This window comes from Bifidobacterium sp. UMB1197 (assembly GCF_030217745.1).
GTDB lineage: Bacteria > Actinomycetota > Actinomycetes > Actinomycetales > Bifidobacteriaceae > Bifidobacterium > Bifidobacterium vaginale_B.
In genome coordinates, this window is record NZ_JASOOL010000008.1 from 1 (window position 1) to 81,945 (window position 81,945).

General features: G+C 40.1%; 63 protein-coding genes, 1 tRNA gene and 4 pseudogenes. 25 read left to right on the plus strand and 43 right to left on the minus strand.

Going from position 1 to position 81,945, the window contains the following annotated elements:
* The 7 genes from QP420_RS05235 to QP420_RS05265 all read right to left on the minus strand — a co-directional run.
* On the minus strand, positions 1 to 660 hold a 660-nt coding region (locus tag QP420_RS05235), incomplete at its 3' end, for a hypothetical protein (RefSeq protein ID WP_481616760.1).
* A gap of 141 nt (positions 661 to 801) precedes the next feature.
* The gene (locus QP420_RS05240; protein WP_019261852.1) at positions 802 to 1,410 is read right to left on the minus strand and encodes a recombinase family protein; all 609 of its coding nucleotides are present in this window, start codon (positions 1,408 to 1,410) and stop codon (positions 802 to 804) included.
* A 630-nt stretch (positions 1,411 to 2,040) separates the two neighbouring features.
* Complete coding sequence (thrS, locus tag QP420_RS05245; protein ID WP_060786426.1) at positions 2,041 to 4,071, minus strand: threonine--tRNA ligase; 2,031 nt, start codon at positions 4,069 to 4,071, stop codon at positions 2,041 to 2,043.
* Positions 4,072 to 4,213: 142 nt separating this feature from the next.
* On the minus strand, positions 4,214 to 5,113 hold the full coding sequence (locus QP420_RS05250; RefSeq protein ID WP_481616761.1) for a metal ABC transporter permease: 900 nt from the start codon (positions 5,111 to 5,113) through the stop codon (positions 4,214 to 4,216).
* A complete protein-coding gene (locus QP420_RS05255; RefSeq protein WP_464404865.1) occupies positions 5,114 to 6,037 on the minus strand; it encodes a metal ABC transporter permease in 924 nt (307 codons plus the stop codon).
* Positions 6,027 to 6,806, minus strand: coding sequence for a metal ABC transporter ATP-binding protein (locus QP420_RS05260; protein WP_415688763.1), 780 nt, complete (start codon positions 6,804 to 6,806; stop codon positions 6,027 to 6,029). Before QP420_RS05260 ends, QP420_RS05255 begins: the two co-directional genes overlap by 11 nt.
* A gap of 94 nt (positions 6,807 to 6,900) precedes the next feature.
* Entirely contained in the window at positions 6,901 to 8,085 is a 1,185-nt protein-coding gene (locus QP420_RS05265) for a metal ABC transporter solute-binding protein, Zn/Mn family (RefSeq protein WP_481616762.1), read from the minus strand.
* A 290-nt stretch (positions 8,086 to 8,375) separates the two neighbouring features.
* On the opposite strand from QP420_RS05265, the gene QP420_RS05270 reads away from it, so the two are divergent.
* The 3 genes from QP420_RS05270 (at position 8,376) to QP420_RS05280 (ending at position 11,124) form a co-directional block, all read left to right on the plus strand.
* Positions 8,376 to 9,359, plus strand: a complete 984-nt coding sequence (locus QP420_RS05270) for an ADP-dependent NAD(P)H-hydrate dehydratase (protein WP_481616763.1) — start codon at positions 8,376 to 8,378, stop codon at positions 9,357 to 9,359.
* A 24-nt stretch (positions 9,360 to 9,383) separates the two neighbouring features.
* Positions 9,384 to 10,046, plus strand: coding sequence for an HAD family hydrolase (locus QP420_RS05275; RefSeq protein ID WP_481616764.1), 663 nt, complete (start codon positions 9,384 to 9,386; stop codon positions 10,044 to 10,046).
* 145 nt (positions 10,047 to 10,191) lie between these two features.
* On the plus strand, positions 10,192 to 11,124 hold the full coding sequence (locus QP420_RS05280) for a LysR family transcriptional regulator (RefSeq protein ID WP_060786419.1): 933 nt from the start codon (positions 10,192 to 10,194) through the stop codon (positions 11,122 to 11,124).
* Positions 11,125 to 11,586: 462 nt separating this feature from the next.
* Here the strand turns inward: QP420_RS05280 and QP420_RS05285 are convergent, their stop codons facing one another.
* Entirely contained in the window at positions 11,587 to 12,576 is a 990-nt protein-coding gene (locus tag QP420_RS05285; RefSeq protein ID WP_119529284.1) for an Abi family protein, read from the minus strand.
* A 646-nt stretch (positions 12,577 to 13,222) separates the two neighbouring features.
* On the opposite strand from QP420_RS05285, the gene QP420_RS05290 reads away from it, so the two are divergent.
* The 6 genes from QP420_RS05290 to QP420_RS05315 all read left to right on the plus strand — a co-directional run bounded on the left by QP420_RS05290 (position 13,223) and on the right by QP420_RS05315 (position 18,725).
* Positions 13,223 to 13,576, plus strand: a complete 354-nt coding sequence (locus tag QP420_RS05290) for a type IIL restriction-modification enzyme MmeI (protein WP_481616765.1) — start codon at positions 13,223 to 13,225, stop codon at positions 13,574 to 13,576.
* Positions 13,577 to 13,628: 52 nt separating this feature from the next.
* Entirely contained in the window at positions 13,629 to 13,718 is a 90-nt protein-coding gene (locus QP420_RS05295) for a helix-turn-helix domain-containing protein (RefSeq protein ID WP_481616766.1), read from the plus strand.
* A gap of 8 nt (positions 13,719 to 13,726) precedes the next feature.
* Positions 13,727 to 14,248, plus strand: a complete 522-nt coding sequence (locus tag QP420_RS05300) for a site-specific DNA-methyltransferase (RefSeq protein WP_481616767.1) — start codon at positions 13,727 to 13,729, stop codon at positions 14,246 to 14,248.
* Between the two features lie 115 nt (positions 14,249 to 14,363).
* Positions 14,364 to 15,644 carry a site-specific DNA-methyltransferase gene (locus QP420_RS05305; RefSeq protein WP_481616792.1) on the plus strand — a complete coding sequence of 427 codons (1,281 nt, stop codon included), beginning with the start codon at positions 14,364 to 14,366 and terminating at the stop codon, positions 15,642 to 15,644.
* A 3-nt stretch (positions 15,645 to 15,647) separates the two neighbouring features.
* Entirely contained in the window at positions 15,648 to 18,260 is a 2,613-nt protein-coding gene (locus QP420_RS05310) for a DEAD/DEAH box helicase family protein (protein WP_481616768.1), read from the plus strand.
* Between the two features lie 21 nt (positions 18,261 to 18,281).
* Positions 18,282 to 18,725, plus strand: a complete 444-nt coding sequence (locus QP420_RS05315; protein ID WP_481616769.1) for a hypothetical protein — start codon at positions 18,282 to 18,284, stop codon at positions 18,723 to 18,725.
* A gap of 588 nt (positions 18,726 to 19,313) precedes the next feature.
* Here the strand turns inward: QP420_RS05315 and QP420_RS05320 are convergent.
* Positions 19,314 to 20,864, minus strand: coding sequence for a zinc-ribbon domain-containing protein (locus QP420_RS05320; RefSeq protein WP_481616770.1), 1,551 nt, complete (start codon positions 20,862 to 20,864; stop codon positions 19,314 to 19,316).
* A gap of 288 nt (positions 20,865 to 21,152) precedes the next feature.
* Between QP420_RS05320 and QP420_RS05325 the strand changes: the two are divergent.
* Positions 21,153 to 21,353, plus strand: a pseudogene (locus QP420_RS05325) (type IIL restriction-modification enzyme MmeI); the annotation flags it as partial.
* Between the two features lie 591 nt (positions 21,354 to 21,944).
* Here QP420_RS05325 and QP420_RS05330 read toward each other — a convergent pair.
* The 10 genes from QP420_RS05330 to QP420_RS05375 all read right to left on the minus strand — a co-directional run bounded on the left by QP420_RS05330 (position 21,945) and on the right by QP420_RS05375 (position 33,957).
* Positions 21,945 to 22,018, minus strand: a tRNA-Arg gene (locus QP420_RS05330).
* Positions 22,019 to 22,195: 177 nt separating this feature from the next.
* Positions 22,196 to 22,864: an ATP-dependent Clp protease proteolytic subunit gene (locus QP420_RS05335; protein WP_115794217.1), complete on the minus strand. Its 669-nt coding sequence runs from the start codon at positions 22,862 to 22,864 to the stop codon at positions 22,196 to 22,198.
* Between the two features lie 5 nt (positions 22,865 to 22,869).
* The gene (locus QP420_RS05340; RefSeq protein WP_032816729.1) at positions 22,870 to 23,481 is read right to left on the minus strand and encodes an ATP-dependent Clp protease proteolytic subunit; all 612 of its coding nucleotides are present in this window, start codon (positions 23,479 to 23,481) and stop codon (positions 22,870 to 22,872) included.
* A gap of 34 nt (positions 23,482 to 23,515) precedes the next feature.
* Entirely contained in the window at positions 23,516 to 25,009 is a 1,494-nt protein-coding gene (locus QP420_RS05345; RefSeq protein WP_481616771.1) for a chloride channel protein, read from the minus strand.
* Positions 25,010 to 25,109: 100 nt separating this feature from the next.
* Positions 25,110 to 26,468, minus strand: a complete 1,359-nt coding sequence (gene tig, locus QP420_RS05350; protein ID WP_060786432.1) for a trigger factor — start codon at positions 26,466 to 26,468, stop codon at positions 25,110 to 25,112.
* A gap of 51 nt (positions 26,469 to 26,519) precedes the next feature.
* Complete coding sequence (locus QP420_RS05355; RefSeq protein WP_481616772.1) at positions 26,520 to 27,866, minus strand: HRDC domain-containing protein; 1,347 nt, start codon at positions 27,864 to 27,866, stop codon at positions 26,520 to 26,522.
* A 266-nt stretch (positions 27,867 to 28,132) separates the two neighbouring features.
* Positions 28,133 to 28,489, minus strand: coding sequence for a hypothetical protein (locus QP420_RS05360; protein ID WP_415688729.1), 357 nt, complete (start codon positions 28,487 to 28,489; stop codon positions 28,133 to 28,135).
* A gap of 124 nt (positions 28,490 to 28,613) precedes the next feature.
* Entirely contained in the window at positions 28,614 to 29,495 is an 882-nt protein-coding gene (gene pflA / locus QP420_RS05365; RefSeq protein ID WP_016635604.1) for a pyruvate formate-lyase-activating protein, read from the minus strand.
* A gap of 111 nt (positions 29,496 to 29,606) precedes the next feature.
* Positions 29,607 to 31,982 (minus strand): formate C-acetyltransferase, encoded by a 2,376-nt coding sequence (gene pflB / locus QP420_RS05370; RefSeq protein WP_060786406.1) that lies wholly within the window; start codon positions 31,980 to 31,982, stop codon positions 29,607 to 29,609.
* Between the two features lie 262 nt (positions 31,983 to 32,244).
* Positions 32,245 to 33,957 carry an NAD+ synthase gene (locus QP420_RS05375; protein WP_415695566.1) on the minus strand — a complete coding sequence of 571 codons (1,713 nt, stop codon included), beginning with the start codon at positions 33,955 to 33,957 and terminating at the stop codon, positions 32,245 to 32,247.
* 284 nt (positions 33,958 to 34,241) lie between these two features.
* On the opposite strand from QP420_RS05375, the gene QP420_RS05380 reads away from it, so the two are divergent.
* From QP420_RS05380 to QP420_RS05400, 5 genes are all read left to right on the plus strand, one after another.
* Positions 34,242 to 35,090, plus strand: a complete 849-nt coding sequence (locus QP420_RS05380; protein WP_481616773.1) for a MetQ/NlpA family ABC transporter substrate-binding protein — start codon at positions 34,242 to 34,244, stop codon at positions 35,088 to 35,090.
* Between the two features lie 105 nt (positions 35,091 to 35,195).
* Positions 35,196 to 35,990, plus strand: a complete 795-nt coding sequence (locus tag QP420_RS05385) for a methionine ABC transporter ATP-binding protein (RefSeq protein WP_481616774.1) — start codon at positions 35,196 to 35,198, stop codon at positions 35,988 to 35,990.
* Position 35,991: 1 nt separating this feature from the next.
* The gene (locus QP420_RS05390; protein WP_060786402.1) at positions 35,992 to 36,672 is read left to right on the plus strand and encodes a methionine ABC transporter permease; all 681 of its coding nucleotides are present in this window, start codon (positions 35,992 to 35,994) and stop codon (positions 36,670 to 36,672) included.
* A gap of 161 nt (positions 36,673 to 36,833) precedes the next feature.
* Positions 36,834 to 37,433, plus strand: a complete 600-nt coding sequence (locus QP420_RS05395; protein WP_415695552.1) for a hypothetical protein — start codon at positions 36,834 to 36,836, stop codon at positions 37,431 to 37,433.
* 86 nt (positions 37,434 to 37,519) lie between these two features.
* Positions 37,520 to 38,059, plus strand: coding sequence for a peptidylprolyl isomerase (locus QP420_RS05400; protein ID WP_060786400.1), 540 nt, complete (start codon positions 37,520 to 37,522; stop codon positions 38,057 to 38,059).
* Positions 38,060 to 38,158: 99 nt separating this feature from the next.
* Here the strand turns inward: QP420_RS05400 and QP420_RS05405 are convergent, their stop codons facing one another.
* The 3 genes from QP420_RS05405 to QP420_RS05415 form a co-directional block, all read right to left on the minus strand.
* Positions 38,159 to 40,498 carry a RelA/SpoT family protein gene (locus tag QP420_RS05405; RefSeq protein ID WP_415688726.1) on the minus strand — a complete coding sequence of 780 codons (2,340 nt, stop codon included), beginning with the start codon at positions 40,496 to 40,498 and terminating at the stop codon, positions 38,159 to 38,161.
* 120 nt (positions 40,499 to 40,618) lie between these two features.
* Positions 40,619 to 41,116 (minus strand): dUTP diphosphatase, encoded by a 498-nt coding sequence (gene dut / locus QP420_RS05410; protein WP_060786398.1) that lies wholly within the window; start codon positions 41,114 to 41,116, stop codon positions 40,619 to 40,621.
* Entirely contained in the window at positions 41,116 to 41,409 is a 294-nt protein-coding gene (locus QP420_RS05415) for a DUF4193 domain-containing protein (protein ID WP_004574584.1), read from the minus strand. Before QP420_RS05415 ends, dut begins: the two co-directional genes overlap by 1 nt.
* 224 nt (positions 41,410 to 41,633) lie before the next feature.
* On the opposite strand from QP420_RS05415, the gene sepH reads away from it, so the two are divergent.
* Complete coding sequence (gene sepH / locus QP420_RS05420; RefSeq protein WP_481616775.1) at positions 41,634 to 42,959, plus strand: septation protein SepH; 1,326 nt, start codon at positions 41,634 to 41,636, stop codon at positions 42,957 to 42,959.
* Positions 42,960 to 42,990: 31 nt separating this feature from the next.
* Here the strand turns inward: sepH and QP420_RS05425 are convergent, their stop codons facing one another.
* Complete coding sequence (locus QP420_RS05425; protein ID WP_481616793.1) at positions 42,991 to 44,208, minus strand: alkaline phosphatase family protein; 1,218 nt, start codon at positions 44,206 to 44,208, stop codon at positions 42,991 to 42,993.
* Between the two features lie 205 nt (positions 44,209 to 44,413).
* Between QP420_RS05425 and QP420_RS05430 the strand changes: the two genes are divergently transcribed.
* Complete coding sequence (locus tag QP420_RS05430; RefSeq protein ID WP_481616776.1) at positions 44,414 to 47,095, plus strand: DNA gyrase/topoisomerase IV subunit A; 2,682 nt, start codon at positions 44,414 to 44,416, stop codon at positions 47,093 to 47,095.
* Between the two features lie 92 nt (positions 47,096 to 47,187).
* Here the strand turns inward: QP420_RS05430 and QP420_RS05435 are convergent, their stop codons facing one another.
* From QP420_RS05435 to QP420_RS05470, 8 genes and pseudogenes are all read right to left on the minus strand, one after another.
* Positions 47,188 to 49,122 carry a leucine-rich repeat protein gene (locus QP420_RS05435; RefSeq protein WP_481616777.1) on the minus strand — a complete coding sequence of 645 codons (1,935 nt, stop codon included), beginning with the start codon at positions 49,120 to 49,122 and terminating at the stop codon, positions 47,188 to 47,190.
* Between the two features lie 202 nt (positions 49,123 to 49,324).
* Complete coding sequence (locus tag QP420_RS05440) at positions 49,325 to 50,500, minus strand: MFS transporter (protein ID WP_481616794.1); 1,176 nt, start codon at positions 50,498 to 50,500, stop codon at positions 49,325 to 49,327.
* Positions 50,501 to 50,582: 82 nt separating this feature from the next.
* Positions 50,583 to 50,810, minus strand: coding sequence for a DUF3791 domain-containing protein (locus QP420_RS05445; RefSeq protein WP_481616778.1), 228 nt, complete (start codon positions 50,808 to 50,810; stop codon positions 50,583 to 50,585).
* Positions 50,811 to 50,824: 14 nt separating this feature from the next.
* On the minus strand, positions 50,825 to 51,070 hold the full coding sequence (locus QP420_RS05450; protein WP_464404833.1) for a DUF3791 domain-containing protein: 246 nt from the start codon (positions 51,068 to 51,070) through the stop codon (positions 50,825 to 50,827).
* Entirely contained in the window at positions 51,063 to 51,245 is a 183-nt protein-coding gene (locus QP420_RS05455) for a hypothetical protein (RefSeq protein ID WP_415688719.1), read from the minus strand. The genes QP420_RS05450 and QP420_RS05455 overlap by 8 nt, the downstream gene beginning before the upstream one ends.
* A 156-nt stretch (positions 51,246 to 51,401) precedes the next feature.
* Positions 51,402 to 53,624 (minus strand): LPXTG cell wall anchor domain-containing protein, encoded by a 2,223-nt coding sequence (locus tag QP420_RS05460; protein ID WP_481616779.1) that lies wholly within the window; start codon positions 53,622 to 53,624, stop codon positions 51,402 to 51,404.
* 143 nt (positions 53,625 to 53,767) lie between these two features.
* Positions 53,768 to 53,854, minus strand: a pseudogene (locus QP420_RS05465) (DUF3791 domain-containing protein); the annotation flags it as partial.
* Positions 53,855 to 53,868: 14 nt separating this feature from the next.
* Positions 53,869 to 54,101 (minus strand): annotated as a pseudogene (locus QP420_RS05470) (DUF3791 domain-containing protein).
* Positions 54,102 to 54,250: 149 nt separating this feature from the next.
* On the opposite strand from QP420_RS05470, the gene QP420_RS05475 reads away from it, so the two are divergent.
* Both QP420_RS05475 and QP420_RS05480 read left to right on the plus strand, forming a co-directional pair.
* Positions 54,251 to 54,658, plus strand: a complete 408-nt coding sequence (locus QP420_RS05475; protein WP_060786393.1) for a hypothetical protein — start codon at positions 54,251 to 54,253, stop codon at positions 54,656 to 54,658.
* 58 nt (positions 54,659 to 54,716) lie between these two features.
* On the plus strand, positions 54,717 to 55,826 hold the full coding sequence (locus QP420_RS05480; protein ID WP_415688717.1) for a type II TA system antitoxin MqsA family protein: 1,110 nt from the start codon (positions 54,717 to 54,719) through the stop codon (positions 55,824 to 55,826).
* A 131-nt stretch (positions 55,827 to 55,957) separates the two neighbouring features.
* Here the strand turns inward: QP420_RS05480 and QP420_RS05485 are convergent, their stop codons facing one another.
* The 3 genes from QP420_RS05485 to QP420_RS05495 all read right to left on the minus strand — a co-directional run bounded on the left by QP420_RS05485 (position 55,958) and on the right by QP420_RS05495 (position 60,800).
* Positions 55,958 to 58,324: a DNA gyrase/topoisomerase IV subunit B gene (locus QP420_RS05485; protein WP_481616780.1), complete on the minus strand. Its 2,367-nt coding sequence runs from the start codon at positions 58,322 to 58,324 to the stop codon at positions 55,958 to 55,960.
* Between the two features lie 60 nt (positions 58,325 to 58,384).
* On the minus strand, positions 58,385 to 59,698 hold the full coding sequence (locus tag QP420_RS05490; RefSeq protein WP_415688715.1) for an RNA polymerase sigma factor: 1,314 nt from the start codon (positions 59,696 to 59,698) through the stop codon (positions 58,385 to 58,387).
* A 163-nt stretch (positions 59,699 to 59,861) separates the two neighbouring features.
* A complete protein-coding gene (locus QP420_RS05495) occupies positions 59,862 to 60,800 on the minus strand; it encodes a hypothetical protein (RefSeq protein ID WP_415688714.1) in 939 nt (312 codons plus the stop codon).
* 153 nt (positions 60,801 to 60,953) lie between these two features.
* On the opposite strand from QP420_RS05495, the gene QP420_RS05500 reads away from it, so the two are divergent.
* Both QP420_RS05500 and QP420_RS05505 read left to right on the plus strand, forming a co-directional pair.
* Positions 60,954 to 62,054 carry a polyprenyl synthetase family protein gene (locus QP420_RS05500; RefSeq protein ID WP_415688713.1) on the plus strand — a complete coding sequence of 367 codons (1,101 nt, stop codon included), beginning with the start codon at positions 60,954 to 60,956 and terminating at the stop codon, positions 62,052 to 62,054.
* An 83-nt stretch (positions 62,055 to 62,137) separates the two neighbouring features.
* Entirely contained in the window at positions 62,138 to 64,417 is a 2,280-nt protein-coding gene (locus QP420_RS05505; RefSeq protein ID WP_481616781.1) for a protein kinase domain-containing protein, read from the plus strand.
* Between the two features lie 11 nt (positions 64,418 to 64,428).
* Here the strand turns inward: QP420_RS05505 and QP420_RS05510 are convergent, their stop codons facing one another.
* Positions 64,429 to 65,121, minus strand: coding sequence for a lysophospholipid acyltransferase family protein (locus QP420_RS05510; protein WP_415688711.1), 693 nt, complete (start codon positions 65,119 to 65,121; stop codon positions 64,429 to 64,431).
* 71 nt (positions 65,122 to 65,192) lie between these two features.
* On the opposite strand from QP420_RS05510, the gene QP420_RS05515 reads away from it, so the two are divergent.
* Positions 65,193 to 65,738 (plus strand): hypothetical protein, encoded by a 546-nt coding sequence (locus QP420_RS05515; RefSeq protein WP_481616782.1) that lies wholly within the window; start codon positions 65,193 to 65,195, stop codon positions 65,736 to 65,738.
* Here the strand turns inward: QP420_RS05515 and QP420_RS05520 are convergent.
* The 6 genes from QP420_RS05520 to QP420_RS05545 form a co-directional block, all read right to left on the minus strand.
* A complete protein-coding gene (locus QP420_RS05520) occupies positions 65,714 to 66,754 on the minus strand; it encodes a class C sortase (protein ID WP_481616783.1) in 1,041 nt (346 codons plus the stop codon). The genes QP420_RS05515 and QP420_RS05520 overlap by 25 nt on opposite strands.
* A gap of 88 nt (positions 66,755 to 66,842) precedes the next feature.
* Positions 66,843 to 68,594, minus strand: coding sequence for a SpaH/EbpB family LPXTG-anchored major pilin (locus QP420_RS05525; RefSeq protein WP_481616784.1), 1,752 nt, complete (start codon positions 68,592 to 68,594; stop codon positions 66,843 to 66,845).
* 223 nt (positions 68,595 to 68,817) lie between these two features.
* Positions 68,818 to 72,684, minus strand: a complete 3,867-nt coding sequence (locus QP420_RS05530; RefSeq protein WP_481616785.1) for a Rib/alpha-like domain-containing protein — start codon at positions 72,682 to 72,684, stop codon at positions 68,818 to 68,820.
* 430 nt (positions 72,685 to 73,114) lie between these two features.
* Complete coding sequence (locus QP420_RS05535) at positions 73,115 to 74,395, minus strand: MFS transporter (protein ID WP_481616786.1); 1,281 nt, start codon at positions 74,393 to 74,395, stop codon at positions 73,115 to 73,117.
* 377 nt (positions 74,396 to 74,772) lie between these two features.
* The gene (locus QP420_RS05540; protein ID WP_481616787.1) at positions 74,773 to 75,726 is read right to left on the minus strand and encodes a hypothetical protein; all 954 of its coding nucleotides are present in this window, start codon (positions 75,724 to 75,726) and stop codon (positions 74,773 to 74,775) included.
* A gap of 10 nt (positions 75,727 to 75,736) precedes the next feature.
* On the minus strand, positions 75,737 to 76,243 hold the full coding sequence (locus QP420_RS05545; RefSeq protein ID WP_415695539.1) for a GNAT family N-acetyltransferase: 507 nt from the start codon (positions 76,241 to 76,243) through the stop codon (positions 75,737 to 75,739).
* A 496-nt stretch (positions 76,244 to 76,739) separates the two neighbouring features.
* On the opposite strand from QP420_RS05545, the gene QP420_RS05550 reads away from it, so the two are divergent.
* The gene (locus QP420_RS05550) at positions 76,740 to 77,102 is read left to right on the plus strand and encodes a hypothetical protein (protein WP_481616788.1); all 363 of its coding nucleotides are present in this window, start codon (positions 76,740 to 76,742) and stop codon (positions 77,100 to 77,102) included.
* Between the two features lie 111 nt (positions 77,103 to 77,213).
* On the opposite strand, the gene QP420_RS05555 is transcribed toward QP420_RS05550, so the two are convergent.
* Positions 77,214 to 78,113, minus strand: a complete 900-nt coding sequence (locus QP420_RS05555) for a hypothetical protein (RefSeq protein ID WP_481616789.1) — start codon at positions 78,111 to 78,113, stop codon at positions 77,214 to 77,216.
* A 406-nt stretch (positions 78,114 to 78,519) separates the two neighbouring features.
* The gene (locus QP420_RS05560) at positions 78,520 to 78,777 is read right to left on the minus strand and encodes a type II toxin-antitoxin system RelB/DinJ family antitoxin (protein ID WP_481616790.1); all 258 of its coding nucleotides are present in this window, start codon (positions 78,775 to 78,777) and stop codon (positions 78,520 to 78,522) included.
* 404 nt (positions 78,778 to 79,181) lie between these two features.
* Here QP420_RS05560 and QP420_RS05565 point away from each other — a divergent pair, with 404 nt between their 5' ends.
* Positions 79,182 to 79,955 carry a hypothetical protein gene (locus QP420_RS05565; protein ID WP_481616791.1) on the plus strand — a complete coding sequence of 258 codons (774 nt, stop codon included), beginning with the start codon at positions 79,182 to 79,184 and terminating at the stop codon, positions 79,953 to 79,955.
* Positions 79,937 to 81,945, plus strand: a pseudogene (locus tag QP420_RS05570) (hypothetical protein); the annotation flags it as partial. The gene QP420_RS05565 and the pseudogene QP420_RS05570, both read left to right, overlap by 19 nt.

The following is an 81,945-nucleotide window of genomic DNA, read 5'->3' on the forward strand; positions in this document are numbered from 1 at the left end:
GCCCTTAAGATCTTCTCCATTCTCTGTTAATGCTTTCTTAGAAAACTTAACTTTTGTTGGTGTTGGAACTTCTTTCAACTTCGCGCTAATTAAATTTTGCATCTCTGATTTTTTTGATTTATAAATAAAAACTTCCATTGCGCTATTATTAATCTCATCATCATGAGAAGAATCCTCAGCAAAAGTTCTTAAGTCTTGTTTTTGCTTGTTCAGTTCTGGGTTTTGACTATAATCTGTATCATAAATTTTGTTTGCTTTATTGTCTTGCTGATAGTAATATTCATTTTGTAAGACTGTATAATTGAGTTGCGGATGTTTTAATTTATAAAATAGCATCCTTTTGATTTTCTGAAAATCTCCTTTCCCACCGTTACTAGCATACGTATTTTTAGTAGCATTTTCGTTTTTTGAATATTCCCCTGTGGCTTCACCGGTTTTTCCTGGAGATTGTTTATGATGATCCATACATAAGGACCATTCTGAATCTGTTGTTCCATTTTTACTTATAACTTTTCTATGCTGACTAGCATCATACGCCTGATAAGTCTTATCAGTTTCACTTGCACTTGCACTTGCACTCACATTTAATGGAGCCATGCTTATAAGCATGGTCACCGCCAGTAATAGGAGCATCCATTTTTTTATTATTCTTGCTGTCATATTTATTCACCCCGCATTTTCATGTTGATGCAACTAAAGTAGGGTTTAATTTACACAGTGGCTTTTTGTCAGCAAGCGTAGTAAAATCAAGGAAAAGGTAGGGTTGATTTGCAATATTTATTTGTAAATTAATTCCTAGATTTATTTACAAATTTTTTCAATTTTTCTTGCATGTAGCCACTTAGAAAAGGTAGTATGCGAAACAGAAAGCATTTCTGCACCCTCACGCAAATTTACCTGTCCACGCTGCCACCTAGTCGCCACAGCATAAAAATCATCAGGGATCTCAATCTTTGACCTACCAAACACCACACCTCTTTGTCTGGCAACACGAATCCCTTCCATCTGTCTTTGATGAATATTTTCTCGCTCAACTTGAGCAACATACGATAAAATCTGCAATACAAGATCGGCAATAAACTTACCTGTTACACCATTTACATGTTTTCTCGTATCCAGCAAAGGACAATCCAACACTACAATATTTGCTTCTTTTTCTTTCGTGATTTTGTTCCACTGCTCAATAATCTCATCATAGTTTCTACCTAAACGGTCAATCGACTTCACAAACAACTCATCACCAGATCTCAAACGTCTAAACAATCTCAAATAATTTCTACGGTTGAAATCCTTCCCTGATGCCTTGTCAACATAAATACAGCCTTTTCTAATGCCACTGTCTTCCAAGGCCTTAAACTGTCTGTCTACACACTGATCCTTTGTAGACACCCTCGCATACCCATAGCGCATACTTATTATCTACTCCTTTTTTGAACACCACTATTTCAAAAAAGAAAAGAATAATTCAGCATGAAGAATTATAAAACCCCACTTCACAAGGTGGGTGCAAAGTGGCGAATCGACTTGCATGAGCGATTAAAACATAATTTCGCGAATGCACTTCGATTCGCTGAGCTTGCTCAAAGTTGAAAGCACAGTGTGCTTTCAACGCAAGCGAAGTACGTTAACATCCTGTGCACTCGACCCTATAGCGTAGACATGTTCCCTCATACAGCAAAATCGCACTCAAAAACCGCGAGAACCCAGTCTAAAGCCGCCACACACTAAACCTTTTAACGATAGCCCTCGCAAACCCCTGCTACGCAAAGCCTAAACGCAGGAACTAAACTGCACGCAAGTAGGTGTCATCAAAACGATATCTTGAAACAGTCACGATTTGTAAAGGAGCGCCACTGATTCTGTATGGTGAGTGTTGGGATATATAACACAGAAAGCAATAGTTTCAGAGTCCAGAAGGAAAAGTTTCATTGTATCCAAGAGTTAAGAAACTAGTGTTATAGGCCAAAAAATTAATATAATAAAAAAAAAAACAACAAAACCCGCACAACGTTAAGAAGTGCGGGTTTTGTTTTGCGGAAGCTACTTTGTGTAGCGCTCGAAATCTTCGGCAGTATTCACCTGAACACGCTGCTTAATAATGGACAAAATCCACTCTTTAGCTTGCTGTACAGGAACGCCGTTCAATTGGCTGCCATCGCGGAAGCGGAAGCTCACAGCATTGTTCTTAACATCCTCTTCGCCAGCAATCAAAGTGAATGGCACTTTAGACTTAGAGGCGTTACGAATCTTCTTGCCAAAGCGATCGTCGGAGCTGTCCATTTCGCAACGAACCATATTCTCTTCCAAATCGCTAATAAACTTTTGCAAGTGTGGAGCAAACTCGTCTGCAACAGGAACGCCAGTCACTTGAACTGGAGCCAACCATGCTGGGAACGCGCCTGCATAATGCTCAAGCAAAATCGCAAAGAAGCGCTCGATAGAGCCAAAGAGTGCGCGGTGAATCATAACTGGGCGCTGGTGGCTACCGTCGGCCGCAATGTACTCCAACTTAAAGCGCTCAGGCAAGTTGAAGTCGAGCTGAATAGTAGAAACCTGCCAAGTGCGGCCAATTGCGTCTCGCGCCTGCACAGAAATCTTCGGGCCGTAGAATGCAGCTCCACCTGGATCGTCCACGAGTTCCAAACCAGAATCTTTAGCAACCTCAGCCAAAGTGTTTGTTGCTTCTTCCCAAATCTCGTCGGAACCAACAAACTTGTGCTCATCCTTAGTGGAAAGCTCCAAGTAGAAGTCGTTCAAACCAAAGTCTTTAAGAAGGCCAAGCACAAAGTTAAGCAGGCTCTTCAATTCATCGCGCATCTGCTCGCGAGTGCAGTAAATGTGCGAATCATCTTGAGTCAATCCGCGAACGCGAGTTAAGCCATGCACAACGCCAGACTTTTCGTAGCGATACACGGTACCAAACTCAAACAAGCGCAAAGGAAGCTCACGGTACGAACGCTGGCGAGACTTAAAGATCAGATTATGCATTGGGCAATTCATTGGCTTTAAGTAGTAATCGGCACCCTGGCGAGTTACGTTACCGTTTTCGTCGCGCTCTTCGTCAAGCTTCATTGGAGGATACATGCCATCCTTGTACCACTGCAAGTGGCCAGAAGTCTCGTACAATCCACCCTTAGTAATGTGCGGAGTTTGCACAAAGCTGTAATGATGCTTTCTGTGCTGCTCACGGGAATAATCTTCCATTGCGTTAATAATCGCAGCACCCTTTGGATGGAACACTGCCAAGCCTGGGCCAATCTCGTCTGGGAATGAGAACAAATCCATCTCTTGACCAAGCTTACGATGATCGCGCTTAGCGGCCTCTTCCATGCGAGTTGTGTAAGCCTTAAGCTCTTCCTTGCTAGGCCATGCAGTGCCATAAATGCGCTGAAGCATAGGATTATGCTCCGAACCGCGCCAGTAAGCTGCAGCCACACGCTCAAGCTTAAAAGCCTTAATATAGCGAGTGTTTGGCAAATGCGGGCCACGGCACAAATCGCTCCAGACCTTATTGCCTTCGCGATCCAAATTGTCGTACATGCTAAGCTCATGCTTGCTGATTTCGCCAGCTGCAGCTGGATCAAGAGCCGCTTCTTTATCTCCAATCAACTCCAACTTATAAGGTTGATTTGCTTCTTCTTCGCGCGCCTCATCTTCTGTTACAACGCGGCGGCTAAAGCTTTGAGACTCTTTAATAATGCGCTGCATATGCTTTTCGATTTGCTTTAAATCGTCTGGCGTAAATGGAGTATCAACATCGAAATCGTAATAGAAGCCGTCTTTAATTACAGGACCTACGCCCAACTTTGCGTCTGGTCGAATTTCTTGAACAGCTTGAGCCATCACGTGTGTAGCGGAATGACGCATGATTGCGATGCCATCTTCACTATCAAGTGCTACTGATTCCACGGTATCGCCGTTATGAAGAGGCGTGTACAAATCACGCAACTCGCCATTTAAACGCACGGCAATAATATTCTTATCTTCCGCGAAAAGTTCAACGCCAGTGAAGCTTGCATCCACCTCCTTGCGTTCCTCGTCTACAGTGATGGAGATGGTATTTTCAGCCATAATTGTCCTTTTCTATCGGGGTCTTGCGTTACTAATGTGCAGACCTGGACCTGTGTGGCGTCGATAAACTTACGCGATTAAATATAAAACAAACGCGCAAAAAACGACGTCAATCGCACGCATTTTTACGCGCAATTCTCTGTTACTCTAGAACAACAGAGCGACTTTTTAACAATGATTTTTTGCAAAAACCAGAATAAATCTCATGAATTTTCAAAAAGATGCTTTCACCAATCTTTACAACCAAGAAGAAGCAACCAGCGCAAATCGCGATAGTTCCACCAGCAGAAAGCCTTAAAATCACAGCTAAAGCAAGACCTAAAAGCGATATAAAAACAGAAGACAATACGCATGCAAAAACAAACCTGTTAATAGAGCGCATCTTACCCTTTAATGCTGCGGCGGGCGCTGCAATCAAAGATACCGAAACAACAGTTCCAACGGCTGGAATAATTACTGAAACTGTAATGATTATTAGCGCAAGAACAATTCCTTGCATCAATCCAGTTTTTCCACCCGATGCCTTGTAATTTGTTGGATCAAATGAGCAATGAATAAGATTTGCACAATTAAAGCTCCACAATCCTAATGCAAAAGCAAATGCAATAATCGCAGAAACCACGTCTGCAGGAGTGCAATTAAGCAAAGATCCTGTTAAAAATCCTTCGATTCGCAATGGAAGAGGAGCAAACCACTTGTTCAAAAAGTATCCGCTCGCAAAACCAACAGTAAGAGTTATTCCAGCAGACGCCTGAGAAGATATGCCCTTTAGCTTAGAAAGCACATGCATCACAAAAGACAAAACAACGCAAGCTAAAGCGGCTCCAACAAAAAGACCAATAGACAAAATGTTTTGATCAATCGTATAAACAGACGTAACTACAACGCCAATAACAGCCCCAGGAAAAGCAGCATGAGTTATAGACTCGGTGAAGAAAATACGCTGGTTAAGCAAAGCCAAGGATCCAACAAAACCACATAATGCTCCAACAGCGATTGCCTCTATAATTGGAAGCGCAATAATCTGCCAAATACTTACCATTTAAGCTACCTGCTTCTTTGAGATTGATTTATGCGACGCAATTATTGAGGAAACAAAACGGAAAGCCCATCGCAATATAAGCACAACCACAAACATTGCGCAAATACTTAGTGCCACTGCAGCTTGCGGAGAAACTGGGTGATCAAGCTCCAAGTTCATAGCGTACATGCCCAATAAAACGCCAGCAATACCAACCGCAATACCAACAGCCACCATGCGCCCAACAGTACGCGCAACCAATCTTGCGCTGGCTCCAGGAATCACAAGATAACCAATAACAAGAAGCACGCCTACTGCCGAAGATGCAGACACAACAACAGCTGCAATACCAACGTTTAGAACAATATCTACAAATAAAGTATTAACACCCATTAATGGTGCGCTAGCGCGGTCAAACGCAACAACAATCTGCTTCTTCCAAGTTAGAACAAGCGCTGCGATTGCAAATAAACAAATAAGCATTGCTTGAGTCATTCTATCGTCTGTAACATCTAGTAAACGACCAAACATAAGTGCTTCTAGCTGGCCAGACATATCTCCCTTTTTAAGAGATATTACGATTCCAAGCGCAAAAAATGTTGTTAAAACTGTTGCAATTATTGACTCGTTGATTTTTTGAGACCTAGATGCCCACACAAGAGCTGCGACTAGAAAGATTGCGCAAATCGAAGCTCCTGGAATAATTTGCTCAATGCCGCCATATAACGCTCCTACTACGATTCCAGGAAAAATCCCGTGAACCAAGGCTTCCGCATTAAACTCGGCGCATCTTAAGTTTACAAACACACCAACTATTCCGCTAGCAATCGCAAGAACAACAAGCAAACAGAAAGGCCTAAAAATGTAGGGCGCAGAGGCAATAAAGTCAAATCCTGGTATAGGCTCGAGGATTTTACGCAAAGACTCAACCAATTCAGCTAGCATTGGATTCGTCTCCTAAAGATGCGTTTAACGAATCATTCAACGAATCATCTTTGTTTGCTAATTGATTCAAAGTAAGACCCGCGCTTGCAGCTGGCATACTTCCGCCATAAGCCAAAGATATGTTTTCTTTAGTCATGACTTTTCTAAGAGGCCCAAAAGCCACTTGACGACCAGCCAAAAGCAAGGCTTTTTCGCAAATCGCGTCCGCGATTACCAAGTCGTGAGTAGACACAACAAACGAAATCCCCTCTTTTTTAGCGGACTTCATAATATTGAGTAGCTCTTTACGATTCGGCTCATCCAATCCATTAAAAGGCTCGTCTAAAAGAATCAACGTAGGGCGAGCAACAATAGCACGTGCAAGCAAAATGCGCTGGCGCTGCCCGCCAGAAAGGTCACCAAACCTAACATTTGCACGATTAAGCAAACCAACATGATTAAGAGCGCTCTCAACAGCTTCTTTCTGGCTTTTTTTAAGCAAACCAAGGAATCCAGTTTGCCTACTTAAGCCCATTGCAACCACTTGCCTAGCGGTAATTGGAAAAGTTAAATCCAAATCAACCTGTTGAGGAACATAGCCTATAGAAACTGTTTTTGGCATTGTTAATTCGCCGCCACTTACGCGCACAATACCAATTATCGCCTGCAAAAACGTTGTTTTTCCAGAACCATTAGGCCCTATCAAAGCTAAGGCCTGCCCAGCTTCTAAACTTCCGTTAAGACCAGTAACAACAGTTTTATATCCGTATGCTAGGTCGCAATCCTTCATTGCGAGAACGCTCTTATTCACCGTAAATTAACCTTCTTGTAACTACTTTTGTAGTGATTTATGATTTTCCGCTACGCGTGTAGCTACCTATTAACTACTTTTTTAACGCAGTTTTTACAGATTCTGGAAGGTCTGGAACCTTGCCATCCCAAGCCTTAACAAGAGTCTGAACATTGTGAACAATGGAACCAATATAGGTTTCTCCAGCAGAGCCAACAGGCCCAAGAGAATCGCCATAAAGCGCATCGTCGCCAATAATCGCCTTTACGCCTGCAGCAGCAGCCACAGCCTTAATCGACTTGGAATTGTTGGAGTTTTCGGCAAAGATTGCCACAGCACCAGACTTTTTAACAGATTCTGCAGCTTCCTTAATATGGTCGGCAGTTGCATCCTGCTGGCTGTTAAAGTCGGAAAGCGCGGCGCCAATAAACTTAACACCGTAGTCGCGAGAGAAGTATCCAAATGCATCGTGGGAAGTAAAGAGTACGCGATGCTCCTTTGGCACACTGTTCAAAGCCTCGGTAGCCCAAGAATCCAAATCAGTGAGCGACTTAACGAACTTTTCAACATGCTCGTCGAAGATTGACTTGCTTTCTGGAAGAGCCTTTCCAAGGAAGTCACCAATATTCTTGACTTGGATCATAGTGTTCTTAGTGCTGGTCCAAATATGTGGATCGTACTGGAATTCTGGCTCCTTCTCGCCTTCTTCTGGTGGGAATGGCCACTTTTCTGCGTGAACCTTTTCAATACCGCGGTCAATCTTGTAAGGAAGATTCTTTTCTTTAGCAGCTTGCGACTTTGAATCCTTGATTTCGTCGGCAGTAAGAATGCCCGAAGTTACGCCCATTGTGCCCTTAAATCCAGTTGCTTTTACGGCCTGATCTAAGAAGTGCTCAAGATCTACTCCAGAAACAAGCATTAAATCTGCCTTAGAAAGCGCCTTGGATTGCGCTGGAGTCATCTCGTGCTCATGAGCAGATGCGTTTGGAGCAAGCAAGCAAGTGAGGTTAATTGTTGACTTTGCTTTGTCTAAAGGCGCGCCGATTACAGACTTTTTGCCTTGAGAATCGGTTTTATTAAGGCTTAATCCAGATTTTGCATCTGCAGTGGATGCGATTTGAGTTACGTAATCGCAGATTTGCGTGGTGGTTGCAACTACGTTTACTTGATTTCCGCTAGTCTTTTGATCCGCTGTTTTAGATGTAGACCCACATGCGCACAAGCCAACAGTTAACAAAGCGGCGGTGGCTGCGGTTGCAAAAATTCGTGCAGTTTTCACTATTTTCCTTTCCGGAATCTATGAATTCATTATTATTGCAATTCTCATAATCTTTATATTCATTAAGCGTTTTACTTGCGCTAGTTTCTTGTAATCTTGTAATTAGGAAAGATTATCGTTAGCAATAACGTTTTAAGCATAGAAAAAATAAAAAGCTTGGTCAATAAAATCACAAAAATTATCGGGATTTTTTATAAAACAGCGTGTCGCGATTTTTTGTTTGATATAATCGCGATTTTTCTGGCGATTTGCAAGAACGGCAATCGCGCATATTTACTAGAATCGTAAGCATGAGTCCACTTCTAAACATAGACGCAAAAGATGCTAGCCAATGCTTAAAAAAGCCAAACGAATCGAGCAATAAGTACTCTAGAGGCGTTCTTGGATTAGTAACAGGATCAAACGAATACCCAGGAGCAGCCGTTTTAAGCACAAAATCGGCAGCATACAGCAATATTGGCATGGTTCGCTACGTTGGGCCTTTGCGAGCGCAAAATCTTGTTTTACAAGCCGTCCCAGAAGCTGTTGTTTCAGATTGCTTGCAAGGAAAAGTCAATGCTATAACTGTTGGGTCTGGAATCCCAGATTATAATCATTGCAATGATGATTCAACAAAATCGCAAAGAGACTATATTTTAGACTTGCTTAAACCATATAGCGCACAAAGTGCAAATAGTGCAGAAAATCAAGAAAACACAAACCTACCGCCCGTATGCGTAGACGCTGGAGCGCTTGACTTGCTGCCTAAAAAAGTTTGCACAAAAGTGGTACTAACACCTCACGCCTTAGAATTAAGCAAGCTATTAAAACGTTATAACCTTGATTTTAGCGCGCAGACTATAGCGGAAAATCCTGTAGAATTCGCTCAAAAAGCGGCAGATCTTACTGGAGCAACTGTTCTTCTTAAAGGGTCCACCACTGTTGTTGCGTCTCCAAAGGATTTAAACTTGCCAATATTTACTTGCAAATATGGACCCTCTTGGCTTGCAACCGCTGGGTCTGGAGATGTTCTTTCTGGACTTTTAGGCGCACTTCTTGCGCAGAATAATTGCGAACTAAATCAAAATGCAAACTACGCATTAATCGCAGCTAGCGCGGCTACAATACACGGCTTGGCTGCAAAGTTGGCATCAAAAAGTGTTTACGAAGATTGTAGTAATTGTAAAAATCGCGAAAATTGCGAAAATTACGAAGATGTTGAGCATCCAATAGTTGCAAGCAATATTATTGATGCTCTGCCATATACTATTGGATCTTTAATTAATCTTGATTAAAAGAAGAAAAACGAAAGAAGAAAAATGACAAACACAAATATAAATACAGAATCTGTTGAAATTCACGACGTAATGTTCGATTATTGCAAAGTTTTGCTCGAGTGGAATTGCAGGAATTGCTTGCAAAAACAGTTCCCAGATTTAGTAGACACGATTTGCCCTAATGGCACTTTTGGAAAAGACGATTTGGCCGGATTCTATGAGTTTGAAGACCGCATGGACGGCGGAGAGCTACTAAAAGACCTTTTGCCAGAATATGAGAGGCGATTTGGCAAAGAGCTTAGCAACGCTTTTCAATGGTATTGCGCCCACTACGATCAAGTTCTTACACGCATGATGCCTGGAATAGTTGACTTGTTGCACGATTTGCGCAAAGCTGGGTACGGAGTTTGGGGATTAACTAACTGGTCTAAAGAGACTTTCCCACTAGCATTGCGTAAATTCCCAGAATTGAACACGCTTTTACAAGGTACGGTTATTTCTGGCGTTGAAAAATTGCATAAGCCACAGCCCGAGATTTTTGAGCTTGCTATGAGCAGATTTGGGTTAAAACCGCAAACAACCGTTTTCTTCGACGATAAGCCAGTAAATATTGATGGCGCACATAACGTTGGAATGCATGGGTTTGTTTTTACTAGCACACAACAGGCTCGCGAAGATTTAGCATCGCTAGGCGTTAGATTATAAGCACTAAGCCGAAGTCGCAAGATTATAGGCGTTAGACTATATGAGGCGTTAATCGTTAGATTATAGGCGTTAGTTTATAGTTGTTATAGTTGTAATAGTTGAAAATAGTCAAGTATAAATCTCAAAAATCGGAAGGCTCTTAATAATGACGCTGCTGCAGTTAAAGTACATTGTGAAAATCGTAGAGTGTGGCTCTATGAACGAAGCTTCGCATGAACTCTTTGTTTCGCAGCCAGCGTTAAGCTCCTCCGTTAAAGAGCTAGAGCGAGAACTTGGAATCGAGATTTTTACAAGGTCTTCTCAAGGAATTGCCTTAACGGTTGACGGAGCCGAGTTTTTAACATACGCACGCCAAGTTTTGGATCAGGCAGATTTGCTTGAAGAGCGCTACAACAGCACTAAACCTAGAAAACAGCTTTGCAGCGTTGCCACCCAGCACTACATGTTTGCTGTTGAGGCTTTTGTAGACATGATTCGCAGCATTGATTCTAATGAATACGAGTTTTCTTTAAGGGAGACGCGTACTAAAAACATTATTAATCAAGTGACTTCAATGCGAGCAGACCTTGGTTTGCTTTATCTTTCTGATTACAACAAAGATGTTATTGGAAAAATGCTTAGAGAAAAGCACCTTGAATTCCACCCGCTTTTCCGCGCTAAATTGCACGTTTTTATTTCTAGAAATAATCCGCTTGCAAATCGCAAGAAGCTTACCTTGGAGGATTTGCGACCATATCCGTTTATTCAGTATGAGCAGGGAGAAGACGGGAGCTTCTTCTTTACCGAGGAAGCGGTTTGGCCTCAGCACCCGCCTAAAAAGATTAACGTTACCGACCGCGCAACCATTTTAAACTTTATTATTGGTCTTAATGGTTTTACGATTTGCACTGGAATCGACAATGGCGACTTGAATAACGAGAAAATCGTGACTATTCCGCTGGATTGCGAAGAGACCATGCTTGTTGGCTGGATTAAGAATGAGCGCACAAATCTTTCTCCTGCAGCGCTCGCGTATCTTTCTCAACTTGAATCTGTGCTAATTAAACACGGTTATCAAGTAATAAATAGAGCTAAGTAAACAGCTACGCGTAGCACCACGCGATAAAACTGTGCGTAGAACTTTGTTAGCGTAGCTACAGATTTTACAATTAGACCTTGTTTTGGGTTATTAACACGAATGTGAGAATGATTGCATGTGCCCCCTGTGGGATTCGAACTATTGAGGGATTTACCATCTAGCACTAGGAATATGTAAAAAACCATATGATAGAATTTAATTGAGAGCTGGGGCTCCCCTTACCCTTGACCCTTCACGGGGTAGGTTTGGGGGAATGACCAGCTCTTTTGTAATAGTTAATTTTCCCGTTTTCTATATGCAAACGCAATTTAGGGGTTATAGGCCAAATATTCGCTATTTCTATCAAAAGACACAAAATAAAAGAGGGAGCCGAAACTATGTCAGCTCCCACAGGTGTGTGTCCGCAAACGCACACCGCAATTACATTCTCATTGTACCTTATAGTGCGTAAAAAGCTAATTATCAAATATAATTTTTTAACTTTGTCATCCTTTTCTTCCAATCTTTCTTAATAACTGCTTTTACAACGTTTACATTACTTTTGGCAACAGAATTTATATAATCTGAAGTTATTTTTTCATATTCATTAATAAAAGACTTTATTTCTCTTTTAGAAACATGAAGAATTTTTAGAAAATATGACACAAGCACAATGTAATCACCAATACTATTGAAATTAACATAAGGTAAATGAATCTCATTAATCAAGCAAGCTGTCATAGGTCGCGACGGTTTCGCTTTTTTAAAACGCGTATCGAAAATGGCAGAATTATGGGCAATTGCATTCCTTAAATCTTTTAACAGATAAATATATTCATAAACAAGCTCACGATTTGTATCAGACGATAAATTCAATCCAATTTTTTTAGAAATATCTTCTCTAACCTCATATGTAAGGCACGACAAAATATTTCCAAAATCTCCAAGCATCGTTATTTCAAATAATGCCCAAATTGGAACATCTGCATATTTATCATAAAAATGCGTAATTTTTGAATCTTTATTCTTATATGCACGCGCAAGGTTACGTTGAATAGAATTTTGTAAATCTAATTTCTTTTGCTGAGCTTTTCTTTTTTGATCATTGGTAAAATTCTTTGGAGAATTATTTGCACCACTAACCGATTTGGTCAACATAGCTTGGATACTTTCCGAACGACTTTTCCTAAGTATGCACTCCATCGCTATATTTTTTACAGCTGTTTCTATGAACATAATTTTTCCATAGAAAAGTGACTTCAACTCTGAATCGTATTTTATTGTTGCATACACTTCGCCATATGAAGAAAATGGTATTTGATGTCTACTTTGTGTATCGCTAAAAAAACGATAACCTTTATATCCATGAAAATATCCAGTATTTATTAGTTGTCTTTTTTGTGCACTACCAGAAATCATTACGCCACTATCTCTAAGATGTCGCATTAAAGAATCAACTGTTTTATAAGACATTACACACAATCTCCTTCTCTACAATTTTTACTTTACAGTAAAATTTATTTTACAATTTTACTATGCACGCTTGAAGGTTAGAAAGATGTGATTGGATATTAGGATTAGGCGGTTTTGCGTACTTAGTGAAGACTATCTCTAAAAAAGTTTAGCGCGCTGCGTCTTTAAGCTGGTTGCTTCAGAAGGTAGCACGTAGCAATCGTCAAACACTGTTATTTTCTCAGTTTGTTGACTGAGTTAGTAACGGTGTTTAATAACTTGGCTTATACCCCAGAATATTCACAAGCCTAGCTTTACACACTTTTTGGCCTATAACCCTAATGATTCATGTGTTATAAGGCACAATAAAGGAGCCCACACAACGCCTAAGGCGAGTAAATCAGCCGACGGCATGAAGCCGACTTTCAACGCAGGAAGACTCCTATAACTCATGCTACCAAATATTGCTTTATTTACAACTTTGACCTTGTTTGTATGCTAAATCTAATTTATAGAGTTAGCGCGCATGCGTATCAAAATTGTTGCGTTAAGGAAATAGTTTTGATACACAAATATTGAGTTGTTATACGTAGATATTGGATTGTTCTTATGTACAAATTGAGCAATAAAAACATGTATAATCCCTAGCAAGTTGGATAATAGACGCATGAATATTGCAGATCAGCATAAAAAGGCAGCAGAGTTTATTGAGCGCTGGCAAGGTCGCGGCGACGAAAAGCAAGAAACACAGAAGTTTTGGCTTGATTTTATGCAAAACGTTCTAGACGTTCCAAACGCAATAAACAATACCGAGTTTGAGTATCGCACTGCTGGCGGCGGCTACATTGACATGTTGTGCACGGATTCTCGTTTTCTTGTTGAACAAAAAAGCAAGAATGTTGATCTTGATAAGCCAGAAGAACGCCAAGGTACCTTGGTTACTCCTGCTGAGCAAGCTGTAAGATATTCCGACAATCTTCCAATCAGTAACTGTTCGCATAGTGTTTTGCTTATATGCTGAAGATGCTGGAATATCATCAGCTTCCATAGCTAGAATTAGCAAAGGTGAAAACGTGAATACAGAGACACTACTACGCATCTGTCAATACTTGGAATGCAACATCAAAGACATTTGCGAAGTAAAACAGATAAAGAACAATTAGGTGAAGTGATGAAAAACATTTTTGATACGGTGGCAGAGCTTTTGCTTTCAAACAATAAATACAAAGCCGAAGACGGTAAGCTTCTTAAAGCTGTTGTTTATAACGATGTTATGGCAATGAATGAGAATTTGCTGACGCTTCTCATCTCTAACGAAGACGTAAAAGAAACCTTCTTCAAAGACGTTCAAGGTACGCTCGTTTTTGATAAGCAAAAGTTTGCTTGGTTTATGGAATCAAAGGAATTCTTGCCTGACTCTTACACGGCTTACGCAAACAAAATTGGGCTTACGCATAACGGCAGTTTCATATCGCAAACAAACGATGTTGTGCTCGACTTCCCTTACAAGGATTGCGTATTGGAAGGCGGTCAAGATAAAGACAATCAAAAACGAAGCGAGATTTTCTACAACGAAACGATAGCGAGTGATGAAATCTCGCGCATGCTTGCTCCTAAAGTATTCACGAACGCTAAACGTTACACCGCGGTTAGCAAAAACAATATAGGGGGGGGGGGCAGAAAAATCTATTAGTGTTGAAGAAGAAACAGGCATAACGCTTAACGATGATGATAATTTAATTATAAAAGGCAACAACCTTATTGCATTAGCAAGCCTACTGAAACGCTACGAAGGCAAAGTAAAATGCATATATATTGATCCACCTTATAACACTGGCAATGACAGCTTTAACTATAACGACTCATTCAACCATTCCACATGGCTAACGTTTATGAAAAATAGGCTGGAGTTGGCAAGAAAGTTGCTCCGTGAGGATGGCTCTATTTTTGTTCAGTGTGACGATAATGAATACGGGTATCTCAAAATATTGATGGATAACATTTTTAATAGAGATAACTTTATTGCAACTTTAGTATGGCACGGTCGAGGAGGACGCCAGGATTCTAGTTTTATTGCACAAGTTCATGAAAGCATTATTTGTTATGCTAAAAATAAATCTCAAGCAAAATTCTACAAGAAGTCGATTGTTGATACAGACAGATATCCCTACAATGATGAGAGAGGCAAATACAAGACTCAACTTATTAGAAAATGGGGTTCTAATAGTAAGAGAACAGATCGTCCAAACTTATTTTATGGAGTTAAATTCAATGACGAAACTGTATTCCCTATTCTTCCTGATGGAGAAGATGGGTGCTGGAGATGGAGTGAAAATAAACTAATATCTGAAATTAACAATGGAAACGTTGAAGCACGTAAGCGCAAAGACGGAATTACTGAACTGTACCAAAAAATTTATCAAACCAGAGAGGACAAATCTGTTGTTTATACTTCATGGATTGAAAATCGATGGGTTAGTGAATCAAAAAATCATCTGGATGAATTATTTGGCTCTTCTCCGTTCGACTACGCAAAACCTGAAAGTCTTATTGATGAATTAGTTTCACTTGCAACAACCGTGAATGACCTCGTCCTTGACTTCCATCTCGGCTCTGGCACTACTGCTGCCGTTGCTCATAAAATGGGACGCCGATACATTGGTGTTGAACAAATGGATTACATTCAAGACATAACTGTTGAACGTTTGAAGAAAGTTCTTGAAGGCGAACAAGGCGGTATTTCTAAAGCTCAAAACTGGCATGGTGGTGGCTCTTTCGTTTATTGCGAGCTTAAAGAAGACGCGAACACGCTTATTAACACTATTCAAAATGCGACTGAAGATACTATTGAAAGCGTAAAAGCTGCTATTTACGCAGATGAGCGTATTGTGCCTTATCTTACTAAGCAGGAACTCGCTGATGCTGATAAAGACTTTGAGAATCTAGATTTAGAAGAAAAGAAGCAAGCACTCATCAAGCTTGTAGATAAGAACAAGCTGTACGTTAATGCTTCAGATATGGATGATGAAGCCTATCAAATTAGTGATGCTGATAAAACTTTTACGAAATCTTTCTACGAGGAGGCATAATCCATGGCTGAATCATTCTTATACGAAAAACTCGATACACTTAAAGAAATGAATGAGCTTGCACCTATGCCCGATATTATTGAGCATAGTTTATCTCAAAATATTGTTTTACGAGAATACCAAAAAGAAGCTTTCCAATATTTCGTTACTTACTTTGAAAAAGACGGTTTGCATAAGAATAAGCAGATTCATACTCTTTTTCACATGGCAACAGGCTCCGGTAAAACGGTGATGATGGCAGGGCTCATACTCTATCTTTACACAAAAGGTTATCGTAAGTTTCTTTTCTTTGTGAACCAAACGAATATTTTGAAAAAGACGGAAGAAAACTTTTTGAACGCGCTTTCATCGAAGTATCTTTTTGCTGATAATCTTTCCTATCTTGGTACGAAAATTAAAGTGAAAAAAGTAGACCGATTTAGCGACACGGTTCTAGACGATGATATTGAGCTGCTATTTACTACCACGCAAAAGTTACATACGGATATGTGGTTTGCTAAAGAAAACGCGCCAACTTACGCTGATTTTGAGAATGATAAAATCGTTTTTATTTCGGACGAAAGCCATCATATTAATTCTTATACGAAGAAAAAGACTAGTAGTGAAGAAGATGCTGAGAAAAGCTGGGAATACACAGTTAATAATGCTTTTACTTCTAATAAAGACAATATACTACTGGAATTTACAGCTACAGCTGATCTTAAAGATAAAAACGTGCTTGCAAAATATGCTGATAAAATCGTATACAATTATCCACTGGAGCGATTCCGAGAAAGTGGATACACTAAAGACTTCCAGAATTTTGCGACTGATACGAACCTCTGGGATCGAACGCTTATAGCTCTTATTCTTAGCGAATATCGTCGCTATCTTTTTGCGGACTTAAAACTGAATATTAAACCAGTTATTATGCTTAAATCGCAAAAGATTAAAGAGTCTGAAGCTTTCCATGACGAGTTTTTCAAAAAATTAGAGGAACTCACGAGCTATGAGATTATGGCTTTACGCAGCGCTAATATTACGCTTCTTTCTAAGGCTATAGCTTATTTTGAAGAAAAAGATGACACACTTGAAAACTTGGAGCATAGTCTTAAAAACTCTTTTGCTGAAGAAAACACCATTATTATGAATGGTGGCAGTGATAACAATGATGTGAATCAAATAAAAGTAAACTCGTTGGAAGATAAGGATAATCACATCCGCCTTATTTTTGCTGTTGACATGCTCAACGAAGGCTGGGATGTTCTAAATCTCTTCGATATTGTGCGCTTGTATGATAGTAGACAAGGCAGTGGTAAAGCGGGTCAGATTGGCTCCTATACGATTAAAGAAGCTCAACTGATTGGTCGTGGAGCACGCTACTGTCCATTCGTATATGAAGGCGACAAAGACCTTAAATATAAGCGTAAGTTTGATGGTGATCTTACGAACGATTATCGTATTCTGGAAACAATGCTTTTCCATAGTCTGAACGATTCACGTTATATTACCGAGTTAAAACAAGCGCTTGTTGCTACTGGTTTGCAAGCAGAAAACCCGATTACTCGTGAATATACGCTTAAAGAAGAATTTAAGACTTCTGAATTTTACCAAAGATCATACGTCTACTCTAATGAACGCTTGCCTCGAGGTCGTGCGAATATTTCAACTATTGAAGATAGTTTGAAAACAAAAATATACCGTTACTCGCAAAAATCTGTATCTGGAAAAGTAGTAAACCTTTTTGGTGAAACTGAGAATGTTAATAATTTAACTGCAAAACCAGTATCAAAATCTTTTAAGGATATTGATTATAATATTTTATCTGGCGCAGCATCCTGCTACCCAGAACTTTGTTTTAATGTTATAAAAGATAAATATCCTAATGTTACTTCATTAAAAGAGTTTTTAACCTCGGATAATTATCTTGGAAACTCTATTTTAGAGATTACGCAAACTCAAGATAGTATAAGCGGTAAAGATTTATTTGAGGCTTGTAAGAAAGCTTTTTCGCAAATCGCATCATATATTGCGACTATTAAACAAGAGTTTGTTGGAAGTACTGTGTTTAAGCCGCACATGCTTAAAAATGTTTTGCATGACAAAAAGATATCGCTTAATTCAATTACTGCAGACGGTGGTCATGGTGACTCGCAAAACAACTGCGCTAACGCTGATTATCGCATGAATCTTGTGGATGAACCTTGGTACGTTTTTACGGACAATTATGGTACGAGCGAAGAAAAACTGTTAGTAAAATATTTTAAGTCAACTATTGAGCCGAAGCTTAAAGCAAAAGGACTTGAATACTATCTTATTAGGAATGAGAGAATCCCTGAGCTTGCCATTTATTCGTTTGATTCAGGTGAACGTTTTGAGCCTGATTTCTTGCTCTTTATTCGCGAGAAAGAGCATGAGGATATTAAAACATACCAAGCATATGTTGAGCCTAAAGGTAGTCAACTTTTATTTGAAGATGAGTGGAAAGAAAAATTCTTAGGGCAGATTGAGAACAACTACAAGGTTAACGATATTTTAGGAATAGGATACAAGATTATAGGTCTTCCATTCTTTAATAAAGAAAACAAAATGTCTGAATTCGACAAAGCACTAAACGATTTAGTATCAAAATTATAGTGAAAGGTCTGTGTATATAGTATGTCTCCAGAATTAATCATTTCTTCTGTTTCAGTAATAGTTGCTTCAATTGCTATTTTCTTCGCTTGGAAATCAGCACGCGAAGCTCACATAGCTAATGATAAATCAGAAGAAGCAAACAAAATAGCACGACAAGCCCTAGATTTACAAAGACGTTTAGCTCCAGCACCTTGGAGTGAAATTATCCGAAGTAGCCCAACAAAAAATCTAATAAAAAATACGTCTGGGCATAATTCAATAATTACATCAATTGAGGCAATTCCTGAAAGCGCATCCTGGTTACTTAAAATTGACAGAAGTATGCCAATACGTGTAAATAACGGAGATTCTTTTCAATTAAAAATTGAACGAGCTACGTTGAGTGTAATAGAATCTATCAAAATAAAATGGCATTATGAAGATGACCCTGACTCTACACATGAGATTATTAGAAACGTGAATTGAGATAAAATTTCTGAAACCTTCATATTTAACAAAAACAAGTGTGTGTTAGAATTTCTATAATCCTGCGCTATCGCTTGATATCTCATAGGCAGTGGTCAAATTGGTGGAATATTAATATAGCAGCACGTCGCTTATTTTATCTACTTAATATGTGCTATATGTATTTTGCAATCTTCATTATATAACCTTCAATCTTTCCAAAAGCAGCTATAAAGGTTTCAAATTTAAGCCGAACATGTGAATAAAGAGAATCCCACTGCAACATTCTTAATCAACACTTCCCCACATAAACAGCTGGGTGCAAAGTGTGTGCACCTTTTAACGTTAACATCCTGTGCACTCAACCCTAGAGCGTTGATATCTTCCCTCATACAGCAAAATCACGCTCAAAAACCGCGCAAAGCCAGACTAAAGCCGCCACGCATTAAACCTTTTAACGATAGCCCTCGCAAACCCCTGCTATACAAAGGCAAATTTGCACCCACCTATTAAGCCCTTGACATCAAGACTATACTTAATCGTATTTCTTCTCATATAGATAGCTATCGGTTTCAATATTTTACTTTTATAAAAGACCCAAGCATTAATCTATTTTTTATTACTACTAATGTTCGAAATATAATCAATCAAACATTTTATACTACTATCAAAATCACTATAATCAGATTGAACAAAAATTTCATGATAATAAGATGATTTTATGTTCAGCGATTGAAGATTAGCTTCTCTAATTCTTATAACGATGAAACCTGCCTCCAATAACTCTGAAGTTTTCCGTTTATCCACATCTATTTTCCCTTCATGCCAGTATCCGCCATCATATTCTATGGCAAATTTTTTGTCATGAATACTAAACGAAATATCAATGGACCAGTTATAGGAAAAATTATCATAATTGTATCTAGCTCCAGATCGAGCCGTTCCTATCTTTTTCCGAACAGCATCAAAGTATTTAAGCTCAATCCTTGATTTATTAGAATCTGTACATTCAGGACACACAGCACCATGGATTCTAGAAACTATAGATGCCTTATATGTATGAGCATGATTATTTTCACACACCCACAATGGCACAAAATTTAATTTTGCATTAGGACGAACACACCAAGGGCTAACAGGATTTGAAGTATCCCATTGCTCAGCTAATTTAGGATAAATCCAAGCTATTGATCCTTGAATTTTCCCACAGTTAGGACACAACTGTCCATCTTTTCTTTGTCTATCTCTAGGGGTAGATCGCCATTCATGACCACAAGCTATGCACTTCCACCATACTATTCTCTTACTATTATCTCTTATATTTTCAGGTGTATAAACACCGTTTTTCTCTTTTAGCCACTCAGAAGCTATCTCAGGATTCGTATCTGCCAAAAAAAGTCCTGTGCCAAGAGTTGCTTGACCTCTACATGCTGAACATCCTGATTCTAAATAAGAATATGGAAAAGCATATGGATGATGCCCCCTCTTACATTTAAACCTATATTCCCCATCCCCTGCGCGCATACCGCTCCAATTTGTTGGGTATACTGCTGTCTCGTATGGGCTTCTCTCATCATCCCATGATTCCAATAACTCAGGCACATCAGAACATAAAGTATTTTTTGCTTCTTCAATTGATAAAAAAGTTTTCTGAACATATGTTATTTCCGGCTCCAGAACTTCTCTCGTCACTTTTGGAGCGTAATGAGCGGCAGTGTTAGGATGCATTTGGCATGAACATTTTAATGAACTGCCTTCAACGATTTGTCTACCACAATGACTGCATACAACAAGCAGAATAGTACCAGTATTATCTATAGAACCATCTTTAAGGATACTAACTAATTGAAACCCACGTCGATTCACAAGAGTGCTATATTTACTAAAAATAGTTCCCGAGGTTATATGCACTATAGGATAATTTGACCTCATCAACGCATTCCAATAACAAGCTCTACATACAGTTTCACCGATATTAGCTTTCTCCATAATATACTTGATGCGATAATGTGCCTCTGTGTTGCAAATCTTGCATTTAGTAAGTATATATAAATCCTTAGGATAGCTTTTAGAAGAATCATAGTTTTCAGCTAGCTCTAAACCGCAAGAAGTTAAAATATTTTCAAGTTCTTCTTTAGTTCGTAAAACTTTTCTTCCCATGATAAACTCTATATTCTCTATAAATTACTTTTAAAATTATTATACGCAATAAGTAAATGATAACCAGAATGTTTTCTTTGACACTCACTATCTCAATTATTGTTTTATCCTTGAAAAATTTAGCTTTTTGTCTGAGTGCAAGGTTGATGCATTTTCATATTACATATCCTGTTCAATCGTCACTACGCTATCGGCATATTTCCATAAACGCAAAATAACACTCAAAAACCGTAAGTAACCAGCTTAAAGTCGCAGCGCGCTAAATCTTTTAACGATAACCTTCACTACTTACGCAAAACCGCGAATCACCCAGGCCAATCTCTAGCAGATTTGTATGACCCAACATACATGCCAACAGATTTGCGCAAAGCTCACGACGAGCTAGATAAAATAGTAGATGTTGCTTTTGGTGCTACAAAGCCTTGCACTAATAATGACGAGCGCCTCGAAATTCTCTTCAAATCCTATATTCGCATGACTAAGGAATGAATTTAAGTTAAACAAACCACATAAAGCCAAAATGTTTTATACTGTTTTTGGGGTAAGCGGCAAAAAGGGGTTATAAGTCTTACCCTAATAACCCCGTAAAAAAAAAGAAGAACCCGACGCATCAGATTCTTCCAGGTTTAGTCCGAAGACGTCCACCGCAATTAAACTACAATGCTATCATACTAGCAAAATTATGCAATTTTTGGGTTATTTCCAAAAATGTGTGTACAGAATTTCTCGTTTTTATTCTTATTTGAGGCGTGTTATGCGTAGTACATGCTTAAAAAGCATGTATGAAGAACAAGTCTTGCAATAATCCCGTTTGTGGTGTAGGTGATAACGGCCTAGTTAGTAGATATAAATAGTGAGAAAGAAATGTCGTAATAGCAGCTATTATCGAATCCTAACAGTACTTGGCAAACGGTGTCCTATTGACAAATTCATAGATGATTACACGAAAGATGGGCGCAATACGCTAGCGACACGCCGGTTTTATACACACTGTTTGGGAAATAACCCACAGTTTGGGAAATAACCCACAGTTTTGATTAAGCAGTGAAAAAAAAACGCGGTAAAAAACCGCGTATGTCGTGCGCCAGACAGGATTCGAACCTGCAACCTTCTGATCCGTAGTCAGATGCTCTAATCCGTTGGGCTACTGGCGCATGTTCTCCAAAAACTTGGAACTTTAACTTTCCGTTGTTTTTGGCAACTTGACTAATATACAACCATCTTTACAAAAATACAAACCCTGGCGTGTCGCCAGCGCCAGGGTTTGAATCTAAAACATAAGAAGCTAAAACATAAGAATCTAAAACATAAGAATCTAAAACATAAAATCCTTAAGACCTATGTTCAAGAACCTCGTCTACCATTCCGTATTCTTTAGCTTGAGGAGCAGTAAGAATAGTGTCTACCTCAATATCTTTACGAATGCGCTCAACACTTTGGCCAGTGTGCTTTGCAAGAGTGGCCTCTAACCATTCGCGCAAACGCAGCATTTCTTTAGCTTGAAGCTCTATCTCCGTGGCCTTGCCAAAATCTTGACCCATTGCAGGCTGATGAATAAGCACGCGCGCATTTGGCAAAATCATACGCTTACCAGCAGCACCAGCAGCAAGTAAAATCGCAGCAGCCGAAGCAGCTTGACCCAAGCACACCGTTTGAACATCTGGCTTAATGTATTGCATGGTATCGTAAATGGCCGTCATAGCCGTCATAGAGCCGCCAGGAGAGTTAATGTACATCATTACATCTCTGTTTGGATCCATGCTTTCTAGAACCAAAAGCTGAGCCATAATGTCATCCGCAGAAGTGTCATCTACCTGAACACCCATAAAAATAATGCGGTCTTCAAAAAGCTTAGTGTATGGATCTTGAGTTTTCATACCGTATGGCGTTTGCTCACCAAATTGTGGCAAAACGTAACGATTCGTAAACACACCACTGGTCTGACCAAATCCACCCAAACGCTTAGCGCGAGCAACAAACTTTGCTTCTTCACTTGCCATTAAAATCACTCCTCCCCACGCATAGAAGCTGGAGTGGTAACAATCTTATCTACAAAGCCATACTCCAAAGCCTGCTGAGCGGTAAACCAATGATCGTACTCGTTGTCTCTGTAAATCTCTTCAACAGTATGACCAGTCTGCTGAGCCGTGAGTTCAGCGAGAGTTTTCTTCATGTCCATAATAAGCTCGGCATTAATACGCACATCTGTAGCAGTGCCACCAACTCCGCCAGAAGGCTGGTGCATTAGCACGCGAGCGTGAGACGTAATAAAACGCTTACCAGGGGTACCAGAACTCAGCAAGAACTGACCCATAGAAGCGGCCATGCCAACAGCAATCGTAGCCACATCTGGCTCAATAAGCTGCATAGTGTCGTAAATGGCCATTCCAGCGGTAATAGAACCACCTGGCGAATTAATATAAAGCCAAATATCTTTCTTAGGGTCTTGCGCAGCTAGCATAAGCATCTGAGCGCAAATAATATTGGCATTTTCATCCTTGACTTCAGAGCCAAGCCAAATAATACGATCCTTTAAGAGTTGATTAAAAATCGAATCCGTTGGATTTTGTGGCTCCCCTTCTTGCATAACGGGAGAAGCCGTAAACAGCTCAGTCACCTTATCTCCTTACAAATATTTGAATATATCTAGACTATCGTGTGCGCGTGACCGCAGAACAAGAATGCAAAGTAAAACGCTCAACGCAATTAGACACACAACTAGACACACAACTAGACACGCAATTAGACACAATCACCGCCAATAGCATAAGACAAAGTAACGCAAACGGTGCATTTACTAATTCAGCAACTAAAAGCCACGCCATAATCGGAGCTTTTCTAGAAGACGCAAGTAAAGAAGCAGCGCCAATAATAGATACAGAAATCGCAGAAACTTGCGAAATGTCAAAAACTTGCAAAAAACCAGACGTTGAAAAAATAGCGTATAAAATCACACCAAAGCAAGCACCCGTTGAAATACTCGGTTGCAACACGCCTCCAGAAGCACCGTAGCGCAAAACAAGCACAGTCATAAGCATTTTTATTACTGCAAGAAGCAACAAAATAGTCACAATATGCGAATTTTCTGCCAAATACGGAAAGCTAGCTACAGAAAAGGCAAGTTGAGAAAGCGACCTACCATTCCCCAAAATATGCGGAAACCAACAAGCTGCAACACCAATAACTAAGCCAGCTACAGGCATAAAACACAGCATTTGTATGCCACGCAAAGCATGAGTTCTACACCAAATAATTCCCAAGCGAAAAACGTAACCAACTAAGCCACACACTGCACCAACAACAACAGCTAAAACACAGATTTGCCAAGAAATCACGCAAGAAAATTGCGAAATATTGTAGTATCTAGAATGATGCAATAAAAATTCAACAACAAATGCAGCAACATAATTCATAACAAGAGCAAAAGGCAAGCAATGCAAACGCTCCGAGCGCGCAATATTTTTAAGTGCATTAACTATTACAGAGCCATTTTCGCGATTTAGCCACGCATAAAAACCAAAACCTTGAGTTTTACTAAGCAAACCTAAAGAAAGCACAGTGCCAGCTAAAGGCGCGTGGTACACTGCAGCCAAGCCAGCACCTGCAGCAGAGGCAACAAGTATGCGCTGAGTTTTAGCAGACACATTAAAAATACTGCTGCAACGCTGAGCAATCATTGCAGCTAATTCTCTAGGAGCTACTTCCCTGCCGATTGAAATTCCAGAACCAACAATGCCGATTTGTAACAAAACATGTGCAATAGTAGAAAAAATCGGCATTTTACTTCCGCTAACAGCTTGCGCAATAGTAACGATTCGAGGGGGATTCTTTCTTCTTCGCAACAAATACCAAGATATTGCAGCAATAGTCATAGCAATTGTGCCAGGTAGCACGTATCGATACCAAGGAAGCCCTAAAAATACAGTATTTTTAGCAGATTCAATTGAGCCAAAAGCAAGGTATTGTACAGCGTAAAAAATAAGCGTAAGAACTGTTGCTCCTAAGCCAACAAGAACGCCAAGAGCAACAGAAGACGTAACAAAACGCGCTACTAGAATTGCAAAACTAAATAATTTGCAAGATTTGCCGAATTTGCCAAATCTGCAACAAGATTCATGCTTCGTTTTAGCACTACTATCATCCATAACGTCTCGCAATTCTTATATAAGTAAGACCCGGCAGAAAAAATTCCGCCAGGTCTTAAATAACAAGATTATTAGAAGATTCTAATTTAGAAGACTCTAACTACTTTTCAGCAGAAAGCTCATCGGCAACAGCTGCAGCAGCAGAAGCAGCCTTAACGCTTTCATCTTCTGGCTCTTCATCTTCCGACAAGAAAGCACTCAAATCAAGAGCTTCTCCGCCAGCAACGAACTTTACAGCACGCATGCCAGCAAGCAAGCCCTTAGAGCGAGCAACTTCTTGAACAGCAGAACCAAGCTGACCATTGCGAACAATAGCGTTAATAAACTGGCTTGGATCCATGCCGTACTGCTGAGCAACGGAAACCAAGAAGTTGGTAACGTCTGCTTGAGAAACAGAAACATCGAGGCTTTCTGCCAAAGCGTCGAGAACCATTTGGTCACGAAGCTCCTTTTCTGCAGCCTTTTCAGCCTCTTCCTTTTGCTTCTTAGTGGCCTTTTCTGGGTCTGGAGTCATGCCCTTAAGGTGCTCAGCAACAGCCTTATCTTTAACACCCTTTGGTACAGGAATTTCAACTTCTTCTTGAATCTTAGCAATAAAAGCATCGCGAGCAAGAGTTGCCTGACGGCCTTCATTTGCCTGCTCCAAAGACTTACGAACGTCTTCCTTAAGCTCCTTTAGAGTGTCGAACTCAGATGCTTCCTTAGCAAACTCATCGTCAAGCTTTGGCAATTCCTGAGCCTTAACGGAGTTAACCTTTACCTTAACCTGAGCCTTCTTGCCCTGGTTCTTTCCAGCTTCGAGAGTGCCTTCAAAAGTGGTTTCTTCTCCAGCGGAAAGACCTTCCAAAGCCTCATCCAAACCATCAAGCATAGTGTTGGAACCAAGCTCGTAGCTTACGCCATTTTGAGAATCGGCAACTTCGTCGTTAATCTTAGCTTCCAAATCGATGTTTGCAAAATCACCCTTCTTAGCTGGGCGATCAACACCAACAAGAGTGCCAAAACGTGCGCGCAAAGCCTCAAGACGAGCCTTAACATCGCTGTCTTTAACTTCTGGCTTCTCTACTTCGATTTCTACACCCTTGAACTTGTTAAGCTTAAACTCTGGGCGACGCTCAACAGTTGCGACAAACTTAAGCTTAACTTCGTCTTTAGCAGATTCTGGAACTTCCTGAACATCAAATTCTGGCTGATCCATTGGGCGAATCTTCTTTTCTTCCAAAGCCTTAGAATAAAGCTCTGGAACAGCAGAATTTACAGCTTCACCGGCAACAGCTCCGAAGCCAACTCGCTGTTCTACAATCTTGCCTGGTACGTGTCCCTTACGGAAACCTGGCACGTTGATTTGCTTTGCAATCTCTTTACGAGCCTCATCCAAAAATGGCTCAAAATCTTCGAGATCTGCGGTAATGGTGAGCTTAACCTTAGTTGGCTCAAGATTCCTGACGCTGATTTTCACGCTTGCGCTCCTGAAATTACGTTTTCTAGCTTCTGCCATATGGCACAACCGTTACATAATAGCGCGAGTTACGGACTCAGCGATTAAATCGCTTTGCCACGTTCTTGCTCCCTGCTCTACAAGAAACTCCTTAACGTCAATATGCTCAATATTGTCTTGCCAACAAAGATTGCGAATAATTTGCGGTTTAATAATGATTTCCGTAGGCGTATGTGTATCTTCCGCAATCTTAATTAAAGACTGTTTTACATTTTGTAAGAGCTCATATCTTTTGGGATGATGCTCACGCCAATAGCGCATAGATCGTGGAGCTGCTTGCGATTCTTGTGCATCGCCAAAATCGCCAGTATCGCCAGAATCGTTGTAATTGCCATATTTACTACTTGAATCATCAAGCTTAGAAACAATAGCAACTTCCCCGCTTTTAGCGCGACTAATCGCGTCTTCTATAACAACTTTCCACACATTTGACTTGATTTTGCGCTGAATCGGAGCATAACGTTCAAACATCTTGTCTTGTTCGCCGCCCGTGTGAATTCTAACTCGTTCGTTAAGAATGCGAATAGAGCGAAACTCCCTAGAATTACTTGGTTTTCGCTTGCCTGCTTCAATAATCGCAGAATCCGAAAGCAATAAAGTTGGCGCAATATCGTATTGACGAGCAAGCTCATCTCGTTTTTGCCAAAGCTCTTTTGCAATCATTAAACCGATTTTATCGTGCATAAGAACGCTTATATGAGATATTCTAAGCCAAGGATTTGGGTGAGGAGCCTTCTTTTGCGCACCTTTACTTAATAAGTGGGCAAACTCTTGATTTGCCCATAAAAGCTTGCCTTGCTTTTTAAGCTCAGTGCTCATTACTTCTTCTAATTCGATTAGCAATTCAACGTCTAAAGCCGCGTAATTTCGCCAATCTCTAGGAAGTGGGCGATAAGACCAATCCGCTGCAGAATGTTCTTTTGCAAGAGTCAACCCCAAATAATATTCAGTTACAGAGCTTAATCCAAAGCGCTTTCTACCAAGCAATTTAGCTGCGATTTCTGTGTCGAATAAAGCACGTGGGCGCAAACCAATATCGAAAAATCCTGGCAAATCTTGCATAGAATCGTGAATAATCCAAGGCGTACCCCCTACTGCCTCATTAAATTCATGCCAATCAACGCCAAGTTTTCCTAACGCTATTGGGTCCAGCAATCCAATTCCTGCACCTTTGCGTTTAAACTGAATCAGCCAATCTTCGTGACCATATCTAAAACCAGATGCGCGCTCTGCATCTGCAGCCAAAGGCCCCGACCCTGCTGCCAACAAATTACAATATTCTTTATATGCTTCAAGCGTATCAATGACTTCTGGAACTCCTTCTCTAGGCTCTTTTAAAAGCTTTGGTTCCTTATTCAAGAACGCCTCCCGATTGTACGCTTTAGCCAAATTCTTACGCTTTTTGCATCTTACTTTGCAATTTTTTGCAAAATATCTGTAAAACATTCTATAGAATATTGCGCAAGATATATTTAAGCCGTGTTAAAAGATTATGCATCTTGTAACACGGCTTCAACTTTCGCACACAACTACGACTAATCAAAAATAAGTAATCAATTAAATAATCAATCAAATAATCAATCAAATAATCAATCAAATAATCAATCTGTTTTATTGTTTGATTCTTATTGAGTTATGCGCTTAACAAGCCTAGTTTTAAGGAATCTAGTAAGAGTAAATGCGACTGCCGAAACTAAAACTGTTGGAATAACGTAGCCAACATGTAAACCTAAATCCGAGAACTTGGATATTGAAAAAGTAACAAGTTCTATAACAAAAGTTATCGCAATAGATATTATTGGCACTTCAATAAGAAGTTTCTCATCAAACGATGCAACAATGTTTATTGGCAACAAAATTATTGGCAAAATAACGAAAATAGTAAGCGCTGTAGCAAAACCAAACTGATCGTTACACCGCACAAAAATAGCTAACGCTAATGTAAAAGCTAATGCAATCCAACAACCTATTCTGCGCTTCATTGCGTATCCTTTCTCTAAAAAGGTTATTTGTATAATTATACAAAATCCTTTAAAAAAAAAAACAATACAATACGCAAAAATTGCCTAAATTACAGTTACATTTTTGATGCAATCTAAACGCAGTCTAGTACACAACAAAACCGTGGTCTTTAAACTGGTTTACAACTCGCTCTTTAAGCGCCCTAGAAGGTCCTTTTTGATTCTCAAGAGGGTATGGAATCCTAAGCTCATGCCACTTTGGGCGGCCTAGTTGATGGAATCCAAGCACGTCGATATGCTCGACAGCATCTCCAAACGAATCGCAAATCTCAGCAACTTTTTCAACATTTTCTTCGCTGTCAGTCAAACCTGGAACGAGCACAAAACGCACCCAAATCTTCTTACCAGCCTTCGCCAAGCGCTGACCAAAGTCAATAGTTGGCTGAAGCAAGCCGCCAGTTACTTTTTTATACGTTTCTTCAGTTCCGGATTTAACGTCAAGAAGGCAAAGATCAATGTCGTCAATCATTTCGTCCGTATAATTGCGATTCAAAAAGCCCGAAGTATCTAAGCAAGTATGCACGCCCATCTCTTTTGCTGCACGAAAAACCCTAGATACAAAAGCTGGTTGCATCATAGATTCTCCGCCAGAAAATGTGATTCCGCCGCCTGTTGCCTTAAAAAGACTTTGATAACGGTCTACTTTTTTAATCATTGCATCTAAGTAGACTGGCTTGCCGTCGCGCATTTTCCAAGTATCAGGATTTTGGCAGTACTGGCAACGAAGTGGGCAGCCACTCATAAACACAGTCATGCGAGTGCCAGGACCATCAACAGAAGTGTTAATATCCCAAGAATGCACAAACCCAATATCGCCAGTTTTAAGAGCAACTAAGCGGTCTTTTCTGTCTAATCCAATTGGGGATTCAAAACCAGAAAGACCACCCATTAAAGTTTGTCGGGCATACTCTTTTGACTCCTTTAACATGTGCTGAGTCGTAGTGCGAAATGCTGTGTTTTCAGCCATTTACATGCCCTCCTATAACCGTCTTTGGTATATCTATAAGTCTATTTTATTTTAAAAGCCGCCAGGAGCAAAACCATTCTCACTCCCGGCGGCATTCGCAATCAATCAGAATCAGTCAGTAACTGAACCCTGGTGGAATGTACGAGAAATAACGTCGAGCTGCTGCTCCTTAGTGAGCTTTACAAAGTTCACTGCGTAGCCAGAAACACGAACCGTAAGATGTGGGTACTTTTCTGGGTGCTCAACAGCGTCTTCAAGCTGTTCCTTGCGCAAAACGTTGATGTTTGCGTGGTACAAGCCGTGGCCGTTGCCAGCGTCCAAAATACCAACAAGGTTGTTAACGCGCTCGTCTTCGTCTCTACCCAAACCGTCTGGAGTAATGGTGTTGGTCAAAGAGATACCATCGAGAGCATCGTCATAGTCAATCTTGCCAACGGAGAACATGGATGGAAGCATGCCGTGAGAATCCATACCATTTTCTGGGTTTGCACCTGGAGCGTAAGGAGTGCCCTTCTTGTGGCCAGATGGGAAGGAACCAGTGTTCTTGCCGTACTCAACGTTAGAAGTAATAGTCAAGATGGACTGAGTTGGAACAGCATTACGGTACACAGGCAAACGCTTTACCTGACCCATAACAGTGCTTACAACCCACTTTGCCAAGTCATCAGCACGATCATCATCGTTACCGTAGATTGGGAACTCGCCAACCGTCTTGTAACCAACGATTAAGTCGTCGTCTGCGCCTTCGATGTACTCGTACTCGTGGCCTTCGGTATTCTTAGCATCCTTGTTGTAGATTGGGTAAACCTTTGCATACTTTAGAGCAGCCAAGGAATCTGCAGCAATAGACAAGCCAGACATACCGCAACCGAGTGTACGATAGACTTCCCTATCGTGCAAAGCCATCTCAATGGACTCGTACGCATACTTATCGTGCATGTAGTGGATGATGTTCAAAGCCTCAATGTAGGTTTCGGAAAGCCATTCCAAAGCCTTCTCGTAGTTGGCCTTAACCTTCTCGTAGTCAAGAGTTCCATCAGCTTCTGGCTTGATTGGGTCAATAACACCCTTATCAATAACCTGCATGCCAGTCATTTCATCGCGGCCACCGTTAATCGCGTAGAGCAAAGCCTTTGCGGAGTTAACGCGTGCAGCGAAGAACTGCATTTGCTTACCAACGCGCATTGGGGAAACGCAGCAAGCAATAGCAGCGTCATCGCCCCAGTGCTCACGAATATCTTTATCGGACTCGTACTGAATTGCAGAAGTGTCGATAGAGATTCGTGCGCAGAAACGCTTGTAGGCTTCTGGAAGCTTTGGATCCCAGAAAATAGTGATGTTTGGCTCTGGACCTGGCCCAAGATGCTCAAGGGTCAAAGTGTTGAGCAAACGGAACGAAGTCTTAGTAACAAAGGTACGGCCATCATCGCTGAAGCCTGCATCGGACCAAGTTGCCCAGTATGGATCTCCGGAGAAGATTGCGTCGTAATCCTTAGTACGCAAGAAGCGCACAATACGAAGCTTCATAACCAAAGCATCAATAATTTCCTGAGCGTCGGTTTCGTTGATTAATCCAGCCTTCAAATCGCGCTCGAAGTAGCAATCGAAGAATGCGGAAACACGGCCGAAGCTCATTGCAGCGCCATCCTGGCTCTTAACAGAAGCAAGATAGCCCATGTAAGTCCACTGAACAGCTTCCTTAGCGGTTTGAGCTGGGCGGCTCAAATCCAAGCCATACTCGTTGCCCAAGTTAATAAGCTGCTTCAAAGCCTTGATTTGCTCATCGTGCTCTTCGCGGAAGCGAATCCAATGCTCAATCTCGGTCTCGGTAAAGTCGTTGCGGTATGGAATAGAATCCTTATCGCGCTTCTTAAACTCAATAAGCATGTTAACGCCGTAAAGAGCCACACGACGATAATCACCGATAATACGGCCACGGCCATAAGCGTCTGGCAAACCAGTCAAAATCTTGTTGTGGCGAGCAATCTTAATATTCTTGGTGTAAACACCAAACACGCCATCGTTATGAGTCTTGCGATAAACGGTGAAAATCTTCTTGATTTCTGGGTCAACTTCCTTGCCAGCTTCCTTAATGGCCTGCTCAACCATTCGCCAACCGCCGTTTGGCATCATAGCGCGCTTGCAAGGTTCGTCGGTTTGAAGACCAACGATTACGTTATCTACTTCTGGGCTTTCAATGTAGCCTGCTGGCATTGCGTCAATGCCTGCTGGAATATGGGTTTCAACGTCGTATACGCGGCGCTCGCGCTCAACTGCCAAGTAGTTGTCGTCGAGGTACTTCCACATATGCTTCGTTTTTTCGGTGGCGTTTGCCAAGAACGTCTCGTCGCCCTCGTATGGGGTGTAATTCTTTAGGATAAAGTCACGAACGTCAATATCTTTTTCCCAATTGCCGCTTGTAAATCCATCCCACGCTTTTGCACGAAGATCCTCTTCGCTGAGAACGGATGCATCCACTGATGCCATATTTGACTCCTTTCGTATCCACGACGCTTCTTCACGTCGCCTTCTCTACTATGTTAGAGCAATGTTTAAACAGTACACGTCGATTTTTGGCATTTTTAACGTGAGTTACCTCACATTTTACTGTTTTTTAGCTTATTTTTAATAAAAAATGCTAGTTTGAATCCTCAAACTAGCACATATACAACGCGTAGAAAGTCAACGGCTGCTTGCGACTTTTATTGAGCCCACTAATCCGCTCCCAGCCTTCGCCTATTCCTTTCGTCTACTCCCTAAACGCCGTTGTTACTGGTATTCGCCTATCCCTACCAAACGCAATCGCACTAACTTTTGGCCCGAGCGGATACTGCCTACGCTTCCATTCCGCGCGGTCTACAAGCCCAATAACAGTATCAACCGTGCGCTCATCAAAACCATCTGCAAGCAAATCCGCTCGCCCGTGAGCAAGCTCAATATGAGCCGCTAGCACTTTATCTAACAAGTCGTATTCTGGCAAAGAATCCGAGTCTTTTTGCCCAGGCCTAAGCTCTGCGCTAGGAGGCTTAACAATAGAGTTTACAGGTATAAGAATGCCATCTTTTGGAGCATTTTCTTTAGGATTATTGTCTTTAGGAAAATCTTCACTCCCAGCAATATGCAACATTCCAAGACCTACTCCATTTTTAGCAGCGCGATTACGCCATCTAGAAAGCGCCCAAACGCGAGTCTTAAACAAATCTTTAATAGGCGCATACCCGCCTACCGCATCTCCATAAATAGTAGAGTAACCGCATGCAAGCTCCGACTTATTGCCAGTAGCTAACGCCAGCAAACCTTTTGAATTGGAGTACGCCATAACAATCACGCCTCTAACGCGTGCCTGCAAATTTTCGGCAGCAACGCCTTGTAAATCAAGCTGATTCTGGAACGACTTAAAAAGCGGCTCAATAGGCTGAATATCGTAATGCGCACCAAGGCGATTAGCTAAATCGCAAGCATCGTCTTTAGAACCAAGCGAAGAATACATGCTTGGCATTGAAACGCCCCAAACGTTTTGCCCTCCGCAAGCATCCGCCGCCATAGTTGCAACTAGCGCAGAGTCGATTCCTCCAGAAAGCCCTAAGCATACGCCCTTAAAGCCATTTTTGCGCATGTAATCCCTTAATCCTAAAACGCATGCGCAATAAACTTCTTCGTCTGGGTCTAATTTTTGAGCAATCGTTGAGCATTTTTGCGTTTTTAAAGACGTATCAAAATCAACAAAACTTAAGTCTTGATCAAACATTTTAGAACGCTCAATCAAAGACCCGTCTGCGTTTACGACAAAACTGCCGCCATCAAAAACAAGATCGTCTTGAGCACCAACCTGATTTACGTAAACAAGCGGAGCATTAACCTCTTTAGCTCGCTTTTGCGCAAGTTTTAAGCGAATATCCGTTTTACCTTCTTCGTATGGAGAACCGTTGATTGTTACTAAAACATCGATCCCCTCTTTAGCAAGACGCGCAACTGGGCCGCCATCTTGCCAAATATCTTCGCAAATGGCAAATCCTAATTTTGCGCCTTTAACGTTTAGAATTCCGCAATCATTTCCAGAAGAAAAGATTCTAAATTCGTCAAAAACGCCATAATTTGGCAAGAAATGCTTGTCGTAAACAAGCGCCACTTTGCCATTGTTAATAACAAGCAGGCGATTCCTTGGCTTTCCAGACTCGCTATCTACTCCAACTGTTCCAACAACAACAAATAAATCGCCCAAACCGCTATCTTCCAAGCTTTTTGCAAGACTATAAACGGCATTATTAGCTGCTTTTCTAAAAGTTGCACGCAAAGCAAGATCTTCGATTGGGTACCCAGTTAGTGTCATCTCTGGAAACACAACAATATCCGCATTTCCCTTACGTGCGTCTTTGCAAAATCGCAATATTTCATCCGTATTTTTGCTTATGTTTCCAACGCAAGTGTCAATTTGAGCTAAAGCTAAACGCAAAGAAGTCATGGTTTTATTATAGGCCATGTTGCATAAGCCATATCACTTTAATGCGTCTAAAACAGAAAGATTGCAAAACGCCACGCCAAAATAATAGAAAAAACAAAAAATCAAGCTCTAAATGCAAAAAATAATTCTTGACTATCTGCTTGATTTAATTAGTCTTAGTAACTCGTCATAAATTATACAAATAGAAAATAGGTAGCGAAGCTGCTACAAAATCGCATATATTGATATTCCGTTGCTACAAAACAGCGCGATTAACAAAAACATTAAAGGACAAGGGGAAAAATATGAAAATCACAAAAAAGAACACAAAGGCCATTGCAGCTCTTACCGCGCTAACTGCGATTTTAGGATTGTCACTAAGCGCATGCGGATCTTCGGCAAATGGTGCAACTCAAGACGATAAGGTGATTAAGGTTGCAGCTTCCCCAACTCCTCACAGCGATATTTTAAACAAAGTTGTTAAGCCAATTTTGCAAAAGCAGGGTTATAAGTTGGTTGTTAAGGAATTTACCGACTACGTTCAGCCAAATACTGCTGTAGAAGAAGGCGAAGTTGATGCAAACTACCATCAGCATTTGCCATACTTAAATAACTTTAATAAGGAAAGAGGAACTCATATTATTTCCATTGCTGGAATTCACTTTGAGCCATTTGGACTTTACCCAGGAAAAACCAAGAGCATTAAAGACTTAAAAGATGGCGCAACAGTTGCAATTCCTAGCGACCCAACCAACGAAGCTCGCGCTCTTCTTCTTTTGCAAGACGCAGGGCTTCTTAAGCTAAAGAATCCAAAGGATGTTAACTCAACCAAGAAGGATATTATTTCTAATCCAAAGAATCTAAAGTTTAAGGAATTAGATGCCTCTTTGGTCCCAACAGTTGTTAAAGACGTTGATTTAGCTGCTCTAAACGGAAACTACGCTATTCAAGCTGGATTTAACCCAACTAAAGATCCTCTTACAAGCGAAAAGGTTGGAGGCGTTGCTGCTAAAACATACGAAAACATTATTGCTGTTAAGAAGGGTTCCGAAAAGCTTGCTAAAATCAAGGCTCTTGTAAAAGCGCTAAAAACAAGCAAGGTTCGTGATTTTATAAAGAAAAACTACAACGGCGCTGTTTTGCCAGTATTCTAAAGTAATTACAGCGTTTAATCACAAATAAAGAGACATGTGCCTCTAAAAAGCCAGAGGCACGTGCCTCATATTTGTTTAAAAATTCGTTTTAAAATCGGTGGAAAAATGATTCAGATTGAGCATCTTTACAAAACTTATTCAAGCGGCAAAATTAAGCACGAAGCACTTAAAGACATTAACTTAACTATTGAGTCGGGAGAAGTCTTTGGAATCTTAGGTTCTTCGGGAGCTGGAAAATCTTCGCTAGTTCGCTGCATAAATCTTCTAGAAAGACCTACAAGCGGAAGAGTTGTAATAGACGGAAAAGATATTACAGACGCTAAAAATCACGATTTATCTGATATTAGATCGAATATTGGCATGATTTTTCAAAACTTTAGTCTTTTCCAACAGCGAACAGTTTTGCAAAATGTGACTTTTCCTTTGGAACTAAACCACACGAATAAAAACGAACGAGAAGAGCGAGCAAAGTATTTGCTTGACTTAGTTGGCTTAAAAGATTTAGCAAACCGCTACCCTATTCAGCTTTCTGGCGGCCAGCAGCAGAGAGTTGCCATTGCGCGAGCGCTTGCTAACAATCCTTCGATTATGCTTTGCGACGAGGCCACAAGCGCCTTGGATTCAACAACTACCGCGCAAATACTTGACTTGCTTAGAAGAATTAACCGAGATCTTAACGTTACATTGGTTATTATTACTCACTCTCTTGCAGTGGCACGCAATATTTGCGATAGAGTTGCCATGATTGACGGCGGAAACATAGTAGAAATCGGCGACACCACAACGCTTTTTAAAAATCCGCAAAGCAATATTTTAAAAACACTTATTGCAAACGAACACGTTGAAAATCATAGAAACAACAAAGATAACAGCAATAGCGAAAACAGTGAGGTGAAATAAGATGCTAGAAAATATTTCACAATTTATAGACGAGTACGGCGAACTACTTATTGAAGGCACAAAAGACACAATTGTTATGACTTCAATATCTACACTATTTGCCTACGTAATTGGACTTCCATTAGGAGTTCTTCTTATAACAAGCGCAAAGCAAGGAATTTGCCACAACGCATTGATTAACACTGTTTTAAGCAGCATTGTAAATGTTGTTCGTTCTATTCCATTTATAATCTTGCTTGTTGCCATAATCCCACTTACAAGGCTTATTGTTGGAACATCTTTAGGTGTTCCCGGAGCTATTGTTCCGCTGGTTATAACCGCTGCCCCGTTTGTAGCGCGAATTGTTGAACAATCTTTAGCAGAAGTTGACGGAAGTCTTATAGAAGCTGCACAAAGCTTTGGAGCAAGCAACACTCAAATTGTATTTAAAGTGCTACTTTTTGAAAGCTTACCTTCGCTAATTCGCGGAGCAGCATTAACGTTTATTACGCTTTTTGGATTCTCTGCAATGGCTGGAGCCGTTGGCGCAGGCGGTCTTGGAGATATTGCAATTCGCTACGGATATCAGCGTTATCAATACGACGTTATGAGCGCAGCAGTAATTTTGTGCATTATTCTTGTGCAATTAGTGCAAAGCATTGGTGATTTAATTTCTAACAAAATCAACCATCATGAGCGCTAAAGCACACACAAAATGGCTACACGTTTTTAAAAATCACCTTTTAATGTAAAATATTAGATGTCACAACATTTGCGGGGGTGCTTTCTATTTTTAGAAGGCTGAGATAAGCACATCGCTTTACCCTTAGAACCTGTTAGTTAATACAACGTAGGGAGCATAGCATGACAGCAGATTACACATATGCATTAATGCATAAACAGTTTAATCTTGGCGCATGCTTTGCTAGCGATTTTACAGCGAAAAAAATTATCTTATTACAAAATGTTGCTTACTTTACTAATCTTTGCATAAAAGAGAATCTTTGCTTATCTGTAGAAAAAATGCATTTGGGGATGCATAATAATCGCGTTAAAAATAGTGCGATTGAACACAAAAAAGCTTGTTATCATGTTGGGTTTGCTATGCGTAATCAACCTATGCATAATCAACATGGTATGGATAGAGATAACATTGCAGGCAAAACTCATTTTGAGCTTGGCCACTTGGGTAAGTTTATATCAAGCTTAAATCCAAATGCAAATATCACTTTCCATTGCAAAATCTTACAAAATTGGGTTTTAAAACAACTTGTTTTGCAAGATTTTTGCAGCAAGATCAACAAGTTTAATTCAATTAACCTAATTAACTTGTTGAAAAGAAGCCCGCAGCAAGACTATTGCCGAGGGTTGAAAGAGATAAGTAGAAGTTTCAGTATATTGGTTAAACGCTTTATAAAAACATTAAATGGATTTTGGCCTATAAAATCCTATGCTTTTATATAGCGCACAAGGCGAGTCGCAAGTAACACACTTTACTTCGGCTCGCCTTGACTTTTCCAACCGTCTTTAACGTATGGGAAAATCGCATTATGACACTTATTAACATGCATACGTCTGAAGGCGATATAAAGATTAATCTTTTTGACGATAAAGCGCCTATTACAGTAAAAAATTTCGTTGACTTGGCCACTGGTGCAAAAGAATGGACCGATCCTTTTAGCGGGGAAAAGTCTAATCAACCATTCTACGATGGCTTGACGTTCCACCGTATTATTAAAGACTTTATGATTCAAGGTGGATGCCCTCTTGGAAACGGAATGGGCGGCCCAGGTTACGAATTTGACGATGAGATTGACCCATCTTTAAAGTTCGATAAGCCATATTTGCTTGCAATGGCAAATGCTGGAAAGCAACGCGGTAGAGACGGCCGCTTGCACGGCACGAATGGATCGCAGTTCTTTATTACCACTGTTCCAACTCCTTGGCTTGATGGCCATCACACGATTTTTGGAGAAGTGGTAGATGATGAGTCTAAAGCTGTTGTAGATAAGCTCGAATCCGTTCCAACAGATAGAGCAGACGCTCCACTAGAGCCAGTTGGAATTATATCCATTGAGGTTATTAAGTAAAAGCTTATAAGACTACAAACTACAAAACTTCCAGCCAAAACACTCTTTGACTGGAAGTTTTATTGTTTAGTATTGGTTTAGCCGCAATCTAATCGCAGTTTAGTCGCGTTCCATTTTTCTAAGTCGCGGTTCCGCACTATCTTTAGCACCCGTAATTCTATAAACGTCAAAAACGCCATCAATCTTACGAATTGCAGCAAGAAGAGTATTCAAATGCTGAGGGTCTGCCATTTCAAATGTAAATTGGCTTGTAGCAACGCGATCGTCTCCAGTAGCAATCGTTCCCGAAAGAATGTTTACTCCATGATCCGAAAGAACTCTAGTAACATCCGAAAGCAAATGCTGACGATCCAAAGCTTCTACTTGAACTTTAACAAGGAACAAGCCTTTGTCGCTTGTCCATTGAACAGGAATAACACGTTCCGATTGCGACTTTTGCAAATCAATCATATTTTGGCAATCTGTTCTATGAACAGAAACACCCTGATTTCTTGTTATAAAGCCAACAATATTGTCTCCTGGAACAGGCATGCAACAGCGCGCAAGCTTAACCCAAACGTCTCCAACGCCCTTTACCGAAACGCCAAGAACGCCGTTAGACTTGCGATTACGCTCTGCTCTTCTAAGCGGAAGCGCCTCTTCTTGCGCTTCTTCTGCTACTTCTTCGCTTCCCGCATCTTTAACAAGACGAGAAATAACATTTTGTGTAGAAACCTGACCTTCGCCAATCGCAGCATAAACAGCCTCTACATTAGCAGTAATATTAAGCTCTTCTGCAACACCTATTAACGCTTGCGGAGTGAGCAAAGTAGAAAGAGGCAAGTTACGTTTACGCATAGCGCGCGTAAGCTCGTCTTTGCCCTCTTCAATGGCCTCCGAGCGACGTTCCTTGCTAAACCACTGCCTAATCTTATTTCTAGCTCTAGGGCTTTTTACAAAACTAAGCCAATCTCTAGAAGGGCCAGCAGTATCGGACTTAGATGTAAGAACTTCTACAGTGTCTCCGTTGTTAAGCTTTGTATCTAGCGGAACAAGCTTTCCATTTACGCGAGCGCCCATCATTCTGTGTCCAACTTCTGTATGCACAGAATAAGCAAAGTCAACTGGCGTTGCATCTTGAGGAAGAGCAACAATGCTCCCCTTTGGAGTAAACACGTAGACTTCCGAAGCTCCAAGATCTTGCTTTAAGGAGCCCAAGAATTCGTCGGAATCTGGCGTTTCGCTAGTCCAATCTGCAAGCTGCTGAATCCACTTTAAGTTATCTAATTCGCTAAGCTCTTTGTTCTCTTCTTGCTCGCGCTTAACATCACCCTTATCTGGCTTACTTAAAGCGCGCCCAGCTTGGCCGTTTGCCTTGTACTTCCAGTGAGCAGCAATACCAAACTCAGCACGCCTATGCATATCCCATGTGCGAATTTGAATCTCAACAGGCTTTCCACCAGGGCCTACAACAGTCGTGTGCAAGCTTTGATACATATTTAGCTTAGGAGTAGCAATGTAGTCCTTAAATCGGCCTGGAACAGGGCTCCACCTGGCATGCACGGCACCAAGAGCTGCGTAGCAGTCTCGAATAGAATCAACGATTATTCGCACGCCTACAAGGTCGTAGATATTTTCAAAATCGTGGCCACGAACAATCATCTTTTGGTAGATTGAGAAATAATCTTTTGGTCGCCCTTTAACCGATGCCTTAACATGTTGCGCACTTAAATCTTCGTTGATTTCTTCTAGAATTTGACGTAAATATACTTCTCGCTGGCCAGCTCTTCTAGCCACTAACACTACGATTTCGTTATAAATCTTAGGGTATAAAACCTTAAAGCTTAGCTCTTCAAGCTCTGTTTTAATGGCATTCATGCCTAAACGATTTGCAAGAGGAGCATAAACATCTAGAGTTTCTCGAGCCTTTTTATGCGAACTAGATGGTTTAACGTACCTCCACGTACGCGCATTATGCAATCGATCTGCAAGTTTTACTACCAACACTCGCACATCTCGGCTCATTGCAACAACCATTTTTCGGATTGTTTCTGCTTGAGCGCTTTCGCCGTACTCCATATTGGATATTTTTGTAACGCCATCTACAAGGCCAGCAATCGTGTCTCCAAAATCTGCCCTACACTCTTCTAGCGTGTAATCAGTATCTTCTACCGTATCGTGCAAAAGTCCTGCGGCAACAACAATTGGACCCATTCCAAGATCTGCCAAAATCTGAGCTACAGCAAGCGGGTGAATAATGTACGGCTCTCCCGATTTACGCCTTTGACCAGTATGCTGCTTTACGGCTCTTTTATACGCCTTATGCAGAATATCCATGCTTTCATCGGGATGATGCCATTTGCACATTTGCAGTATAGGGCGCAATGGGTCTCGCATATCTTCGCTAATTTCGCATCCGAGCATGTTAGCGCCTTTAATGTCGTCTTGAACTTCTGCCATCGAATGCACCTCCCGATTTATAAATCCTATACTACCTTGTAAAACCAGCTAAATCATACAACATTTACAAAAACAAAATAAATCCGACTAACCCAATTTTAGCTAGTCGGATTTAATGAGTTATTGTACTCCAGTAGAGCCAAATCCTTTAGTAGATCTATCGGAACCTGGAAGCTGATCCGCCTCAACAAAGTTAGCTTCAACGTAGCGTTGAATAACAAGTTGAGCTATACGATCTCCGCGATTAAATTGCACAGTATTATTAGGATCCATGTTGATTAGTGGAACCTTAATTTCACCACGATACCCAGCATCAACCGTTCCTGGAGCATTAAGAACAGTAACGCCCTGTTTTACAGCGAGACCAGAACGTGGATGAACCAGAGCAACGTAACCAGCAGGCAAAGCAATTGCAATGCCAGTTGGCACTAGCGCACGCTCAAATGGACGCAAAGTAAAGTCCTCTGTAGTGCGCAAATCTGCTCCAGCATCTCCAGCATGAGCGTAAGAAAGATGCTCTACTTTGGCCTTATTATCAGTATTATCAGTTCCATCGTTCAAATATTTAATAAGAACTTCTACCTGCTCTGGGCCAGTATAGGTCTCGTCGTAAGCCATTAAGCTGCGCACTCCTTGCAAATCGGTTGACCGTCTTGAGACATTTGAGCAAGCTGACTCCTATGCTTTACCAAGAAGCACTCGGAGCAAATAAACTCATCACCCTGCATTGGTATTACCGTAACAGATGCATCTTCGTTACTAAGATCAGCGCCTGGCAACTCGTAATCTTCTGCAATAGCATTTTCATCATCGTCTATATCGTTTGCAGAACTCTGCGAGCCTTTGCTTAACGCTTCCAACGACTCCTCGTCTTCGTCTTTACTACGAGGAGAATCATAATCCTGTGCCATTATGGTCCTTTCGTTTTAACACTACTTATTGCTTAAAACTACTTTACTTATAGCAATTAGCACTATTTATAGCAATTAGTCTAAATCTACCTACGCGCATAGCATACATGAAACATACCCCGCATAAAATACTTGTTTTTTTATTCATAGAAAATGGCAAAGAAGGCAGACTATGGACTAGAGTATGTTATAAGTATCGTTAAAAGCGAAGAAAGTGGTGCACAATGCTTGAAAATCCGCCAAAAGAGGCGAGTTTCGATCATGTGGATAATAATGGCGATTTAGTTTTTATTTTTGAAGACACGCCGTTAAAAATTCATGTTGACGACACGCTGGAGCACGCAATCGCAGAGTCGAAAAAACTAACAAATGTTGATGGAAGTAATCAAAATACAGTTAGCTCGCTTGGCAAATCTGACGATTCACCAGCTGTAACTACAGCAACGCTGCCTATATCTCAGATTCAAGCGTTAATACGAGCTGGCTTAGAGCCAGAACATGTTGCAAAGCGCTACAACGTAAGCGAATCACAAGTTAGACGATTCTCAAGCGGCGTTGAAACCGAAAAACAGTATGCTATTGAGCAATTCTTAACTGTTCCAGCCCCAAAGCAAAGCAATATGCGAACTCTTTCAGATTTGATTGAACGCACTCTTGCAAAAGCTCATATTGGAATGGAAACAGTAAAGTGGCGTGCAACAAGACGCGGTCTTGAGCCATGGCTTATAACCGCAGAATTCAACACCGCTACTCGCACAATAAAAGCCGAGTGGACTTGGAATATGCACGATAACTCCGTTACTTGCGCAAATCCTTCGGCTAGACTGCTTTTCGGTGAAGAAGTTATGAATAATGATTCTTCCAAAAAATCGCAGTTTGGTGGAGCGTACAGAGACACTGTAAGCATTAGCTTCCCATTTGCAAACGAAGATCTTCCAGGAAACTCAATTCGTTCTGCAAGAATAGAGCGCGCTGTTTCTCAATGGGAATCAAGGAATAGCGAAAACCTTGCAAGTGTTGCAAATGCCGCAAATACCGCAGTGCAAGCACAAAGTGCAAAAGAACAGAATAGTAAAAATCAAGCTCTAAGCCAAAATAATGCGGATTATATGCAAAGCTTTGATCAAAACTATGAGCAAAATCAAGATCAGAGCAAGTTGCAAAATCAGCCTAATAATCAGCTTAAAAACAATGATTTAAGCGATTTAGTGGCAAATAGCGAGAATCAGTCGGATGCAAATGTAGATGCTGCACAAATCGCAGCAAATATTGCAAACTCAGCAAATTCTGATTTAAGCAACACTAGCAACAATTCCAATACGCTTTTTAGCGACGACTCTAGCTACAAGGCAAATAACGAATCGAACAACAAAAAAGCGCAGCAAGAAGATAAGCACGTTCAGGCAGACAAAACCGTTTCAATAGAAGCACCAAAGTCTACGCAAACGCAAAAGTCTACTAAAGCGCGTACAAATGAGCATTCTAAAGCCAAAAAGAGCAGCCGAGCAGCCGTTCCTAGCTGGGATGAGATTCTTTTTGGAGAAGGGTGATTTAGCATAAATCAAGCTATATCAAGCTATATTAAGCTATATCAATTAAGCAAGGAATGTCCATTTCCATTGCGCTCATAGAGCCATGAACACTCGGCAAGTTCATGGCTTTTTCTGTTTCTATTCTAGAATCAACGATTGTTACAGACGACTTTGCTTGAACAAGAACATCTCCAATAACGCTTAACGCAAGCGGGCTGACTTTGCCAAAAACGCCGTCTTTAATAGCCTGCTCTTTAGTTCTAACAAGCGCTTTATCTTGCAAAACATTAGCCCATCTTAATGCAATGTCTTCTGGATTTTCGCCAGATTCCGCATAGAGCATAACAGAACGTGGCTCTCCCCCAACAAGCTTAACTCCTTTAGTAAGACGACTATCTTTTGCAATATCGATTGATAAATCTGGATTTGACTCAACCATTCCATGGTCTGCCGTAATAACAATTAAAGTACCTTTTTGGCAATTTTTTCTTAAAAGATTTAGCTGCGAATCAATCTGCTCAAAAGTAGAAACCCAATTATTAGAATTCCAGCCGTAATTATGCCCTATTTTGTCAATATCTCTAAGGTATAAATAAGTTAATCCAGGCGTTTTAGTGCTGTTTGCAGCATTGATAATTCGCGCTCTAGCAGTTGTTCCGCTTATAAATTTAGCCCCTCTAAAAGCTGCTTGAGTTAAAGGGGAATCTTCAAATTTTGAAAGACTTACATGGTTTGCTCTAACGCCCAAGTTAGAAAGCGACTCAAAGATTGTAGGCTGACGCTGTAAATCTTTTGGATCTGGAGCATCTCTAAATTGAATTAATTGAGATAAAGCGCCAGTTTTAGGATTTTTTTGAGTGTACCCAGTCATTGCAGTAAGGCCAGGGCAAGTTCCAGTGCCAAAAGTGGCCATTGCTGCAACCGTAGTGCTTGGAACACAAGTGGTTATAGGCCGCTGGTTTGCGCTGTTGTTAAGAAGAGAGCGCAAATATGGAACATGACCTTTTCTACTAACAAGATTCCAGTACCCAAGACCGTCTACAAGAACAACAACAGCACTTTGTGCTTTAGGAAAACCAAGAGAATCTCGCAAAAAATCAGGGTTTTTATGGATTTGTGTGCAAATTGGCGATCCTATAGAAGCACTAAGAGCAGGAAGAATTGCAGATAAATGAAGAGCAAAATCAGGATTATTGTATGCGTCACGAATTTTGCTATTGTCAACAAACTTCAACAAGTCATCCAATTGTGGAACCTCAATAGTCATAAGCAACATTGTAGTTAAAAAAGAATACATATAAAGTGAGATTCAAATTAGCACTAAAGCAAAATTCAAGTTAGCACTAAAGCAGCAAGAAAAATCACAAGAAAAGTCGCCACTAAAATGGCAAGAAAATAAGCATTTAATAAACATTTGTGCATATAAATTGGTATTATAAAGGCTTGTAAACCACTTCAAGGAGTTTAAAACCATGCCTTCACGCAGCAAATCAACAAAACCAACCTTCGACCCTAGAAAGGTTAAGGAAAATATTGTTGAAACGCCGCTTAACGAAGAGATGAGCAAATCTTTCCTGGAATACGCATACTCCGTGATTTACGCGCGTGCATTGCCAGACGCAAGAGACGGAATGAAGCCGGTACAGCGCCGAATCGTGTACCAAATGGGAAACATGAATCTTACGCCAGATCACGCGTACATGAAGTCTGCGCGCGTTGTGGGCGAAGTTATGGGAAAGCTTCATCCGCATGGAGATTCCGCGATTTACGAAGCAATGGTGCGTTTGGCTCAGCCGTTTTCGCTTAGACTCCCCTTGGTTGACGGCCATGGAAACTTTGGTTCCCTAGACGACGGCCCTGCAGCATCCAGGTACACAGAAGCGCGATTAGCCCCAGCAGCGCTTGGAATGAATGCAGACATAAACGAAGATACTGTTGATTTTGCGCCAAACTACGATAATAAGCTAAAAGAGCCAACGGTTTTGCCTTCTGCTATACCAAACTTGCTTGTAAACGGAGCTTCTGGAATCGCAGTTGGAATGGCTACAAACATGGCCACTCACAATCTTGGAGAGGTTGTTGCTGCAGCAAAATACGTTATGCGCCACCCAAACGCCACTCTAGACGATTTAATGCAAATAGTTCCAGGCCCAGATTGGCCAGGAGGTGGCATAATTATTGGCCGCAGCGGAATTCGCGAAGCGTACGAAACTGGAAGAGGCGCTTTTACAACTAGATCGAAAACACATATTGAAAACGTTACAGCACGCAAAAAGGCGATTATTGTTACCGAGCTGCCGTTTATGGTTGGCCCAGAGCGTGTGCTCGAACGCATATCTCAAGGTATAAAAGCACGCAAACTAGACGGAATATCTGGAGCAATCGACTTAACAGATAGACATAACGGAACGCGAATCGTAATAGAAATAAAAACAGGATTCGACCCAAACGCTGTTCTTGCGCAGCTTTTTAAACACACTCCGCTGCAAGAAAGCTTTACGATTAACAACGTTGCATTGGTAGACGGCAGGCCGCACACAATGGGTCTTCGAGAGCTTCTAGACGTGTGGATTTTGCACAGAAGAACCGTTATTAGAAGGCGTAGTGAATTTAGGCTAAACAAAGCCAAAGAGCGATTGCACCTTGTAGAAGGCCTTCTTCTTGCAATGCTAGACATTGACGAAGTGATTCAAGTAATTAGGTCTTCCGAAGATGCAGAAACCGCAAAATCAAAGCTTATTAGTGTATTTGATTTAGACGAAATTCAGGCTCAGTACATTCTTGACCTAAGGCTTAGAAGACTTACAAAAATGAGTCGAATCGAGCTAGAAGGCGAAAAAAACGACTTATTGCAAAAAATAGATGAACTTAACGAGATTCTAAGCTCCGCCAGCCAGCTAGATAAAGTTGTAATTGCAGAAATGGACTACGCTGTAAAACAGTGGGATACTCCGCGCAGAACAATTCTTTTAGATGAGCAAGAAGACGGCAGCTTTACACCGGTTTGCACTAAGAACACCAAAGTTGCAGATGCTGATTTAGCTATGGATGCCGTTATTGCAGCGAATAAGATTACAAGCACTCAAGCAGACGTTGCAGCAGCCGCGCTGGCCGCTAAAAAGGCTGGAAGCAGCGATGCTGCTGCGGCAGCTTTGCAATTAAGCGACGAGCCGTGCGCAGTAGCGTTGAGTGCGTCTGGGCTTATAGCAAGAACAAGCGTTGAAACGTTTAATAAATGGCAAGCACATTCTTCAAGCATTTTTAACACTCCATGCTTAAGCATGTTTGAAACAACAACTCGCGCAAACTACGCTTTAATAACATCCGCAGGGCGATTAGTAATAGCGCATGTTGCAGATTTGCCGCATTTAAATCAAGGGAACGAAGACATTTTAGAATCACTTTCTAATGGCGTTAACGCAAACGAATTGCTAACTTCTACTCAAAGCACAGACCCGATTAGAGGAGAAAAAGTCGTAGCTGCTATTGCAATGAGCGATGATTCTACAACTTCTACAACTTCGACTTCTCTTGCAATTGGAACAAAGAACGGCGTTGTAAAACGATGGAATTTTGAATCGCCAACAACAATGGATTCCTGGAGCATTATTGACTTAAAAGACGATGATTCGGTTATCAGTGCCGCTCCTGCAAAAGACGACGACAGGCTTGTGTTTATAAGCAGCGACTCCTCCCTACTTACATTCGACGCAAAACAAGTACGCCCACAGGGCAGAAATTCCGCTGGAATGGCAGGAATTAGGCTTAATGAAGGATGCACTGTTTCTGCTTTTGCAGTTGTTGCTAAAAATGATGTTGAATGGAACTACGAAGAAGGGCAAAACGGACTATTTTCTGCTTCTGGAAGCGTAGTTTTCACTCTTGCTGGAGATAGTGACGCGCTTGCTGGAACAGAAAACGGAGCTGCAAAGATTACGCCGTTAGAAATGTACCCTACAAAGGGCCGCGGCACGGGAGGCGTGCGATCGCAGCGATTCCTTAAGGGGCAGAACACGCTTTTGCATGCATACGTTGGAAACTATCCGCTTTACGCTACTACACAACGTGGAGCAAATGTGGAACTACCTAAGCCAGATATGCGAAGGGATGCTTCGGGAACCGAGCTTGTTTCCCCTATTGCGCACATTGGGTAGTCACATTGGGCAGTCACATTGGGTAGTCACATTGGGCAGCAACTCCATTTATGCCATTGTTTCTATGTACTCTAAAGTTGCGATTTTCGTAACTAGTTTTTGCGAGCATGCTTGGAATAGCTACGGAGTGATTTCCTAGCTCCTACAAGTACGAAAATTCCTGCAAACACAGATGCAAACAAAGAATTTATGGCCATAGACACTGAAGAGCCAGTTTCAGGCAAATGCTTAGCAGGAGCCTTAACGTTAGCTTCACCAGAATCAACAGCCTTAATATGCTGTTCATCAGAATGAACAACTGATTTTTCAACAAGATATGTTAGATTCTCGGGAACAACTTCAGGAAGTGGAATCCACGAATCATCAGAAACATCAGGCACATCAGGCACATCAGGCTCTGGAATTGGTTCAGGCTTTGGCTCAGGAGTAGGAGCAGGAGGCTTTGGCGTATTAGATGCATATGAAGCATATACAGTTGTGTTAGCATTTACAATTGTATCATCTGTAAACTCATCACCTTTGCCGTCTTTTTGCGTATACCAACCAGCAAATTTATACCCATCCTTTACAGGATCCACTGGCATTTGACCATCATTAACTGCACCGTTAGTTACAGATTGTCCTTTTTTAACGCGAATAGTACTAATAACTTTATCGCCATTATTAAATGTTACTGTGCACAATGAGCCTTTAGAAAGAATTTCATACTTAAAGACTGCTGTGCCAATAGGACTATTCTCCGAGTTTCTTAAATCGTATTTAATCCATTGACCTTGAATAGTTCCAACTTTTTTAGCAATATATTTGCCATCTTTTAACTCAAAATAAGATGAATTAGCTATTCGCGTAGGAGTATTATTCTCGAAAAATCCACCAAGATTAGATATCTTTTCTTGATTATTGCCAGATTGATGAATAGCAATAGGATATTCAAACGCTTCCCCAACTTCAATAGTCTTAGTACCAAGATCTTGATTATCAAAAGGTCCTGGGTCAGGCTGATTTGGATTGGATTTATCAAACAAAAACATAAAATCTCCCAAATTGCCTGGAACAACTATTTCTCTAATTTTGTTTGCTTGAAATGCACGTGAGCCTATACCAGAAAGATAATACGGCTTAGTATCTTTAGAGTTAATCTTTCCGCTACCGTTCAATACGCTCTTGAATACAACTTTTTCAATCTTATTACCAATAAAAGCCACAGAACTTATAGAAATAACACCTTCAGGAATCTCTACAGTACCTCTAATCGTGTTATACGCAAATGCGCCGTATTCTATGACTTTTAATGATTTAGGCAGTACTAGTGTATCAATAAAATTATCAGGATTGCCGCTCGTACGACCAGCAAACGCATGTTCATGAATAGCCTGAATACCTTCAGGAATTACAACATGTCTTGATTTCTTTAACTTAGCAAAACCTTGAGGACTAAATCCCTCGTCAACAACATTTTCTATATAAGCAGGCTTACCATTTTCTGCAGGATGCTCTATGTTTTTTCTACCGCCAATCATCTTACCTAATTCAGGATCATAGTAAATATTGAAGTCACTATCTTCCCATACAACATCATCACTTTTTTGTGAATCAGTAGAAGATGATGCATCTGTGGCAGTAGTAATTGTAGAAGAAGTTTTATTAGTTGGTGCAGTAGCAGAACTTGAAGAATCATCAGAAGAAGTTGCACTTCTATCTGTAATTGAATTTTTATTAGAATCCGTAGAATTATTTAAATCAGCAGCTTGAGTAGTTAAAGCAGTCTTTGCAGTTTCGGAAGACTTGGAAGGTACAATATTTTCAGAGGAATTTTTAGAAGGTTTTACGGAAGTGCTATTTAAAGACCCCCCCCCCATGGCTGTTTTAGAATCTACGGCGGAAGAATTTACAACAGACGTATTAGCCCCAGAAGAAGCATCTGACATTTCAGCAGCACTTGCACTTTGCGCCATACAAAAAGCACAAGCAGCAGTAGCAATACCCATCATAGTGCTAGTCAAAATTATGTTAGTTCTCTTACTCATTTTTTCCTCTTGCAAAACCAACTCTTCTAAAATTATTAGCGATTAATATAATACATGTGCTTAACAGTATTAGTTTGAATCTTCACATATTCTACAACTTATACTTTCAATAGCAATAAAATGTAACTAAACTCACAATAATCTTAATAAATCTTAAACAAACAACAATTAAGCAAACAATCGCACAAAAATATTCTCATACTCAACTTTTGCAAGTTCGAAGCAGACGCATGTGCATAAAAGTCATTACAGATAGCAAAATAATCAAATATGCTGGCAGCAAAGACATAGACACGTTTTGACCAATAAACCCAAAGATTGCAGGCATTACCATTGATCCAATATATGCGCTTGCCATTTGCATGCCAACAATCGCTTGCGATTTATCAGCACCAAAATAATGCGGCGTAGAATGGATAATGCATGGATAAACTGGAGCGCATCCTAAGCCAATAATCACAAAACCTGCAATAAGCTCAATATGATTCGGCAATGGCAATAACAATACCAGAATTCCCACAAGCATCACGCACTGACCAATACGAATCATTGTTGCATCGTTAAAACGCATTGTTAAAAAACCACTTATAAATCGTCCTGCTGTAATACCAACGTAAAATAAACTTGCCCATCCCGCTGCAACAACGCGACCAACTCCCCCATGCAAAACCATGTAACTGCTAGCCCATAATCCTGCAGTTTGTTCAATAGCGCAGTAGCAGAAGAACATTATAAGAATATTTTTAGCTCCAGGAATGCGCAAAACTTCCGCATAAGATAGCATTCCAGAAGATTGTTGCTTTGAATCAGTAATATTCACTTCTTTTTTTGTATTATTTTGCCACAGCGGCAAACTTATAAACAGCACAAGAGTTAAAACAATTTGTATAACAGCAATATACTGGTATCCTGCAGGCCAGCGCTGACCGTTAGAAAGCGCAAACCCCATAACGTAAGGGCCTGCCGAAGCTCCAATTCCCCACATGCAGTGAAGCCAGCTCATATGCCAACTCTCATAGTGAACTGCAACGTAATTATTAAGAGCCGCGTCCACTCCTCCAGCGCCCAAACCATATGGTATAGCTAGAAAAATAAGCACAAGATAATTCGGAGCAAAAGAAAAACCCAGTAAAGCTAAAGCTGTTAAAGCAACTGAAATAAACGTAACTTTCCCTGGGCCAAACTTATGCGTAAGCCTATTAGATAACAGCGCAGAAACAATTGTTCCTGCAGAAATAACCATTGATATTCCGCCAGCCCAAGAAATTTGCGCACCAACATCGTGGCTCATAGTCGGCCACGCGGCTCCAAGAAGAGCATCTGGCAAACCCAAGCTAATAAATGCTAAATAGATAATTGCAAGAAGAAGGTTAATCATATTCACATATCAATTCATAAAACAAGTTGTGAGTTTTAGCATTAGGATTTATGTAGGATTAAAAACGCCAGCACTATAACATTTACAAATTGTTTTTCTCACTAGACTCGTGCATCTCATCAAGCAGATCTTGAACCAAATATCCATCGCTCATACAATGCATATCCGAAATACCATTACGCATTAAATCGTAAGTAACAGAATGATAAAATACGTCAAGTGCCTGCTCATAGCTCAATCCAGAACGCTCAGCTAAAAGATTTACAACCCTGGCATACTTCTTTTGCAACAAAATAGGATTCGCCTTCAAAATCCATCACTCCCCTAAATCTTTGCCACACCTTTTTCGCGCATGAAAGAAATAATATCGTTTGTAATATACTCTTTGCCTTGAGTATGCAAAACATCATATGACGGAACAATATAAGACATAAGAATATTACTTTTCTTAGTCAAAGCATCATACGTATCACGAGGGTTTTGATTAAGCTTTTTAGCAACATTTTCAATACAAAATATTGCAAAATCAAGCTTATCTTTGTCAAAGCTCGTTTGCTTAATATCATTCATCTTCAAGATCTTTCAAAAACTCATCAAATGAACTATATGTTTTCACATTAGGATTAGATTTAAGTTGTTCAGCTTCCTCAAATGCAGCAAGCGTATCAGCATTAGGAATATGATATTTCTTGCAAAGGGCACAATCTGTTGTAGATAAATCAGAAATAACATCTAAATCAGTCATTCAACCCTCCTACACATAATTACAGAAACAGCAAAACTATAAAATTAACAACAACACAATTACTAATCAGTATTACTAAGTATTTATACTAAGCAGCTTCACTTAGTAATACTACTCAATTGCTCAACTTGCATCAACATAAATAATTAACTGTTTTTAATTTTCACGGTGTCGTTTTAATGTTGCTCCCAATGATGCAAGTCCGGCAAGACCTGCGAAAAGCGAGGCAATTGCGGAAGCAAGAATTGGGGTTGCGGTTGAGCCAGTTTTAGGAAGATGCTTAGCAACGTGCTTAGGTTGTTGTTCTGGCTGCTCCGGTTGCGAAGGAGCAGGTGCAGGTTCCGGCTCTGCTTCAGCAGGCGGCAAAATCGGAGCTGGAGCAATAGGAACCGGAAAATCAGGAACTGGAACAGGAGTTGGCTCCGGCTCTGGTTCCGGCGTTGGCTCTGGCGTAGGAGCTGGCGGAGTTGGAGGCGTTGGCTTCTTCTTCAACACAAAAGTAACCGACTTCGCAACAACAGCATCGCCAATTTGAAGACCAATATTAATATCTGCACTAGTTTTTGAATTCTGTTCGGTTGAATCAACAACCCATTCATACCCTTCAGGCGCTTTGACAATAGGTTTTACTGTGTATTTTCCAGGCAGCAAATACACAGCTCCATTAGATAAGTAACCTGTAGTGCCTTTAAGAAAAGTAGTGTCAGTCGACTTCATCATGGCAGCTAAAGCATCTTTGCTGCTTGCAGTAACATCACTAATCGCAGCAGCAAATTCATTACTAATTTGAGTATTTTTAGAATCTAAAAGCTCATACTTTGCATTTGATTCAAACGTTCCATCAATTTTCTTATATTTCACAACCAGTTGCGTAGGAATTACTCTAAAAGTCACATAATAATGCTTTGTTGTTACTTGATTATCATCCTTATTTCGAACAATACCGTAATCGTAGTTGCCAAATTTCTTGGTATTGTCCTTGGTGAATGTGCCATCTTCAGGAGTGTCAATATCGTTACTGTAATACAAATAACCAGGAATATTTGTCTTTTTAAGCTCATCCATTGTTGGGCGCTTTACAGAATCTTTCTTTGGATCGCATTCGTAGCTTAGGAGTGGGACAAAATAATTTGCAATTGCATTATTAGTAAATTTTACATTACTTACGTTGCTAGAATCTTGCAGATCAGTTATAGCGAGTTTAGTAAATGGTTTAGCAGAGAACCTGTCAGCCCCATCAGTACTCCGTTGAGAAAGCTCACCATTTCCTTTAATGTTTGCTACTTTGCGATATTGCAAGTCATCTACAAAATGGAATTGTGCACCACATTCTGGTATAAACGCAAATAGTCCCGGAGCAGCACTTGACCCCATATAATTAAGAGATTGCACTCCATAAATAATTTCATCAGCTTTGCGGCCGTGCATTGTCATATGCACGAAGGTTTGATTTCTATTCATGTAATATTCAAAAGGCGTTTTTGTTGTACGGTCTTTGCCAATGAATTTCCCATTGATTTCAAGTGTGTACGGAATCACAGTATCAGGAGCTTTACTATCATCTAAGCTTAGAGATCCATCATCATTTCTAAACTCACGAGAAGAACGATAGGGGCGTATCTCGCCCTCACCACCGTACGCCTCTTTGGCACTAGGGATAAAAATGTAATTATCAATGCGACCAAGCATATTCTCATATGTATTCTGAATTTGATAAGTAAATTCTTGAGTGTCCCCTACTGGCTTTCCATTCACAACTTTAAACTCCTTACCAGCAGGAGTGTAGAAACTTTTAATAATGTATGAGAACGGATACCCAGATGTTGTTTTGTCCTGCAGCTCTTTGACTTCAGCTGGAGTAATAACATTCGGGAACGGATTTTTTATATCCTTATCATTACTAAAATCGTATATGCCTTCTTTATTAGGCTTAACTTCGCTTTGATTCTCGACATTAGCAGGCAACTCTACTGCCGCTTTATCTTCTTTTGATACTTCTTTTGTAGATTGAGCTGACTTGTATACAGCTACTTTGCTTTTCTTTACATCACTCGAATCGTTTGCAGAACTATCATCTTTTACATTACTATTTACAGCACCATTATTAGGAATGTTCGCATTCTTAGAATTTACATCATTCTTCGAAGAATCAACACCCTTGGAACCAGCATCACCCTTTGCTTTATCAGGATTTTTAGCGAAAGGGTACCCCCCGTCATTAAATCCCGGATTCGCAACATTAGAGTTAACATTCACAACAGCAGCCGCACTTGTAACATTTTCAACAGCATTCGCAGTCTGCGAAACGCAAAAAGCGCAAGCCGCAGTAGCAATACTCATCATCGTAGTCGACAAAACAAGCACAGTTCTCTTGTTCATTTCTTCCTCGTAAAATAAACAAATTTAAAAAAAAAACTTATAAAATAAAAATCACACAGCTGCAATCTCATCCTAAGAATGCAACCACACTAACCAATATACCATAATTCGGTATAATGTATACACAAAATTATGAATTAAACCTGCTCATAACTCAAGCCAGCACGCTCAACTAAAAGACTTACAACCCTAGCATACTTCTTTTGCAACAAAATAGGATTCGCTCTCAAAATCCATCACTCACCTAAATCTTTGCCACACCTTTTTCGCGCATAAAGGAAACAATATCGTTTGTAATATATTCTTTGCCTTGAGTGTGCAAAACATCATAAGATGGAACAATATAAGACATAAGAATATTACTTTTTTAGTTAAAGCATCATAAGTATCGCGAGGATTTTGATTAAGCTTTTTAGCAACATTTTCAATACAAAATATTGCAAAATCAAGCTTATCTTTGTCAAAGCCTTCTTGCAGATAATCTTAAAGCATAAAAACAAGCCAAATACATTAATAACGCTAATAAATTTTATTCTAAAATGCATGTGCAATTATTTATGCATCAATAGATGCATTTTTCTTGATAAAAACGATTATTTTTTGTATCATAAGAGTGGAGGTGGTATATGAACAGAAACTATAATCAGAATTACACAAAAGAAGAAATTTCAGCAATACTCGCAAAGATAAAAGACTGCATAAAAAATGACCGTTTTACCATCTCGTTAAACGAAAATCGTCAGGAAAACATAAACTTCATTCGAGAATACAACATACGATCAGATATTCAGAAAAATATACTTCTCAACATTGAAGTAGAAGATTTTTGTCATTCGTTAAAAAACAAAAAAAGAGGCTATGAATATGAAACGCTTTACGTATTCGCGCCACGAGTAAAACTATCACACGTAGGTAAATGTGAGATGGTAAACATTTACACGAAGTTTAATATCATTACTATTTCTCAGCAAAATAGAACAGTTGTTATTTCATTCCATAAAGCGAATAAACAGATAGATTATTTATTTAAATAATCTAATAAACAACTCAAAAAATAATAAATCTGCTAATTTTCAATAAAAGGCTCTCATAATGAAAGATAATAAAACATTTTGCGAAGAGTGCAGGAATGATGTTGAGTACTCAACAAAATCCATTCCAATGACTGCATCTATTAAAGGGAAACAATATTCCTACACTGGCACAGAAGCACACTGTAAAGAATGCGGTTCTTACGTATATGTACCAGAAATTATCGACGCGAATCTTCGAGCATTGTATGACGAGTATCGTAAAGAAAACAATATTATTCCTCTTGATGAAATCAACGAAATACCTACTAAATACTCAATAGGTAAACGGCCACTTTCACTGCTACTCGGCTGGGGAGAACAAACATTTTCTAGATTTGCAGATGGAGATATTCCTTCAAAACAATATTCTGACATTTTGCTACGCATTTATAATGATCCGGAATATTACTTGCAATTATTAATCAGCAATAAGAACAATCTGAAATCCGCACTTAGCTACGAAAAAAGCTATAAAGCAACACAAAAACTAATACGCGAATTACAAAATAACTTTGCAAACAATAACTTTGATAGCAATAAGTCGAGTGACAAAATAAACAATGTAATACAATACTTGCTTATAAAGTGTGAGGATATAACTCCCTTAGCCTTGCAAAAATCCTTATACTACATTCAGGGTTTTTATTTTGCTTTTTATAAGTCGTTTATATTTACAGACGATTGTCAAGCATGGATTCATGGACCTGTGTATAAAGACGTCTATTTGCGTTATAAAGACTACACTTTTACTCCCATAGATTCGCTAACAACAGAAATATCAGGAATTAAATCATCAGAAAAATTAGCGGATTACAAACATGTTCAAAAAAGTGATGTGACACTATTTACAGCAGAACTAACAACTACACTATCTGCCACCGAAAGAGCAGTATGTGATAGTGTTATCGATAATCTTTGCTGCTACAGTGGTAAAGAACTTGAAAGATTCACACATCATGAAGAACCTTGGATACTTACTCGCGGAAATCTAAAAACTAATGATTCATCAAATAAAATAATCAATAAAAACATAATCGGAGAATATTTTACAAAAATAAAAGAAAAATACAATATGATAAACCCAGACGACATAAGCGAATATGCAAAAAGCATGTTTGCAAGAAAATAACGTAATAGCATAAGATACGCATAAATCCTACTGCTGCAATTCACTAAACAGTAGGATTTATGTGTAAGTAATTTATGTGTAAGTAATATAAATCCAGTTTCACCTATCAACAAACTGTTTTTAAGCAAAAATCAGGTATCGATTTTGGAGCGATCAAAGTCATCTGCATTATCAACAATAAACTGCTTTCGCGGCGGAACGTCATCTCCCATAAGCAAATCGAATACCTCGCTCGCCTGCTGAGCATCTTCCATACGAATCCTTCTTAACATGCGAGTTCTAGGGTCCATAGTGGTGTCTGCAAGCTGATCTGCATCCATCTCGCCCAAGCCCTTGTAGCGCTGAATATCGCTGTTAAAATCAATGCCCTTAACTTGCAAATCATCAAGCTTTCCAGCCAATTCGTCGTCAGAATACGTGTAAATATACTCGCCCTTGTGCTTTCCAGCGAGCGCAATCCTGTGAAGCGGAGGTACGGCAGCATAAACATGGCCGTGCTCAATAAGTGGGCGCATATAACGGTAGAACAGAGTTAACAGCAAAATACGAATATGCGCGCCGTCAACATCTGCATCGGTCATCATAACAATCTTGTTATAACGCGCTTGCGAAATATCAAAACTTGCGCCCGATCCTGCTCCAACAACTTGAATGATTGCAGCACACTCTTTGTTGGAAAGCATTTGCGCAAGACTTGCTTTTTGAACGTTCAAAATCTTACCGCGAATTGGCAAAAGCGCTTGGAAAGCAGAATTTCTTGCAGCTTTTGCAGTTCCGAGTGCAGAATCGCCCTCTACGATGAAAAGCTCTGCAACATCGTCGTTTCCAGGCTGGCAATCAGAAAGCTTCGGCGGCATAGAAGCAGACTCAAGAGCGTTCTTTCTGCGAGTAACTTCCTTAGTTTTACGCGCTTGAATACGCGCATGCATCTCGGAAACAATTTTTTCCAAAACTCTGGCAGACTGCTCTTTGAATCCTCGCTTGGACCCGCTAATCATATCCCCAAATTGAGAATCCGTCATTTTTGTAACGATTGGCTTAACTTGAGCTGTTCCAAGCACGTCTTTAGTTTGACCTTGGAATTGAGGCTCTGCTATGCGAACTGTTACAACAGCCACCATTCCAGCTAGAATATCGTCTCGCTCAATCTTAGTGTTTGAATCTTTAAGATTGACTTTAAGTTTTCTAGCATTGTCTTCAACAGCCTTGCGGATTTGCTTAGTCAAGCCTTGCAAAAAGCCGTCAACATGCATACCCCCGCCAGGAGTTTCAACAACGTTCACAAAGCTAACAATCGTTGAATCGTAGCCGTTTACCCAGCGCATTGCAATGTCTACAGCACACTTACGCGTTACTTGCTGAGCATGCAAATCGCCTGCAGAATCAACAGCCTGCGTCTCTTCAATATAAGTGTCTTGGCCAGAAATTCGCCAAATATCGGAGATGGCTTGACCTTTTGAAAGAAAGTCAACAAAATCTTTTACTCCACCATTGTGCAAGAATTCAACAACTCTAGGGTGATGATTATTTTGCAATTCTCTAGCAGATTCACTATTGGCAACAGATTGCGCAGTGGACTCATCAGACTCATCAGACTCATCGTCGTCATCAAAATCGGTCTCAGACTCATCATTATTTACCAACGTGGACTCAGACTCGAGTTCTTCTGTATTAGATTCGTCATCATTTTCGTACTGATTCTCAAGAATACTATTATCTTCCGCAATAACGCCTTCTGGAGAATCAATTTCTTCAATATTTGCAGATTCGCCTTCTGGTACATGCTCATCAATAACAGTAATTTTTAAGCCTGGAACCAAAAAACTGGTTTGACGAACTCGGTCAATCAGCTGTTCGTAACTAAAGCGAGCCGTTGAATTAAAAATCTCGGGATCCGCCCAATATCGAACTCGAGTACCAGTAGTTTTTGGCGAAACAGTACCAATAATCTCAAGTTCGGTAGGCTTGTTTTTACGCGTACGCTTAAAAGGAGAAGCAGGAGATGGATTTGCTGGATCTGCATCGCTATACACACCAGGATGCCCCTGATGGAACGCCATATGATGCGTTTTACCGTCTCTATCTACTTCTACATCTAATCGCAAGCTCAACGCGTTTACAACAGAAGAGCCAACGCCATGCAAGCCGCCTGCAGCATTATACGAAGCATTACCAAACTTTGCTCCAGCATGAAGCTTAGTTAAAACAACCTCAACGCCTGTAAGCTTTGTTTTTGGCTCCACGTCTACTGGAATGCCTCGGCCATTATCTGCAACTTCAATAGATCCATCGTTGTGAAGAGTAACAATAATATGATTGCAAGCACCAGCTAAAGCCTCGTCAACCGCATTATCAATAATCTCCCAAAGGCAATGCATTAATCCCTGGCTGTCGGTAGTGCCAATATACATGCCTGGGCGCTTACGAACAGCGTCCAAGCCTTCTAGCACGGTTAAACTATCGGCATCATATTGCTCTTGCTCTTTAAGAGAAGCCACTTTTACCCCTTATTCAACAACAATTAAAGCTTAAAGCTACTAAAGCGCAGCTGTAGCAAATCACTGATCTAAGAAGTCACGCAAAGTCTGCGATCTAGATGGATGACGCAACTTAGACATAGTCTTAGACTCAATCTGGCGAATGCGTTCGCGAGTAACTCCATACACGCGCCCAATATCGTCCAAAGTCTTAGGCTGGCCATCTTCCAAGCCGTAACGCATTTTAATAACACCAGCTTCTCTAGGAGCCAATGTTTCCAAAACCTGCTTAAACTGCTCTTGAAGAAGCGAGAAAGCTACTGCATCCGAAGGTGCAATTGCATCGGTATCTTCAATTAAATCACCAAACTCGGAATCGCCATCTTCACCCAAAGGAGTATGCAAAGAGATAGGCTCACGACCATACTTTTGAACTTCTTGCACTTTTTCTACAGGCATATCAAGCTCGCGCGCAAGCTCGTCTGGCGTAGGCTCGCGACCCAAGTCTTGGAGCATTTGACGCTGAACTCTAGAAAGCTTATTAATAACTTCCACCATATGCACTGGAACTCGAATTGTACGAGCCTGGTCTGCCATAGCGCGAGTAATGGCCTGGCGAATCCACCACGTTGCATAAGTTGAGAACTTAAAGCCCTTCTTCCAATCGAACTTTTCTACAGCACGAATTAAGCCAAGGTTGCCTTCCTGAATTAAATCAAGGAAAAGCATGCCCCTGCCTGTATACCTTTTAGCAAGAGAAACAACAAGACGAAGGTTTGCTTCAAGAAGATGATCCTTAGCTTTCTTACCGTCTGCTGCAGCCCACTTTAACTCACGCTTGCGCTTAAATTCCATTTGATCGATTTGAGTGTCGAGCAAATGCTGAGCATACAAGCCAGCCTCAATTCTCTCCGACAAATCAACCTCTTGCTCGGCATTAAGCAGGCTCACGCGACCAATCTGCTTTAAATAATCCTTAACAGGATCTGCAGTAGCTCCTGTAGCGATTACGCGACGCTTTGGATTCCCAGAAGGAGTTAGATTATCGTCATCGTCATCATCTCGAACAATAAAAGCACCTTTAGCTTGTGGAACTTGCGGAGCTTCTGGCTTGTTTTCTTCGCTATCTTCGTTATCTTCTTCGGAAATATCGTCTAGATTATTAATGTCGTCAACGTCGTCCAAGTTGTCTACATCGTCTACATCAAGATCATCGTGGATTTCATCAAAATCTTCATCTTCTAAATCCATGTGATCTTCGTCTGGATCCATTGGCGCATCAACATCAACGTCTACATCAACATCTTGAGCATCAACATCTTCTGCCATTTTAAAGTCCTGCTGTTCTTCTTTGCTCGTCTTGGAATCGACAATCGCTTTATCTTTGCTCGCCAAACTTTTCCTCCTGTAGATTCCCCGCTAGCACAAAGTAATCTGCCAAATTAGGCATTTAATTTTGCTATACCCTAAAGGCACTCTACTATACCACAAAGGCATAGTTATGGCAAGGGCAACTTTTCTTTAAGAAGTTAATCATCTTCTAAGGACGATTCTTTCTTTATGTACGATTTTTCTTTGTTTTTTCTTGAAAATCGTTAAAGTTTTTACACCAAGCTGGCTCTACATGATTGCTATAAGCGTTATAAACAATTCTAGCCATAGAACAATCTGGATCTATGTCTAATGCCATTTCAACATATTTTTCAACGTCTCCCAGCTTAAACCACCAGCTTATATAGCACATTAGAGCGTAAACTTGCACTTTTAACTCTGGAATTCCATCTACAACACAAGCCACTGCCTTCAACAGATTTACCGCGTCTAGAGCTTTGCAAATATCGGGAAGCTCATGTTCTTCATTAAACTTTTCTTCTAGAAAATGCCTTAAAGCTTTAGACATCTCTTTTGTTCTAGGCTCTAAGGCTAGAGAAAGCAAAGAATCAATATCGTAATATTCACCTTTAGAATCCAATAAAGATACAAGCAGCGTGTCTCGAACGTTAATGTTGTCAAACATTGCAATCGGAAGCATTATAAGGTCGTAGCCTACAATGTTTCCGTCTTTTTTGGAAATCATATTATGCCAGTTTCTTATTGATTGATTTACAAAAATATCAAAAGCCGAAAATACTTCTGATTTCCCTCTAACATCTAAATCCCTATTTATATAATCAATGTATTTTTCAAAAAAGTCTTTTGCCAACACTCTAAGATTTTTAATCCAATCATCGTTGTAACCATGATGATTGTTAACATAATCTTTAGGAATGTCTAAAACTGCTACGCACTCTTTTGGAAGATAACTAAGATTCACCTTCTCTATACTTCTTCCAGCAACATTACTCACAGCAAAATAGTCTTCGGAATCGCAGCAAATCATGCTAGCAGCATATAGATTTGTCATCTCTTTAAGAGTTGAATATTCATGCTCTTTGTTTTCAAAAAAATGCGTATCTTCTAACTCATTGTCTATTATTTCACCATTTATTGTTTCCATAATTCCTCCTTTTTTGTGTTTTTAAATTTGTAAATAAGAGTTTTGCAGCACGCAGGCAATAATGCAATAAAAATTAAGCAATGTGGTTAAAGGCTATAAATCCTAGAAAATACTCAATTTACAATGTCTAAGGCATGTGGATAACTCGTAAATATGAGTTTAGATTCTCAAAGGTCATGCATTGATACGCGTATAAGCGAATTAATTTATAATCAATTTGACTCTTTAGCTTGTAAAAATCTTATTTCTAATTGCAGCGAAACACTTAAAAGCGTTGTATCTCAGGCTATTTTGTCTAGCCAAGGCGGAAAACGACTTAGAGCATTATTAGCTTTAAAGGCTTTTGACGCAGCCAAAGAGAGCAGTAAAGAGAACAATGGCCACTTTTCCAATGACTCAAAAAGCGCAATGTTAAACCTTGCTTGTGCTTTAGAAGTATTTCAAACGGCAGCGCTTGTTCACGACGATATAATCGACGAATCCGCTTTAAGGCGAGGAAAACCAAGCGCTTATTGCGCATTGTCTAAAGCAACAAACAGCCAGCATATTGGAACTGGGCTTGGATTAATGCTCGGAGATATTCTAGCGTCTCAAAGCTTCGATATATCTAGAAAAGCGTGCGAAAATCTTCAAAATCCACATGAGGTTTTATGCGAGTTTGCAAACATGCAAAAAAACGTTGGAATTGGCCAAATTCTAGATCTTTCAATAGAAATGATGAGCCTAGATAATCCACAAAAACTTGCCGAATCTTCTATAAACGTTTTTAGGTGGAAAACCGCAAGCTACACAACTATTGCACCTCTTTCTCTAGGATTTTTAGCTGCTGGAATGCAAAAAGATTATGCAATAGACTTAGCAAACCAGATTGGCGACCCCTTGGGAATTGCATTCCAACTTGCAGACGATCTTTTAGATATTGTTTCGGATTCTGCTCACACTGGAAAGCCGATTGGAGGAGATATTAAAGAAGGAAAACGCGCTGTTCTTTTAGCAGACGCATTAGAACTTTGCACTCCCGAAGATAAGCTCTTCCTTATAAACGCATACACTTCTAGCAGCAGAAACGAAGATGATGTTAAAAGAATCATTGATATTTACAACAAAAGCGGCGCTATAAGTAAGTCTAAAGAACGCATTCATAATCTTTGGGTTAAATCGCAAGAAAAAATAAGCAACAGCACGCTAAACGCCAATAGCAAAGTCATTCTTAGAAATATTTCTAGCATGTTTATACCTAAAGAATGGCAATAAGTATAAATTAAGACTATTCTTTACTGTATTACCTGTACACTTTTAAGTAGTGGGTTTTAATACGCGTATAAGGGATTTACTACATGAGTGAAGTTCAAGCGCAACCAGGAATGTGTATTGAAAATCGCTATCGCATAGTTAAAAAGATAGCAGAAGGTGGCATGGCCACTGTTTATCAAGCGCAAGATGAGCGTCTTAATCGCCCTGTTGCGCTTAAAATCATGCATACGCAACTTGCTCAGGGAATCCACCGAGAACAATTTATTGCAAGGTTCCGCAGAGAAGCAACTTCTGCCGCCGCAATCGCAAATCCGCATATTGTTCAAGTCTACGATACTGGCGAATTTGAAGGACTTGACTACTTAGTTATGGAATATGTTCATGGCGTAAATCTTAGATATGAGATGAACAAATACGGCACTTTTAGCGTAAAAGACACTTTACGCGTGCTGGCTCAAACTTTAGACGGTCTTGCATCCGCACATCTTGCTGGCGTTGTTCACAGAGATATTAAGCCAGAAAATATTTTGATTAACGACCGCGGAAACGTGCAAATCACTGATTTTGGACTTGCGCGAGCGGTATCTCAAGCCACTCTTTCTTCTACAGGGCTTCTTCTTGGAACGGCTGCATACCTTGCACCAGAAATGATTGAGAAGAATCTTGCAACTCCGCAGGGAGATTTATATTCTGCAGGAATGATGGCTTGGGAAATGCTTGCTGGGCGTGTTCCTTTTAACGCAGATAATCCCGTAACGCTTGTTTTTAAGCATGTTCACGAAGACACTCCTTCTATAAAAACTGTTTGCAAAGATATAAATTCTTCTGTTGCTGATTTTCTTAGCGCTATTACCGCTCGAGAAATGGAAAAAAGACCAGCCGATGCCAATAAAGCGCTTAACATTTTAAGAAGCATTTGCGCTGGATTAAGCGAGCAAGAATGGCAATATAAGTTTGATGCAAATTCAAACGATGAAAATCAGTCTATTGAAGACTCGATAATCGCCAGCAAGTTTGAAGATAAAAAGTCTAATCTAAAATCTCAAATACCACTTCCTCCTAGCTTTGCTAATAACCTGAACTCTTTAGAAAACGAAGAAGTGCTAAATAAAACTGCAGATATAGATAAGACTGCAGATATTGATAAAACAACCGATATTAATGCCACTCAAACCTTAGAAACAAAGAGCTTCGATTTTGGTGAGGAATCTTCAAACTATTCAACTTCAACAACTTCAACAAACAGCAATCCGCTTGAAGACTTTAACGACAATAATATGCTCACTGTTACAATGCGCGCTCCGCAGTTTATTAGTGAACGTTTAAAAGCTAAACGAAATAAGTCTAATAATGCAGACAGCAACGGCAAAGAAACGCACAAAAACACGCGCAAAAACATTGTAATTGCATCTTCCAGCTGCGCGGCAATTGTTTTAGCAGCAGCTGCATTTGGAGCGTACTGGTACTATTTAGGCCCTGGAAGCTACTGGTCTTTACCAAAACCAAGCACGCAAGAATGCGCATCGCAGAGTGCGTGCAAAATAACAAACATTCCTTGGGTAGATTACGAGCGCACGCTTAAAGTATCTAATATTCCTTATTCCGTTTCTAAAGACTTTAGCGACAACATACCCGAAGGAAACATTATTTTCACTAATCCAGATTTTAGTGGCGGTAAAGTTTCTAAGCGCAATAATGGCCGCTTGAAAGTTGTTGTTTCCAAAGGCATACGCAAGTCCACTATTCCAGAAGACATTATGGATCCAACTTCTAGCGCAGGGAAAAATCCTATAAAAGCTTTAAAGAAGGCTGGATTTACTTCTATTACGCATAAATCGAGCGATGACATTTACTCTTTGGAAATCCCTAAGGGTTGCGTTGTTGAAATTTCACCAACCCCTGGAATGCAAATGAATCACAATAAAAACATTACCGTGATTCTTTCTAAGGGACCTATGCCTGTTTCTATGCCAGACGTTGTTAATCTTACAAAAGAAGAGGCCGACAAAGCCTTTGGCGAAGCAAAACTAGTTCCAAACTACAGCGAAGAGTTTAACGACAAAGTTGAAAGAGGCAAGATTATTAGCACGTCCGTGCAAAAGGGAGAGCAACTACATTGGGGAGATAAACTCGATGTGGTTGTTTCTAAGGGGCCAAAGACTATAACAATGCCAGATGTGCGCAATAAGAACGCTAACGAAGCTAGAAGAATACTTGAATCGCTTGGGCTAAAAGTTAATATTTCTGCGCCTTTGGGCGATCTTATGCATACTGTTAGGTTCCAATCCGCAGCTCCAGGGTCTCAAGTTAGAGTTCTAGACGAAAGCGGAAACCCAACAACCGTAACGCTAACGATTATTTAGCGCTCGATTATTTAGCGCTCTTCGCGCGCATCTTGCATGCGCTTTTTAACAGTTTGAGCATATTCGTCAACGTACTCTTGACCGCTCATCTGTTGAATTGCCATGGTTACTTTATTGGTAAGATCTCGAAGAATGTCGTGAGTAATGTCTTCTGGATTCATCTTGCTAACTTCAATTGGCTCGCCATAAATCGCCTTTGTATTGCCCTTTGCAGGCATAATCTGACCATGTTTTTGAAGCTCGCGAGTGCCAATAATTGCAACTGGAATAATCGGGCATCCCGTTTCTAGCGCCAATCTTGCAGCGCCAGAATGACCCTTATAAAGCTTTCCGTCTGGGCTTCTTGTTCCTTCAATGTGAATTCCAAAAAGCTGACCTTTTTCTAGGATTTCTTTAGCGTGATTCAACGCACCAAGCGACTTAGACCCACCAGAACGATCCACAGGGAACACACCAACAGACGTAAACCACCACTTTTTAAAACGACCCTTTAAGCCCTTGCCTTCAAAATACTCGGCTTTGCCCATAAAATGAATCATGCGCGGGCATGTAAGAGGTAAAAGTGCGTCGTCAATAACAGCAAGATGATTTGCTGCAATAATCGCGCCGCCTGTTTTAGGAATGTTGTTAACTCCTTGAGCAGTAGGATGAATCCTTAAGCGTGCAATGAATCCAAACCCCTTTACAAAGAACCAATACAACATGCTAACCCCGTTCTAGCAAGATTCGCAAAACAGCATTCCAACTATCAAGCAGACTTGCTACAGTATAATTCATGACTTCTTCTAAGAATACCAACTCCCATAACCCTTTGCCAAATAGCGAAAACAGTAATGCTAACAACTCGCTTGATAAAAACTTTGACGATTCATGGTCTCAATTTGTTAGCGAGCATAAAGAGGATTTTAACGATTTAGAAAAGTCAAAAAGTGCAAAAATCTTTAAAAAACGCATTAATCAAGCGGCAAAACCGTTAAAAAATATAGCGTTGAGCGATAAATCTGATTTAAAAAAATCTGGTCCAAGAGATAATACCAAATTAAGCTGGCTGGATGTTGATAAAACAATGGACGAATACGGAGATGACTTTATTGCCCCAAACCCTCATTTTAACAACGTTTCCATTACCCTTATAGTTTTATGGATCGTGTTTATTCTGGGAATTTTAGGCATGATTTTAAGCGTTCTAGTGCCATATCTTGCACTTTATACTGGCTCTGTTAGTGCTTTCCTATTTTTGATTGGCGGCGCAGGCCTACTTATGTCTAGAAAAAAGAGCAACACTTCTATCGAAGACTATAACGAGTTTGGAAGGCTATAGGCCAGGTGCATTCCTCGCGGAGCAAGATTATCTCTGCGCTTTCTAACTATAGCAATAATCATTGTGGCAAGAACCACCGCGCAACTTATTAATGCTATAAGGAACATAGTCATCCAGAATGGCCACTGTAGCTTATCCCCTGGCACTCCAACAGGATCTGGCAGAACGCGATACCCCGTTACCAAAAGCCGCTGCGTGTTCACACCGTACGGCGTGCAAGTAAGAAGCGTTGCCAAATCGCGACCCTTTTCTCGCTGCAACAAACTAATATCTTCTGGATCCACAACGCTAATGCGAAACACCTTGTAGCGCAATGTTTTGCCTTGCACATCAAAATAAAAATAGTCGCCTTTTTTTAAATCCACCAATTCGTCGAACATAGTGGCGTTAGTTAATCCAGTGTGAGCTGTTACAACCGTGTGACGATTTTTACCACCAACTGGCAAATCCGTACCATACAAATGACCAGCTCCGCGAGATAAAACATCTGGAGAACTACCGTGATAAATCGGCAGCTTTACGCCAATTTTGGGGATTTTTACAATGCCCATAATACCCATTGGCTCGTCCAGTACTCTTTCATACTCTTTGTAATCGGCAGTCTTCATGTAATTTGTGCTGCCGTCATACGGGTCGGAGCTAATAATCGACTTATGATGAGCATTGTATTCACGAGCTTTACGAAGATTTTTTCTACGCACGCCAGCCGCCTGGTCAAAATTGAATTTGTCGTAAGCTACGGAAATCTCCTTCGAAACCTTGTTATTCCACAAAGTTGATGCCACTGGATACGTAAAACAAAGTATTGCTGCTAGTGCCAGAATGATTGGTTCAACAACGCATTTAAAAACGGATTTTTTTGAATTTGCAGAATTTGAATCTACAGACGATTTGTTTGCAGACGATTCGTTTGCAGACGATTCGTTTTGAGTGGATTTAAGAATACGTAGTCCTGCTAATCGCGCTACCCTCTTTAAGCTGCTGCGGCATGCATTTGCAAATTTAGTAAAACTCATAAATCCACTTCCAAAAGTAAAACAGGGGGCTAAGCAAATACCGCCCAACCCCCTGAGTCTTTTATAAATATATTGACATTAGAAGAGACTAAGCGCGCTGCTTATCTTCTTCTTTGCGATTGTTGCGAGTGTAAATAAACACGCTTGCAGCAATCAAGATAATGCCAGCAAGAGCGAAAATAAACACGCCAGCCGCACCTGTTGCAGGAAGCTTGAACCAAGAATTATGGTCGCCGCCTTGAGCAAGCATATTCGGGAACTTGGCAGTTGTAAGAACGCCCTCTTTAATCGTTTCAGACATTACACGTGGAGAAAGCACATACTTATCTGGAGCTTTAACCTCAACAATGTAAATAGTGCCAGCAGCGGCCTTATATGCTGTCTGGAAGGCACCACCTTTAACAGTTTTTCCATCAAAAGCGGTAGCAGCTTTGCACTCAGTTATATTTGCCAACTCTTTTCCTTCAGCAAGACCCTTAGAGCAAGCATTAGCATTCTTTGAATCTGTAAAGATCTTAAACTCAGCACCAGGAAGCTTATTATTTGGATTTCCATCTTCGTACTTATCTACCTGAAGTGCGCCAAATTTAGTAGTTGTTTGGCTGCTAGGATTATCTCCACTTGGAACAAAAGGCGTATGATCAGGATTCTTATCTCCCTTGCTATGGCCCTTAAAGTAACCAGACTTGTTTACAATCTGATTATTTGATGCAATAGCACTGGTCTTAAAATCATCTGCAACTTTAAACGAGAGCTTAACGGAAATCTTAGGAGCCTCGCCAGTAGCATCATTCAATGCAGTAGCAATTTTCGTTAAACCAGCGTCTTCAAAAGTTACAAGAATACGAGTGCGACCAGACTCAATGCTTCCACTATGGTCAGAATCAGTAGTAGAAGTTGGCATAGTGACTTTGTAATCAGTAGTTGGCGTCAACTTAGTATCGCCAATCTTCACCTCTGTAACAGCCTTATCTAGAGTCTGATCCTTGTTGCTCTTATCCTTTAACGCCGTCAAAGATGCTGGAGCATCATCAAACACAGCAAATCCCTGAATGTTATCCTTGCTCCACTTGCCTTTTACAGGAGCTGGGTTTGCAGTCGTGACAACTTGCGATGCAATCGTATAATTAAACGTATCGTCAACGCCAGCAATACTCTTCTCATTATCAAGCGTCTTAGTAATAGAAGTAGAAAGATCCTTGTTCTTAGGCTTAATAGTCACATCGTAGTTGAAGTGATTCTTACTATTCTTCTGCTCTATCAAAGGCAAAGTAATGTAGAAGGACTTAAGATCGTTCATACCATAATTGTCTGGGAATCCTGTCTCCTCAACCTTATATAAGCCAAGAGGAAGATTCTCGGAACCATTTTGACCAGAAGTCTTGATTACAGCCTTACCGTCACTGCCAGTAGTGCCAGTGTAAAAAGTATTCTTATCGAGAGTTGCTACGCTATCTTTACCATCATTCAAATCAGCAACTACGCTAGCAATATTTTGCCAAGTAGAATAATCAGCAAAATCGCTCAAAGTAACAGTATTAGTTGTAGTACCTGCGGCAGGAACATTAATTGACTTTACTTTGGTTACTGTAAAAGTAGCGCCAGGAAGCGGAGTTGACGTTTTCTTATTTTGATCAGTAACGTACTTGTACTTCATAATAGTGAGCTTGGCAGTTTTTGGAGCGCCCTGTGCCCACGGAGCAACAGGGTCTTGAGTAGCAGTATTCGACGAGCTTGCCCAAGCAACCTCAGATACCGTTACAGCGCCAGCAACGCACATTGTGCCAGCCATCGCAAGCGACGCCACCGCCGCTATGCACTGTTTTGTGAATTTGTTCATATCCAGTCCTTTCATAAATGCTGTTTCCAGCAATTAAAAGTTTTGAAATTTTGATGTAAGTATTTACTTTTTTGGTTTTAACCGAATTATTTACGCAATTTGCTCATAAATGAGTAAATTTTTTAAGTCTAGGAATATTATGTTGCAATATCACGCTCCAAAATTCCATGAGACTTTGCATTAAAAACATGCACATCAAAAACATGCACCCCGTAGAAAAGCTTCATACAAGTCGCCACCTTCCAAGCAACTCGTGACCGCGCTTAGTTTGATCCATTACAAACACGGCAGCAACCAAACTGCACAACAGCGCAGAAACAACGCACAAAGACGCGTTCCAGCCGCAATCGCCAGTCTCTGGCAATCTAAACGGCTTAGCAATACGAATTACAAAAGTCTTAAAATCGTAATCTACGCCCTTTGTGTATCCATAATTTTGCATAAAATCGTCATAATCTATGTTGTGCTTATAATCACCCAATTCGTCAAAAGCCTTACGAGTAGCAGGATTATCAAACGCCCATGCAGCGCACACATAATTTCCAGGCTTCGATTTATAACCCTCAACAGTAGTAGTCGTACGTTCTGCAGCAAGAGGACTATCGTCAGGGTAAGTTGCATAAGGCTTTTTACCATACAAAATATGCTTCGCCTCACAGGTGCCTTTACCTTTGCCATTTAAGCAATAATCCTGGCTCAAGCCTTTTTCTGCTATATTGCTCCACTGAACTGGATTATTTACTTTTAGCCCACCAAGATTACTAGAAAAATCATTATAATGACTATCATCGTTTGGATCATCGCACAAAACTCTAAGATCTACTTTATTGCGAACATTGTGCATTGACCAAGCATCAATAAAAGGCTTATGCCTAAGTTCCATGCCACTCATAAGCGTAATACCATTACCCGTACCAGGTTGATTGTAAGGGTCACTAATATCTGGCGCAGAACTTTCATTAGCCGTAATAGGCTCATACGCACGCACGCTTATGTGTACGTCGTTTTTTTGAACAACGTCTGGCGGATCTACTTTTACTTTTGCATACACAGGGTGCTTGTAATTTACCGAATCTTTCTGATCGGTTGAAGTACCATCTGGGTAGTGCACAACAACTTCTGCCCAATACTCACCAGGCTTCTGCCAAACATTTGGGCGGAATGTCACACTGCCATACACTCGAGCAGAGCTAGAATCAATTGCTTGAGACTTGTCTTTCACTTTATTATCTTCATTGTCTTCAAAAGCAGACCAATTATTTTTTTCTTGCGGATATTCACTAGGGTCTTTACCGTCTACTTTTTTAACCAATCGTTTAATCGTAAACCATGTACCTTTAGGAGACCTCTCGCCATCTATAATGTCAGCTTTATCATCTTCCAAAGAAACACCATTACCATCTTTAGTGCTTCTCGGCTTATCAGAACTATTAAATTCCCTATTCTCAAAAAGACCAGCTTTTATAGTAGGAACTTTCTTGTAGGTTGGATTATAAATTTGATTATCGTGCGCTTTAACCGTGAATTGGAAAGTATTTTCAACCCACTCAACACCTCGTTTATTCTCATTACTAATGGCTGGAATATCGCCAAAATTGAATAAACTTCCGTATGAGCTAGATTGCAAATTAGCAATGGTGTCGAAATGTTCAAGAGACTTATTGTATTGTGTTTTGCCTTCTTTCGACTTATCGTGAAATGCAAATACTCGGCACTCGTATCTGCCAGTTTTTCTTGGCAAACTACTTTGCGTAGTACCAATCAAAGCTCGCGAGCGCTCCATAGTGCCATTTGTTTTTTTGTTGTACTCACTACTCCCAATATATTTGTAATCAAAAGCAGACTTATCGCATTTAGCGTCTTTTGAGCACTCTTGCTCTTGTTTAGTAGTAGCGCGATCCCATGAATGGAACTCAGTAAAAGTCAAGCCATTAATATTGTTGTCTTTTTTACTATCAGAAGGTTTAAGAAGCTTGTAATCGTCACTACCAACCTTATGACAAATAGCGCGGAACTGAATCTTACCTTTAGCGGCAGCAGACCATGAGTCAAGCAATAGTCCAGTGTAGGTTTTGTTACCGTCTTTAATGCTTATTGGATCATGTTTGTAAAGTTTAAAGCTATTTTCACTATAGCTAGGACCCATATCGCCATCATGAGTGCCTTTGCCTAAGTAGAAAACTAAATGTAAATCATTACTGCCCTTTTTAGCAGTAAGTTCGTTTACCCTCACGTGTGCATAAACTTGATTACCGTCTTTTGACGTTGAACCATCGGGATAATGCACTATAACAGGAGTATCCCTATCGCCAGGACCCGTAGCTCTGCCAGGCGTAAACGTTACTTTACCAGTATTTTTATCAACAGCATTAATTTTTGACCAAGAAAGCTTTGGCTGAGACTTGTTGCTATTTTGACCAATCTCAAACCACGTACCTTGTGGAAAATACGGATTAGTACCATCATTCTTTGGAGTGGACGTAACAGTTTCACCAGGCATAACTTGTGTATGTTGATAATCTGGATACACAGGCTTATAAAAATGAGACATAGGCCAAACATGGAATTTAGCTTCAACAATCTCAGAAAATCGCGGAGTTTTCTGCTGATTAAACGTGCAATGATATTTAGTAGGATCAGGGTAAGTAATCTTAATCGGAATAGTAACTACGTGATCCTTTTTCTTATCAGTATCTTTAAAATACTTATCTGCGTTAAATAACACTCTGCCAGTAGAACTATCAACCCACACATGACCTTTAGAATTTGTAGGCGCGTTTCCAGTATCAAAAGTAACTTTTATTTTATTATTTTTATTATTATCAAGATACGCATCGCCGCCACTAGAATATTCTAGATTTTTAGGGATGTTTTCGTACAACCTATTTCTTACACCAGGCTTGGAATAGACTGGAACGTATTTTTGAATAAGATTGTTATTTTCATCTATAGTAGATATATTCTCCCAAGTACCATCTTCAACATATGGCCTGATTGAAGCAGAATTCCAAGTCTCAGCATCTTGTGCGACCTCAAACTTCAAACCACCTTTAGAATCTGGATCCGTACTGTTAGCATACTCAACATTATCTGGAATACCATCACCGTCGGTATCGTATGGACCATAAACCGCATAAAGACGTTCGTGGCTAGTACCATTGTTTGACTGATATCCTGCAACAATTGGCATATAATGCGGGTCGGATCCTGGCTGCATATCAGCATCAATTACCCACTTATAAACATAAGTTCCAGCAGCCTTTTCTGAATCAGCAAGCTCTACACCAAAATCTCCAGAATCCAACCACTTTTTAACTTCGCATAAACTGTATTTTCCAGCGTATTTTCCAGTAGAAGTGTACTTACAGCCAAAAGCGCCATTACCTACACTATCATTCCAATCGTTTTGAAATTTATCATCGCCATAATTATGATTGTCGCGACCGTGCCACCTCGAATACCAAGTTTTTATTGTATCAGGAATTGGTACAGTATCACTACCTACTTTTTTCGTACTATTTTGAATCTGCCAGTCAGTTCTATGCCTAACAGCTGCTTCGCCATACAAACTTCTCATAGACCTAACAATTCTAATAGAATCAGTAATCAACTTAGAAGGAAGAAAGACGTAAAGCCATGGAGTTTTATTTATAACAATTCGAGGCGTTGGCGACACTTTATTATAGAACGCATAGTTAAAATAAATGGTGTACCTTACGTGATTAGGGTTAGAAGAGTCAACTTCTGGATAATCAATATGCATGTATTGAAAAGCAGTAAGAGAGTTATTGGCGTCATCAGCAAAATAACCATGGCCATCTTTAAGCCACCAAACCTGCGCAGCGCTTGCAGAATTAGGTGAAACAACAAACATGGCAAAAATAGTGGCAGCTGCTACAAACATTGATAATAGCGCGCGACGAATGTGACGCAATCTAGAAGCGTTCCTACCAGTGCACCCTTTAGAGCAAGTATTAGATTCTAGCAAAGTTATAGCAGAACCGCCGGCATCATCAAGCACATGATGACGGTTCACAAAACCACAAACTGTGCGTATAAGGTTAGAGAAACAGCCGCAAAGCTGCAACATTCCAACGCCTCGATTCCTAAAATCTAAAAGCTAATCGAACACTAATCAAATACTGATTAAATACTGGTCGAATACTAATGCTTATTAGTTTTAGTGCCAATAAGCATGGCCAGAGTGCGGAGCACGTGTACTGTTATACCCCCCCCCCACGCTGAATTTCAAGCAAATGTTGCATCTTTTTTCAATATTCGTAAAAATTCCTATATTCTATAAAAATCACCATAAAATACGTTGAGAATGTGTTGAAAACTTGATATTTTTCGCTTTTTTAATGACAAAATTATCATAATAGGCGTGTCGCAAACACAATATACACTTACTTAACATAAGCATAACCACAATATACAGCGATTTCACCTCACGCACAGCCATGCACGCATCTGTCCCATTTTCGTCAATTGAGACAAAGAAAGTCCTAATTCCTACGCAACTAATCCGTAGCGTAACTAGTGTTTGGCAGCTGAGGCAAAACAGCCAGCAGGCCAGCAGTGGAAATCAGCGCTAGTATAGGCAAAAGCTGCCATTGGAACGTAGACGAGAATGCAAATCCAATCCAAGATCCAGTAGTAGCACCAATCGCAAATGCGAGGCGCGCCCAACCAGAAAACTTAGCGAGCGTACTTCCTTTAAACAGAATCTGACGCGCAACAATAATCGGCTCTACTAGTAGCATTCCGCCAATCGCTTCAAGTAAGAATGCAAAGCACATCATTGGCAAAAGATTAATAAACATAAAGCAATAAGCAGCTAAGCTCACAGCAATACCCAAAATCGCAACTTTTCTTAATCCGAGTTTTTGAGAAGAGTGCGCATATAAAACGGACGCGAGTACGCTTCCTACACCAGTGAAAATATACAGTATTGTTAAAGAGTTAGAGCCATATTGCTTACCAAAACCGAGCAGGATATAAGAAACAGAGCATGCAGGAATAAAAGCAACCAAAAGAGATCCAGCAAGAAGCATGATTTTACTCTTGAGTAATGGATTCGCAAATTGCTTAGCTGCAGATTTGGAATCAACGCCATTTTCTTGATTTTCTTGCGATTCTTGCGATTCATTCTCTACATCTTGCAACGCTTCCTCTTCTGCGCAAGACGCTTGCGCAATGTCTTGTTTCATAATAAATCGCGTAGCACAAGCCGCAAAAGAAGTGACGGACGAGAAAATCAAAACCGCAGGAATCGACCAGCTTGCAATCCACGATCCAAGCGGAGAGCCAAGCAAGGTTCCTGTAATACTCGCCAAAACGCTCACAATGCCGCTGTAGTTGACAATCATGCCGTCATCGCCGCCTGCAGCATCAACCTCGAAAACTTCGCTAGCAATATCAATCACTTGACCAGTAATCAACAACGCGCAAGAAAGAGCTACAAGCGACCACTTCCACGCAGGAGAGCCAAGCATAAGAAGCGGTAGCAAACTGAGCACGCCTTCTACGCCTTCAGTCATAGCAAGAGCGCGAAAACCGCCAAGCTTATCAACAATCCAACCAGAACATGGCGAAAGAAAATCGGCAACCGTCATAAAAGTCTTACGAAAACCAATCACCCAAGCCGGCAAGCCCACAATAATAATCGAAGGCAAAACCGACCCTTCATACGCCTGATTGCCGAGCATAGAAAAACAGAATCCAACCAGCGCCCATCGCAATGCTGGACTAATAGATCTCATACGAATAAAGATATTATCTTTGCTAAAAATCATCTTCACTGCAACCAGCTCTCCTCTAAAACTCTTTCAAAATAACGCATGCCTACATGCAAGCTTACTTGCAAACTTACATAACTATTACACGCATGCCTACATGCAAACTTACATAACTACCTTCAAATCGCTATCCAACTTAAATAATTCAATACAAACTACACAAATCCAATAGCTTATTTGACAAATTTAATAACACAATACTCTCGTTTAAAAAAAAAGCAAAAATTGCATTATGTCTTAGCAAATATCACACTATTATGTATGTTTTGGTGCATTTAATCACATTATTATGTATTGCGTAACTATCAGCATAAAAGCAAACACTTTCCACGTACGTAGAGCCCTTTGCTTAAAGAAGAAGAAAACAGTCTTATAAAATCTTATGCGGCTACTGCGGTTCTTCTCCGTGGGTGCCACTTGATAACAAGAACAATATTGGTAAGCACAATGCCAACAACTACGCTCACCCATGCCAAACTCGGTGTAAGAAGCCAAGCGAGAACACCGAAAATCAGCAGTCGAAGCAGTACAACAATAACTAAGAAAGGCCAACTTTTTGTTAGGCATTTCTGTTGATCAGCCTTCAATGCGCCCATCAGAACCATAATCGCAGCCGCCGCGCAAGAAAATAGCATATTTCCGAAGAATATGACGAGTAGCGTTCGCCAGCCAGCGATAGTACAAAGCATCCACCATTGCAGCATCAATGCAAGCAAAAATGTAACAACAGCATATACTGCTTCCATCAGCATATTCGCAACGATTAACGAGGAGAATGTTAAAGACACGCCTCTAGGAGTGTCTGTTTTACCTTCGCTCGCATTCTGTAATGCAATCGTGTTTCTCACCTCGGCGCGCTTTACGCGCTCTTCTTCAAGCATTTGAACGCCAAGCTCAACCGATTTCTTTGAAGCTTCCTGTAATTGCGCATCCGTCATACCTGGCTGCCAAGGCTTTTCTAAAACAAACATCAACACACTAGTAATCGCTGCGCCAATAATAATGCTTAGCAGCGTAGTATTGGAAACAAGCAATAGAGCAATACCAGAGGTCACCAGCAGCCTGAGCACAAAATCGATGATTCCAATAAGCAAATACCCGTCATCTGGTCTACGATGCCTATACCACTGCAGATACGCTGCACTTAGCAGCGAAAACACCACAACACTCAACGCGAGTATGACCACAGTTTCCCAACCTAGTACGCGGTGCCCTACGAACTGCTGTACAAGCAGCGCAACAATAAGCGTGCAAACGCCAGCAACAGTTTCTGTAACCACATTATCCCAAAAAGCATGCTTGAAAAGCACTGGCCTTACCTTCGTCTCACTCATCATCTTTCCTCTATATATTAATCCAATACCTTCTTGTTGTAACGTTTCCTCTTGATAAGCTATTTTTAACTTTGTTTTCTAAAATTCCACCATTATTTTCTATAACTCGTATGGATCCAATATTGTCATCATCGCATGTAATCAAAATTTTATGTAGATTCAAAGTCTCTTTACAATATGTAAGTGCCATAGAAAGCATTTTTGTTCCATAGCCCTTCATACATTCAGATTGTCTAACTTCATACCCTATGTGGCCACCATAGTTAATCAAAAAAGAATTTAATTCATGCCTAATATTAATCTCACCAATAAATTTTTCATTATCTATCAACCAAAATGTAGTAGCTCTAACATAATTTTCAGGCAAATTTATACCATGTTCATAGTTATAAGAACTCTCTATAATTGTCTCAGGGTGTATAAAACGTCTTTCTGCATTCGGCCTAAAAATTTCATCTTCTTCATTTGCTTCTATATAACCTTGGATATATTTACTATCTGGTCTAATTAATTTCATAAGTTCCTCTTATTCTTAATATGCAATTCTAATAAGAATACAATTCTATTAAAATTAGAATCCATAATAGTCTGTTTAGTTTTAATAATAGCCATCGCGAAACATAATATATAAGAGCAAAATCAAGCAGATTACGCATTATCTTCCAAAAGAAAATCTGGTAAATCACCATAACTGAGACTTTAAAAACAGCAGCGGTACTACGTGGTCAAACAATACAGTATCGCAAATTGTAAACTATATGTTATTGATTATCGTATTACAATGTGCTATTACATAAGCAGAATAAAATTTTGAACATAAAATAAAAATTCGGGGTGCCACAATTTAGACACTCCGACCAAATAAAGTAGAGTATTCTACAACTTGGTAAAATAGTCTATATTGCTTGTGTGGCAACAAATGGATATAAAAAAAAAGTCCATTTGCAACAAATATAGATAACAATACAATAAAAGAAAAATAGCAGGGAAAGTTTTTTAAAGATGGGAGAAAAATGTTTTACTTTGACACTTCGAAGCTTACAGATGATGCAATAACATTAATTAACAGTTGCGATATTGAAGATGCATATTTTGATTTTGGTGGACGTCTTAAAACAGGCAGCGACTTACGCTATAAATTCGAACTAGTTTATTACATCGACATATACTATCTTGACTCAACACGTTACCCTGCATTTGATGATTTCTACAACACTAAAATAGCTAAAATAGAAGATTTAAAAGATAAAATTCCCCGCGACACAGTGGAATGGTTTTATAAGCGAAGAATAGATTATCTTAACGGCAAAATAGAAGAGGATTACGACCTTAAAAGCGGCAAGTTCTCAAAACTTTATGATAATAACGACGACTGAAAAATTTACTGAAAAATTGGGAAAGCAAAAAGCGGCCGTTTAAAAAATGAAACAATAACCGCTTTTTATAATTTAGCGTACAAAGCTCCGAAGCCGAAGTTTCGGAGAGTGTTATCTATCAGCTATTGACAGATGCTTATAATAATATTTTCCATAATTCTTCCAGAAATATTCAACGTCAGAAGGAGTGCCTACAGGGTTGTCGCCCTTGTTCATGTCGTGAAGGAATTGCAAAGCTTCATCATCGGATTTGAAAGGCTTATCGAAGTAATAATCTCTTCCCACGTATTCAATAATTTTCGCGTAACGAATTTTTTCTCTCCTAAGTTGCCTTTTCATTCTTTCAGGTAAAGAGTCTTCATCTTCCGCGCAGGCTATATACGCCTCAGGGCTGCCCATTATACCTCTTCTAATTAGCAGTTTTCTATAAACTGCAATGTTTCTGTTTTTAGCTTCTTCTAAAATTTTGTAGTAATATGCATTACCAGAAATTTCATAATATTCATCACCATCAACGTCATCCTCAATATCTTCAGATGCAAGCTTCTGAATATCGGCGTCTACATCGATGTTAACATTCTCTGGATTTTCTTTTCTTTCTTCTTTAACGCGCAGAACATCTGGTCTTAAAAATTCAATAACAAGCACTGCAATAACTAATATTGTGTAGTTATATTTCACTTCATTTGGAATTAAGAAAAGAACCGCTGTCATTACAACATGAATTATTAAGTTATGTTTTACAATCTTATTGAAAAAAGTATTATTTCTGTAACTGCTGGGTTTAAAAATAAGATTATTATTTTTATGATAAATTAGCTCAACATAGCAGATGCATACTAAAAATACTACTAGCGTGATTAATGACATTATCGATTGATATACCTGAGCGTGCAATAATAATCTTTCAAAAACGTTAATAAGATAGCAGTATTTCATTGTTTCTGACGTTATCAAAATTAAAGCTATGATAATTGAACGTGATGTTAACTTTTCTCTTATTTCTTTCATAATTAATTGCTCTTTCTTGAAAAATATGTCACGCAATTTTTACCATCATTTTTTAAATTTTATAAGCGAGAAGATTTAAAAAATTATACTTTGTTTTTCGCTGATTATACTAGCGACAGAGGACTCAAAATAGCCTAAATGCCCCTAGGCTATATGTCGCATTATGCCTTAGACATATCGCACTATTATCACACTATTATGTATGTTCTGACGCATTTAATCACATAATTAATTAATCACATAATTATATGTATTTTAGTTTTTTAATCACATAATTATACGTATTGAGTAATGCTCAGCATAAAAACGCAGAAAGACACATAGCAAAAGCATTGGTTTTAGCACTAAATGTTTTAATTTTCTAAAACCAAGTTCACACCACGGCTGCTAATCAGCGTTCAAGCTCCTAAAAAACATCATCTATCGGATAACTATCACCACGAACCGCCTGATCATAACCTTTAGCCATCAACGCGTTAAACGTTTTCTCATCCATATCATCTTGTGCTGGAAGAGACTTTGGAATAGTAAGCGAAAACGGAATACCCTTATTAAGAATGATTTGACGATAAAACATGTCAATAGCCGTAGCCCTAGGAACTCCAATAGTTTCCAGAATCTGCTGCACCTGCTGCTTAATATTCTCTTGTATTCTCACATTCATATTCGCTGTATTCAACAAAGTACTAAACGATTTAGTATCAAAATTATAGTGAGGCAATAAACTACAACATTTGTTTAGTGATTACCCAATCACAAATCTGCGACACACCATAAGACGTATAACAGATTACGAAAATAATAAGAAATTTTATTAAAAGTTATGTTGTTATAACATTTTGCAAGAAATTTTCATTTAGCTCACCCCCCCCCCGCAGGAAATTTTACAGTCTAAACTAATGTCAAACTGAAAAATATTATAAAAAATAGCAAAAAATGATAGAATTTTAAATAGACTCATTTAAATAGAGAGCTTTATTACTAGCTTTGGAGAGATTTGTCATAGAATTCGTTCTATTTATTTGTTTGGAAATTCGTTAAAAATTAGGGAAAATTAAGGAGATTGTTATGGCTACCACTAATCCTTCAAAACATACATCATCATCAAAATCTTCTAAAAAGCGTTCTGCACACAAAGTGCACACACTTCCGTTAGCAACAATGGCTGCTTTGTTGACAGCAGCAACCTGCTTAGGCAGCCAGCCTGCAATGGCTGTTCCAGCAAACAAAGTTACTACACCAACACAGGCTGGAGTAGTTAGAAGTCTTACGAATAGCACCGGTGCTGAGTCTCAAAATCGTGAAGCTGATGTGGTTGTTAACAATCCAGGATGGCTTAAAACTCCTAGTATTCTTGAGTTCCAGCGTTATCGTGCTACTAATGATGAAAATAAAGATAAAAGAACAATGAATTCCGACGATTATGGTAGCGATGAGCACAATACTCTGATTAAAAAAACGGATATGTATGCACATATCGAAACAATAGATGGTGCTAAATATCTTGTATTCGACGTGTTCTTCAACAATGATGCTCAATCGATGGTAACAGCTTCAAAGAGGCAGTGGTATATATGGCAAGTACCATACCAAATTGCTAAGTTAAAGTCCGATGGTTTGTTCGAAAACGACACGATTCGCGACTTACGTTTTGACGCTTACAAACTTAAAGATGCATCAGAAAATGACAAAATAAAACGCAAGATGAACTTTACTCTTTCGCGCGATTTTGGCAAGTTTGAAAAAGTAGACAATCAGTCAACAACTATAAACTTCCCAAATGATGGTGAAAAAAATTCGGCGGCAATAGGAATAAGTCTTCAATGTTCCAGTATAGTTTAGGACCGAATCAGACAAAATATGAAAGAGATATGAAAGATCTATTCCATGAGAATCACGATGATTACGCTATTGGTAAAGCAACTTGGCTAGATGGCCCATATAGTGGTAAGAATTATGGAATAGGTATTCAAACTTCAGAAGTAAATCTTGCATTCCATATGCATGCCGCAGTAAAGCTTAACGATACAGCAATTAACGAAAAAGCCACAACGTATGATGAAAAGTACGCTAATATACATAATGCTTGGACTTGGTCAGATTCTGCAACATATGGAAGAACAACAAGCTCATCCTACGCGTGGGTTTCTGGACGAGATCCAAAAGCTGACCAAGATAAAAACTTAAAACGTCACAAGGATGACAGCGAAGCGCCAAAAATTTATTACAATGACAAGGAAATAACCGACAATCAGACCATTAATCTTCATATAAACGATAAACTAAGCTTCACTACCAGCGATAACAAGGGCTATATTGAGAAGTTTAGCATTTCTGGTTTAACAAAAGATCCTACAGTCACGAAAGGCGATGGAAGCGAAAAGAAACCGCTTCCATCAGGCGAGATCACCGTTACTAAAGCCATGCGCAACAAGAAAGTAACTATTACTTCCGAGGATGGCTCTGGCAACGTTACAACGCGCACGGTTAAAGTCAAAGTTACTACATTTGCTAAAGAAAACCCTCTTAAAGGTCAAACCATTGATACTACGGTTGGTGAACCATTACCGAAATTGACAGAAATTGACAAATTTGTGACTGGTAAAAATGGCAAAAAGCTTGAAAAGCAGCCAACCTTAACGTGGAACGGCAAATCTCCTGCTCCAAACACTAAGACAGTTGGCGTATTTACCCATAGTGTTAAGGGAACATACTCCGATGACTCCACGAGTACAGCAACTGTAACCATCAAGGTTAAACCAAAGAAGCCAATTATCGACACTGATCTGACTGATCTTGCTGGAAAGAAAGGGCAGAAAGTAACAGTATCTGTTGGAAGCGGCATTCCTGAAGGCACTACTACAACAGTTAAACTGTTTGATAAAAATGGCAAGGAAATCGGCTCTACTACAACGATTAACAATGGTAAAGCGGAGATTACATTTAAGGATGGAATTCCTGAAGGCGACGTGTATGCAACAACGAATGTAACGAGGGAGCCTGGAACGACACCTGGCGGTAAAATACCAATTCCAGGATTTGAACTAACTTCAGAAAAAAGTGATACAAAAAAAGCTACTGCGCCTAAGGATGCTCAAAACCCGACTATCACTGCTACTGCTGATTCATCGTCTGTAACAGTTGGGCAAGATCTGAAGATTCACATTGTTGCTAAAGATGATGTGAAGGTTGAAAAAATCAACTATATAGACGCGCTAATGGGCGCCAATCTGCTTCAACAAGCTGATATCGTTGGTGGTCGTGCGAGTGTTTTACCAGAAACCACTAACACTGATCAGAAAAAAGTGTTGGATCTTACTGTTAAGAACATGCAGCCGAAGGAAGTTGGCACACATACTATAACCTTCACGGTAACCGACTCGGCAGGAAAAACCGGCAACGTAACTCTAAAGATAACCGTGAAGCCAGCTGCTCCAACCGTCACTGTCCCAGCAAACGGAAACGGTCAAGGCTCAGCCACGATCACTCCAGCAGCCGATACTGATACTCTGGAAATCACGTATACGCCAGAAGGTGACAACACCAACCCAACCAAATTCACTGTCAAGAAAGACACTGACGGCAAGTGGAAGAAGGGTCAAGACACTCCAGCAGGCGTAAGCGTTGATGAAACCTCTGGTGCAGTCACTATTCCAGCAGACAAAATCAAAGACAATAGTGAGGTAAAAGCTAAAGACTCTAAGAACGGTACCGAGAGCGATGAAAACACTGGTCAAACAGGAACTAACCCAACTAAGCCAGCTGCTCCAACCGTCACTGTCCCAGCAAACGGAAACGGTCAAGGCTCAGCCACGATCACTCCAGCAGCCGA

What these genes read in the sequence shown, in the direction of transcription:
- QP420_RS05240 (WP_019261852.1), bottom strand. Translation starts at nt 1,410, where the DNA reads ATGCGCTATGGGTATGCGAGGGTGTCTACAAAGGATCAGTGTGTAGAC.
- thrS (WP_060786426.1), bottom strand. Translation starts at nt 4,071, where the DNA reads ATGGCTGAAAATACCATCTCCATCACTGTAGACGAGGAACGCAAGGAG.
- QP420_RS05250 (WP_481616761.1), bottom strand. Translation starts at nt 5,113, where the DNA reads ATGGTAAGTATTTGGCAGATTATTGCGCTTCCAATTATAGAGGCAATC.
- QP420_RS05255 (WP_464404865.1), bottom strand. Translation starts at nt 6,037, where the DNA reads ATGCTAGCTGAATTGGTTGAGTCTTTGCGTAAAATCCTCGAGCCTATA.
- QP420_RS05260 (WP_415688763.1), bottom strand. Translation starts at nt 6,806, where the DNA reads ATGAAGGATTGCGACCTAGCATACGGATATAAAACTGTTGTTACTGGT.
- QP420_RS05270 (WP_481616763.1), top strand. Translation starts at nt 8,376, where the DNA reads ATGAGTCCACTTCTAAACATAGACGCAAAAGATGCTAGCCAATGCTTA.
- QP420_RS05275 (WP_481616764.1), top strand. Translation starts at nt 9,384, where the DNA reads ATGACAAACACAAATATAAATACAGAATCTGTTGAAATTCACGACGTA.
- QP420_RS05280 (WP_060786419.1), top strand. Translation starts at nt 10,192, where the DNA reads ATGACGCTGCTGCAGTTAAAGTACATTGTGAAAATCGTAGAGTGTGGC.
- QP420_RS05285 (WP_119529284.1), bottom strand. Translation starts at nt 12,576, where the DNA reads ATGTCTTATAAAACAGTTGATTCTTTAATGCGACATCTTAGAGATAGT.
- QP420_RS05290 (WP_481616765.1), top strand. Translation starts at nt 13,223, where the DNA reads ATGAATATTGCAGATCAGCATAAAAAGGCAGCAGAGTTTATTGAGCGC.
- QP420_RS05300 (WP_481616767.1), top strand. Translation starts at nt 13,727, where the DNA reads ATGAAAAACATTTTTGATACGGTGGCAGAGCTTTTGCTTTCAAACAAT.
- QP420_RS05310 (WP_481616768.1), top strand. Translation starts at nt 15,648, where the DNA reads ATGGCTGAATCATTCTTATACGAAAAACTCGATACACTTAAAGAAATG.
- QP420_RS05315 (WP_481616769.1), top strand. Translation starts at nt 18,282, where the DNA reads ATGTCTCCAGAATTAATCATTTCTTCTGTTTCAGTAATAGTTGCTTCA.
- QP420_RS05320 (WP_481616770.1), bottom strand. Translation starts at nt 20,864, where the DNA reads ATGGGAAGAAAAGTTTTACGAACTAAAGAAGAACTTGAAAATATTTTA.
- QP420_RS05335 (WP_115794217.1), bottom strand. Translation starts at nt 22,864, where the DNA reads ATGGCAAGTGAAGAAGCAAAGTTTGTTGCTCGCGCTAAGCGTTTGGGT.
- QP420_RS05345 (WP_481616771.1), bottom strand. Translation starts at nt 25,009, where the DNA reads ATGGATGATAGTAGTGCTAAAACGAAGCATGAATCTTGTTGCAGATTT.
- QP420_RS05360 (WP_415688729.1), bottom strand. Translation starts at nt 28,489, where the DNA reads ATGAAGCGCAGAATAGGTTGTTGGATTGCATTAGCTTTTACATTAGCG.
- pflA (WP_016635604.1), bottom strand. Translation starts at nt 29,495, where the DNA reads ATGGCTGAAAACACAGCATTTCGCACTACGACTCAGCACATGTTAAAG.
- pflB (WP_060786406.1), bottom strand. Translation starts at nt 31,982, where the DNA reads ATGGCATCAGTGGATGCATCCGTTCTCAGCGAAGAGGATCTTCGTGCA.
- QP420_RS05375 (WP_415695566.1), bottom strand. Translation starts at nt 33,957, where the DNA reads ATGACTTCTTTGCGTTTAGCTTTAGCTCAAATTGACACTTGCGTTGGA.
- QP420_RS05380 (WP_481616773.1), top strand. Translation starts at nt 34,242, where the DNA reads ATGAAAATCACAAAAAAGAACACAAAGGCCATTGCAGCTCTTACCGCG.
- QP420_RS05385 (WP_481616774.1), top strand. Translation starts at nt 35,196, where the DNA reads ATGATTCAGATTGAGCATCTTTACAAAACTTATTCAAGCGGCAAAATT.
- QP420_RS05390 (WP_060786402.1), top strand. Translation starts at nt 35,992, where the DNA reads ATGCTAGAAAATATTTCACAATTTATAGACGAGTACGGCGAACTACTT.
- QP420_RS05395 (WP_415695552.1), top strand. Translation starts at nt 36,834, where the DNA reads ATGACAGCAGATTACACATATGCATTAATGCATAAACAGTTTAATCTT.
- QP420_RS05400 (WP_060786400.1), top strand. Translation starts at nt 37,520, where the DNA reads ATGACACTTATTAACATGCATACGTCTGAAGGCGATATAAAGATTAAT.
- QP420_RS05405 (WP_415688726.1), bottom strand. Translation starts at nt 40,498, where the DNA reads ATGGCAGAAGTTCAAGACGACATTAAAGGCGCTAACATGCTCGGATGC.
- dut (WP_060786398.1), bottom strand. Translation starts at nt 41,116, where the DNA reads ATGGCTTACGACGAGACCTATACTGGCCCAGAGCAGGTAGAAGTTCTT.
- QP420_RS05415 (WP_004574584.1), bottom strand. Translation starts at nt 41,409, where the DNA reads ATGGCACAGGATTATGATTCTCCTCGTAGTAAAGACGAAGACGAGGAG.
- sepH (WP_481616775.1), top strand. Translation starts at nt 41,634, where the DNA reads ATGCTTGAAAATCCGCCAAAAGAGGCGAGTTTCGATCATGTGGATAAT.
- QP420_RS05425 (WP_481616793.1), bottom strand. Translation starts at nt 44,208, where the DNA reads ATGACTATTGAGGTTCCACAATTGGATGACTTGTTGAAGTTTGTTGAC.
- QP420_RS05430 (WP_481616776.1), top strand. Translation starts at nt 44,414, where the DNA reads ATGCCTTCACGCAGCAAATCAACAAAACCAACCTTCGACCCTAGAAAG.
- QP420_RS05435 (WP_481616777.1), bottom strand. Translation starts at nt 49,122, where the DNA reads ATGAGTAAGAGAACTAACATAATTTTGACTAGCACTATGATGGGTATT.
- QP420_RS05440 (WP_481616794.1), bottom strand. Translation starts at nt 50,500, where the DNA reads ATGATTAACCTTCTTCTTGCAATTATCTATTTAGCATTTATTAGCTTG.
- QP420_RS05450 (WP_464404833.1), bottom strand. Translation starts at nt 51,070, where the DNA reads ATGAATGATATTAAGCAAACGAGCTTTGACAAAGATAAGCTTGATTTT.
- QP420_RS05455 (WP_415688719.1), bottom strand. Translation starts at nt 51,245, where the DNA reads ATGACTGATTTAGATGTTATTTCTGATTTATCTACAACAGATTGTGCC.
- QP420_RS05460 (WP_481616779.1), bottom strand. Translation starts at nt 53,624, where the DNA reads ATGAACAAGAGAACTGTGCTTGTTTTGTCGACTACGATGATGAGTATT.
- QP420_RS05475 (WP_060786393.1), top strand. Translation starts at nt 54,251, where the DNA reads ATGAACAGAAACTATAATCAGAATTACACAAAAGAAGAAATTTCAGCA.
- QP420_RS05480 (WP_415688717.1), top strand. Translation starts at nt 54,717, where the DNA reads ATGAAAGATAATAAAACATTTTGCGAAGAGTGCAGGAATGATGTTGAG.
- QP420_RS05495 (WP_415688714.1), bottom strand. Translation starts at nt 60,800, where the DNA reads ATGGAAACAATAAATGGTGAAATAATAGACAATGAGTTAGAAGATACG.
- QP420_RS05500 (WP_415688713.1), top strand. Translation starts at nt 60,954, where the DNA reads ATGAGTTTAGATTCTCAAAGGTCATGCATTGATACGCGTATAAGCGAA.
- QP420_RS05505 (WP_481616781.1), top strand. Translation starts at nt 62,138, where the DNA reads ATGAGTGAAGTTCAAGCGCAACCAGGAATGTGTATTGAAAATCGCTAT.
- QP420_RS05510 (WP_415688711.1), bottom strand. Translation starts at nt 65,121, where the DNA reads ATGTTGTATTGGTTCTTTGTAAAGGGGTTTGGATTCATTGCACGCTTA.
- QP420_RS05515 (WP_481616782.1), top strand. Translation starts at nt 65,193, where the DNA reads ATGACTTCTTCTAAGAATACCAACTCCCATAACCCTTTGCCAAATAGC.
- QP420_RS05520 (WP_481616783.1), bottom strand. Translation starts at nt 66,754, where the DNA reads ATGAGTTTTACTAAATTTGCAAATGCATGCCGCAGCAGCTTAAAGAGG.
- QP420_RS05525 (WP_481616784.1), bottom strand. Translation starts at nt 68,594, where the DNA reads ATGAACAAATTCACAAAACAGTGCATAGCGGCGGTGGCGTCGCTTGCG.
- QP420_RS05530 (WP_481616785.1), bottom strand. Translation starts at nt 72,684, where the DNA reads ATGTTGCAGCTTTGCGGCTGTTTCTCTAACCTTATACGCACAGTTTGT.
- QP420_RS05540 (WP_481616787.1), bottom strand. Translation starts at nt 75,726, where the DNA reads ATGAGTGAGACGAAGGTAAGGCCAGTGCTTTTCAAGCATGCTTTTTGG.
- QP420_RS05545 (WP_415695539.1), bottom strand. Translation starts at nt 76,243, where the DNA reads ATGAAATTAATTAGACCAGATAGTAAATATATCCAAGGTTATATAGAA.
- QP420_RS05550 (WP_481616788.1), top strand. Translation starts at nt 76,740, where the DNA reads ATGTTTTACTTTGACACTTCGAAGCTTACAGATGATGCAATAACATTA.
- QP420_RS05555 (WP_481616789.1), bottom strand. Translation starts at nt 78,113, where the DNA reads ATGAAAGAAATAAGAGAAAAGTTAACATCACGTTCAATTATCATAGCT.
- QP420_RS05560 (WP_481616790.1), bottom strand. Translation starts at nt 78,777, where the DNA reads ATGAATGTGAGAATACAAGAGAATATTAAGCAGCAGGTGCAGCAGATT.
- QP420_RS05565 (WP_481616791.1), top strand. Translation starts at nt 79,182, where the DNA reads ATGGCTACCACTAATCCTTCAAAACATACATCATCATCAAAATCTTCT.